This is a genomic window from Mycolicibacterium obuense (assembly GCF_055397605.1).
The window spans coordinates 1,473,608-1,587,601 of sequence record NZ_AP043663.1 but is presented as its reverse complement, the minus strand read 5'-3'; the positions used below and the strand labels follow the sequence as shown (position 1 = coordinate 1,587,601).

Annotated in this window: 113 protein-coding genes (1 of these 113 running past the window's edge); 45 read left to right on the top strand and 68 right to left on the bottom strand. The window is 67.0% G+C overall.

Features of this window, described 5'->3' with window-relative positions; genetic code table 11:
- Positions 1–89 precede the first annotated feature (89 nt).
- From ACZ50N_RS07650 to ACZ50N_RS07640, 3 genes are read left to right on the top strand one after another with little or no spacing between them, the layout of a single operon-like run.
- The gene (locus ACZ50N_RS07650) at positions 90–1,463 is read left to right on the top strand and encodes a zinc-dependent metalloprotease (RefSeq protein ID WP_277243817.1); all 1,374 of its coding nucleotides are present in this window, start codon (positions 90–92) and stop codon (positions 1,461–1,463) included.
- 51 nt (positions 1,464–1,514) lie between these two features.
- Positions 1,515–2,345: a TOMM precursor leader peptide-binding protein gene (locus tag ACZ50N_RS07645; protein ID WP_464475053.1), complete on the top strand. Its 831-nt coding sequence runs from the start codon at positions 1,515–1,517 to the stop codon at positions 2,343–2,345.
- A 33-nt stretch (positions 2,346–2,378) separates the two neighbouring features.
- Positions 2,379–3,716, top strand: a complete 1,338-nt coding sequence (locus tag ACZ50N_RS07640; RefSeq protein ID WP_048422335.1) for a macrolide-binding ATPase MABP-1 — start codon at positions 2,379–2,381, stop codon at positions 3,714–3,716.
- 16 nt (positions 3,717–3,732) lie between these two features.
- Here ACZ50N_RS07640 and ACZ50N_RS07635 read toward each other — a convergent pair whose 3' ends face one another.
- From ACZ50N_RS07635 to ACZ50N_RS07625, 3 genes are all read right to left on the bottom strand, one after another.
- Positions 3,733–4,008, bottom strand: coding sequence for a WhiB family transcriptional regulator (locus ACZ50N_RS07635; RefSeq protein ID WP_046365196.1), 276 nt, complete (start codon positions 4,006–4,008; stop codon positions 3,733–3,735).
- A gap of 134 nt (positions 4,009–4,142) precedes the next feature.
- Positions 4,143–4,307: a hypothetical protein gene (locus tag ACZ50N_RS07630; protein WP_157850916.1), complete on the bottom strand. Its 165-nt coding sequence runs from the start codon at positions 4,305–4,307 to the stop codon at positions 4,143–4,145.
- Positions 4,308–4,415: 108 nt separating this feature from the next.
- Positions 4,416–6,530, bottom strand: a complete 2,115-nt coding sequence (locus tag ACZ50N_RS07625) for an ATP-dependent DNA helicase UvrD2 (RefSeq protein WP_464475604.1) — start codon at positions 6,528–6,530, stop codon at positions 4,416–4,418.
- Positions 6,531–6,599: 69 nt separating this feature from the next.
- Between ACZ50N_RS07625 and ACZ50N_RS07620 the strand changes: the two genes are divergently transcribed.
- Entirely contained in the window at positions 6,600–6,854 is a 255-nt protein-coding gene (locus ACZ50N_RS07620) for a mycoredoxin (protein WP_046365199.1), read from the top strand.
- A gap of 15 nt (positions 6,855–6,869) precedes the next feature.
- Here the strand turns inward: ACZ50N_RS07620 and nudC are convergent, their stop codons facing one another.
- Together nudC and ACZ50N_RS07610 are read right to left on the bottom strand one after the other, a co-directional pair.
- On the bottom strand, positions 6,870–7,796 hold the full coding sequence (gene nudC, locus ACZ50N_RS07615) for an NAD(+) diphosphatase (protein ID WP_046365200.1): 927 nt from the start codon (positions 7,794–7,796) through the stop codon (positions 6,870–6,872).
- Positions 7,793–8,872 (bottom strand): potassium channel family protein, encoded by a 1,080-nt coding sequence (locus tag ACZ50N_RS07610; protein ID WP_048422218.1) that lies wholly within the window; start codon positions 8,870–8,872, stop codon positions 7,793–7,795. The genes nudC and ACZ50N_RS07610 overlap by 4 nt, the downstream gene beginning before the upstream one ends.
- A gap of 46 nt (positions 8,873–8,918) precedes the next feature.
- On the opposite strand from ACZ50N_RS07610, the gene ACZ50N_RS07605 reads away from it, so the two are divergent.
- Positions 8,919–9,323 carry a DoxX family protein gene (locus tag ACZ50N_RS07605; RefSeq protein WP_073684595.1) on the top strand — a complete coding sequence of 135 codons (405 nt, stop codon included), beginning with the start codon at positions 8,919–8,921 and terminating at the stop codon, positions 9,321–9,323.
- Between the two features lie 2 nt (positions 9,324–9,325).
- Here the strand turns inward: ACZ50N_RS07605 and ACZ50N_RS07600 are convergent, their stop codons facing one another.
- Together ACZ50N_RS07600 and ACZ50N_RS07595 are read right to left on the bottom strand one after the other, a co-directional pair.
- Positions 9,326–12,595 (bottom strand): ATP-dependent helicase, encoded by a 3,270-nt coding sequence (locus tag ACZ50N_RS07600; protein ID WP_464475052.1) that lies wholly within the window; start codon positions 12,593–12,595, stop codon positions 9,326–9,328.
- Positions 12,592–15,744 (bottom strand): ATP-dependent helicase, encoded by a 3,153-nt coding sequence (locus ACZ50N_RS07595; RefSeq protein ID WP_464475051.1) that lies wholly within the window; start codon positions 15,742–15,744, stop codon positions 12,592–12,594. The genes ACZ50N_RS07600 and ACZ50N_RS07595 overlap by 4 nt, the downstream gene beginning before the upstream one ends.
- A gap of 76 nt (positions 15,745–15,820) precedes the next feature.
- Between ACZ50N_RS07595 and ACZ50N_RS07590 the strand changes: the two genes are divergently transcribed.
- The gene (locus ACZ50N_RS07590) at positions 15,821–16,603 is read left to right on the top strand and encodes an alpha/beta hydrolase (RefSeq protein ID WP_073684116.1); all 783 of its coding nucleotides are present in this window, start codon (positions 15,821–15,823) and stop codon (positions 16,601–16,603) included.
- A 1-nt stretch (position 16,604) separates the two neighbouring features.
- The gene (locus ACZ50N_RS07585; protein WP_073684115.1) at positions 16,605–16,901 is read left to right on the top strand and encodes an MGMT family protein; all 297 of its coding nucleotides are present in this window, start codon (positions 16,605–16,607) and stop codon (positions 16,899–16,901) included.
- Positions 16,902–16,982: 81 nt separating this feature from the next.
- Here ACZ50N_RS07585 and ACZ50N_RS07580 read toward each other — a convergent pair whose 3' ends face one another.
- The 3 genes from ACZ50N_RS07580 to ACZ50N_RS07570 all read right to left on the bottom strand — a co-directional run bounded on the left by ACZ50N_RS07580 (position 16,983) and on the right by ACZ50N_RS07570 (position 20,186).
- Positions 16,983–17,837 (bottom strand): TIGR02569 family protein, encoded by an 855-nt coding sequence (locus ACZ50N_RS07580; RefSeq protein WP_046366338.1) that lies wholly within the window; start codon positions 17,835–17,837, stop codon positions 16,983–16,985.
- A 36-nt stretch (positions 17,838–17,873) separates the two neighbouring features.
- Complete coding sequence (gene moeZ / locus ACZ50N_RS07575; RefSeq protein WP_073684114.1) at positions 17,874–19,052, bottom strand: adenylyltransferase/sulfurtransferase MoeZ; 1,179 nt, start codon at positions 19,050–19,052, stop codon at positions 17,874–17,876.
- Positions 19,053–19,151: 99 nt separating this feature from the next.
- Complete coding sequence (locus tag ACZ50N_RS07570) at positions 19,152–20,186, bottom strand: DUF3152 domain-containing protein (protein WP_046366345.1); 1,035 nt, start codon at positions 20,184–20,186, stop codon at positions 19,152–19,154.
- 152 nt (positions 20,187–20,338) lie between these two features.
- Here ACZ50N_RS07570 and ACZ50N_RS07565 point away from each other — a divergent pair, with 152 nt between their 5' ends.
- Complete coding sequence (locus ACZ50N_RS07565; RefSeq protein WP_046366340.1) at positions 20,339–21,019, top strand: HTH-type transcriptional activator FasR; 681 nt, start codon at positions 20,339–20,341, stop codon at positions 21,017–21,019.
- A gap of 13 nt (positions 21,020–21,032) precedes the next feature.
- Here the strand turns inward: ACZ50N_RS07565 and ACZ50N_RS07560 are convergent, their stop codons facing one another.
- Complete coding sequence (locus tag ACZ50N_RS07560) at positions 21,033–21,293, bottom strand: DUF3107 domain-containing protein (protein ID WP_046366341.1); 261 nt, start codon at positions 21,291–21,293, stop codon at positions 21,033–21,035.
- Positions 21,294–21,549: 256 nt separating this feature from the next.
- Between ACZ50N_RS07560 and ACZ50N_RS07555 the strand changes: the two genes are divergently transcribed.
- Complete coding sequence (locus ACZ50N_RS07555) at positions 21,550–22,365, top strand: hypothetical protein (RefSeq protein WP_464475050.1); 816 nt, start codon at positions 21,550–21,552, stop codon at positions 22,363–22,365.
- A 6-nt stretch (positions 22,366–22,371) separates the two neighbouring features.
- Here the strand turns inward: ACZ50N_RS07555 and ACZ50N_RS07550 are convergent, their stop codons facing one another.
- A complete protein-coding gene (locus ACZ50N_RS07550; RefSeq protein WP_046366343.1) occupies positions 22,372–23,082 on the bottom strand; it encodes a ferritin-like fold-containing protein in 711 nt (236 codons plus the stop codon).
- A gap of 263 nt (positions 23,083–23,345) precedes the next feature.
- Between ACZ50N_RS07550 and ACZ50N_RS07545 the strand changes: the two genes are divergently transcribed.
- Positions 23,346–24,830, top strand: a complete 1,485-nt coding sequence (locus ACZ50N_RS07545) for a DEAD/DEAH box helicase (RefSeq protein ID WP_133413392.1) — start codon at positions 23,346–23,348, stop codon at positions 24,828–24,830.
- 6 nt (positions 24,831–24,836) lie between these two features.
- A complete protein-coding gene (locus ACZ50N_RS07540; RefSeq protein ID WP_464475049.1) occupies positions 24,837–26,051 on the top strand; it encodes an Rv3212 family protein in 1,215 nt (404 codons plus the stop codon).
- 56 nt (positions 26,052–26,107) lie between these two features.
- Here the strand turns inward: ACZ50N_RS07540 and ACZ50N_RS07535 are convergent, their stop codons facing one another.
- Positions 26,108–26,911: a ParA family protein gene (locus ACZ50N_RS07535; protein ID WP_046364810.1), complete on the bottom strand. Its 804-nt coding sequence runs from the start codon at positions 26,909–26,911 to the stop codon at positions 26,108–26,110.
- Between the two features lie 83 nt (positions 26,912–26,994).
- Here ACZ50N_RS07535 and ACZ50N_RS07530 point away from each other — a divergent pair, with 83 nt between their 5' ends.
- From ACZ50N_RS07530 to ACZ50N_RS07520, 3 genes are read left to right on the top strand one after another with little or no spacing between them, the layout of a single operon-like run.
- Entirely contained in the window at positions 26,995–27,606 is a 612-nt protein-coding gene (locus tag ACZ50N_RS07530; RefSeq protein ID WP_133413394.1) for an acid phosphatase, read from the top strand.
- Entirely contained in the window at positions 27,603–28,703 is a 1,101-nt protein-coding gene (locus ACZ50N_RS07525; protein ID WP_464475048.1) for an isochorismate synthase, read from the top strand. The genes ACZ50N_RS07530 and ACZ50N_RS07525 overlap by 4 nt, the downstream gene beginning before the upstream one ends.
- Entirely contained in the window at positions 28,696–29,190 is a 495-nt protein-coding gene (locus ACZ50N_RS07520) for a GNAT family N-acetyltransferase (RefSeq protein WP_464475047.1), read from the top strand. The genes ACZ50N_RS07525 and ACZ50N_RS07520 overlap by 8 nt, the downstream gene beginning before the upstream one ends.
- On the opposite strand, the gene ACZ50N_RS07515 is transcribed toward ACZ50N_RS07520, so the two are convergent.
- Both ACZ50N_RS07515 and aroQ read right to left on the bottom strand, forming a co-directional pair.
- Positions 29,139–29,552 (bottom strand): hypothetical protein, encoded by a 414-nt coding sequence (locus ACZ50N_RS07515; RefSeq protein WP_073683415.1) that lies wholly within the window; start codon positions 29,550–29,552, stop codon positions 29,139–29,141. The genes ACZ50N_RS07520 and ACZ50N_RS07515 overlap by 52 nt on opposite strands.
- Positions 29,549–29,992: a type II 3-dehydroquinate dehydratase gene (aroQ, locus tag ACZ50N_RS07510; protein ID WP_046364814.1), complete on the bottom strand. Its 444-nt coding sequence runs from the start codon at positions 29,990–29,992 to the stop codon at positions 29,549–29,551. The genes ACZ50N_RS07515 and aroQ overlap by 4 nt, the downstream gene beginning before the upstream one ends.
- Before the next feature lie 92 nt (positions 29,993–30,084).
- Between aroQ and ACZ50N_RS07505 the strand changes: the two genes are divergently transcribed.
- Together ACZ50N_RS07505 and ACZ50N_RS07500 are read left to right on the top strand one after the other, a co-directional pair.
- Entirely contained in the window at positions 30,085–31,041 is a 957-nt protein-coding gene (locus ACZ50N_RS07505) for a diacylglycerol/lipid kinase family protein (RefSeq protein ID WP_464475046.1), read from the top strand.
- A gap of 268 nt (positions 31,042–31,309) precedes the next feature.
- Positions 31,310–31,564, top strand: a complete 255-nt coding sequence (locus ACZ50N_RS07500) for a WhiB family transcriptional regulator (RefSeq protein WP_464475045.1) — start codon at positions 31,310–31,312, stop codon at positions 31,562–31,564.
- 129 nt (positions 31,565–31,693) lie between these two features.
- Here ACZ50N_RS07500 and ACZ50N_RS07495 read toward each other — a convergent pair whose 3' ends face one another.
- Both ACZ50N_RS07495 and ACZ50N_RS07490 read right to left on the bottom strand, forming a co-directional pair.
- A complete protein-coding gene (locus ACZ50N_RS07495; protein ID WP_046364817.1) occupies positions 31,694–33,184 on the bottom strand; it encodes a two-component system sensor histidine kinase PdtaS in 1,491 nt (496 codons plus the stop codon).
- Positions 33,185–33,207: 23 nt separating this feature from the next.
- The gene (locus tag ACZ50N_RS07490; protein ID WP_043414713.1) at positions 33,208–33,423 is read right to left on the bottom strand and encodes a biotin/lipoyl-binding carrier protein; all 216 of its coding nucleotides are present in this window, start codon (positions 33,421–33,423) and stop codon (positions 33,208–33,210) included.
- A gap of 124 nt (positions 33,424–33,547) precedes the next feature.
- On the opposite strand from ACZ50N_RS07490, the gene ACZ50N_RS07485 reads away from it, so the two are divergent.
- Positions 33,548–33,640 (top strand): 50S ribosomal protein bL37, encoded by a 93-nt coding sequence (locus ACZ50N_RS07485; RefSeq protein WP_104863173.1) that lies wholly within the window; start codon positions 33,548–33,550, stop codon positions 33,638–33,640.
- An 85-nt stretch (positions 33,641–33,725) separates the two neighbouring features.
- Here the strand turns inward: ACZ50N_RS07485 and rsrA are convergent, their stop codons facing one another.
- Both rsrA and ACZ50N_RS07475 read right to left on the bottom strand, forming a co-directional pair.
- Positions 33,726–34,040, bottom strand: a complete 315-nt coding sequence (gene rsrA, locus ACZ50N_RS07480; protein ID WP_046364818.1) for a mycothiol system anti-sigma-R factor — start codon at positions 34,038–34,040, stop codon at positions 33,726–33,728.
- Positions 34,037–34,702, bottom strand: coding sequence for a sigma-70 family RNA polymerase sigma factor (locus tag ACZ50N_RS07475; protein ID WP_046364819.1), 666 nt, complete (start codon positions 34,700–34,702; stop codon positions 34,037–34,039). The genes rsrA and ACZ50N_RS07475 overlap by 4 nt, the downstream gene beginning before the upstream one ends.
- A 236-nt stretch (positions 34,703–34,938) precedes the next feature.
- Between ACZ50N_RS07475 and ACZ50N_RS07470 the strand changes: the two genes are divergently transcribed.
- On the top strand, positions 34,939–35,427 hold the full coding sequence (locus ACZ50N_RS07470; RefSeq protein ID WP_464475044.1) for an aminoacyl-tRNA deacylase: 489 nt from the start codon (positions 34,939–34,941) through the stop codon (positions 35,425–35,427).
- A gap of 10 nt (positions 35,428–35,437) precedes the next feature.
- On the top strand, positions 35,438–36,283 hold the full coding sequence (locus tag ACZ50N_RS07465) for an SDR family oxidoreductase (protein WP_464475043.1): 846 nt from the start codon (positions 35,438–35,440) through the stop codon (positions 36,281–36,283).
- Between the two features lie 72 nt (positions 36,284–36,355).
- Here the strand turns inward: ACZ50N_RS07465 and ACZ50N_RS07460 are convergent, their stop codons facing one another.
- Positions 36,356–37,075: a YqjF family protein gene (locus ACZ50N_RS07460; RefSeq protein WP_464475042.1), complete on the bottom strand. Its 720-nt coding sequence runs from the start codon at positions 37,073–37,075 to the stop codon at positions 36,356–36,358.
- A gap of 26 nt (positions 37,076–37,101) precedes the next feature.
- Here ACZ50N_RS07460 and ACZ50N_RS07455 point away from each other — a divergent pair, with 26 nt between their 5' ends.
- Positions 37,102–37,869 (top strand): class I SAM-dependent methyltransferase, encoded by a 768-nt coding sequence (locus ACZ50N_RS07455; RefSeq protein WP_464475041.1) that lies wholly within the window; start codon positions 37,102–37,104, stop codon positions 37,867–37,869.
- Here ACZ50N_RS07455 and ACZ50N_RS07450 read toward each other — a convergent pair.
- Both ACZ50N_RS07450 and ACZ50N_RS07445 read right to left on the bottom strand, forming a co-directional pair.
- Positions 37,854–39,362, bottom strand: coding sequence for a DUF7782 domain-containing protein (locus ACZ50N_RS07450; RefSeq protein ID WP_464475040.1), 1,509 nt, complete (start codon positions 39,360–39,362; stop codon positions 37,854–37,856). The two genes, ACZ50N_RS07455 and ACZ50N_RS07450, sit on opposite strands and share 16 nt — an antisense overlap.
- Positions 39,359–40,123, bottom strand: coding sequence for an SOS response-associated peptidase (locus ACZ50N_RS07445; protein ID WP_464475039.1), 765 nt, complete (start codon positions 40,121–40,123; stop codon positions 39,359–39,361). Before ACZ50N_RS07445 ends, ACZ50N_RS07450 begins: the two co-directional genes overlap by 4 nt.
- A gap of 44 nt (positions 40,124–40,167) precedes the next feature.
- Here ACZ50N_RS07445 and aroA point away from each other — a divergent pair, with 44 nt between their 5' ends.
- From aroA to ACZ50N_RS07430, 3 genes are all read left to right on the top strand, one after another.
- Complete coding sequence (gene aroA / locus ACZ50N_RS07440; protein ID WP_464475038.1) at positions 40,168–41,466, top strand: 3-phosphoshikimate 1-carboxyvinyltransferase; 1,299 nt, start codon at positions 40,168–40,170, stop codon at positions 41,464–41,466.
- The gene (gene rsgA, locus ACZ50N_RS07435) at positions 41,463–42,443 is read left to right on the top strand and encodes a ribosome small subunit-dependent GTPase A (RefSeq protein WP_046364825.1); all 981 of its coding nucleotides are present in this window, start codon (positions 41,463–41,465) and stop codon (positions 42,441–42,443) included. Before aroA ends, rsgA begins: the two co-directional genes overlap by 4 nt.
- A 63-nt stretch (positions 42,444–42,506) precedes the next feature.
- On the top strand, positions 42,507–43,352 hold the full coding sequence (locus tag ACZ50N_RS07430; protein WP_046364826.1) for an aldo/keto reductase: 846 nt from the start codon (positions 42,507–42,509) through the stop codon (positions 43,350–43,352).
- An 82-nt stretch (positions 43,353–43,434) separates the two neighbouring features.
- On the opposite strand, the gene ACZ50N_RS07425 is transcribed toward ACZ50N_RS07430, so the two are convergent.
- The 5 genes from ACZ50N_RS07425 to ACZ50N_RS07405 all read right to left on the bottom strand — a co-directional run bounded on the left by ACZ50N_RS07425 (position 43,435) and on the right by ACZ50N_RS07405 (position 49,711).
- Positions 43,435–44,679 (bottom strand): fatty acid desaturase family protein, encoded by a 1,245-nt coding sequence (locus ACZ50N_RS07425; protein ID WP_464475037.1) that lies wholly within the window; start codon positions 44,677–44,679, stop codon positions 43,435–43,437.
- Between the two features lie 72 nt (positions 44,680–44,751).
- A complete protein-coding gene (locus ACZ50N_RS07420) occupies positions 44,752–45,891 on the bottom strand; it encodes a ferredoxin reductase (RefSeq protein WP_073685149.1) in 1,140 nt (379 codons plus the stop codon).
- 68 nt (positions 45,892–45,959) lie between these two features.
- On the bottom strand, positions 45,960–46,457 hold the full coding sequence (locus tag ACZ50N_RS07415; RefSeq protein ID WP_046364828.1) for a DUF6912 family protein: 498 nt from the start codon (positions 46,455–46,457) through the stop codon (positions 45,960–45,962).
- Between the two features lie 28 nt (positions 46,458–46,485).
- Positions 46,486–48,252 (bottom strand): BCCT family transporter, encoded by a 1,767-nt coding sequence (locus ACZ50N_RS07410; protein ID WP_464475036.1) that lies wholly within the window; start codon positions 48,250–48,252, stop codon positions 46,486–46,488.
- A gap of 49 nt (positions 48,253–48,301) precedes the next feature.
- A complete protein-coding gene (locus tag ACZ50N_RS07405; protein ID WP_046364829.1) occupies positions 48,302–49,711 on the bottom strand; it encodes a WS/DGAT/MGAT family O-acyltransferase in 1,410 nt (469 codons plus the stop codon).
- 165 nt (positions 49,712–49,876) lie between these two features.
- Between ACZ50N_RS07405 and ACZ50N_RS07400 the strand changes: the two genes are divergently transcribed.
- Complete coding sequence (locus ACZ50N_RS07400; protein WP_046364830.1) at positions 49,877–50,359, top strand: Rv3235 family protein; 483 nt, start codon at positions 49,877–49,879, stop codon at positions 50,357–50,359.
- 72 nt (positions 50,360–50,431) lie between these two features.
- Here ACZ50N_RS07400 and secA read toward each other — a convergent pair whose 3' ends face one another.
- The 9 genes from secA to ACZ50N_RS07355 all read right to left on the bottom strand — a co-directional run bounded on the left by secA (position 50,432) and on the right by ACZ50N_RS07355 (position 61,264).
- A complete protein-coding gene (gene secA / locus ACZ50N_RS07395) occupies positions 50,432–53,254 on the bottom strand; it encodes a preprotein translocase subunit SecA (RefSeq protein ID WP_464475035.1) in 2,823 nt (940 codons plus the stop codon).
- A 113-nt stretch (positions 53,255–53,367) separates the two neighbouring features.
- Complete coding sequence (gene hpf, locus ACZ50N_RS07390) at positions 53,368–54,051, bottom strand: ribosome hibernation-promoting factor, HPF/YfiA family (RefSeq protein WP_046366667.1); 684 nt, start codon at positions 54,049–54,051, stop codon at positions 53,368–53,370.
- A 286-nt stretch (positions 54,052–54,337) separates the two neighbouring features.
- On the bottom strand, positions 54,338–54,976 hold the full coding sequence (locus ACZ50N_RS07385; RefSeq protein WP_464475034.1) for a ComF family protein: 639 nt from the start codon (positions 54,974–54,976) through the stop codon (positions 54,338–54,340).
- Positions 54,977–55,172: 196 nt separating this feature from the next.
- Positions 55,173–55,625 (bottom strand): QcrA and Rieske domain-containing protein, encoded by a 453-nt coding sequence (locus ACZ50N_RS07380; protein ID WP_048422238.1) that lies wholly within the window; start codon positions 55,623–55,625, stop codon positions 55,173–55,175.
- A 25-nt stretch (positions 55,626–55,650) separates the two neighbouring features.
- On the bottom strand, positions 55,651–57,387 hold the full coding sequence (gene lpqB / locus ACZ50N_RS07375) for an MtrAB system accessory lipoprotein LpqB (protein ID WP_048422341.1): 1,737 nt from the start codon (positions 57,385–57,387) through the stop codon (positions 55,651–55,653).
- Positions 57,388–57,419: 32 nt separating this feature from the next.
- Positions 57,420–59,072, bottom strand: a complete 1,653-nt coding sequence (gene mtrB / locus ACZ50N_RS07370; RefSeq protein WP_046366729.1) for an MtrAB system histidine kinase MtrB — start codon at positions 59,070–59,072, stop codon at positions 57,420–57,422.
- A gap of 55 nt (positions 59,073–59,127) precedes the next feature.
- Positions 59,128–59,814, bottom strand: a complete 687-nt coding sequence (mtrA, locus tag ACZ50N_RS07365; protein WP_040540373.1) for a two-component system response regulator MtrA — start codon at positions 59,812–59,814, stop codon at positions 59,128–59,130.
- Positions 59,815–59,881: 67 nt separating this feature from the next.
- The gene (locus tag ACZ50N_RS07360; protein WP_046366728.1) at positions 59,882–60,553 is read right to left on the bottom strand and encodes a hypothetical protein; all 672 of its coding nucleotides are present in this window, start codon (positions 60,551–60,553) and stop codon (positions 59,882–59,884) included.
- Positions 60,554–60,625: 72 nt separating this feature from the next.
- Positions 60,626–61,264, bottom strand: coding sequence for a dTMP kinase (locus tag ACZ50N_RS07355; RefSeq protein WP_046366727.1), 639 nt, complete (start codon positions 61,262–61,264; stop codon positions 60,626–60,628).
- Between the two features lie 95 nt (positions 61,265–61,359).
- Here ACZ50N_RS07355 and ACZ50N_RS07350 point away from each other — a divergent pair, with 95 nt between their 5' ends.
- From ACZ50N_RS07350 to ACZ50N_RS07340, 3 genes are all read left to right on the top strand, one after another.
- Complete coding sequence (locus ACZ50N_RS07350; RefSeq protein WP_464475033.1) at positions 61,360–62,658, top strand: alpha/beta hydrolase fold domain-containing protein; 1,299 nt, start codon at positions 61,360–61,362, stop codon at positions 62,656–62,658.
- Positions 62,659–62,729: 71 nt separating this feature from the next.
- Positions 62,730–63,743: a glycerophosphodiester phosphodiesterase family protein gene (locus tag ACZ50N_RS07345; protein ID WP_464475032.1), complete on the top strand. Its 1,014-nt coding sequence runs from the start codon at positions 62,730–62,732 to the stop codon at positions 63,741–63,743.
- Positions 63,740–65,434 carry a metallophosphoesterase gene (locus ACZ50N_RS07340; RefSeq protein WP_464475031.1) on the top strand — a complete coding sequence of 565 codons (1,695 nt, stop codon included), beginning with the start codon at positions 63,740–63,742 and terminating at the stop codon, positions 65,432–65,434. Before ACZ50N_RS07345 ends, ACZ50N_RS07340 begins: the two co-directional genes overlap by 4 nt.
- Positions 65,435–65,437: 3 nt before the next feature.
- Here ACZ50N_RS07340 and ACZ50N_RS07335 read toward each other — a convergent pair whose 3' ends face one another.
- Both ACZ50N_RS07335 and ahcY read right to left on the bottom strand, forming a co-directional pair.
- A complete protein-coding gene (locus ACZ50N_RS07335) occupies positions 65,438–65,866 on the bottom strand; it encodes a hypothetical protein (protein WP_464475030.1) in 429 nt (142 codons plus the stop codon).
- A 61-nt stretch (positions 65,867–65,927) separates the two neighbouring features.
- On the bottom strand, positions 65,928–67,394 hold the full coding sequence (ahcY, locus tag ACZ50N_RS07330; RefSeq protein WP_046364163.1) for an adenosylhomocysteinase: 1,467 nt from the start codon (positions 67,392–67,394) through the stop codon (positions 65,928–65,930).
- A gap of 269 nt (positions 67,395–67,663) precedes the next feature.
- Here ahcY and ACZ50N_RS07325 point away from each other — a divergent pair, with 269 nt between their 5' ends.
- Positions 67,664–68,911 (top strand): MFS transporter, encoded by a 1,248-nt coding sequence (locus tag ACZ50N_RS07325; RefSeq protein ID WP_464475029.1) that lies wholly within the window; start codon positions 67,664–67,666, stop codon positions 68,909–68,911.
- Here ACZ50N_RS07325 and alkX read toward each other — a convergent pair.
- From alkX to ACZ50N_RS07300, 5 genes are all read right to left on the bottom strand, one after another.
- On the bottom strand, positions 68,895–69,515 hold the full coding sequence (gene alkX / locus ACZ50N_RS07320; protein WP_464475028.1) for a TetR family transcriptional regulator AlkX: 621 nt from the start codon (positions 69,513–69,515) through the stop codon (positions 68,895–68,897). The two genes, ACZ50N_RS07325 and alkX, sit on opposite strands and share 17 nt — an antisense overlap.
- A 107-nt stretch (positions 69,516–69,622) precedes the next feature.
- Complete coding sequence (locus tag ACZ50N_RS07315; RefSeq protein WP_046364164.1) at positions 69,623–69,805, bottom strand: rubredoxin; 183 nt, start codon at positions 69,803–69,805, stop codon at positions 69,623–69,625.
- A complete protein-coding gene (locus ACZ50N_RS07310) occupies positions 69,802–69,975 on the bottom strand; it encodes a rubredoxin (protein WP_046364165.1) in 174 nt (57 codons plus the stop codon). The genes ACZ50N_RS07315 and ACZ50N_RS07310 overlap by 4 nt, the downstream gene beginning before the upstream one ends.
- Positions 69,975–71,117 (bottom strand): alkane 1-monooxygenase, encoded by a 1,143-nt coding sequence (locus tag ACZ50N_RS07305; RefSeq protein WP_236728539.1) that lies wholly within the window; start codon positions 71,115–71,117, stop codon positions 69,975–69,977. The genes ACZ50N_RS07310 and ACZ50N_RS07305 overlap by 1 nt, the downstream gene beginning before the upstream one ends.
- A gap of 253 nt (positions 71,118–71,370) precedes the next feature.
- The gene (locus tag ACZ50N_RS07300; protein WP_464475027.1) at positions 71,371–72,846 is read right to left on the bottom strand and encodes an APC family permease; all 1,476 of its coding nucleotides are present in this window, start codon (positions 72,844–72,846) and stop codon (positions 71,371–71,373) included.
- Between the two features lie 78 nt (positions 72,847–72,924).
- Between ACZ50N_RS07300 and ACZ50N_RS07295 the strand changes: the two genes are divergently transcribed.
- Complete coding sequence (locus ACZ50N_RS07295) at positions 72,925–74,298, top strand: FAD-dependent oxidoreductase (protein ID WP_464475026.1); 1,374 nt, start codon at positions 72,925–72,927, stop codon at positions 74,296–74,298.
- Here the strand turns inward: ACZ50N_RS07295 and manA are convergent.
- The 4 genes from manA to ACZ50N_RS07275 all read right to left on the bottom strand — a co-directional run bounded on the left by manA (position 74,243) and on the right by ACZ50N_RS07275 (position 78,460).
- Positions 74,243–75,469 (bottom strand): mannose-6-phosphate isomerase, class I, encoded by a 1,227-nt coding sequence (manA, locus tag ACZ50N_RS07290; RefSeq protein ID WP_046364169.1) that lies wholly within the window; start codon positions 75,467–75,469, stop codon positions 74,243–74,245. The genes ACZ50N_RS07295 and manA overlap by 56 nt on opposite strands.
- A 5-nt stretch (positions 75,470–75,474) precedes the next feature.
- The gene (locus tag ACZ50N_RS07285; protein WP_046364170.1) at positions 75,475–76,569 is read right to left on the bottom strand and encodes a hypothetical protein; all 1,095 of its coding nucleotides are present in this window, start codon (positions 76,567–76,569) and stop codon (positions 75,475–75,477) included.
- A complete protein-coding gene (locus ACZ50N_RS07280) occupies positions 76,566–77,951 on the bottom strand; it encodes a phosphomannomutase/phosphoglucomutase (protein ID WP_046364171.1) in 1,386 nt (461 codons plus the stop codon). Before ACZ50N_RS07280 ends, ACZ50N_RS07285 begins: the two co-directional genes overlap by 4 nt.
- Positions 77,952–78,040: 89 nt before the next feature.
- On the bottom strand, positions 78,041–78,460 hold the full coding sequence (locus ACZ50N_RS07275) for a DUF3499 domain-containing protein (RefSeq protein WP_046364191.1): 420 nt from the start codon (positions 78,458–78,460) through the stop codon (positions 78,041–78,043).
- Positions 78,461–78,591: 131 nt separating this feature from the next.
- Here ACZ50N_RS07275 and ACZ50N_RS07270 point away from each other — a divergent pair, with 131 nt between their 5' ends.
- Positions 78,592–79,014 (top strand): metallopeptidase family protein, encoded by a 423-nt coding sequence (locus ACZ50N_RS07270; protein ID WP_046364172.1) that lies wholly within the window; start codon positions 78,592–78,594, stop codon positions 79,012–79,014.
- Between the two features lie 4 nt (positions 79,015–79,018).
- On the opposite strand, the gene ACZ50N_RS07265 is transcribed toward ACZ50N_RS07270, so the two are convergent.
- Positions 79,019–79,282 (bottom strand): WhiB family transcriptional regulator, encoded by a 264-nt coding sequence (locus ACZ50N_RS07265; RefSeq protein WP_464475603.1) that lies wholly within the window; start codon positions 79,280–79,282, stop codon positions 79,019–79,021.
- A 428-nt stretch (positions 79,283–79,710) separates the two neighbouring features.
- Here ACZ50N_RS07265 and cofD point away from each other — a divergent pair, with 428 nt between their 5' ends.
- From cofD to ACZ50N_RS07250, 3 genes are read left to right on the top strand one after another with little or no spacing between them, the layout of a single operon-like run.
- A complete protein-coding gene (cofD, locus tag ACZ50N_RS07260; RefSeq protein ID WP_464475025.1) occupies positions 79,711–80,697 on the top strand; it encodes a 2-phospho-L-lactate transferase in 987 nt (328 codons plus the stop codon).
- A complete protein-coding gene (locus ACZ50N_RS07255) occupies positions 80,694–82,037 on the top strand; it encodes a coenzyme F420-0:L-glutamate ligase (RefSeq protein ID WP_464475024.1) in 1,344 nt (447 codons plus the stop codon). Before cofD ends, ACZ50N_RS07255 begins: the two co-directional genes overlap by 4 nt.
- The gene (locus ACZ50N_RS07250) at positions 82,034–82,576 is read left to right on the top strand and encodes an NUDIX hydrolase (RefSeq protein WP_464468682.1); all 543 of its coding nucleotides are present in this window, start codon (positions 82,034–82,036) and stop codon (positions 82,574–82,576) included. Before ACZ50N_RS07255 ends, ACZ50N_RS07250 begins: the two co-directional genes overlap by 4 nt.
- Here the strand turns inward: ACZ50N_RS07250 and ACZ50N_RS07245 are convergent, their stop codons facing one another.
- The 4 genes from ACZ50N_RS07245 to rfbD form a co-directional block, all read right to left on the bottom strand.
- Positions 82,577–83,446 (bottom strand): hypothetical protein, encoded by an 870-nt coding sequence (locus ACZ50N_RS07245; protein ID WP_464475023.1) that lies wholly within the window; start codon positions 83,444–83,446, stop codon positions 82,577–82,579.
- A 149-nt stretch (positions 83,447–83,595) separates the two neighbouring features.
- A complete protein-coding gene (gene manB, locus ACZ50N_RS07240) occupies positions 83,596–84,675 on the bottom strand; it encodes a mannose-1-phosphate guanylyltransferase ManB (RefSeq protein ID WP_048422254.1) in 1,080 nt (359 codons plus the stop codon).
- On the bottom strand, positions 84,675–85,553 hold the full coding sequence (locus tag ACZ50N_RS07235) for a glycosyltransferase family 2 protein (protein ID WP_464475022.1): 879 nt from the start codon (positions 85,551–85,553) through the stop codon (positions 84,675–84,677). The genes manB and ACZ50N_RS07235 overlap by 1 nt, the downstream gene beginning before the upstream one ends.
- 16 nt (positions 85,554–85,569) lie before the next feature.
- Positions 85,570–86,427 (bottom strand): dTDP-4-dehydrorhamnose reductase, encoded by an 858-nt coding sequence (gene rfbD, locus ACZ50N_RS07230; protein WP_464475021.1) that lies wholly within the window; start codon positions 86,425–86,427, stop codon positions 85,570–85,572.
- A gap of 68 nt (positions 86,428–86,495) precedes the next feature.
- Between rfbD and ACZ50N_RS07225 the strand changes: the two genes are divergently transcribed.
- From ACZ50N_RS07225 to ACZ50N_RS07210, 4 genes are all read left to right on the top strand, one after another.
- The gene (locus tag ACZ50N_RS07225; protein WP_464468687.1) at positions 86,496–87,965 is read left to right on the top strand and encodes an LCP family protein; all 1,470 of its coding nucleotides are present in this window, start codon (positions 86,496–86,498) and stop codon (positions 87,963–87,965) included.
- Positions 87,965–88,675: a TIGR03089 family protein gene (locus tag ACZ50N_RS07220; RefSeq protein WP_464475602.1), complete on the top strand. Its 711-nt coding sequence runs from the start codon at positions 87,965–87,967 to the stop codon at positions 88,673–88,675. The genes ACZ50N_RS07225 and ACZ50N_RS07220 overlap by 1 nt, the downstream gene beginning before the upstream one ends.
- A gap of 201 nt (positions 88,676–88,876) precedes the next feature.
- Entirely contained in the window at positions 88,877–89,203 is a 327-nt protein-coding gene (locus ACZ50N_RS07215; RefSeq protein WP_464475020.1) for a hypothetical protein, read from the top strand.
- 43 nt (positions 89,204–89,246) lie between these two features.
- Positions 89,247–90,020: a biotin--[acetyl-CoA-carboxylase] ligase gene (locus tag ACZ50N_RS07210; protein ID WP_464475019.1), complete on the top strand. Its 774-nt coding sequence runs from the start codon at positions 89,247–89,249 to the stop codon at positions 90,018–90,020.
- A gap of 79 nt (positions 90,021–90,099) precedes the next feature.
- Here ACZ50N_RS07210 and ACZ50N_RS07205 read toward each other — a convergent pair whose 3' ends face one another.
- Positions 90,100–91,269, bottom strand: coding sequence for an acyl-CoA dehydrogenase (locus tag ACZ50N_RS07205; RefSeq protein WP_048422261.1), 1,170 nt, complete (start codon positions 91,267–91,269; stop codon positions 90,100–90,102).
- Positions 91,270–91,403: 134 nt separating this feature from the next.
- On the opposite strand from ACZ50N_RS07205, the gene ACZ50N_RS07200 reads away from it, so the two are divergent.
- Entirely contained in the window at positions 91,404–91,595 is a 192-nt protein-coding gene (locus tag ACZ50N_RS07200; protein WP_073682699.1) for a hypothetical protein, read from the top strand.
- Positions 91,596–91,863: 268 nt separating this feature from the next.
- On the opposite strand, the gene purE is transcribed toward ACZ50N_RS07200, so the two are convergent.
- Positions 91,864–92,364: a 5-(carboxyamino)imidazole ribonucleotide mutase gene (purE, locus tag ACZ50N_RS07195; protein ID WP_464475018.1), complete on the bottom strand. Its 501-nt coding sequence runs from the start codon at positions 92,362–92,364 to the stop codon at positions 91,864–91,866.
- Positions 92,361–93,560 (bottom strand): 5-(carboxyamino)imidazole ribonucleotide synthase, encoded by a 1,200-nt coding sequence (locus ACZ50N_RS07190; protein WP_073682701.1) that lies wholly within the window; start codon positions 93,558–93,560, stop codon positions 92,361–92,363. The genes purE and ACZ50N_RS07190 overlap by 4 nt, the downstream gene beginning before the upstream one ends.
- Positions 93,561–93,645: 85 nt before the next feature.
- Here ACZ50N_RS07190 and ACZ50N_RS07185 point away from each other — a divergent pair, with 85 nt between their 5' ends.
- Complete coding sequence (locus ACZ50N_RS07185) at positions 93,646–94,257, top strand: GtrA family protein (RefSeq protein WP_046362518.1); 612 nt, start codon at positions 93,646–93,648, stop codon at positions 94,255–94,257.
- On the opposite strand, the gene ACZ50N_RS07180 is transcribed toward ACZ50N_RS07185, so the two are convergent.
- The 4 genes from ACZ50N_RS07180 to ACZ50N_RS07165 all read right to left on the bottom strand — a co-directional run bounded on the left by ACZ50N_RS07180 (position 94,254) and on the right by ACZ50N_RS07165 (position 98,772).
- Positions 94,254–95,648, bottom strand: coding sequence for an FAD-dependent oxidoreductase (locus ACZ50N_RS07180; RefSeq protein ID WP_464475601.1), 1,395 nt, complete (start codon positions 95,646–95,648; stop codon positions 94,254–94,256). The two genes, ACZ50N_RS07185 and ACZ50N_RS07180, sit on opposite strands and share 4 nt — an antisense overlap.
- The gene (locus ACZ50N_RS07175) at positions 95,645–96,298 is read right to left on the bottom strand and encodes an undecaprenyl diphosphate synthase family protein (protein ID WP_464475017.1); all 654 of its coding nucleotides are present in this window, start codon (positions 96,296–96,298) and stop codon (positions 95,645–95,647) included. Before ACZ50N_RS07175 ends, ACZ50N_RS07180 begins: the two co-directional genes overlap by 4 nt.
- Positions 96,299–96,376: 78 nt before the next feature.
- Positions 96,377–97,912: a sugar transferase gene (locus ACZ50N_RS07170; protein WP_464475016.1), complete on the bottom strand. Its 1,536-nt coding sequence runs from the start codon at positions 97,910–97,912 to the stop codon at positions 96,377–96,379.
- Between the two features lie 140 nt (positions 97,913–98,052).
- Positions 98,053–98,772 (bottom strand): GAF domain-containing protein, encoded by a 720-nt coding sequence (locus tag ACZ50N_RS07165; protein ID WP_464475015.1) that lies wholly within the window; start codon positions 98,770–98,772, stop codon positions 98,053–98,055.
- 75 nt (positions 98,773–98,847) lie between these two features.
- Between ACZ50N_RS07165 and ACZ50N_RS07160 the strand changes: the two genes are divergently transcribed.
- Both ACZ50N_RS07160 and ACZ50N_RS07155 read left to right on the top strand, forming a co-directional pair.
- Positions 98,848–99,216, top strand: a complete 369-nt coding sequence (locus ACZ50N_RS07160; RefSeq protein ID WP_464475014.1) for a chromosome condensation protein CrcB — start codon at positions 98,848–98,850, stop codon at positions 99,214–99,216.
- Positions 99,213–99,584 (top strand): hypothetical protein, encoded by a 372-nt coding sequence (locus tag ACZ50N_RS07155; protein ID WP_464475013.1) that lies wholly within the window; start codon positions 99,213–99,215, stop codon positions 99,582–99,584. The genes ACZ50N_RS07160 and ACZ50N_RS07155 overlap by 4 nt, the downstream gene beginning before the upstream one ends.
- Here ACZ50N_RS07155 and ACZ50N_RS07150 read toward each other — a convergent pair.
- The 4 genes from ACZ50N_RS07150 to ACZ50N_RS07135 all read right to left on the bottom strand — a co-directional run bounded on the left by ACZ50N_RS07150 (position 99,577) and on the right by ACZ50N_RS07135 (position 103,328).
- On the bottom strand, positions 99,577–100,170 hold the full coding sequence (locus tag ACZ50N_RS07150; RefSeq protein ID WP_464475012.1) for a YdcF family protein: 594 nt from the start codon (positions 100,168–100,170) through the stop codon (positions 99,577–99,579). The two genes, ACZ50N_RS07155 and ACZ50N_RS07150, sit on opposite strands and share 8 nt — an antisense overlap.
- A gap of 40 nt (positions 100,171–100,210) precedes the next feature.
- Complete coding sequence (locus ACZ50N_RS07145) at positions 100,211–100,729, bottom strand: PH domain-containing protein (RefSeq protein WP_073682709.1); 519 nt, start codon at positions 100,727–100,729, stop codon at positions 100,211–100,213.
- 385 nt (positions 100,730–101,114) lie between these two features.
- Positions 101,115–102,611 (bottom strand): sugar transferase, encoded by a 1,497-nt coding sequence (locus ACZ50N_RS07140; RefSeq protein WP_464475011.1) that lies wholly within the window; start codon positions 102,609–102,611, stop codon positions 101,115–101,117.
- Positions 102,612–102,800: 189 nt separating this feature from the next.
- The gene (locus tag ACZ50N_RS07135; protein WP_464475600.1) at positions 102,801–103,328 is read right to left on the bottom strand and encodes an arsenate reductase/protein-tyrosine-phosphatase family protein; all 528 of its coding nucleotides are present in this window, start codon (positions 103,326–103,328) and stop codon (positions 102,801–102,803) included.
- A gap of 791 nt (positions 103,329–104,119) precedes the next feature.
- Between ACZ50N_RS07135 and ACZ50N_RS07130 the strand changes: the two genes are divergently transcribed.
- The 4 genes from ACZ50N_RS07130 (at position 104,120) to ACZ50N_RS07115 (ending at position 107,947) form a co-directional block, all read left to right on the top strand.
- Complete coding sequence (locus ACZ50N_RS07130; RefSeq protein WP_464475010.1) at positions 104,120–105,448, top strand: UDP-glucose dehydrogenase family protein; 1,329 nt, start codon at positions 104,120–104,122, stop codon at positions 105,446–105,448.
- 170 nt (positions 105,449–105,618) lie between these two features.
- Positions 105,619–106,494 carry a WecB/TagA/CpsF family glycosyltransferase gene (locus tag ACZ50N_RS07125; RefSeq protein ID WP_464475009.1) on the top strand — a complete coding sequence of 292 codons (876 nt, stop codon included), beginning with the start codon at positions 105,619–105,621 and terminating at the stop codon, positions 106,492–106,494.
- Between the two features lie 335 nt (positions 106,495–106,829).
- Positions 106,830–107,648 carry an FkbM family methyltransferase gene (locus ACZ50N_RS07120; protein WP_464475008.1) on the top strand — a complete coding sequence of 273 codons (819 nt, stop codon included), beginning with the start codon at positions 106,830–106,832 and terminating at the stop codon, positions 107,646–107,648.
- A 77-nt stretch (positions 107,649–107,725) separates the two neighbouring features.
- The gene (locus ACZ50N_RS07115) at positions 107,726–107,947 is read left to right on the top strand and encodes a hypothetical protein (RefSeq protein ID WP_464475007.1); all 222 of its coding nucleotides are present in this window, start codon (positions 107,726–107,728) and stop codon (positions 107,945–107,947) included.
- Here ACZ50N_RS07115 and ACZ50N_RS07110 read toward each other — a convergent pair.
- From ACZ50N_RS07110 to ACZ50N_RS07090, 5 genes are all read right to left on the bottom strand, one after another.
- Entirely contained in the window at positions 107,933–109,057 is a 1,125-nt protein-coding gene (locus tag ACZ50N_RS07110) for a glycosyltransferase (protein ID WP_464475006.1), read from the bottom strand. The genes ACZ50N_RS07115 and ACZ50N_RS07110 overlap by 15 nt on opposite strands.
- The gene (locus tag ACZ50N_RS07105) at positions 109,054–110,385 is read right to left on the bottom strand and encodes an O-antigen ligase family protein (RefSeq protein ID WP_464475005.1); all 1,332 of its coding nucleotides are present in this window, start codon (positions 110,383–110,385) and stop codon (positions 109,054–109,056) included. The genes ACZ50N_RS07110 and ACZ50N_RS07105 overlap by 4 nt, the downstream gene beginning before the upstream one ends.
- The gene (locus tag ACZ50N_RS07100; RefSeq protein WP_464475004.1) at positions 110,382–111,428 is read right to left on the bottom strand and encodes a glycosyltransferase; all 1,047 of its coding nucleotides are present in this window, start codon (positions 111,426–111,428) and stop codon (positions 110,382–110,384) included. Before ACZ50N_RS07100 ends, ACZ50N_RS07105 begins: the two co-directional genes overlap by 4 nt.
- Positions 111,429–111,481: 53 nt before the next feature.
- Complete coding sequence (locus ACZ50N_RS07095; protein ID WP_464475003.1) at positions 111,482–112,462, bottom strand: glycosyltransferase; 981 nt, start codon at positions 112,460–112,462, stop codon at positions 111,482–111,484.
- Between the two features lie 175 nt (positions 112,463–112,637).
- Positions 112,638–113,994: the 3' portion of a lipopolysaccharide biosynthesis protein gene (locus ACZ50N_RS07090; protein WP_464475002.1), read on the bottom strand. The gene runs 122 nt beyond the window's last position; only the last 1,357 of its 1,479 coding nucleotides appear in the window; the start codon falls outside the window, past its right edge; it ends in the stop codon at positions 112,638–112,640.

Sequence of the window (113,994 nt, the reverse complement as noted above, 5' to 3'; positions counted from 1 at the left end):
GCCGTTCACAGTAGAGGTCAGGAGCAGGTTCACTCTCAGCGTGACCCGCGTGCCCACACCGACGCGCCGCGATGAGTACCGTTGGGGCCATGCCTGACCTGCCTTTCGGCTTCTCTTCCGGCGACGATCCCGAGCGCGACAAACGCAAGGACGGCTCCGGTTCGGGCTCGGGTCCCGGCGATCCGTTCGGCGGTGCGTTCCCCGGCGGTCAGTTCGACATGTCGCAGCTCGGGCAGATCTTCTCCCAACTCGGTGAGATGTTCAGCGGGACCGCGAAGTCCGGCGGCGGCCCGGTGAACTACGACCTCGCCCGGCAGCTCGCGTCGAAATCGATCGGCTTCGTTGCCCCCGTCTCCGAGCAGACGACCTCCGCGCTGGGCGACGCCGTTCGGCTCGCCGAGACGTGGCTCGACGGCGTCACCCCACTGCCGGCGGGCACCACGCGAACGGTGGCCTGGACGCCGACCGACTGGATCGACAACACGATCCCGACGTGGAAACGGCTGTGCGATCCCGTCGCCCAGCAGCTGTCGACGGTGTGGGCTCAGGCGCTCCCGGAAGAAGCCCAGGCGATGGCCGGCCCGCTGATGGCGATGATGTCGCAGATGGGCGGCATGGCGTTCGGCTCCCAGCTCGGCCAGGCGCTCGGCACGCTGTCGAAAGAGGTGCTGACCTCCACCGACATCGGCCTGCCGCTGGGCCCCACCGGTGTCGCGGCGTTGATGCCCGAGGCCATCGAGGAGCTCGCGGCAGGTCTCGAACAGCCGCGTAGCGAGGTCGTGACATTCCTGGCCGCGCGGGAAGCCGCACACCACCGGCTGTTCAGCCACGTGCCGTGGCTGTCGGCGCAGCTGCTGGGCGCCGTCGAAGCGTTCGCCAAGGGCACCAAGATCGACATGAGCGGCATCGAGGAGTTCGCCCGCGACTTCAACCCGGCCTCGCTGGCCGACCCGTCGCAGATGGAACAACTGCTCAACCAGGGGATCTTCGAGCCCAAAGCAACCCCGGAGCAGACCGCCGCGCTGGAACGGCTCGAAACGATGCTCGCCCTGATCGAGGGATGGGTGCAGACGGTCGTGTCGCAGGCCCTCGGTGACCGCATCCCCGGCACGGTTGCGCTGTCGGAGATGCTGCGACGCCGCCGGGCCAGCGGCGGGCCGGCCGAGCAGACGTTCGCGACGTTGGTCGGCCTCGAGCTGCGGCCCCGCAAGATGCGGGAAGCGGCCGCGCTGTGGGAGAAGCTGACCGACGCCGTCGGCGCCGACGCCCGCGACGGTGTGTGGGCCCACCCCGATCTGCTGCCCAGCTCCGCCGACCTCGACGAGCCGGCCGCCTTCATCGACCGCATGATCGGCGGCGACACCACCGATCTCGACAGCGCGATCGAAGCGGCGCTGGCCGAGGGTGACGCCGAACGCGAGGACGGTAGCGGCGCAGCTGAAGACCCGCCCCGCGACACCTAGGCCCTGTGGATAACTCGACTCGGCGGCTGACCGGCGTGTCACTGTCGTCGCATGACCCGCTACGCCCTGGACTCGGCCACCCCCGTGCTGTCGCGCCCGGACGGCACCGTGCAGGTCGGCTGGGATCCGCGCCGAGCCGTCGTCGTACACCCGCCGCCCGGACTGGCCGCCGGTGTCCTCGCTGACCTGCTGCGCGCGCTGCAAGCCGCAGCGACCCTGCCTGAGCTGCAGCTCCTCGCCGCCGGACACGGCGCCGACGCCGCCGTCGTCACCGACCTGATCACCCACCTCGTCGACACCGGCGTCCTGACCGCCGCCACACCGGCACCCACCCGCTCGCCCGCGGTCCGGGTGCACGGCGACGGCCCACTGTCCGACCTGATCGCCTCCACACTGGCCGGCTCCGGTGTCCGCGTCAGCTCCAGCAGCAGGGCATACGCCTCGGCCGCCGGCGCGGACCTCGCCGTCCTGACCGACTACCTCGTGGCCGACCCCCGGGTGGCGCGCGAGCTGCACGACGCCGGTGTCCCCCACCTCGCGGTGCGCGTCCGCGACGGCACCGGGCTCATCGGACCACTCGTCATCCCCGGCGTCACCAGCTGTCTGCGGTGCGCTGACCTGCACCGCAGTGACAAAGATCCCGCCTGGGCCGCGGTCGCCACCCAGCTGTCGCGGACCGTCGGCACCGCCGACCGCGCCACGGTGCTGGCCACCGCGGGGTTGGCGCTGCGCGAGATCGCCCACATCCTGCGCGTCGTGCACACCGATTCCGGGCCCGCCGCGCCGCCACCGGCGACCATCGACACCACGCTCGAATTCGACCTGAGCAGCGGCACCGTGACCGCGCGCCGGTGGTCGCCGCACCCCGACTGCTCGTGTTGAGCAGCATTCTCCGGTTGGAAGTTCAGCATGGTCGTGGATGATGGACTGGTGAGTGACATCAAGCGGGGCCGCGCCGCGCGCAACGCCAAGCTGGCCTCGTTGCCGGTGGGCATGGCCGGGCGTGCTGCGCTGGGCTTCGGCAAACGGCTGACCGGCAAGTCCAGGGACGAAGTCAACGCCGAGCTGATGGACAAGGCCGCCCAGCAATTGTTCACTGTGCTGGGCGAACTCAAGGGCGGCGCGATGAAAGTCGGCCAGGCTCTGTCGGTCATGGAGGCCGCCATTCCCGAGCAGTACGGCAAGCCGTACCGGGAGGCGTTGACGAAGCTGCAGCGCGAGGCTCCGCCGCTGCCCGCAGCAAAGGTGCACAGGGTGCTCGACCAGCAGCTCGGCACCAAATGGCGGGACCGGTTCCAGTCGTTCGACGACAAGTCCGTCGCCTCGGCCAGCATCGGCCAGGTGCACAAGGCGGTATGGGGCGACGGCCGCGAGGTCGCGGTCAAGATCCAGTACCCGGGCGCTGACGAGGCGCTGCGCGCCGACCTGAAGACGATGCAGCGGATGGTGAGCGTCCTCAAGCAGCTCAGCCCCGGCGCCGACGTCCAAGGCGTGGTGGACGAGCTGATTCAGCGCACCGAGATGGAGCTGGACTACCGGCTCGAAGCCGACAACCAGCGCGCCTTCGCCAAGGCCTACGCAGGCGATCCGCACTTCGTGGTGCCCAATGTGGTGGCCAGCGCCCCGAAAGTCGTGATCCAGGAATGGATCGAGGGCATCCCGCTGTCGCAGATCATCCGCGAGGGCACGCAGGAACAGCGGGATCTGATGGCCACCCGGCTCTTCGAGTTCTGCAACGACGCACCGACGCGGCTCGAAATGGTGCACGGCGACGCCCATCCCGGCAACTTCATGCTGCTACCCGAGGACAAGATGGGCGTCATCGACTTCGGCGCCGTCGCACCCATGCCGGGCGGCTGGCCGGTCGAATTGGGGCAGATCATGCGCTACGCCTTGGACAAGGAGTACGACAAGCTGCTGCCGACGATGGAGCGGGCCGGTTTCATCCAGAAGGGCCAGCAGGTGTCCACCCGCGAGATCGACGACATGCTCAAGCAGTACGTCGAGCCGCTGGAGGTTCCGGAGTTCCACTACACGCGTAAGTGGTTGCAGCGCATGACAACTCTGGAGCTGGACAAGGCGGCGGGTCAGATCAAGGCCGCCCGCCAGATGGACATCCCGCCGAAGCTGGCGATCCCGATGCGGGTGATCGCATCGATCGTGGCGATCTCGTGTCAGCTCGATGCCCATGTGCCGACGCGCAGTATCGCCGAGCGGACGGTGCCCGGCTTCGCCGACCCCGACGCGGTGTAGCGCCGGGGTCGGACGATCAGGCCGCCACAGGTTGTTTTGCGTCCTTGCGCGGGCGGCCGCGCGGCCGTTTGCGGGCGATGACCGTGCCCCGTTCGAAGATCTCGCCGCCCCACACACCCCACGGCTCCTGCCGTTCCAGCGCTGCGGTCAAGCACTCGCGCCGGAACGGGCAGTCTCCGCACAGCGCCTTGGCGCGTTCGAGATCGCGTGGGTCCTCGGCGAACCACAGGTCGGGGTCCTCGACATGACACGGCACCGCGAGCTTCGATCTCTCGCATGTCAGGGAAGACATGTCCGGTCCTTTCGCTTCCTGGTCGGTTTCTCATCAGTTGGTTCAGTCGGGGATCGGTGACCAGGTCCTTGAAAGACGAAGGCCACGGATCCGGGTGTCGGGTCCGTGGCCTGGGGTGGCGGTCGAGGCTCTACCTAATGGAAGCCCCTCACGGACGCGGCAGCCGTGCCGGCGATGGCGCGGCGCTTACGCGCGGCGGCAGCGGTGGCGCCGGCGGCGGGTGCGGAATGCACCGGGACGAATGCGCGCGGGAACCACGGGGTGCCGGCTACGGCGTAAGACATGTGATTGCTGATCATGATGGCGGCACCCTCCTTTCGCACGCGGACTTCGTGTGGTGCTCTGAGGCTAAACGGTATCAGGGAAAACTCTCAACACATTTTTGACCAGCACTTTTGGCGCGATCTTTACGATTTCTGGCGCTCGCGAACCAGCGCGAGCACGTCGGATCCGTACTGCTCCAGCTTGCGGGCGCCGATGCCGGGGATCGCGACGAGCGCGGCGTCGTCAGTGGGCAGCGCCTCGGCGATGGCGATCAGCGTGTTGTCGGTGAACACCACGAACGCCGGCACGCTCATCTCCTTGGAGATGCGCAGGCGCCAATCCTTGAGCTGGGCGAGCAGTTGCTCGTCGAGGTCTGACGGGCAGGACTCGCACCGGCGGAGCATGATCGCCGCCGAGGCGGTCAGCGGGGCGTTGCACACCCGACAGCGCGGCGCCGGGCCGCGCGGCTTGCGGGCTCGGCTGGGTCCGTCGTCGCGCTGGGACTGCGGGGCGATGCCGTTGAGGAACCGCGACGGTTTCCGCCCCTGACGGCCGCCGGGTGTACGCGCCAACGCCCAGCTGAGCGCCAAATGCACACGCGCTCTGGTGATTCCGACGTAGAAGAGGCGACGCTCCTCTTCGACCGGTTCACTGTCGGGACCGTGGGACAGTGCGTGCGAGATCGGCAGAGTGCCATCGGCCAGGCCGACGAGGAACACGGCATCCCACTCCAGACCCTTCGCGGCGTGCAGCGAGGCGAGCGTGACACCCTGCACCACCGGGGGATGCCGGGAATCGGCGCGATGCCGCAGCTCGACCAACAGCGTGCGCAGGTCCAGCTGCGGACGCTGCGCGACCTCGTCGTCGACCAGATCGGCCAACGCGGACAACGCTTCCCACCGATCCCGGACACGCGTGCCTGCGGGCGGCTCGGCGGTCAGACCCAGCGGCTCGAGCGTCGCGCGGACTACGTCGGGCAACGGTCCGTCGGCCTCCCGTTCGGCGGCCCGCTGCAACGCCACCAGGGCCTGCCGGATCTCCTGGCGACTGAAGAAACCTTCACCGCCGCGCACCTGGAACGGGATACCGGCTTCGGTGAGCGCCTCTTCGTACACCTCCGACTGCGCGTTGATGCGGTACAGCACCGCGATCTCCGCGGGCGCGGTGCCGCTTTCGACGAGCTTCTTGACGCTGCGCGCGACCGCCGCGGCCTCGGCGACTTCGTCGGGATACTCGTTGAACGTGGGGTTCGGGCCGGGCGGCCGCTGACCGACCAGATGCAGCCGGCTGCCGGCCATCCGGCCCCGCGCCGCGGCGATGACCCGGTTGGCCAGCGACACCACCTGCGGCGTGGATCGGTAGTCGCGCTCCAACCGGACCACAGTGGCCTCCGGGAAGCGCCGCGAGAAGTCCAGCAGGTAGCGGGGCGAGGCACCGGTGAACGAATAGATGGTCTGGTTGGCATCGCCGACGACGGTCAGATCGTCGCGGTTGCCGAGCCACGCGTCGAGCACCCGCTGCTGCAGCGGAGTCACGTCCTGGTACTCGTCGACGACGAAGCACCGGTAGCGATCGCGGAACTCTTGGGCGACCGCGGCGTCGTTCTCGATGGCAGCGGCGGTGTGCAGCAGCAGGTCGTCGAAGTCCAGGAGCATCAGGTCGTTGCCGCGGGCCTTGAGCGCCTCGTAACCGGCGTAAGCGGCGGCCACCTTCGCCGCGTCGAACGGAATGTCACGCCCGGACCGGGCGACCGTCGCCGCGTAGTCCTCGGGACTGATCAACGACGCTTTCGCCCACTCGATCTCGCCCGCCAGGTCGCGCACGTTGTCGGTGCCGGTGGGCAGCCCGGTGCGGTTGGCGGCCTGGGCGACGACGGCGAACTTCGAGTCCATCAGCTGCCAGTCCGTGCTGCCGACGACGCGTGGCCAGAAGTAGGCGAGCTGGCGGCGCGCGGCGGCGTGGAAAGTCTGCGCCTGCACGGACCCGGTCCCGGTCCCGTCGTCGAGGGTGCGCAACCGGGCGCGCATCTCTCCCGCCGCGCGCTGGGTGAACGTCACCGCCAACACCTGGCCGGGCGCAACGTGCCCGGCCGTCACCAAATGCGCGATGCGGCGGGTGATGGTTCTGGTCTTGCCGGTGCCGGCACCGGCGAGCACGCACACCGGCCCGCGCGGAGCCAGCACCGCCTCGCGCTGCTCCTCGTCGAGGTCCTCGAGCAGCTGATCGCGTGACGCCGTCGGGGACATGGCGACCATCATGTCAGCGCGGCCCGACAAACGCGGGCTGCGCCGGGGCATGTTCGTCGGGTCGGCTACGTTGAAGGCCTTATGAGCGCTGAGAACACTGTCGCGGTGACCATGTACACGACGTCGTGGTGCGGGTACTGCGTGCGCCTGAAGAAGGTGCTGAAGAACGAAGGCATCTCGTTCACCGAGGTCAACATCGAAGAGGACCCGGCCGCGGCGGAGTTCGTCGGCTCGGTCAACAACGGAAACCACGTGGTGCCGACGCTGAAGTTCGCCGACGGCTCGACGCTGACCAATCCCAGCGGCGCGCAGGTCAAGGCGAAGCTCGCCGGCTGAACCCCGGCGCCCGGGTCAGTCCAGCGCCGCCCAGGATTCGATGATCTCCCGGGCGATCGAGATGGAGCCGGGCAGCAGCAGCCGCGACGTGCTCTGCGAGCTCCAGTCACCCTGGTCGAGGGCCTCCCGGATTTCGGTACGGGTGAACCATTCCGCCTCGGCGATCTCGCCGTCGTTGAACGCGAACGGCTGCTCGGGATCCGCTCGGGCGTGAAATCCCACCATCAGCGAGCGCGGAAACGGCCACGGCTGCGAGCCGAGGTACTCGACGTCGGTGACCGTGAGACCGATCTCCTCGGCAATCTCGCGCACGACGCAGGACTCGAACGACTCACCCGCCTCCACGAACCCGGCGAGAATGGAGAACAACCGCGGCGGCCACATGGTCTGGCGGGCCAGGACCGCGCGGTCGTGCCCGTCGTGCACCAGGCAGATGACCGCCGGGTCGATGCGCGGGAACTCTTCGTGACCGGTGACGCTGTTGACCCGGCCCCAGCCCGCCTTGACCACCGTGGTCGGTGCGCCGTCGACCGGGCTGAACCGGGCGCTGTCGTGCCAATTCAGCAGCGCAGTCGCGGTCGCGACGAGCTGGGCGCTGACGTCGTCGAATACGTCGCCGGTGCGCCGCAGGTCGAGCACATGGGTGTCGGCGTCCGGATCGTCGGGGGGTTGCAGCTCCGAGCGCACCGCCCACACGTGGCGCCCGTCGTCGAGACGACCGAGGAACACGGCATCCTCGGGCGGCGTGTCGGCCAGGTCGGTGGCGCGGTGCAGCACCACCCTGCCGTCGGCGATCAACACCTGGTTGCGGCGATCCACGCGCAGCAGCTGCGCATCGGCCCAGCCGGCGATCGCCGCGTCGATGTCGGTGCGCAGCGTGTCGGCGCGATCGGCGCCCACCCGGGACAGCAGTGGGACGTTGCGGAGACGGAAGCTCGTCATCGCTCGGCGTCCGCGGAGCGGATGTAGAGCAGCCGGTCGCCGAGTTCGAGGGCGTCGACCTCCGGATCGTCTACGCGGATCAGCTTGCCGCCCCGGACCACGCCGAGCACGATGTCGGCCTGGTGCCGCGGGGAACCGCCCGCCTCCTTGGGCGAGACCTCCCGCTCCGCGATGGCGAACCCTGCGTCGGGGGTCAGCAGATCCTCCATCACCTCGACGACGCTGGGTGTCTGCACCGCGATGCCGAGCAGCCGGCCCGCCGTCTCGGACGTGACGACGGTCGAGTCGGCCCCGGACTGCTTGAGCAGATGCTGGTTCTCCGCTTCGCGGACCGCGGCGATGATCTTCGCGTTGGGCGCCAACTCGCGGGCGGTGAGCGTGACGAGGACCGCGGTGTCGTCTCGGTTGGTGGCGACGATGATCGACTTGGCGTGTTGAGCGCTGGCCAGCCGCAGCACCTCGGAGTCGGTGGCGCTGCCGCGGACCGTCACCAGGCCGGCGCTCTTGGCACGTTCGAGCGCGGCAGGATCTTCGTCCACGACGACGATGTCGGCGGGCGCGACCTCGTCGCCGACCATCGCCGCGGCGGCGGTCCGGCCCTTGGTGCCGTAGCCGACGATGATGATGTGGTTGCGCACTCTGCTCCTCCAGCGCTGGATTTGGTAGACCTGGCGCGACTGCGTGGTGAGGGTCTCGACGGTGGTACCGATCAGCACGATCAGGAATGCGACGCGCAGCGGCGTGATCACCAGGACGTTGACGAGCCGGGCTGACGGAGTGATCGGGGTGATGTCGCCGTAGCCGGTGGTCGACAGCGACACGGTGGCGTAGTACAGGCAGTCGAGGAACGACAGCGGGTTGTCCTGGACATCCCGGTAGCCGTCGCGATCCAGGTACACGATGAATACCGCGGCGAACAGGGCGGCCAACGCATAGATGACGCGGGAGGTGATGCGCCGCGACGGGCTCACCAGCGAGGTGGGGATCTGCACCCGGTCGGTCAGCGCGTGCACCGGCTGATCGGCCAGCGACTGGTCGAACCGGCGGAGGCGCCGGCGCAGCGCGCCCTCAGCCACGGGGGCCGGTCACGATGTGAGGCTGTCGCACCAGCACAATGTAATCATGACCACCTCCCCCACTGCACTGCAGCGGCTCGCGTCGTCATCGCGCGGCACCAAGATGGGTATCTGGCTGATCGGCATGGGGGTTCTGCACTTCCTCGCCCCCAAGCCGTTCGACTCGATCGTTCCCGAGGAACTGCCCGGCACGCAGCGGTTCTACACGCTGGCGTCGGGCGTCGCCGAGGCCGGCGTGGGCGCCTTGCTGGTGGCGCCCGCCACCCGCCGGATCGGCGCGCTGGGCGCGATCGCGCTGTTCATCGCCGTCCTGCCCGGCAATGTCAACATGTGCCGGTTGTGGTTCAAGGATCCGAACAAGTCGCTGCCGATGCGACTGGTGTCCATCGCACGGCTGCCCATGCAGATACCGATGATCACCCAGGCCCTCAAGGTCTATCGAGAGAGCTGACGTCAGGCCGCATCGGTATCGGCCGGACCCGCGGGATCGGCGAGCAGCGCCGCGAGTTCGTCGGCGTCCGGCCACACCTGAGGCATGATCGTCCGTCCTGACCGGACGTAGTGGAACGCCGCGCGCACCGACGACAGCGGGCACCCCTGCAGCCTCGACCACGCCAGCCGGTACACCGCGAGCTGAATGGCGTTGTGCTGCAACTCTTCCGGCGTCGACGGCGGATCGCCGGTCTTCCAGTCGAGCACGGTCACGCCACCGTCGACGTCGGCGAACACCGCGTCGATGCGGCCCCGCACGACCCGGCCGCCGAGCATCATGTCGAACGGAACCTCGACGTCGATGGGCGTGCGCGCCGCCCACTCCGACACCGCGAATGCGGACTGCAGATCCTCGAGCTCGCCACGGTCGTGCCGATCGGAATCCACAGCACCGGGCAGATCGTCGAGATCGAACAGCTTCTCGGCTTGGTAGTAGCGCTGCACCCACTCGTGAAACACGGTGCCCAGCAACGCGTGCGCGGCGGGCGGCCGCGGCAGGCGCCGGTGCAGGCGCCGCGCCGCGGCATCGGGGTCGCGACCCAACTCGACCATCGCACTGACCGAGACCTGCGCAGGCAGCGGCGGGACCTCGGGCTGTCCGGCACGCTCCCGCTCAGCCAGCAACGCATCGACGTCAGCGACCCAGCCGTGCCCGTCGTCCGTTGCCGGTGTCTCGAGTTCTCCCGCCCGCGCCGCGGTCACCAGTGCGGCTCCGTGGTGCACGCGGGAACGCCGTCCCGCCAGGGGATCGTTCGGCCACATCGCCTCGACCACACGGCCCCGCAGCGGGTTCGCCTCCCCGTCCGCGGGCGCATCGGTCCACACGTCGATCACGCCGCACGGCGTTCCGGCCGCCTCCGCCGCATCGATCGCGTCCTTGAGTTCGGTGAGGAACGTCGAGGGCCCACGAGGCTTGGATTCGGTCGCGCCCCAATGGTGACCGGACACCAGAAGGGTGTGTTCGGCGCGGGTGAGCGCCACGTAGAGCAGCCGCCGCTCCTCATCGGCACGCCGCTGATCCAAACTGCGCTTGTGCTCGGAGATCGTGTCCGACAGCGACTTTCGATCGTTTACCCGCGACGTGTCGAGAACCGGGACGCCGAGGTCGGACACCGCGGCGCAATCACCGCGCAGCAGCGGCGGCAAGTCGGCGGCATCGGTGAGCCACGTCCGCGGCGATGCCGTCGACGGAAAGACCCGGCCCGCGAGGTGCGGCACCGCCACGATCTGCCATTCGAGTCCTTTGGCCGCATGCACGGTCAGGATCTGGACGCGGTCCGCGGCGACGGTGACCTCGGCGGGCGCCAGCCCGTTCTCGACCTGCTCGGCCGCATCCAGATAGGCCATCAGCCCCGACACCGTTGCGCCGCAACGGTTGGCGAAGTCGGCGACGACGTCGGCGAACGCGTCGAGATGCTCGGTGCCCGACCAGCCCGCCGACACCGGCCTGGCCGCCCTGGCCTCGGCGTCCACGCCGAGCATGCGACGGACTTCGGCGACGAGATCGGTCAGCGTCACGTCGAGATGAGCGCGCAGTGCAGCCAGTTCCCGGCCCAGCTCCACGATGCGGGCGTAGCCGTCGGATGAGTAGGCCGCAGCAGGCCCCGGATCGCAGACGGCGTCGGCCAGGCACGCCGCATCCGCCTCGGGTCCGAGCTGCGACAGAACCTGCTCCACGCTGCCGCGCTCGGCCGCCGGCGCATCGTCGAGCGTGATCGCCCGCCGCCAGAGGGCGACCAGGTCGGCGGCGCCCAGACGCCACCGCGGACCGGTGAGCACCCGCACCGCCGCCGCGCCTGCCGTGGGATCGGCGGCCAGCCGCAGCATCGCGACGACGTCGGCGACCTCGGGCACCGCGAGCAGCCCGGCCACTCCGACCACCTCGGCGGCAATGCCGCGACGCGCCAGCGCGTCGGCCATGGGCGCCGCATCGGCGTTGCGGCGCACCAACACTGCCGCCGTCGGCACGACCCCCTCAGCCGAGGTCGCAGCTCGGTAGGCGTTTGCGACCTGCTCGGCGACCCACTCCCGCTCGGCCTCGACGTCGTTGAGCAGCGCGCACCGCACCTGTCCGGGGACCGCATCGGGCCGGGACAGCAGTGGGCGCACCGACACCGACCGGCGCCGCGCCTCGGTGGACACCTCGTTGGCCAGATGCAGCACCTCGGGAGGGTTGCGCCAACTCGTGCGCAACTCCAGCGTCGGGGCAGGCGTGCCGTCGCCGAACGGGAAGTCGGTGGTGAACCGCGGCAGGTTGGTCGCCGAGGCACCACGCCAGCCGTAGATCGACTGAATGGGATCGCCGACAGCGGTCAGGGCGAGCCCGTCATCGACACCGTTGCCGAACAACGACGTCAACGCCACCCGCTGCGCATGCCCGGTGTCCTGGTACTCGTCGAGCAGCACGACGCGGTAGCGCTGCCGGAGCTGCTCGCCGACCTGAGGGAACTGCGAGGCCAGCCGCGCGGCCGCGCTCATCTGGGTGCCGAAATCCACCACCCGCTCCTCACGCATCCGCTGGTGCAGCGCGTCGATCAGCGGCACCAGCGCGCTGCGCTCGGTCTGGGTGGCGAGCATCCGCAGCAGCCACTGGCTGGGGCCTCGGTCGCGTTGGTAGGGGCCCGCCGGCAGGGTGTGGACCAGCTGTTCCAGCTCGACATGCGTGTCGCACAGCGACGCGGTGTCCACCAGATGTTCCGCCAGCTGACCGGCCAAGCGCAGCACCATCGCCGTGATCGCGGCGGGCGACTTCTCGGTGTCCAGCGGTCCCTCGTGCTCGCAGACCACTCGGAAAGCCAACTGCCACAACTCTGTTTCGCCGAGAAGGCGCACGTCAGGTTCGACGGGCAGCAGCAGACCGTGCTCGCGCAGCAGAGTGCCGGCGAAGGCGTGGTAGGTACTCACCGTGACCGGATCGTCGACGAGACGGGCGGCGTCCGGGAGGGCCAGCCCGGCACCGGCCAGGCGCGCCAACCGCGTGCGGACGCGGCGAAGCAACTGGCCGGCCGCCTTGCGGGTGAACGTGAGGCCCAGCACCTCGCCCGGCGTCGCGAATCCGTTGGCCACCAGCCAGACCACTCGCGCGGCCATCGTCTCGGTCTTGCCCGCCCCGGCGCCGGCGATCACCACCAGCGGTCCCGGCGGGGCGCAGATGACGGCGGCCTGCTCGTCGGTCGGCGCGAAAAGCCCGAGGGCGTCGGCCAATTCGGCGGGACTGTAGCGCGGGTTCATCGATCCTCGTTCGTGGTCTGGCGGGCCGGGCACATCGCCGCGACCGGGCAGTGCGCGCACCCGTCGTTGACCCGGGCGACGAACTGCGGGCCCCGCGTCGCCGCCGCGGCATCGCTGACCTGCGCCTGCCACTGTGCGTGCCCTTCTACTGTCAGCGGGTCCTGTTCACGTTCGGTGGCGCTGCCGCCGCTGGTCTTGCCGAGGTACACGAGCCGGCCACCGCCGGGTTCGGCGCTCTCGGCCAGCAGTCCTTCAGCGACCGCCAGCTGGTACATCGCCAGCTGTGCGTGCGCCTGAGCGTCGTCCTTGGTGGCAGGGCTCTTGCCGGTCTTGATGTCGACCACGACGAGCCGGCCCTCGCTGTCGCGTTCCAGGCGATCCAGACGACCGCGGATACGCACCGCGGGCTGGTCGTCGGCGGCGGCCAGCACCTCACCGTCGACGGCGATCTCGGTGCCGACCTCTGTGAACCGATTGCGGGTGTCCGCGCGCCAGCGGGTGAACGTGCTCAGCATCTCCTCGTGGCGACTGAGTTCGTTGTCCGCATGCCACTGAGCGTCGAAGGGCAGCGCGGACCAGATCCGCTGGAGCTCTCCGTGCAGGCGGGCCTCGGAAACGGCCGGGTCGGCCACCAGGGCGTGCACCAGCGAACCGAGAGCGGAACGCACGTCGCGCACCGAACCACCGCCGTGGCGCTCCAACAACCACCGCAGCGGACAGTCCAGCAGCATCTGCACCGTCGACGGCGACAGCGTGACGGCCTCGCCCGCACCGTCCCACAGCGGCGCCCGGGTGGACACCTCACGCAGGCCGTACCAGGACTCCGGATCGGATCCGTGCACACCAGCTTCGGCGAGTCGAGCCAATTGCGTTGCCGCACAGATCCGCTGGGCCTCGTCGACGTCCTCGGACGGGGAGCACACCACCGATCGCAACCGACCCACCACGGCGTTGGTCGCCAGCACCCGCGGCGCGCGCACCGGCAACTCCGACTCGGTGTGCGATTCGGTGGCCACCGCCGCGAGCTCGTGGCAGAACGGCGACGGCAGCAGGGCGGCATCGCCGTTGTCGCTGTCAACGGCGGTGACCAGGAGCCTGCGGCGGGCACGGCCGACCGCGGCGATGAGAAGACGGCGCTCCTCAGCGAGCAGTGGTGCGCGCCCGGACAGCGTGCGATCCGCGGGATCGGCGACACCGTCGAGGACATCGACGAGCTGTTGGGTGGCCAGAATCCCGCCACGCGCAGTCACGTTGGGCCACAGACCTTCCTGCAGGCCGGCGATGACGACGACATCCCACTCGCGATCCAGTGCCGAATGGGCACTGAGGACCGCCACCGCGTCGGCCGTCGGCTTGCGGTCGGAACGGGCCGGCGGCAGTGTCAATCCGGCGACGTGGTCGACGAGCCCACGCAGCGACGCGCCGGCGGTGCGTTCGACATACTGCTCGGCGACATCGAACAGTGCGGTCATCGCGTCCAGATCGCGGTCGGCCTGTTCCCCCACTGCGCCGCCCCGCTCGCTCGCCGCCAGCCACCGCCGCTGCAGCCCGCTGCGATTCCACGCCTGCCACAACGTATGTCGCGGATCGTCACTGCGCTTGACACTGTCACGCGCGGCGGTCAGCACGGTGCGCACCCGCTTCAGCGCGCGCCCGAGTTCGTCGGGCAGGCCCTCGACGGACCGGCCGGAACCACCGGCACTGCCGCGGCCAGCCACCGCCGCGATCAGCAGGTCACCGAATTCAACCGCGGGGTCGGCGGCACGTCGGCGCAGCGCACGACGCAACTGACGCAGCGACACCGGGTCGACCCGCCCGATCGGCCCGGTCATCAAGGCCAGGGCGCGCTCGGCAGTCAGACCGTCGACCGTCGCCTCCAGGACGGTCATCAGCGCGCGGACGGCGGGCACCGCGATCAGCGGCGCGTCGCTCTGCAGTCCGTCGACCGGTACGCCCGCCGCGGTCAGTGCCCGCGCGAGCGCGGGCCCCATCCGGGGGACCGAGCGCACGATGACCGCCATGTCCGCCCAGGGGATCCCGTCGACCAGGTGGGCCCGGCGCAGCGCATCGGCGATCACTGCGAATTCGGCGTGCGGCGTCGCGGCGATGCGCACCTCAACTGAACCTGCCTCTTCGCTGCCGGTCAGCGCCGCGGTGCTGTCGATGCCGGGCAGCCGACGGGTGAGCGCCTCGACGGCGTGGGCCACCGACGCAGAGCACCGGTGCGACTGCGTCAGCGTGATCGATGGACCGTCGGCGCGCAGCAGGGCCGGGTCCGCCCCTCGGTAACCGAACACCGTCTGCCGCGGATCACCCGCGATCACGCAGAGCTCAGCGCCCGCGGCGAGAACCTGCACCAGCCGCGCGGCCTGCGGATCGAGGTGCTGCGCGTCATCGACGAGCAGCAGTTGCACCCGCGCGCGCTCGGAGGCCAGCAGATCGGCGTCGGCAGCGAGCGCCTCGAGGGCGGCGCCGACGAGCTCAGCAGCGCCCAACGCCGGCACCGTGGCCTGCGGAGCCGCCATTCCGACCGCGGCGCGGAGCAGCATGATCTGTTCATAGGCCTGGGCGAACCGGCCGGCCGCCTGCCATTCGGGACGCTGTGCGCGCCGGCCGAGACGTTGCAGCGCCACCGGGTCGATGCCGCGTTCGTTGCAGCGCGCCATCAGATCCCGCAGCTCGTTGGCGAAACCGACCGTCGCCAGCGCCGGGCGCAGCCGATCGGGCCAGCGCACCGGGGAGGCGTCGCCATCCTCGAGATCGCCGGCGAGCAACTCGCGGATGATGCCGTCCTGCTCGGCACCGGTGATCAACCGCGGCGGCGCGCCACCCGCCCGCTGGGCGGCCAGCCGCAGCACCGCGAACGCGTAGGAATGCACGGTGCGCACCAGGGGTTCCCGGATGACTGTCTGCTCCCCCGCAGCCAGGACCTTCGTGGTGATCGTCGCGCGCGCCTGCGCACTCAGTCGCGACGAGCCCGTGAGCAGCAGAACCGATTCCGCGTCGCGGCCGGCCGCCAGGTGGCCTGCCGCGGCCTCGACGAGCGCAGTCGTCTTACCCGTGCCGGGACCGCCGAGCAACCTGATCGTGCCCCGCAGCCCGGGACGGGTCAGTGCCTCGAGAGTCAACTCGGTCTGCGGTGCGGACATGGACGCACTACATCACGAGGGTCCGACAAACGGCCCGCGCTGGTGCGCCGACCGGCGGCGATGGCAGCATCGTGGGGTGACCGAACTGTTGTGCACCTATCGATTCGGACCGTCGTCGCCCGCCCGGGTGCTGGCGATCCACGGCCTCACCGGCCACGGCAAGCGGTGGGAGACGCTGTTCGATCGGCACCTTCCCGACGTGCCGGCCCTGGCCCCCGACCTGCTCGGGCACGGCCGCTCGTCCTGGGACGCGCCCTGGTCGATCGAGGCGAACGTGAGCGCCCTCGCCGCGCTTCTCGACAGCCAGGGCGGTGCGCCGGTCGTGGTGACAGGTCATTCGTTCGGCGGTGCGGTGGCGTTGAATCTGGCTGCGGCGCGGCCTGATCTGGTGTCCGGCCTGGTTCTACTCGATCCAGCCGTGGCCCTCGACGGTCGGTGGATGCGGGAAGTCGCCGACGACATGTTCGCCTCCCCCGACTACACCGACCGCGCCGAGGCCCGCGACGAGAAGACGGGCGGCTCGTGGGGCGAGGTCGAGCAGGCCGAACTCGATCGCGAACTCGACGAGCACCTGGTGGATCTGCCGAACGGGCGTGTCGGCTGGCGGATCAGCATTCCCGCGATGCTCGCCTACTGGAGTGAGCTGACCCGGCCGGTGCCCGTTCCGCGCGACGGCACCCCGACGGTTCTGGTGCGTGCGCTGCGCACCGAGCCGCCGTACGCCACCGATGAGTTGATCGCCGCGCTCGACGCCGGCCTGGGTCCGAATCTAACTGTGCTGGAGTGGGATTGCGATCACATGGTGCCGTTGGCCAAGCCTGCGGAGACGGCGGCGCTGATCGCGGACCTGCTCGGCTGACGTGGCGCCGATCACCGACGCGCAGGTCGAGGCCGTCCGCGCACTCGTGGCGTCGGTCCCGGCGGGTTCGGTGACCACCTACGGTGACATCGCCGCGGCCGCCGACCTGTCCAGTCCACGCATCGTGGCCTGGATCATGCGCACCGATTCGTCGGATCTGCCGTGGCACCGAGTGATTCGGGCCTCCGGCCGCCCCGCGCCCCACCTCGCGACGCGCCAACTCGCCCGGTTACGCGCCGAGGGCGTGCTGGCCGAGGACGGTCGCATCGCGCTGGCGGAGTATCGCCACACCTTCTAGCTCACCCAGTGAGAGACCACGGCTGCGCTCAGGGCGATTTCACGACCCGGAATGATATTCCACGGGCGGTCCCGCCGTACGTCAGACCGCCAGGCGAACCAGAGCCGCCGTCCGGGCCAGGCCCGGAAAGGCCGCCGCCGTCGACCGCGGATGCAGGGCGTGCACGGCGAGGCGGAACAGCAAGGCTCGCAACAACATCTGCGGCCACTCCGGCAGGGCCTCCCACCGCTCGACAAGAGCGTCGTCGGCCTCTCCCCACGCCAGCGCGTCGACCACCACGACCCCCGCCGCCCAGGCCGGCGGCCGCCAGTACGGCGTGATGTCGGTGATGCCGGGGGCCGCGGTACCCGCGAAAAGCACTGTGCCGTACAGATCCCCGTGCACCAGCTGACTCGGGCTCTTCGTCGGCCTGCGCAGCGCGGCCAGCTGGTTGATCAGGTCGACCGACTTCTGCCCGTCCGCGGTTCCGGGGGCCACCCGGGCGCCCGGCGGCAGCGAGTGCAGGGGACGTTCCTCCCACGCTGCGCGGTCGGCGGCGATGAAGACGTCCACGTCCGCCCAGGGCGCCACCGGCGGCTGCGTCAGGAACCGCGGCCGCTCCAACGTCGCGGTGGCCTCGTGCAGCCGGACAGCAGCCGAGACCACCTCGTCGTGACGTGGCTCCGGGGTGCCTGCGACGTAGGTGTCGGCGCGCCACCCGGCGACGACGTAGCGCCCGTCGGTGGAGCGCACGGGCCGCGCCAGCCGGATGCCGTCGACGAACAACGTCTCCCGCACCTTCGCCGACCAGGCCGCGCGGGCGTGGTCGGCCACCATCGACAGCACGACCTCACCGCAGCGCCAGCCACCCTCCCAGCTGGAACCGAGCGGCACCGGCTGCACTCCGGACAGCCCGAAGGCCGTGAGGACATGCTCGGGTGGGCGCTCGAAGGTCACCGCATCAGCGTAATTGCCGCGGCCGCCAACCCCGCGTTAGTACATCACCATGTCGGGTTCGAGTTGCTTACCCCACGCCACGATTCCACCCTGGACGTGCATCGCGTCGGAGAAGCCGGCCTTCTTGACGATCGCCAGGACCTCCGCGGAGCGCACCCCGGTCTTGCAGTAGAACACCGGCGTGCGGTCGACGGTCAGCTTCGACAACGCCTCCCCGGATTCAAAGGCGCCCTTGGGGATCAGCTGCGCACCATCGATGTGGTTGATGTCCCACTCCACGGGTTCGCGAACATCGATCAGCGCCAACGACTTCCCCGAGTCCAGCAGCTCGGCCAGCTCGCGTGGGGTGATCGTCGATTCGGCAGCAGCCTCGGCCGCGGCCTCGGAGACCACGCCGCAGAACTCCTCGTAGTCGATCAGCTCGGTGATCTTCGGAGTCGCCGGATCCTTGCGGATCTTGATCGTCCGGTACGTCATGTCCAGCGCGTCGTACACCATCAGCCGGCCCAGCAGCGGCTCACCGATGCCGGTGATCAGCTTGATCGCTTCGGTACCCATCACCGAGGCGATCGAGGCGCACAGGATGCCCAGCACGCCGCCCTCGGCGCACGACGGGACCATTCCCGGCGGCGGGGGCTCGGGGTACAGGTCGCGATAGTTCAGGCCCAAACCGTCGGGCGCGTCCTCCCAGAACACCGACACCTGGCCTTCGAAGCGGTAGATCGACCCCCACACGTACGGCTTCCCCGCCAGCACGGCGGCGTCGTTGACCAGGTAACGGGTCGCGAAGTTGTCGGTGCCGTCGAGGATGAGGTCGTAATCGCTGAAGATCTCGACCGCGTTCTCCGGCTCGAGCCGGACCTCGTGCAGGATCACCTCGACGAGCGGGTTCACCTCGAGGATCGAGTCCTTGGCGCTCTCGGCCTTGGAGCGGCCGATGTCGGACTGGCCGTGGATGATCTGGCGCTGCAGGTTGGACTCGTCGACGACGTCGAACTCGACGATGCCGATCGTGCCGACTCCGGCGGCCGCGAGGTAGAGCAGTGTCGGCGAGCCGAGGCCGCCGGCACCGATCACCAGCACCCGGGCATTCTTCAGCCGCTTCTGCCCGTCCAGGCCGAGGTCGGGAATGATCAGGTGACGGCTGTAGCGGGCGACCTCGTCGCGGGTCAGTTCAGCGGCTGGCTCGACCAGCGGTGGCAGCGGTGAGGACACCGGACTCTCCTTGGTTGGCTTACGACACCCATCTCAACAGGTATGAGGGTGCAACAGCAACGAGGGCCCGACCCTTCCCGGATGGCCCCGGAGAACCGGTCAGGCGATCGGATAGGGCCACGGGTTGAACCGGCAGGTCTTCCCGTCCGGGGTGACGGTACCTGGGTCGAAGCGCGCGGCGTCGTTGTTGCTGGTCGAGAAGGTCTGCTGCATCATGACCGGCGCCAGCTCGCCGCTGACCGCGCACTGCTCGTGACGGGGATAACCGATCGCGTGACCGACCTCGTGATTGATGACGTACTGCCGGTAGGAACCGATGTCGCCCTGGAACGGCACCGCGCCGCGGACCCAGCGCGCCTCGTTGATGAACACACGCGGCTGACCGTCGTAGGCCGGGTTGTAGCAGGACGCTTCGAGCTGGATGTCGTACCCGCAGCCTTCGCGGACGGTCATGGGTGAGGTGAGCGACACCCGGAAGTCCGGCTGCACCCCGGAGGTGTCGTCGACGCGGACGAACCCGAATTGCGGATTGTGGGTCCAGCTCTTCGGATTGGCCAGCGTTTCGCTGACCATCCGGGCGAAGCCGTCGTCTCCGCCGAAGGACGTGGTGTCGACGCCGTCCTCGACCTCGACGGTGTAGCTGAACACCTTGTCGGTGCCCTGACCCACCTGCGGGGTGGTGCCGGGGACGACGTGCCAGGTGCGCGCGCCGGCCTCGGTGAACGGGCCGCCCTCGGGCAGGATGCCGGTCGGCAGGTTGGCGTCGAATTGGGTCAGCCCCTTGGGCGGGGCACCGATGATCGCGGTGCTGGCCATGCCGATGGTCGGCGGGCCCTGCACCGGCCCTTCGCCCTCGGCCACCGGCGGAGCGACGGTGGCGCCGGTGATCGTCTGGTAGATGACGACGGCCGTCAGTACGACGAGCAGGGGTAGCGCATAGGCGCGCCAGCCGTAGGTGGACACGAACCGTCCGAGCCAGGTCTGCTTGCGCCAGCGCTGGTGGTCGTCGCGGTTGGATCGGGACCGTCCGGAGTCTTCGGCCAGCGGATCGCGCTGCGCGCGCAGCGGTTCGCGCCATTCGTCGCGGAGCACGGGAGCGCGACCGTTCCCGCGATGCCCCGGGTCGTAGGTCACCGACACAGGATGACACAGGTTGCCTGACAGGCGCCTTCGGCGCGCCTGCCGCCGGGTCGATGTCCTCCCGACTGAGAGCAGCTCACGGTAGTAATGTCGGCGGAACCGAACGCACGACGGCACATTCGCCGGCAGTAGAACTCGAGGGTCTGATGAGCGAACTCGCCCGAACGGCGCAGCGGCGCGGTGGGCAGCCGGCCAGCAGTACGGGGCCGTCCAGCGCCGGCGCAGCCAAACGTGGCAATCGCCTGCCCCGCGACGAGCGTCGCGGGCAGCTGTTGATCGCAGCGAGCGAAGTTTTCGTCGACCGTGGCTACCACGCGGCAGGCATGGACGAGATCGCCGAGCGGGCGGGCGTCAGCAAACCTGTGCTGTACCAACACTTCACCTCGAAGGTGGAGCTGTACCTGGCGGTGCTCCAGCGTCACGTCGACAACCTGGTCTCCGGTGTGCGGCAGGCGCTGCGCACCACCACCGACAACAGGCAGCGGGTGCGTGCCGCGGTCGAGGCGTTCTTCGATTTCATCGAGCACGACAGCCAGGGCTACCGGCTGATCTTCGAGAACGACTACGTCACCGAGCCGCAGGTGGCGGCCCAGGTGAAGGTGGCCACCGAAGCGTGCACCGACGCGGTGTTCGACCTCATCAGCCACGATTCCGGACTCGAGCCGCACCGTGCTCGGATGATCGCTGTCGGCCTGGTCAGCATCAGCGTCGACTCGGCGCGCTACTGGCTCAACAACGAGCGGCCGATCGCCAAGGACGATGCGGTCGAGGGCACCGTCGCGTTCATCTGGGGCGGGCTGTCGCACGTCCCGCTGACGCGCTCCTGAGGACCTGCCGGCGTCAGCCGGCGGTCCGTGTCACCTCGGCACCCACGGCGCCCACACCGAACCCGACCCGGCGCGCATCGGCGGCACCGATCTCGACGTAGGCGATGCGAGCCGCCTGCACCAGGTAGCGCCGGCCCTTCTCGTCGGTGAGGGCCAGCACGCCCGAGCCCGCCTCCAGCGCGTCGGTGACCAGTTTCTCCACCTCGGCCGGCGTCTGCGCGCTGTTGATGATCAGCTCGCGCGGGCTGTCGGTGACACCGATCTTGACCTCCACAGTGGAACCCTTCTGTCGTCGAAACTCTCCCCTGGAGGCTAGTGGACAACGTCGGGGGCGTGCGTGCCCGGGACCTACGCGGTCAGCGAACGCGGCATCTGCGGGCGGCGGTGTGGACAGCGACGGTGTGCAACGGCGCAGCGACCGAACCGAGTCCCGACCGTGACCGCCACAGCAGGCGCGCCAGCCCCATCCGTCACTGCAGTGTTCGTAGCATCGGCCCGCATAGCCGAAAGCAACGACTGGGACAGCTGGGATGAACAGGCCATACACCGCACAATCGCCGTACGCCCTGACGCCGACCGAGCGCATCCGCGGCTCGCGCGGACGCAGCCGCTATGACCGCTACGGCGACTCGGACGTGACCGACCTCGACACCGACGTCTATCCGCGCGACGCCGACGAGGACTACCGGGCCGACTACGACGAGGATTACGACGCCGACTACGAGGACTACCTCGACGAGGCGCGCATCGACCGGCGCTGGATGTGGATCGCCGGGGTGGCCGGCGCCGTCCTGTTCATCGCGGTGATCATGGCCAGCATGATCCTCGGCGGCGGGGACAGCGGTTCGGTGTCGGCGACGGTCGCGTCCAAGGATCCGAGCACCACGTCGGCCCCCGAGCCGTCGGCCACGCCGCGCGCGGCGGCACCCGCACCTCCCGTCCAGCCGTCGCTGCCCGCCGAGACGGTCACCACGATCTCGCCGACGCCGGCCCCGACCGCCCAGGTACCGGCGCCCGCACCTGCTGCGCCGCTGCTGCCCGCACCGCAGGCCGCTCCCCCGCCGGCGTCAGCCGTCCCCGGCACGGTGACCTACCGCATCACCGGAACCAAGGGTCTGCTCGACCTGGTCACCGTCATCTACACCGACGCACAGGGCGCGCTGCAGACCGACGTCAACGTCGCACTGCCCTGGTCCAAGACGATCACGCTGGACCCCGGCGTGACGCTGAGCTCGGTGACGGGAACGAGCGTCACCGGTCAGCTGAACTGCGAAGTGCTCGACGCCAACGGCGCGGTGATCGCAGCGCAGAACGGCAACTCGATCATCACCAACTGCACCCGCTGACCTTCCTCAGGCCAGGCCCAGCTCCTGCATCCGGGTGCTGTGTGTCTGCTGCAGCCGATCGAAGAACTCGGTGATCTGCGACAGCCCGCCGGCCGACATCACCAGGTCGACGAGCTCGTCGTGGTCGGCCATCACGTACTGGGCTTGCGTGATCGCCTCCCCGAGGAGCCGCCGCGACCACAACGCCAGTCGGTGGCGCTGCCGGTCGCTGGCCGTCACGGCTGACCGCACCTCGGCCACCACGAACTGCGAGTGGCCGGTCTCCGACAGCACGGACCGGACGACGTCGGCGACCGCGCCGGGCATCGCGTCCGCGATCTCGAGATAGAAGTCGGCGGCCAGCGCATCGCCGACGTAGGTCTTGACCAGCGCTTCCAGCCAGGTGCTCGGGGTGGTCAGGCGGTGGTAGTTCTCCAGGGCGGAGGCGTAGCGCGTCATCGCCGGCACCACGTCGACCCCGCGGCGCTCCAGCTCGTCGCGGAGCACCTCGTAGTGGTTCATCTCCGCGGCGGCCATGCTGGCCATGTTGATCCGGCCCCGCAGGTTGGGCGCCATCCGCGCTTCCTCGGTCAGCCGGTAGAACGCCGCGACCTCGCCGTATGCCAGCAGAGCGAACAATTCGACGACGCCGGGATGGTCGGCGGGCAGTGCCGCGGCCGCGGCACTGGGCTGCGCTGCAGGGGCAGATGCAGAGGCCGCCGGCGGCGTGGAAGTCATGGCTGCAACTGTAGACCGCAGCGTGGAATGTGACTGAGCACCGGCCGACCAGCTAGCATGGAACCCGGTGTCGGCGGATCGGCCGACCGATCGATCCAGGTCAGGGCTGGCGTGTGACACGCCGCAGGCACCGTCGCAATGTGCGTGCACAGTCCGAGTTACCGCAGGCCGGCCCCGATGATGCTGGGTCGCAGCGAAGTTCACTTCTCAACTCGTGCGCGCGTGGAAACGCATGAGATGACAAGTGAAAGGTCTCTCCCTCTATGACACCCGTTACCCCGCATCCCACTCCGACGTTCGCCGAGCTGGGGGTGCGCGACGAGATCGTGCGCGCCCTCGCCGAGAACGGCATCGAACACGCCTTCGCGATCCAGGAGCTGACGCTTCCGCTGGCGCTGGCCGGTGACGATCTGATCGGCCAGGCCCGCACCGGCATGGGCAAGACGTTCGCCTTCGGCGTGCCGCTGCTGCATCGGATCACCACCGACACCGAGCGGCCGCTGACCGGCATCCCCCGGGCCCTGGTCGTCGTCCCCACCCGTGAGCTGTGCATCCAGGTCTACGAAGACCTCGTCGGCGCGTCCAAGTACCTCCGGGCGGACGAGTCGCGCAAGCTGACCGTGACCGCGATCTACGGCGGCCGCCCGTACGAGCCGCAGATCGAGGCGCTGCAGAAGGGTGTCGACGTCGTCGTCGGAACCCCGGGCCGGCTGCTCGACCTCGCGCAGCAGGGTCACCTGCAGCTCGGCGGTCTGTCCACGCTCGTCCTCGACGAGGCCGACGAGATGCTCGACCTCGGCTTCCTGCCCGACATCGAGCGCATCCTCAAGCAGCTCCCCGCGCAGCGTCAGGCAATGCTCTTCTCGGCCACGATGCCGGACCCGATCATCACGCTGGCCCGCACGTTCATGACGCAGCCGACGCACATCCGTGCCGAGGGCGTTCAGGGCTCGGCCACCCACGACACCACCGAGCAATTCGCCTACCGGGCGCACGCGCTGGACAAGGTCGAGATGGTCAGCCGCATCCTGCAGGCCGACGGCCGCGGCGCGACGATGATCTTCACCCGCACCAAGCGCACCGCTCAGAAGGTCGCCGACGAACTCGCCGAGCGCGGCTTCAAGGTCGGCGCCGTGCACGGTGACCTCGGCCAGGGCGCCCGCGAGAAGGCTCTCAAGTCGTTCCGCACCGGCGACGTCGACGTGCTCGTCGCGACCGATGTCGCCGCGCGCGGTATCGACATCGATGACATCACCCACGTCATCAACTTCCAGATCCCCGAGGACGAGCAGGCGTACGTGCACCGCATCGGTCGCACCGGCCGCGCCGGCAAGACCGGTATCGCCGTGACGCTGGTGGACTGGGACGAGCTTCCCCGCTGGTCGATGATCGACAAGGCGCTCGGTCTGGAGACTCCCGATCCCGCCGAGACCTACTCGAGCTCACCGCACCTGTACGAAGAGCTGAACATCCCGACCGATGCCGGCGGCTCGATCGGCAAGCCGACCCGCAGCAGCGACAAGCCCGCTCGCGAGGCCCGCGAGCCCCGTGAGCGCACCGAGCGGCCGGCCCGCAACCGCAGCCGGCGTCGTACCCGCGGCGGCGAGCCCGTCGGGTCCCACCCCGAGACGGCTGAGCAGTCGGCGGGCGCGGAAGCCGACGCACCGGCAGGCGACGCGGGCGAGGCCACCCGCGCTCCGCGGCGTCGCCGTCGGCGCCGGCCGAACAAGGCCGCGGCCGCCAACTAGCGCCACATGGTCAGACCCGAGCGCCGCACCCGGGCAGATGTGGTGGCGGCGGTGGCGATCGCCGCCGTCGTCGCGCTCGCCGCAGCGGTCATCTGGTGGACCAGTGACGCCCGGGCCACGATCAGCAAGCCCGCGGCGGTACCGGTGCCCACCCTCACCCCCGCCACCGCGGTCCCGCAGACACTGCGCCAGGTGTGGACTGCGCCCAGCGCCAGGACCGGTCAACCGCTCGTCGTCGCCGGCGCGGTGGTCACCGGCGACGGCCGCACCATGGAGGGCCGAGACCCGGCCACCGGCAACACCGTGTGGAGCTACGCCCGTGACCTCGACCTGTGCGGGGTCACGTGGGTCTACAACTACGCGGTGGCCGTCTACCCCGACGTGCGGGGATGCGGGCAGGTCAGCACCGTGGACGCCCGCACCGGGATGCGCGGCCCCAGCCGGACCAGCTACGCCGACAAGCAGGTGACACTGTCCGGCGACGGCACCACGGTGCTGTCCGCCGGGGACACCCGGCTGGAGATGTGGCGTTCGGACATGGTGCGGATGCTCAGCTACGGCGCACTCGATGCGCCGCTGAACCCCGGCAAGCCGGCGTCGCCGCGGTGCCGATTCACCTCGGCCGCGGCCAGTTCGTCGGCGGTGTCGGTGCTCGAAGCGTGCCCCGACAAGCCGGATCTGCGGCTGACACTGCTGCGGCCGTCCGACGAAGAGGACACCCCCGAGCTGAAGTACGTACCGCAGAAGGGTGTCGCCGACGGCACCGGTGCGCGGGTGGTGGCGGTGTCGGACACGACGACGGCGCTCTACGTGCCCACCCCGAAGCCCCGGCTGGACATCGTCGACGAGACCGGCGCGACCGTCGACAGCACCGTGGTGCCCGGCGCACCGTCGCCCGACGCGACGATGTCGCGCGTCGGGGATCTGATCACGTGGTGGACCGGAGACTCGGTGATGGTGTTCTCCGCCAACGGGTTTCGCTACCGCTTCACCGTCGGCGCGTCAGGCCCGAACAAGCCGGTGGGGCCGGCGACCATCATGGCCGGCCGTCTGCTGGTGCCGGTCACCACCGGCTACGACGTCTTCGATCCCGTGAGCGGCGCCGGAGAGCGCCACATCGCCCTGCAGCGGCCGCCGGTCCGTGGGCCGGTGGTGCCGGCCGTGGCGGGAGCGATGCTCGTGGAGCAGCGGGGGGGCGAGCTCGTCGGCCTCGCCGGCTAGGAGGGCGACGATCAAGCGGCGAGGAACGAGCCGCGTTGAGGAGCCCGACCAGACAACTAGACCTCCGGGGTGAAGGTCGCCAGAGACTTGCCGTTCTTCCAGTGCTTGATCAGCGACTCGGCGAACTCCCGGTAGGCGACCGCGCCCTTGTTCTTGCGGCCCGTCAGCACCGAGGACCCCGACGCGCTGGCCTCGGCGAATCGCACGGTGCGCGGGATCGGCGGCGCGAGCACGGGCAACCCGTAGCGGTCGGCGACGTCGAACAGCACGTCCCGGCTGTGCGTGGTGCGGGCGTCGTAGAGCGTGGGCAGCGCGCCGAGCAGCTTCAGATCGGCGTTGGTGATCTGCTGCACGTCGTTGATGGTGCGCAGGAACTGACCCACGCCGCGATGCGCGAGCGTCTCGCACTGCAGCGGCACCACGACCTCGTCAGCCGCGGTCAGTCCGTTGAGCGTCAGCACGCCCAGCGACGGCGGGCAATCGATGATCACCACGTCGAAACGGTCGCTGAGCTTGGCGAGCGCCCGCTTGAGCGCGTATTCGCGGCCGGCCCGCATCAACAGCATGGCCTCCGCACCGGCGAGGTCGATGTTGGCCGGCAGCAGCGTCATCCCCTCCGCGGTGTCGACCAGCGCGGCGTCGGGCTCGACGTCGCCGAGGAGCACCTCGTGCACCGAGACCGCGAGCTTGTCGGGGTCCTGCCCCAACGAGAACGTCAGACAGCCCTGCGGATCGAGGTCGACGAGCAGCACTCGCTTGCCCATCTCCACCATCGCCGCACCCAGCGAGGCCACCGTCGTCGTTTTGGCGACCCCACCCTTTTGATTGGCGACCGCCAATACCCGCGTCACAGCACCCATCTTGGCACGGCCTGCCCCGACCGCGCCGTTCGGTGGTGCTGCGCATGCGGCGGAAATGGGGCCGTGCGGCAGAATCGGACACTGTGGCACTTCTCGAACACCGGCTGATCCTGCTTCGCCACGGCGAGACCGAATGGTCGAAATCCGGAAAGCACACCGGACGCACCGAGCTCGAGCTCACAGAGCACGGGCGTGCGCAGGCCGCGGCCGCCGCCGAGACCGTCGCCTCGCTGCGACTGCAGAACCCTTTCGTGATCAGCAGCCCGCGGGTGCGTGCGCGGACCACCGCAGAACTCGCGGGCCTGCACATCGACGAGGTCAACCCGCTGATCAGCGAGTGGGACTACGGCGACTACGAGGGCACGACCACCGAAGAGATCCGCAAGGCGGTGCCCAACTGGCTGGTGTGGACGCACGGTTGCCCCGGCGGCGAGACCACCGCGGCGGTCTGCGAGCGCGCCGACCGCGCGATCGCGGTGGCGCTCGGGCACATGGAGACACGCGACGTGGTGTTCGTCGGCCACGGCCACTTCTCGCGCGCGGTGATCACCCGCTGGATCGAGCAGCCCGTCTACGAGGGCATCCGCTTCGCGATGCCGGCCGTGTCGATTGCGGTGTGCGGCTTCGAACACGGGGTGCGTCAGCTCAGCGCGCTCGGCCTGACCGGTCGTCCCGACCCGGCCGTGTCCACGTGACCCGTGAGCCGACGTTCGTCCTCGCCGGCCCCGGCGAGGTGGTGGTCGCCGATGGCGTGCACACCGCGTTCCCCCGGATCGCCGACGCGCGCGCCGCGCTCGCCTCGCACAGCGCGCCGATCATCGTCGGGGCGGTGCCGTTCGACCTGAGCCAGCCGGCGGCGTTGATCCGGCCCCAGACGATCCGCTTCACACCGGATCTGCCCTCGTGGCCGTTGCGCGAACTCCCGGCGACGCGCATCACCGCGACGACGCCCGATGGCGCGGAGCACCGGCGCCGTGTCGCACTCGCCGTGGCGCGGCTCGCGGATCCGGCGACGGCATTGCACAAGGTGGTGCTCGCGCGCGCGGTGACGGTGACCGCCGACGGACCGCTCGACGCCCGGACACTGCTGCACCGGCTCGCCGGCAACGACGCCCAGGCCACCAAGTTCCTCGTCGATCTGTCGGCGGCCGGCGAGGGCCACTCCGGCACGGCGCTGATCGGCGCGAGCCCCGAACTTCTGGTGGCCCGGCGCGGTCAGCAGGTCACGTGCCGGCCTTTCGCGGGCTCGGCGCCGCGGCTCGCCGATCCTGATGCTGACGCGAAAAGCGGTGCAGCGTTGGCAGATTCGGCCAAGAACAGGCATGAGCACCGCCTCGTGGTGGATGCGTTGCGCGAGGCGCTGGCCCCGCTGTGCACGGACCTGCAGATCGCCGAGCAACCACAGCTGACCAAGACCGCCGCGGTGTGGCACCTCTACACCCCGATCTCCGGCCGCCTGCGACAGGCGTCGACGACGGCCCTCGACCTCGCGGTCGCCCTGCATCCGACCCCGGCCGTCGGCGGCTCCCCGACGGCCGCGGCGACGGAACTGATCACCGAACTCGAAGGCGACCGAGGGTTCTACGCCGGGGCGGTGGGCTGGTGCGATCAGCGCGGCGACGGCTGCTGGGTGGTGTCGATCCGCTGCGCGCAGCTGTCCGCCGATCGCCGCTCGGCAGTGGCACACTCGGGCGGCGGCATCGTCGCCGAATCCGATCCTGACGACGAATTGGCCGAGACGACAACGAAATTCAAAACGATACTGGCGGCGTTGGGAGTGCGCGATGACTGAGACCGACACCGAGATCCGACCGGTGCGGCCGGGCGACGAGGCCGAGTTGACCGCGATGATCCACGAACTGGCGGAGTTCGAGCGGGCGTCGGCGGAGTGCACCGTCACCGAAGCCCAGCTGCGGGACGCGCTCTTCGGCGAGAATCCGGTGGTCTACGGCCTGCTGGTCGAGGTCGACGGGCAGGCCGCGGGCGGTGCGCTGTGGTTCCGTAACTTCTCCACCTGGGACGGCGTGGCCGGCGTCTACCTCGAGGACCTGTTCGTCCGTCCGGCGTTCCGCCGGCGGGGGTTGGCCCGCCGACTGTTGGCGGCGCTGGCACGCGAGTGCGTCGACAACGGCTACACCCGGCTCACCTGGGCGGTGCTCGACTGGAACACCAACGCGATCGCGCTCTACGACGCAGTGGGCGGCCGGCCGCAGACCGAATGGATCACCTACCGGGTGTCGGGCCCCGAATTGTCCGCGCTCGCATCCGAATCCGCCTGAGTGAACCAGGCGAGTCCGGCGGGGCTGAACAGCAGCGCCAGCACGGCGATGGACGCGGCCGCCACGGCGACCGCGTAGCCCAGTCGGCCGGAGCTGAACACGTACCAGGCCACGCCCAGCAGGACGAGGTTGGCGAACACCGCGATGCCACGCCCCCACCGCCGGCCGGTCACCAGAGCCCAGCCTGCGGCCGCGACGGCCGAGCCCATGACCGTGAACCACACCGCGGTGCCGTAGCCGCTGATCGCATCCTCATGGTGGCCTGCGGCTTCCCGCACGACCAGGACGACGGCCATCACCAGCGCGAGCGCGCCCTGCACCCCGGCGATCACGCCGGCGATGCGCACCGGTGCGGGCGTCACGGCGCGAGCCTGTCCGCCAGATAGCGGACCGCCATCTCGTAACCGAGCGGTCCGGCACCGGCCACCACCATCTCCGCGACGGCTGACACATAGGAGTGGTGCCGGAACTGTTCCCGCGCGTGGATGTTGCTCAGATGCACTTCGGCGACCGGCAACGCGACCGAGCGCAGGGCGTCGGCGATCGCCACCGAGGTGTGGCTGTAGGCCGCCGGGTTGATCACGATCGCCGCACAGTCCTCGCGGGCCGCCTGGATGGCGTCGACGAGTTCGCCCTCGTGGTTGCTCTGGATCGCCCGCACCGACAGATCGTGTTCGGCGGCCACCTCGCTGACTCTCGCCTCGATCTGGGCCAGCGTCGTCGATCCGTAGACCTCGGGCTGCCGGGTGCCCAGCAGGTTCAGGTTCGGCCCGTTGAGCAGCAGCAGTCGACGTGCGGTCACGCAGGTACGGTACCGCCACCGGGCCCCGGCACCGGCTCACAGCGCGCAGCGCGTTCACAGCCGACCGATGGGCACGGATAGGCTCAGCGCTCGTGCGTGCTGTGCTGATCGTGAACCCGAATGCGACGTCGACCACGCCGGCGGGCCGCGACCTCCTCGCCCACGCGTTGGAGAGCCGGACCACGCTGTCCGTCGCGCACACCGACCACCGTGGACACGCGATCGAGATCGCGGCCGAAGCGGCCCGCGGCGGCGTCGACGTGGTGATCGTGCACGGCGGCGACGGCACGGTGAACGAGGTGGTCAACGGCATCCTCGGCGAGCTGGGGCCGACCAACCGCGGGCCCGCCGTCGGCGTCGTGCCCGGCGGATCGGCCAACGTGTTCGCGCGCGCCCTGGGCATCAGTCCTGATCCGCTCGAGGCCACCAACCAGCTCGTCGACCTGCTCTCGGAGTACCGGAGGACCCGCCGGTGGCGGCGGATCGGCCTGATGGACTGCGACGAGCGCTGGGGGGTGTTCACCGCCGGTATGGGTGTCGACGGCGCCGTGGTGGCGGCGGTCGAGGAACAGCGGGCCAAAGGCCGCAAGGTGACAGCGGCGCGCTACATCCGGGTCGCGATCCGGGAGGTGCTCGCCAGCGCGCGAGAGGAGCCCACGCTGACGCTGCACCTGCCCGACCGCGACCCGATCAGCGGTGTGCACTTCGCGTTCGTGTCGAACTCCAGCCCGTGGACCTACGCCAATGCCCGCCCGGTGTGGACGAATCCGGACACCACCTTCGAGACCGGGCTCGGCGTGTTCGCGACCACCAGCATGAACGTGTGGGCCAACCTGCGCCTGGTTCGGCAGATGTTGTCGAAGAAGCCGCGGTTGACGGCCAAGCATCTGGTGCGCGACGACGACCTGCCCGGGCTGACGGTGACCAGTGACGGTCCGGTCGCGTGTCAGATCGACGGGGATTTCATCGGAGAGCGCGAAAAGATGACGTTCACCGCGGTACCGGACGCTCTCGCCGTGGTCGCACCAGCCGCGCCCGCCGCCTCCTGACAGCTCTGACCTGCACCGGAGCACATTGGGAGCCACTTCACAGGGCCGCTCATGGGCGCAGGTGGGTTAAGAGTAGTACAACGGAGTGGAGGGCCGGAAAACGGTCCAACGTAGTGAGATAGCCCACGTGTTAACGAACTGCTATTGACATCTGTTCAGCCTGTGAAAGCATCGGATGCAACAGCGCAGAAACATTTGGAGCGCTTGCGTTAACAGTCGAAGGAAAAGCTCGTGCGCTTCGCTGCGCACACGATAAGGAGTAGAACACATGGATTGGCGCCACAAGGCGGTCTGTCGCGACGAGGATCCGGAACTGTTCTTCCCGGTGAGGAACAGCGGACCGGCCCTCGCCCAGATCGCTGACGCGAAGCTCGTGTGCAACCGCTGCCCGGTGACCGCGGAGTGCCTGAGCTGGGCTTTGGACTCCGGCCAGGACGCCGGCGTGTGGGGCGGCATGAGCGAAGACGAGCGCCGCGCTCTGAAGCGCCGCAACGCTCGCACGAAGGCTCGCTCCGGAGTCTGATTCTCCGACGCGCACTTCTGCCGACGGCCCCGACGAAAGTCGGGGCCGTTGCTGTGTGAAATGAATTACACGCCAGCTATCCGCATTGCGAACGACGGAATGGCAGTCTGAGCCACAATCCGGGCTATTTCAGAATTGGCTCGTGCGTGCTCGCCGCCCGATCGGCACCCGCAACACCACGTCTGTTCCGCCGTCGGGCACGTCGTGCATCCCCAGCGATCCGTCGAGTTCGGCTGACACCAGGGTTCTGACAATCTGCAGACCGAGCCGGTCGGACTTCTCGAGGCTGAAGCCAGCGGGCAGTCCGCGGCCGTCGTCGTGGACGACCACGTCGAGCCAGCGCGCCGACCGCTCCGACCGGATCGTCACGCACCCGGCGGCCGTCGTGCTGTCGAATGCGTGCTCGATGGCGTTCTGTACGAGCTCGGTGATCACCATGATCAGCGCCGTCGCACGGTCGGCGTCCAGGACTCCGAGATCGCCTTCCCGGTTGATCCGGATCGGCGAATCCACAGTGGCGACATCGTTCATGATCGGCAGGATGCGGTCGATGACCTGGTCGAGGTTCACCTCTTCGTCGACCGACATCGACAGCGCGTCGTGCACCAGAGCGATGGACGACACCCGGCGGACCGACTCGATGAGTGCCTCTCGCCCCTCGGCGTTGGTGGTGCGTCGCGCCTGCAGCCGCAGCAGGGCGGCCACCGTCTGCAGGTTGTTCTTCACCCGGTGATGGATCTCCCGGATCGTGGCGTCCTTGGACAGCAGGGCCCTGTCGCGGCGTTTGACCTCGGTGACGTCCCGGATCAGCACCGCGGCCCCCACCGCGTCGCCGTGTGCCAACAGCGGCAACGTGCGCAGCAGCACGGCCGCGCCGCCGGCGTCGACCTCCATCCGCATGCTGGAACCGCCGGCCAGGGAGTCGCGCACATGGTTGGCCAGTTCCTGCGCCTCGAACGGATCGGAGATCAGCGGTCGGGTGACCGCGACGAGGTTGTGCCCCTCGAGTTCGGCGCTCAGCCCCATGCGGTGATACGCCGAGATCGCGTTCGGACTGGCGAACGTGACGACCCCGGCCTTGTCGAGCCGGATGAAGCCGTCGCCGACGCGCGGACTCGATCGCGACATGGCGAGATCGCCGACGTTGGGAAAGGTTCCTTCCGACAGCATCAGCAGCAGGTCCGCCGCACAGTCGACGTAGGCGGCCTCCAGCGGGCTGGCCTGCCGTGGCGCCAGCGAGGTCTGGTGGGTCAGGACGGCGACGACGTGGGAGCCGTGGCGGACCGGGACGGCTTCGACGTTCAACCCGGGCCCACCGTCGGGCCCGTCGATCGTGGAGCGCCCGATGGCGCCGGAATCGAACGCCGTCGCGATGATCGGCACCGTCGAAGCCTCGGCGATGGTGCCGACCGCATCGGCCAGCAGCACGGTGGGCGCGGTATTGGGCCGGACCTGAGCGACGCACACCACGCGGCCGTCATCGCGACGCACCCACATCAGGAAGTCGGCGAACGACAGATCGGCCAACAGTTGCCACTCGCCGACGACGGCGTGCAGGTGGTCGACGGCGGTGCCGGGCAGGATCGTGTGCTCGGCGAGCAGATCACCGAGGGTGGACATGCGCCTGCTGTGCGGTCGCTGGGCTAGCTGATGACGGCGATGAGATCGCCGGCCTGGATGACGTCGCCGACGGAGACGCTGACCTTGCTGACCGTACCGGCGACCTCGGCGAGCACGGGGATCTCCATCTTCATCGACTCGAGCAGCACCAGCGTGTCGCCTTCACCGATCTGATCGCCCTCGCTGACCACGACCTCGAGCACACTGGCCACGATTTCCGCGCGAACGTCCTCGGCCATCTTCCAACCCCACTCATCCACCGGCGTCTTGTCGGGTCTATCGAACCACACCCGGCTGTGGACAGAGCACCAACCGGCCCGTGAGACAATGGCTGCAATCAGTCGAGTAATTCGGAGGTAGATCATGGCCAAGCGGGGCCGTAAGAAGCGCGATCGGAAGCACAGCAAGGCCAATCACGGCAAGCGACCCAACTGCGGGTCGAAGTCAGTGCGCTGATCGTCTGAGCAACGACGAACCGCCCGGACTCCTCATCGGAGCCGGGCGGTTCGTCGTTGGTGGGGCAGGTTGGATCGGCGCCCGATCAGCCTCCGCGGATGATCGTGGTCTGGCTGATCTGGATGCGCAGCCGCTCCCGCAGGCTCTCCGGGGCCCGCTCACCGCTGCACTTGGTGGCGATCAGGTTCTTGACCCGTTCCTCGATGCCGTAGTGCCGAAGGCACGTCGGGCATTCCTCCAGGTGGTGACGCAGGCGGTCGCGGGTCTCGACAGTGCACTCCCCGTCGAGCAGTGTCCAGACCTCGGCGATCACCGCGGCACATTCGGGATGCTCGGGATCGATCGGGCCGATCGGCGGGGTCCAGCGATCCTCGTCGGGTGCGCCCTGCGTGCCGCTCATGACGTGACCTCCTGGGTGGCTTCGGCCTGCTGGCCCCGGATGAAGCCGCGGTCGCGGGCCACGTCGGCCAGCAACTCGCGCAGTTGGCGCCTGCCGCGGTGCAGCCGCGACATCACCGTCCCTATCGGCGTATCCATGATCTCGGCGATCTCCTTGTACGGGAAACCCTCCACGTCGGCGTAGTAGACGGCCATCCGGAATTCTTCGGGCAGCGCCTGCAGGGCTTCCTTGATCTCATTGTCGGGCAGCATTTCCATCGCCTCCACCTCGGCGGACCGCAGCCCCGTCGACGTGTGTTCGGCGTTGGCCGCAAGTTGCCAGTCGGTAATCTCCTCGGTCGGATACTCCGCCGGCTGGCGCTGCTTCTTGCGATAGCTGTTGATGTAGGTGTTGGTCAGGATGCGGTAGAGCCACGCCTTGAGGTTGGTGCCCGCCCGGAAGGAGCGGAACCCGGCGTAGGCCTTGACCATCGTTTCCTGCAGCAGGTCCTCGGCGTCGGCGGGATTGCGTGTCATGCGCAGTGCGCCGCCATAGAGCTGGTCGAGCAGCGGAATGGCGTCCCGTTCGAAGCGGGCGGTCAGCTCGGCGTCGGTTTCTTCGGCGGCGGGCTTCGTGTCTGGATCCAGGGTGGCCTCGGCGGCCGACCCGTCGGTGTCAGTCATTCTCAGGAACACCGTCCCTTCTGTTGCGGCACCATCGAGGCGGTCCGGCAGACGCACCAGACGCAACGGAGCCTCTACGGCCAACGTTGGCACCATGTATCCCCTTCTGACGATCCTAGAGGTCGGGACTGACGTATTTCCTCCTGCTGACCGCAACATCAGCAGCTTTTCGAGACAACAGTGGCAGCGGCGGAGGTGTTCCCGGATACGCCTCGAGCCCGCCGTACGCTGTGCCGGTGGCCCGCGCAGCGACACCGGCGATCGCAGCCCTGGTGGCGGACGGCGTGTCCCACACCGTGCTGGCTTACCGGCACGATCCCCGCACTGAAGCCTTCGGCGACGAGGCGGTCGACGAGCTCGCGCGCGACGGGGTGGTCGCCGAGCAGATCTTCAAGACGCTGGTGGTGGCGCTGCCGAAGGGCCTGGGCGTCGCGGTGCTGCCGGTGCCGTCGAAGCTGTCGCTGAAGGCGACCGCGGCCGCGCTGGGCGCTGCGAAGGCCACCATGGCGGACCCGGCCGCGGCGCAACGCTCGACCGGATACGTGCTGGGTGGGATCTCCCCGCTGGGGCAGCGCAGACCACTGCCGACGGTGGTGGACTCCTCGGCGCTGCGCTGGGACCAGGTGCTGTGCAGCGCAGGCAAGAGGGGTCTCGACGTCGCGCTCGATCCACGGGATCTGATCCGCCTGACCAACGCGGTCACCGCCGAGATCACCGCGCTCTAGGGTGATGCCCATGTCACTTGCGGGAAAAACGATGTTCATCTCCGGAGCCAGCCGTGGTATCGGTCTGGCGATCGCCAAACGGGTCGCCTCCGACGGCGCCAACATCGCGTTGGTCGCCAAGACCGCTGAGCCGCACCCGAAACTGCCGGGCACCATCTACACCGCGGCCAAGGAGATCGAAGAGGTGGGCGGCCAGGCGTTGCCGATCGTCGGTGACGTCCGCGACGGCAACTCCGTGGCCGCCGCCGTTGCGGCCGCGGTCGAGCAGTTCGGCGGCATCGACATCTGCGTCAACAACGCCTCGGCCATCAACCTGGGTTCGATCGAGGACGTCCCGCTCAAGCGGTTCGATCTGATGAACGGCATCCAGGTCCGCGGCACCTATGCGGTGTCCCAAGCCTGTATTCCGCACATGAAGGGCCGGGAGAACCCGCACATTTTGACGCTGTCCCCGCCGGTGCTGCTGGAGCCCAAGTGGCTCACGCCGACGCCGTACATGATGGCGAAGTTCGGCATGACGTTGTGCGCGTTGGGTATCGCCGAGGAGATGCGGGAGACGGGCATCGCCTCGAACACGCTGTGGCCGCGCACGATGGTGGCCACCGCTGCGGTGCAGAACCTCCTCGGCGGCGAGGAATCCATGAAGCGCTCACGCAAGCCCGAGGTGTACTCCGACGCGGCGTACGCGGTGTTGACCAAGCCGTCGAGTTACACGGGCAACACGCTGCTGTGCGAGGACGTGCTGCTGGAATCCGGCGTCACCGATCTGTCGGCGTACGACTGCGTGCCCGGTTCCGATCTCGGCGTGGACTTCTGGGTGGATTCGGCGAACCCGCCCGGCTACACCCAACCCTGATACGCGTGCCGCGAGGGTGCACTCACGGTAGCCGCGGGACGCTCGAAGCTACGGTGACTGCACTTTCGCGACTCAGGTAACCCGCGACGGGCGGCCGAATCGCGCGTGCACACCGGGCGAATACAGCGGCCGCAGCTGCGGTCCCGCGGTGGCCACGCCCGCCGCGGCCACCAGTTCGTCTGCCAGACCGTCGATCTCAGCGCTGCGCAGCGGCCACGTCGCGTGCTCGTTGGGCAGCCACCATGTGCGGCCTGCTTTGCGGGTGTGCGCGCCCCACCGCGCGGTCAGCCACACCTCCAGCGGCGTCGGCTCGACGCGCACCCCGATACGCACGGTCACCTCGGAGCGCAATCCCCGCTGCGGCCAGCGCCGGACACTGCGGTATCGGATGCCGGCACCGTCGCGGGTCACCCGCATCTTGGCCCACGTGTACGGGATGCCCAGTGCCGCACGGCTCGCCGCCACCGCCGCCAGCCGTTCGGTCTCCAACGAGCGGAACAGCACTCCGTGCCGACCGGCGTCGTCGACGGAGTAGAGCCGGACGTTGGTCTCGGCGAACGTGCCGAAGTACGGCAGCCGCACTGCGCTGCCCAGCCGGAGGTTCCGCATCACGAACGGCACCAGGCCCACGTAGGTCACGCCGTCGATGACATCGGGCCGGGTGCCGGGCGGGAAGAACCGCGCGACGCTGTCGGGATCGACGGGCCAGTGCACGAACGTGAGGTCGGCCCAGAACTGGTCGAACGTGATCGGCCTCGCCAGCTCGGGCGCTTGGACCGCGAACTCGCTCATTCCCCCATCGTGGCACGCTGGTCGCCATGTCTTCGTCGATCTGGGCCGGGGGCCGTTACAACACCGTGGGTGACCGCATCGCGCACATCGCTTCTCGCGTGGTCGACGCGGCCGGGCGCCGACGCTCCTTGGCTGGGGCTGAGGTGGTCGATCTCGCGTGCGGCACCGGCAGCGCCGCGCGGGCGGCCGCCGCGGCGGGTGCGCACGTCACCGGCGTCGACGTCACGCCCGAGCTGATCGACCTCGCCGCGCAGCGGGCTCCCGAGATCACGTGGACGGTCGGCGACGCCGCCGACACCGGGCTCGCGCCGTCGTCCTTCGACGTCGCGGTGTCCAACATGGGAATCATCTTCGTCGACCCGCAGCGGCAGCTCGCCGAGATCGCCCGGCTTCTCAAACCTGCTGGGGTGCTTGCATTTTCGGCATGGGTCCGCGGTGAGAGCAATCCGCTGTTCGACCCGGTCGTCGAGGTCCTGGGCGCGCCCGCGCCGGCACCGTACACCCCTGACCAGTGGGGCGACGAGCGCGTTGTCGCGCAGCGGCTCGCGCAATTCGACGAGGTCGCCTTCGACCACGGCAAACACCGGTGGGAGTTCCCGTCGGTCGACGACGGACTGCAGTGGTTGCAGACCGGTTCGCCCATGCACGTGGCGACGTTCGAGCGCGCCGGGTCCGCGCGGCAGGACCTCGCCGACGCATTCGCCGCGGCGCTGCGGCTGCACGCCGCACCGTCGGGCGCCGTCACCGTCACGTCGCCCTACGTCGTCGTCAGCGCCACCTACCGCGCTTCGTAGAGGATTCCGCGGCCGATCGCTTCCCGGACGACGGGCATCGCGGCGGTGGCCAGCGCGTCGGCGTCGACGCCGTGGTGGGCGGCCAGCAGTTCGACCAGCATGCCGAGCGGCACCTCCCCCCGGCAGCCCGCGAACAGTGCGCGGGACACCTCGTCGACGCCGATGACGGCTCCCGGCCCGCCGGGGCGGCGAACGGCGGCGCCGACGGTCTGCCAGCCGTCGGGCCCCGGCAGCGATTGTTCGTCGAGGAACACGGGCGCAGTGCTCAGCCGGGTGGCGAGCAGCTGGTCGTCGCTGGTGTGGTGCAGGTAGTCACGCCGGGCGAAGAACGCCTCGACCTCGGGGCCGGTCAGCTGTTCGTCGGCGCCGGTGATCTCCTCGAGGATCTGCTCGGGCACGCGACCCTCGCCGCGGCGTGGTGTGCGCACCACGACCATGCCCATGCCCACTCCGGCGATGCCCTCGGCGTCGAACCAGTCCAGCCATCGCCCGCCGCGCCGGGCGGCGTCCTCGGGCAGCTCTCCGGCGTCGGAGGTCCACAGTGAGACGTAGCTGATCGGGTCCGCGAATTCGCGTTGCACCACCCACGCGTGCAGCCCGCTGCCGTCGAGCCAGCCCTGCACCCGTTCGCGCCAGTCCTGCCCGTCACGCACGATCCAGTTGGCCATGATCTGCGCGGTGCCGCCCGGTTCCAGATGCTCACCGACCTGGCGAATCATGGTCTCGCACAGGGCGTCTCCGACCATTCCCGAGTCTCGGTAGATGTAGTCGAGATCTCCCACCCCGACCACGAACGGCGGGTTGGACACGATCAGGTCGAACCGCTCCCCCGCGACCGGGTCGAACAGGCTGCCGGACCGCAGATCCCAGGACATCCCGTTCAGGCGAGCCGTCGCGGCCGCCAACGCCAGGGCACGGTCGTTGGTGTCGGTGGCGACGACCTCGTCGCAGTGCCCCGCCAGGTGCAGCGCCTGGATGCCGCAGCCGGTGCCGACGTCGAGCGCCCGGCCGGCGTGCGAGCGAATCACCGCATGCGCCAACGAGATCGACGCACCGCCGATGCCGAGGACGTGGTCGTGGCGCACCGGGCCGGGGCGCAGCGCCGCGTCCTGGTCGGACACGACGAGGAAGTCACGTGCCCCGTCGCTGTGCGGCCGGATGTCCAGCACGGCAGCGACGGAGTCCGGGCCGGCAGGCTGCACGACTCCGGCGGCGATCAGCGCATCGACGCCCGTCCTCGGGAATGCCGCCGCGACGCGGTCACGCGGTTCGTCAGCGCCGAGCAGGAACAGCCGCACCAGCGTCGCCAACGGTTGCGCATCGGCGGACGTCCGCTCGGTGGCGCGCAGTGCCGACCACCACAGGCCCCTGCTGAACGCACCACCGGCGTCGGCGCCGAGCAGCTCCCCCACCCCGTCGGTGGTGTACTGCGCGGCCGCGAGATCGGCAGCCAGGGTGTCGAGCACCGATGGGTCCGACAGCGGGCGGCTCACAGCAACATGCCCTGCTCGGCCTGCGGCTCGACGGGCTCGATCAACTCGGGCCCGTTGTTGCGCACGCTGTTGACCAGACGCGACACCTCGCGGATCGCGATCCGGTCCAGGTCGCCGTGACCACGCAGCAGCCCCTCGTCGATCGGGGCGTCCGGGTCGAGCCAGTGGTCCCAGTCCTCGGCGCTGATCGTCAGCGGCATGCGGTCGTGGATCTCGGCCAGCGGGCCGGCCGCATCGGTGGTGATGATCGTGCAGCTCAACAGCGGTGGGGCGTCCTTCGGGGCGTCTTTCGGCCGCCACGACGACCACAGGCCCGCCATGAACAGCGGCTCACCGTCCGTGGCGTGCATGTAGAACGGCGTCTTGGCGCCCTTGGCGCCCTGCCACTCGTACCAACCGTCCATCGGCACCAGGCAGCGTTTGGCCTTGGCGGAGCTGCGGAACGCCGGCGAGCTGGTGACCTTGTCGGAGCGGGCGTTGATCAGCAGCGGCCCCTTGGTCTCGGGAGTGCCGGTGTCGGTGGCCTTGACCCACGGCGGAACCAATCCCCACCGCATCAGCCGCACACGGCGGGTGGACTCGTCGTCGGGATCGGTGTGCCGCTTGACGACGGTGGCGACGGTCGTCGTGGGCGCCACGTTGTAATTGGCGGAGTAGTTCGGCGACACGGCGTCCTTCATCTGGGAGGTGGCCTCGTCGATCGCCTTGATCTTCTCGGCCAGCAGCGCCGGATCGGTGGTCACCGCGAAACGCCCGCACATGGTCCCCATGGTGGCAGAAACCGGTGACACGCCAGAATGGACCTGTGAGCAACTGGCCGGCCCCGTCGACGTCGACCCCTGTCCATGCCACCGTGACGGTTCCCGGCTCGAAGTCGCAGACCAACCGGGCGCTGGTGCTCGCGGCGCTGGCCGACGGCTCATCGACAATGTCCGGGGCGTTGCGCAGCCGCGACACCGACCTGATGATCGCCGCGCTGCAAGCACTCGGGCTCCAGGTGGACACGTCGCCGACCGACGAGACCACGCTGACGATCAGCGGCGGACTTACGCCGCAGCCCGGCACCCGCATCGACTGCGGGCTGGCCGGCACCGTGTTGCGGTTCCTGCCGCCGGTCGCGGCGCTGAGCTCTGAATCGGTGACCTTCGACGGCGACGTGCAGGCGCGTGCCCGGCCGATCGCACCGCTGCTGGACGGGTTGCGCGCGCTCGGCGTCGGCATCGACGGCACCGGGCTGCCGTTCGAGGTGCGCGGCGCCGGGAACGTGCGCGGCGGCACCGTCGAGATCGACGCGTCGGGCTCGTCGCAGTTCGTCTCCGGGCTACTGCTCTCGGGCGCCGCGTTCGACGAGGGCCTGACGATCGTGCACACCGGCGCCGAGGTGCCGTCCGCACCGCACATCGCGATGACCGTCGCGATGCTGCGGGAGGCCGGCGTCACCGTCGACGACACCACCCCCGACAGGTGGAAGGTGTCGCCGGGACCGATCGCGGCGCGTGACTGGGCGATCGAGCCGGACCTGTCGAACTCGGTGCCGTTCCTGGCCGCCGCGGTCGTCACCGGCGGCAGCGTCCGCGTCACCGGTTGGCCCGATGTCAGCGTCCAACCGGCTCAGACGATTCTGTCGCTGCTGAAGAGCTTCGGCGCGGTCGTCCGTCGCGGCGACTCCTACCTCGAGGTGCAGGGCACCGCCACCTTCGACGGCGTCGACGTCGACCTGCGCGCGGTCGGTGAGCTGGCGCCCTCGGTGGCGGCGATGGCCGCTCTGGCCACCCCCGGATCGGTGAGCCATCTGCGCGGCATCGCGCACTTGCGGGGGCACGAGACGGACCGGTTGGCGGCGCTGCGCACCGAGATCAACCGGATCGGCGGACAGTGCGAGGAGACCGAGGACGGGCTGACGATCACCGCAACGGTGATGCACGAGGGCGTGTGGCACTCGTATGCCGATCACCGGATGGCGACGGCCGGCGCGATCGTCGGGCTGCGGGTGCCCGGTGTCGAGGTGGAGAACATCGGCACCACCGCCAAGACGCTTCCGGATTTTCCGCAGCTGTGGGCCGACATGTTGGCCGGCCAGACCGACACCACGGCCGGCCTTTGAGCCGACGCGAGTACGACGAGTCCGACGTCCGGGTGCGGCCCGGTCGCGGCTCTCGACCGCGAACGAAGACCCGTCCCGAGCACGCCGACGCCCGGTCGGGCATGGTCGTCACCGTCGACCGCGGCCGATGGGGCTGTGTGCTCGACGGTGACCCCGCGCACCACGTGACCGCGATGCGGGCCCGCGAGCTGGGCCGCACCCCGATCGTCGTCGGTGACGAGGTCGACATCGTCGGCGATCTGTCGGGTCGGGCGGACACACTGGCGCGCATCGTGCGTCGGGCCGAGCGCCGAACGGTGTTGCGCCGCACAGCCGACGACACGGATCCGACGGAGCGGGTGGTGGTCGCCAACGCGGATCAGCTGTTGATCGTGGTGGCGCTGGCGGATCCGCCGCCGCGCACGGGGCTCGTCGAACGTGCGCTGATCGCGGCATTCGTCGGAGGCCTGACGCCGATCCTGTGTCTGACCAAGACCGACCTCGCTGAGCCCGAGCCGTTCGCCGCGCAATTCGCGGGGCTGGACCTGACGATCGCGACGGCGGGCCGGGCCGATCCTCTGGAGTCGGTCCAGGCATTGCTGGCCGACAAAGTCACGGTGCTGCTGGGCCATTCCGGGGTGGGCAAGTCGACACTGGTGAATCGGCTTGTGCCCGAGGCGGATCGGGCCACGGGTGCCGTGACCGACATCGGTCGCGGGCGGCACACGTCCACGCAGTCGATCGCGTTGCCGCTGGCCGCCGGCGGATGGGTGATCGACACGCCGGGAATCCGCTCGTTCGGCCTGGCCCACATCGCACCCGACGACGTGGTGATGGCGTTCTCGGATCTCGCCGATGCGATCGAGGACTGCCCTCGCGGCTGCGGGCACATGGGGCCGCCGGCCGATCCTGAGTGTGCGCTGGACGGCCTCGAGGGTCCGGCGGCTGACCGGGTCGCGGCGGCCCGCCGCCTCCTCGCGGTCCTCCGCGAGGCCTGACCCGCGCACGGGGTTTGCCGCGGTCCTCCCGCGGATACGCTGCCCGCGAAGGAGGAATGCACAGTGACTCAGGTACCAACCATCAAGCTCAACAGCGGCGCGCAGATTCCCCAGCTGGGGTTCGGCGTCTACCAGATCCCGCCGGAGGACACCGCGGATGCGGTGAAGACCGCGCTGGACATCGGTTACCGCCACATCGACACCGCGGAGATGTACCAGAACGAGAAGGGCGTCGGCGAGGGCATCCGCAACGCCGGCATCGACCGCAGCGAGGTGTTCGTCACCAGCAAGCTGAACAACGGGTTCCACAAGCCCGACGACGCGCGCCGGGCGTTCGACAAGACGCTGTCCGAACTCGGCTTCGACTATGTGGATCTGTTCCTGATCCATTGGCCGCTGCCGACGCTCTACGACGGTGACTATGTCTCGACGTGGAAGACGTTGGAGGAGTTCGCCAAAGACGGCCGTGCGCGCAGCGTGGGCGTCTCCAATTTTCAGGTCGAGCATCTCGAGCGGTTGGCGGCCGAGACGGGTACCGTTCCGGCGGTCAATCAGATCGAGGTGCACCCGTACTTCACCAACGAGCGGGTGCGTGCCTACGGCACCGAGCACGGCATCGCGACCGAGGCGTGGTCACCGATCGCGCAGGGCAAGGTGCTCGACGATCCCGTGATCACCCGCATCGCCGAGCAGGCCGGCAAGACTCCGGCTCAGGTGGTGCTGCGGTGGCACATCCAGCGGGGCGACATCGTGTTCCCGAAGTCGGTGACCGAGCAGCGCATCAAGGACAACTTCGCGCTGTTCGACTTCGAGTTGGGCACCGATGATCTGGATGCGATCTCGGCGCTGGACAAGGGTGAGGACGGCCGCACCGGCCCGAACCCGGACACGTTCGACTACATCCCTTAAGTCCCGCTGACCCTGCGAACAGACACAAACTCGAGCTGCGCCGCGGCGTATCAGCTCGAGTTTGTGTCTGTTCAGGAAACGATCAGGCGGCCAGCCGCTCCGCCACAGCAGCCTTGCGGGCACGCCGGCGCGCACGCACTGCCGCGATGGACGACTTCAGACCGCGCCGCTCGCCGGGTTCCAGTTCGGCGAACATCCGCTCGCTGCGCGTCTCGGGCGCATCGTCGGCGGTGTCGGTCAGGAATCGATCCGGCAGAGACAGTTTCGCAATGGTGCGCCACGACTTGCCGTACTGCACCAGGAACGAGCCCGTGGTGTAGGGCAGGTCGTACTTGTCGCAGATCTCGCGCACCCGAATCGACATCTCGTAGTACCGATTGCTCGGCAGATCCGGGAACAGGTGGTGCTCGATCTGGTGGCATAGGTTGCCGCTCATGAAGCGCAGCACCGGGCCGTTGTCGAAGTTCGCGCTGCCGAGCATCTGACGCAGATACCACTCACCGCGGGTCTCGCCGACCATGTCGGTCTTGGTGAATTTCTCTGCGCCGTCCGGGAAGTGGCCGCAGAAGATCACAGCGTTGGCCCACACATTGCGAATGACGTTGGCCACCGCGTTGGCCTTCAGCGTGGACGTGAACGATGCCCCGGGCGACAGCGCGGTCAACGCGGGCCACAGCGCGTAATCCTTGGCGACCTGATGGCCGGCCTTGACGCCGAACTCCTTGATGCGCGTCATCGTGGCCCTGCGATCATCGCGGCCCTTGAAGATCTTGCCGAGCTCGAGATGCTGCAGCCCGACGCCCCACTCGAAAGCGACGCACAGCAGGGTGTTGAAGAACAGGTTGCCGAGGTTCATCGGCGTCCAGCGCTGGTCGCGGGTGACGCGAATGACGCCGTAGCCCACGTCGTCGTCCATCCCGAGGATGTTCGTGTACTTGTGGTGCATGAAGTTGTGAGTGAAGCGCCAGTGCTTGGAGGCGCCGCTCATGTCCCACTCCCACGACGAGGAGTGGATCTCGGGATCGTTCATCCAATCCCATTGGCCGTGCATGACGTTGTGGCCGATCTCCATGTTCTCGACGATCTTTGCCACGCCCAACGTCGTCGCGCCGGCCCACCAGTACGCGCGCTTGGAGCTGCCGGCCAGCAGCAGGCGGCCGGCGACCTCCAGCCCACGTTGGAAGGCGATGGTGCGGCGGATGTAGCGCGCATCGCGCGCGCCGCGGGAGTCTTCGATGTCCTGCCGGATCGCGTCGAGTTCACGCGTCAGGCCTTCGATGTCCGCATCCGTCAGATGAGCGAACTCCGGTACGTCGGTGATTGCCATGGGTTCCATCCCTCCTCTCGCATACCTACGCTAGCGTAACCTACGAAGCCGTAGGTTACTAGCGGGTAAAGGTCACACGTCCAGTGTGCAGTCTCCCGACGCGGCCGAGACGCAGGTCTGCACTCGGCTGCCGGGCTCGTGCTCGACGCCCGTCCTCAAATCCTTCACATGCCCGTCGAGCAGCCCCACGACACACGACTGGCAGATGCCCATCCGGCATCCGAACGGCATCTGGATGCCCGCTGCCTCGCCGGCGTCCATCAGCGAGGTCGCACCGTCGACGACGACCTCTTTGTCGGCGCGGGCGAACGTGACCGTTCCCCCGCTGCCGTGCCCGCCACGCGTGACCGCGAAGCGCTCGAGATGCAGGTTGTCAGCGATGCCTGCGGCGGCCCAGGTGCGCTCGGCCGACTCGAGCATCGCTTCGGGCCCGCAGGCCCAGGTCTGCCGGTCCCGCCAGTCGGGCACGACCTCGTCGAGACGGGCGAGATCCAGCCGGCCCTGGCTGCGGGTGCTCCGCAGCACGAGGTGGTAGTCCTGGTGACGGTAGGCCATCGCCGACAGCTCTTCGGCGAACATCACGTCGGATTCGGTCGGTGCGGAGTGCACGTGCACCACGTTACCGAGTTGGCCGCGCCGGCTCAGGGTGCGCAACATCGCGATCACGGGGGTGATGCCCGAGCCCGCCGTCAGGAAGAGCACCGACGCCGGAGCAGGGTCCGGCATGACGAAATTGCCTTGCGGCGCAGCCAGTCTCACGATGGTGCCGGGCTCGACGCCGCCGACGAGGTGGCTGGACAGGAACCCCTCGGGCATCGCCTTGACCGTGATGGTGATGGTCCGCGAACCCTTGCTGGTGACGGGGCTGCTGGTCAGGGAGTAGGACCGCCACCGCCAGCGACCGTCAACCAGCAGCCCGATGCCGATGTACTGGCCGGCCTGGTAGTCGAACGAGAAACCCCACCCCGGCTTGATGACGAGCGTGGCCGAGTCGACGGTCTCGCGCCGCACCTCGAGCACGCGGCCGCGCAACTCCCGCGCCGACCAGAGCGGGTTGGCCAGCTTCAGGTAGTCGTCGGGCAGCAGGGGTGTGGTGATGCGGCCCGCAACGGTCCGCAGAAAGTGGAGGCCGGGCCGTTCGTCTGCCCCGGCGACGGACGGCCGCACCGTGTCGGCGACCTTGGCCGTCTTCTTGATCGTTGTCTTGGCCATGGGAGCTCCTGCCGAATCGCTGTTGCTCAACCTACGGTACCGTAACTTACGGGACCGTAGCCAGTCTTTCACAGCAGCTCGAGCAGGAAGGGCAGCTCCTGCGCCGCGTACCAGGCCAGGTCGTGGTCTTGCGCGTCCCCGACCGTCAGCTCGGCGTCCTCATCCCCCAGGTCCGCCTCGTCGACGGCGTCGACAGCCGCCGTCACCGCGGTCTCTGCGGCGGCGTTGTCGACATACGCCGCGATCACCTTCGTGAGGTCGATGTCACCGGCCACCCGCACCACGGCATCGTCGAGGTCGGGGCGCAGCGTCACATCGTCGGCATCGACTTCGAGCACCGCCCGCCGACTCGGCAACGTGGTCTCCCCCTCGTCGCCGAGCAACCGCAGTGACGCCAGCGCGGCGTCACGCAGCGCGACGTCGGCCAGCTCCTCCTCGTCCCCCTCCGCGTAGGCCTCCCGAAGCGTCGGTGTCACCGCGAAGGCGGTGCCGTTGACGGGACGGAGGGTTCCGTCGGCCACCAGCCGCTGCAGCATGGTCAGGGTCGCGGGAACGAAGACGCGCACTCCGCCGAGCCTAGTGGCCGCACCGGGCTCAGGCGCCCGACGAGGCCCCTGGTGAATCTGCGTCGGCGGCGCAGTTGGGGTCCCTCTGCACCGGGATGATGAAGTCGTCGCCGTGCTGGGTCACCCCGGCCACCACCGCGCTGTCGACGACGTCGGCGGCGTATGCGCGCCGCAGGATCTTCGGGTCCCGGCGCAGGTCCTTCAGCAGGGCCACCGCCATCGCGACCATCACGAGCAGGAACGGCAGAGCCGCGATGATCGTGATCGTCTGTAGGCCATTGAGCGCGTCCTCGCCACCCACCAGCAGCATCACCGCCGCCACCGCACCGGTGGCCACGCCCCAGAAGATGACGGTGCCCCGGCTGGGATGGATGGTGCCCTTCTGCGACAGCGAGCCCATCACGATCGACGCGGCGTCGGCGCCCGAGACGAAGAAGATGGCGACCAGGATCATCACCACGATGCTGGCGATGATCGCGATCGGATACTGGTCCAGCAGCGTGAACAGCTGCTCTTCGACGCCGCCCTCCCCTGCGAGGTCAGTTCCGTTCTGCTGCACGTTGATTGCCGCACCGCCGAAGATCGCGAACCACACCAGCGACACCACGCTGGGCACCACCAGCACACCGGCCACGAACTGACGGATGGTGCGGCCGCGGGAGATCCGCGCGATGAACATGCCGACGAACGGCGTCCACGACACCCACCAGGCCCAGTAGAAGATCGTCCACGACTGCAGCCAGGTGTCCACCGCGCTGCCCTCGGCGCCGGTGCGCGCCGACATCATGTTGAGGTCTGCGAAGTAGCTCCCCAGCGAGGTCGGCAGCAGGTTGAGGATGAAAACCGTTGGGCCGACCACGAAGACGAACACGGCGAGAAGAATGGCCAGCACCATGTTGATGTTCGACAGCCACTGGATGCCACGCGACACCCCCGACACCGCCGACAGCACGAAGCAGACCGTGAGCACGGTGATGATGACGATGAGAATCGCGTTGCCGGTCTCACCGATCCCGGCGACGATCTGCAGGCCGCTGCGAATCTGCAAGGCGCCCAACCCCAGTGACGCGGCCGAGCCGAACAGCGTGGCGAAGATCGCCAGCATGTCGATGACCTTGCCCCACGACCCGTTGGCCCGTGATCCGAGCAGCGGCTCGAATGCCGAACTGATCAGCTGCAACCGGCCCTTGCGGTACACGCCGTAGGCGATGGCCAGCCCGACGACGGCGTAGATCGCCCACGGGTGCAGCGTCCAGTGGAACAGCGTGGTGGCCAATGCGTGCTGCACGGCTTCGGGATTGCCCTCGGCACCGGTTCCGGGCGGCGGGGTGACGAAGTGCGTCAGCGGTTCGGCGACGCCGAAGAACATCAGCCCGATGCCCATGCCGGCGCTGAACATCATCGCCACCCAGGAGATGCCGTTGAACTCCGGCGGCTCGTCGTCGCGGCCCAGCGGGATGGTGCCGTAGCGCCCCAGCGCGAGATAGAGCACGAAGACGACGAACCCGGTGCTGGTGAGCACGAAGAGCCAGCCCGTCTTGTCCATCACCCACGTCAGTGCGCTCGAGGACGCACTGGCCAGGGTGTCGGTGCTGACGAAGCCCCAGGACAGGAACGCCATGGCGATGACGGCGGTGACGCCGAAGACCACCCAGTTGATGCCGCGGGAGCGGGTGATGTGCTCTTCTTCGACGGGTACGTCGAGCACCGGATGGGCGACGGGAATCGGACCGGTGTCGGTCGACTCTTTGCCGCCCGCGATACCCGTGGTCAGTTCGTCTTCAGAAGTCGACATTCACATCATTCGACTCCGACTGGCAGCAGTCGTCAAATCCCCGAGCCGGCTATCGGGCCGCTTCCACCAGTTCGTCGAGCGCCTCACGCATCAGATCGGGCAGCATCTCGACGTCGCTCATGGCGTCCCGGTCGGCATTGATGCCGAAGTAGATGGTGCCGTTGTAGGACGTGACACCGATGGCGAGCGCCTGGTTGTGCAGCAACGGCGGCACCGCGTACGTCTCGAGCAGCTTGGTCCCGGCGATGTACATCTGCGCCTGCGCGCCGGGCGCGTTGGTGATCAACAGGTTGAACTGGCGGGCCGAGAAACTCGTCGCGACGCGAATGCCCATCGCGTGCAGGGTCGGCGGCGCGAAGCCCGACAGCGTGATGATGCTGCGCGCGTCGACCAGGGACCCCGCGGTGGGCGTCGATTCGGTGGCGTGCGCGATCTGGGACAGTCGCACGACGGCGTTGCCTTCGCCGACGGGCAGGTCGATCAGGAAGGGCGCCACCTCGCCGATGGCCTGGCCGGGGCTCGACGAATCGGTGTCGGTGTCGGGGTAGACCGACATCGGGGCCATGGCGCGCATCGTGGTGGTCGCGGTGACGGGCTCCCCGCGGGACAGCAGCCAGTTGCGTAGCGCTCCGGCGACGACGGCGAGCACGACGTCGTTGATGTCGCAGTCGTAGCGGGCCCGCACCATCCGGAACTCGTCGAGGTCGGCGGAGGCCACCGAGAATCGCCGGTTGCGCGACACCCTGGTGTTCAGTGGGCTGCTGGGCGCGGTTCCGCGGGCGACGATGCGGGCGGCGTCGGCGGCCCGCCGGCCGAGCTCGACGAGCTGGCCGGTGTTGGTGACCGCCTCGGTGAGCGCCGAGCGCACCGCGGCCGCCTGCTGGGTGGGCCGGGCGATCCACTCGCCGAGCGCCCCCATCAACAGCTGGCGGTCCGACGGCTCGCGCGCGGGAATCCAGATGTCCTCGGCGAACTCCGGCGGCTTCTGCGTGCGGTCGGCGATCACGTGCCCGATCTCGAGCGCCGTCATGCCGTTGACCAGCGCTTGGTGCGACTTCGTGTAGATGGCGAGGCGGTTCTTGGACAGGCCCTCGACCAGGTACATCTCCCACAGCGGGCGGGACTTGTCGAGGGGACGGGAGCCCAGTCGAGCGATCAGCTCGTGCAGCTGGGCGTCGCTGCCCGGGGACGGCAGCGCCGAACGCCGGATGTGATAGGTGATGTCGAAGTCGCGGTCGTCGAGCCACACGGGGCGGGCCAACCCGTAGCCGACCTCGCGGACCTTCTGCCGATACCGCGGGATCTGCGGCAGGCGCTGTTCGACGGTGGCCAGCAGCGTCTCGTAACTCAGCCCGTTACGCGGTTTCCGCACGATCTGCAGGGACCCGACGTACATCGGTGTGGCGGAGTTCTCCAGCCGGAAGAACGACGCATCGGACGACGACAACCTGGTCACCATTGCCGCGTCGCCCCCTCACTGTGCATTCGAGACGCCTCACGGTAGCGGCACCGGCGCCGTGCGCGCATAACGGGTGCATCGAGGGGTCGGCGGGGCGTGTCATCATCGACAGGTCTGCCACTCTCCAGCGGACGCGACCGTCCCGCCGACCGCTGGAGAACCGTGATGACCGCTCCTACCGCCCTCTGGGTCACCTCGCCGGTGATCGACTGCGAACCCGCCCCTGCGCCGATCGGTCAGCCGTGCCCCACACCGTCGGGTCCGGCCCTGCACCGAGCGCGTGAGCATGCTCGCCCGCACCGGCCCGCGCTGCGCGAGGCTCCGCCGCCGAGGGCGGCCGTGACGTTCGCCGAGGCCGCGTTGCTCCAGATCATCGAGGTGATCGACCGGCGCCGGCCCGTCGCACAGCTTCGGCCGTTGATGCCGCCGGCACTGATCGACCGGGTGCTCGTCCGGGCCCGCGCTCCCCGCACGGGCAGCGCGACGCTGCACCGGGTCCGGGTGCGCGCAGTGCACACCGGTGCCGACGAGCCGACAGCGGCCGAAGTGTTCGCTTCGTTCAGCCGATCCGGCCGGGTGCACGCGATCGCGGCGCGCATCGAGCGCCACGGCGAGGCGTGGCGGATGGTCGCGCTCCAGATCGGCTAGTCGGACGACGATCAAGCGGCGAGGCACGAGCCGCGTTGAGGAGTCCGACCAGATCGGCTAGTCGGACGACGATCAGCGACGGCGGGCGTGCTTTCCGGACTTCTGGGCGCGGGCGGCCTCCCGGCGTTCGCGACGCGTGGTGCCGCCGCCGGGCTTAATGGTGCCCCCGCCACCGCCGGTTCGCTTGACCTCCGCCGAGCCGTCTTCCGACGGTCCGGTGTAGACCAGCGGCGGCTGCCCGTTGTCGTCGATCCCCTTGGCGCGCAATGGGTTCGGCCGCTCCTTGGTGGCCACCGCACCTTGCGCGCCCTGCCCCTGCGCAGCTGCTGCGGCGGCGGCGAAGTCGGCCAGCCCGGGCGGCGCCGCCACCGGCGCGACGGCCGGCTGCGGGGCGGCCTCGACCTGCACGTTGAACAGGAAGCCGACCGACTCCTCCTTCATGCCGTCGAGCATGCCGATGAACATGTCGAAGCCCTCGCGCGCGTACTCGACCTCCGGTCGCTGCTGGGCCAGTCCGCGCAGGCCGATGCCCTCGCGCAGGTAGTCCATCTCGTAGAGGTGCTCACGCCACTTGCGGTCGAGCACGTTGAGCAGCACGTTGCGTTCCAGCTGGCGCATCGCTCCCTCACCGGCGAGCGACTCGATCTCGGCTTCGCGCGCGGCGTAGGCGCGTTCGGCGTCTTCGAGCAGGGCGTCGAGCAGTTCCTTGCGGGTCAGCTCACCGGGTTCGCCCACGGCGTCGGAGTCGATCAGATCGTTGTGGTCGATGCCGACGGGGTAGAGCTGGCGCAGGCTTTCCCACAGCTTCTCCAGGTCCCAGTCCTCCGAGTAGCCCTCGGCGGTGGCACCGTCGACGTAGGCGGTGATGACGTCGACGAGCATGGTGTGGGCCTGCTCGGCGAGGTTCTCGCCTTCGAGGATGCGGCGGCGCTCGGCATAGATGACCTTGCGCTGCTGGTTCATCACCTCGTCGTACTTGAGGACTTCCTTGCGGATGTCGAAGTTCTGCTGCTCGACCTGCGTCTGTGCGCTCTTGATCGCGCGGGAGACCATCTTGGCCTCGATCGGCACGTCGTCGGGCAGGTTCAGCCGGGTCAGCAGCGTCTCGAGCGTGGCGCCGTTGAACCGGCGCATCAGCTCGTCGGCCAGCGACAGGTAGAAGCGGGATTCGCCGGGATCGCCCTGGCGGCCGGAGCGGCCACGCAGCTGGTTGTCGATGCGGCGGGACTCGTGACGCTCGGTACCCAGCACGTACAGGCCGCCCGCGGCGACGACATCCTTGGCTTCGGAGGACACCTGCGCCTTGACCGCCGGCAGCTCCTCGTGCCAGGCCGCTTCGTACTCGTCGGGGGTCTCGATGGGATCGAGGCCGCGCTGGCGCAGCTGCCGGTCCAGCAGGTAGTCGACGTTGCCGCCGAGCACGATGTCGGTACCGCGGCCGGCCATGTTGGTGGCCACGGTGACCGCGCCGACGCGGCCCGCCTCGGCGATGATGCCGGCTTCCTGCTCGTGGTACTTGGCGTTGAGCACGTTGTGCGGAATGCGGCGCTTCTCGAACTGGCGGGCCAGGAACTCCGAGCGCTCCACGCTCGTCGTACCGATCAGTACTGGCTGGCCCTTCTCATAGCGCTCGGTGACGTCGTCGACGACCGCGATGAACTTGGCTTCCTCGGTCTTGTAGATCAGGTCCGACTGATCGGCGCGGATCATCGGCTTGTTCGTCGGGATCGGCACCACGCCGAGCTTGTAGATCTCGTGCAGTTCGGCGGCCTCGGTCTCGGCGGTGCCGGTCATGCCCGCGAGCTTGTCGTACATGCGGAAGTAGTTCTGCAGCGTGACGGTCGCGACGGTCTGGTTCTCCGCCTTGATCTCCACCTGCTCCTTGGCCTCGATGGCCTGGTGCAGACCCTCGTTGTAGCGCCGGCCCACCAGCATGCGGCCGGTGAACTCGTCGACGATGAGGACCTCGCCGTTGCGGACGATGTAGTGCTTGTCGCGCTCGAAGAGCTCCTTGGCCTTGAGCGCGTTGTTGAGGTAGCTGACCAGCGGTGAGTTGGCTGCTTCGTAGAGGTTCTCGATGCCGAGCTGGTCTTCGACGAACGCGACGCCGGCCTCGTGCACGCCGACGGTGCGCTTCTTGAGGTCGACCTCGTAGTGGGTGTCCTTCTCCATCAGCGGGGCCAGCCGCGCGAACTCGCTGTACCAGTTCGAGGAGCCGTCGACCGGGCCCGAGATGATCAGCGGGGTGCGGGCCTCGTCGATGAGGATCGAGTCGACCTCGTCGACGATCGCGTAGTTGAAGCCGCGCTGCACGCAGTCTTCGAGCCGCAGCGCCATGTTGTCGCGCAGGTAGTCGAACCCGAACTCGACGTTGGTGCCGTAGGTGATGTCGGCGGCGTAGGCGGTGCGACGCTCGTCGGGCGTGAGCTGGGACAGGATGACGCCCACGTCGAGTCCGAGGAAGCGATGCACGCGGCCCATCTGCTCGGCGTCGCGCTTGGCCAGGTAGTCGTTGACCGTGACGATGTGGACGCCCTTGCCGGTCAGCGCGTTGAGGTAGGCCGGCAGTACAGCGGTGAGGGTCTTGCCCTCACCGGTCTTCATCTCGGCCACGTTGCCGAAGTGCAGGGCGGCGCCGCCCATCACCTGGACGTCGAAGTGGCGCTGGTTGAGCACCCGCCACGCGGCTTCGCGCGCCACGGCGAACGCCTCGGGCAGCAGGTCGTCGAGATCTTCACCGTCGGCCAGGCGGGCCTTGAAGGCGGCGGTCTTGGCGCGGAGCTCGGCGTCGGAAAGCTTCTCGACGTCGTCGGACAGGGTGTTGACGTAGTCAGCCACCCCCTTGAGGCGCTTGACCATGCGGCCTTCGCCGAGACGGAGCAACTTCGAGAGCACGCTGTATAACCTCTTGCGTCGATGGATGCGTCACGCGTTGGACGTCCCCATCGTACGGGTCGGAACCGGCGCGCCCGGCAACCGGCGACGGTGCTCGAGCGCGCCGGACCAGCTCAGGCCAGCCGGATCAACCCGTAGTCGTAGGCGTGGCGTCGGTACACGACGCAGGGCCGGTCGCTCTCTTTGTCGTGGAAGAGGAAGAAATCGTGGCCGACCAGCTCCATCTCGTAGAGCGCGTCGTCGACCGTCATCGGGGTGGCCGGGTGTTCCTTGGTGCGCACGATCCGGCCGGGTTCGTGGTCGTCGAGCGTGTCGGCGGGCGCGGCGGTCGTCTCCGTCGGCCGGGCGAACGCGGCGTCCAGACGCTCGAGCGCGGTGGCTTCGTGCAGCGACTCCGGCCGCTTGTCGCCGTAGTGGATCTTGCGGCGGTCCTTGCTCTTACGTAGCCGGGCTTCGAGTTTGCTCGCCGCGGATTCGAACGCAGCGTAGAAGCTGTCGGCGCAGGCCTCGCCGCGGACCACGGGACCGCGACCCTTCGCCGTGATTTCCACGTGCTGGCAGTTCTTGCGTTGACGTCGGTTCTTCTCGTGATCGAGTTCGACGTCGAAGAGGTAGATGGTGCGGTCGAATCGTTCCAGGCGTGACAACTTCTCGGCGACGTAGGCGCGGAAGTGGTCGGGGACCTCCACGTTGCGACCGGTCACCACCACCTCGGCGCCCGAGGTCTCCTCGGACACTCCCGTCGCATCGGGGTCCATCACCATCGTGTTGTCGGAGTCCATGGAATTTACTGACATGCTTGGCAACTCGACTCTCTTTCGCGGGTGCACGTCTCGCGTGCCTGCTGATAGAAAAATCGCGCCGACGAGGCATGTCTGATTGGCGCCACTCGCCGGTGCAAGGTGTCGACTACTCACCTCCTACCGCTGGCGCGATATCGGCGTCTCTGGTCTGAGCGCCGCCGTGAGCTGTTCACGGATGGTTGGTTCCGAAGGTAGTCGCTGTTCATGTGTTCGTGCCACTGATTCGACCGACCTGTTTTCAGTTCTTCACGGCAGATTGATGTTCGGGTAACGCGATTGGTCAGGCGTGCGCGAGCGCGAGGACGGCGGCTACGGCCACTCCCCGTGTTTGCAGGACTCGGACCGATTCCGTGGCGGTGGCCCCGGTGGTGACGATGTCGTCGACCACGACGACGTCGCTCGATATCGCGGTGACACCGCGGGTGAGTCGGATGCGCCCGGCGATGTTGCGCTGGCGGGCGGCACTGGACAGTCCGACGGAGTCGCGGGTGAACGGAGCCAGCCGCAGCGACGGTGCGACGGCGACGCCGGGTAGACCGCGGGCGGCGTGCGTGGCGAGGCGGGTGACGGGATCGCCGCCCCGGCGACGCGCGGAGGTGCGCCGGGTGGGGGCCGGGACCAGGGTCAGCGGGGTGTCGAGCAGACCCCAGGTCAGCAGCTGACCGAGAGCGGTGCGCAGCGCGTCGCCCAGGGGGCCGAGGAGGTCGGTGCGGCCGCGCTCCTTGGCCGCGACGAGGGCGTGGCGGCGGGCGCCGGCGTAGCGGCCCAGCGAGAACACCGGCACGCCGGGGTCCAGGCGTGGCGTGACGAGGTGGGGCTCGTCGTGCCGCACGGCAAGTTCCTGCGCGCAGGACACGCACCACGCGGTCGCGGGGGCGCTGCAGCCGCCGCACTGTAGCGGCAGGACGAGATCGAGCACGCCGTCACTATGGCCGCCCCCACCGACAGCCCCGTCCCCTTTACCGCGGAATATCGTTCCGGGTCGTGATCAGCGGCATGTCACAGCCGTGGCTTCTCACTGGCGGGCGGAGAATTGGTGCGCAGACCCCTACGCCCAGACCGGTAACTTCGGCTGGGAGACCGGTGGGCCTGCGGGAGAGGCAGGCCCCACCGGTCTATCCCTGAACGATCGAATCCCCTTGCACCCGAACGCTGATCGGCTCGAGCGGCTTCTTGGCCGGACCGTCGACGACGGCGCCGTCGAGGCTGAACTTGCTGCCGTGGCAGGGGCAGTCGATGGTGCCGTCGGCGATCTTGTTGACCAGGCATCCCGAATGCGTGCACACCGCCGAGAAGGCTTTGAAGTCGCCTGCGGTCGGCTGCGTGACCACCGTCTTGCCGACGATCACGCCGGAGCCCACCGGGACGTCGGCGGTCTTCGTCAGCGCCTCGCCGGTGCCTGCCGACCCGGACGACGCCGACCCGGATGACTCCGCAGACCCGGACGACGACGATGTGCCGGACTCCGACGAGGACCCGGACGAGCACGCCGCCAGCGCAACCGCGGCCACCCCCACTCCAGCGCCCGTGAGGACCGCTTTGCGCGTCACTTCAGCATTGATGTCCATTGCCAACCCTTTCGTTGCACGTCTGTCAGCCCGGCAGCACCGGCAGTGCCCCCGCTGTCATGAGCGGACGAACTTCGGCCCAGGTGGGATCGCCTTCGGCGCCCGAACCGGACAGCTGCAGCACGCCGCGCTGGTCGGCGACGTAGACCACCGACGGGTTGGCGGCCACTGTGGTGACGGGCATCAGCAGGTTTCGGCTGGGCCCGTCGGAGTTCACCCCGTCGAGGTTGACGTAGGACACGGGGTGTTGCGGGTCGGTGCGGCTGACCACGATGTCGTCGCCGGTGCGCCAGCCGAGTGACACCACGGTGTCGCCGAGGCCGTAGCCCAGCCGGCGCGGATAGGTCAGCGCGTATCCGCCGCCAGGGGTCTGCTCGACGCTCGCGAGGATCACGTGCCGGTCGATCACCATCGCCGCGCGGGTGCCGTCCCGCGAGAGCTGCAATTCGGTGATGACGCCGGGGAATCGGCCGGACACCAGCGTGGCGTCGACGGGGATGCGGGCGGGTTGTCCGGAGGCGTCCTGGAAGACGCGGACGACGTTGATGCCGTCGACGACGACCCAGACGGCGTCGTCGAGTGCCCAGCTGGGGCGGGTCAGGTTGCGCCCGTCCATCGCCTGACTTGCGTTGCCGCCCAACGGCCCGACCCACAGCGACGACGCCATGTCGGGTGCGCCGGGGCGCAACGTCACGATCGAGGCGACTTCCTGCCCGCCGCGGGACAGCGACGCCGCGGTCTGACCGGGCAGGGACCCGAAGGAGCCGGGCACCCGCGGAGCCCGCTGGCCGTCGAGCGACACCAACGAACCGCCGATGAGCGCGTGCAGGCCGGCCGCCGCACCGTCGGCGGCGCCGGGATCGGTGGCGGCGACGTCGCCGGTGTCCCACCCTTCGGCGAATCGGTCGTCGAGCGCTGCTCCGTCGGCGTTGATCACGTACGGCCCGTTGACCCCGGCCCGCGACAGCGTCCAGATGATCTGTGCCGCAAGCAGTTGCCTGCTGTGTGGGTCGGTGGTGGAGAGGCTGTCGAGATCGATGCGCGCCCCTCCGTAGCCGCGTCCGACGCCTGTCTTGCCGCCGTCGGCGCGGGTCACCGGTCCTCGTAGCCGCAGTGGCGCGCCGAGCAGATTGCGGACCGTCTTGTCCATCTCCGGCCGCGGTCCCGCGATCAGCTTGCTCACCAATTCCGTTGCCAGCTGGTCGGAATCGGAGACCGCGACGTAGCGCGGGTCGGGTACCACGGTCTTGCCGGTCGGATCGGCGAAGTACAGGGTGCTGCGCTTGTAGGTGGCCTGGAATTGTTGCCAGTCGAGGAACACGCCGTTGGGGAGCCGGTCGATGCGCCAGCCGCCGGGGGTCTTGACGAGTTCGATCGGGCCGGGGTCGGGCAGGGCACCTTCACCGGTCTCGAACACGCCCATGTCGGACAGCGAACCCAGGATGTCGGCGCGCATGTTGACCGAAACCCGCTCCGGCGTTCGGGTTTCGACGAACACGACGTTGTCGATCAGGAGCGCGCTACCGGCGTCGTCCCATCCACTGGACGCCGATTCGGTGAGGAACTGCCGGGCCGCGAGGTGCCGGCTGGCGGGATCGGCTGTGGCCTTGAGGAATTCGCGCAGCAGCACGTCGGGGTCCATGCCGGGGGTGGGCTTGGGCAGGCTCGGCGGGGCGGGTCGGTCGACGGTGCCGATCGCCTGGGGTGACGACGAACTCGGCACCCCGGCACAGCCGGCCAGGAGAAGGACGGGCACCAGCATGAGCACTGTCAGCAGCGCCGCGAGCCCGCGCGTCACACGCTCTCCCCGGCGGGTTCGCGTCGGCGGGTCGGCACACCGGCCGGTTCCCCGATCGGCTTGACGGGCAGCGGACTGCTGGTGACCTTGTGTCCGCGTACCAGCGGCAGCGTGAGCCGAAAGCAGGCACCCTTGCCGGGCTCTCCCCACGCCTCCAGCCGGCCCTGGTGCAGGCGCGCGTCCTCGATGCTGATCGCCAGCCCGAGGCCGGTGCCGCCGGATCGGCGCACCCGTGACGGGTCGGCCCGCCAGAACCGGCTGAACACCAGCTTCTCCTCGCCGGGTCGTAGACCGACGCCGTAGTCGCGGACGGTGACCGCGACCGTGTCGGCGTCGGCGGCCATCCGGATGCGTACGGGTTTGCGTTCGGCGTGGTCGATCGCGTTGGCGATCAGGTTGCGCAGGATGCGCTCGACGCGGCGCGGGTCGACTTCGGCGATGATCTCGTCGCCGGGCAGGTCGACCATCATGTCGACGGACGCTTCCTCGGCGAGATGCCCGACGTTGTCGAGCGCGCTGCGCACGATCGAACGCAGGTCGACGGCTTCGACGGCGAGTTCGGCGACACCGGCGTCGTGGCGGGAGATCTCGAGCAGATCGTTGAGCAGCGATTCGAACCGGTCCAGCTCGTTGACCATCAGCTCGGTGGAGCGGCGTAGCGCAGGGTCCAGCTCTTCAGCGTGGTCGTGGATGAGGTCGGCGGCCATCCGCACGGTCGTCAGCGGGGTGCGCAGCTCGTGGCTGACGTCAGAGGTGAAGCGTCGCTGCAGGTTTCCGAACTCTTCGAGCTGGGTGATCTGCCGCTGCAGACTCTCGGCCATGTCGTTGAATGACACGGCCAGTCGTGCCATGTCGTCTTCGCCGCGTACCGGCATGCGTTCACTCAGGTGGCCTTCGGCGAACCGCTCGGCGATGCGCGACGCCGAGCGCACCGGCAACACGATCTGGCGGGCCACCAGCAGCGCGATCGCGGCGAGCAGGCCCAGCAGCACCACACCGCCGGTGGCCATGGTGCCACGCACCAGAGCGATGGTGGATTGCTCGTTTCTCAGCGGAAAGATCAGGTAGAGCTCGAGATTGGTGACCGCAGACGTCGACGACGACGTCGGACTGCCGATCACCAGGGCCGGGCCGGAGAAGCCGTCGGTGCGCACAGTGGAGTACTGATAGCTGACCTGGCCGGCTTTGACGAAGTCGCGCAACGAGTTCGGGATCTGGTCGATGGGCCCGGCGGCCGTCGCTGCGCGTGGGCCGTCACCCGGGACGATCAGCACGGCGTCGAAGGCGCCGGCCAATCCTGCTCCGGCGTCGGCCTTGCGATCGATCAGAGTGTTGCGGGCCAGCTGCAGGCTGCTGTCGAGCGACCGGGTCTCCTCGCCGCCGACGATGCCGCTGACGGTGGTGCGCGCGCGCTCGATCTCCTCGGTCGCGGCTCCGACCTTGACTTCGAGGATGCGGTCGGTGATCTGGCTGGTGAGCACGAACCCGAGGACCATGATGACTGTCAGCGACAGCCCGAGCGTCAGCGTGACGACACGCAACTGTAGGGAGCGGCGCCATGCCGAGCTCACAGCCCGGCCCAGCACACCCAGGCCGCGGATCAGCGGGGCTGACCGCCGGTGGATGCGCCGCCTCGAACCGAAGATCATGGGCGGCGCATCACGGCCGGGGTATCACGTCGCCTCAACCAGGCGGACCGTCCGATCACGGAGGTCCGGCCTTGTATCCCACTCCTCGAACGGTCAGCACCACCTGCGGGTTCTCCGGGTCCTTCTCGACCTTGGCCCGCAGCCGCTGCACATGCACGTTCACCAAACGGGTGTCGGCGGGGTGGCGGTAACCCCACACCTGTTCGAGCAGCACATCACGAGTAAACACCTGGCGAGGTTTGCGTGCCAGCGCCACCAACAGGTCGAACTCCAGCGGGGTCAGCGAGATCTGCTCGCCCTGCCGGGTGACCTTGTGCGCGGGCACGTCGATGTCGACGTCGGCGATCGAGAGCATCTCCGCCGGCTCGTCCTCGTTGCGCCGCAGCCGGGCGCGCACGCGGGCCACCAGTTCCTTGGGCTTGAACGGCTTCATCACGTAGTCGTCGGCGCCGGATTCGAGCCCGAGCACCACGTCGACGGTGTCGGTCTTGGCGGTCAGCATCACGATCGGCACGCCGGAGTCGGCGCGCAGCACCCGGCAGACGTCGATGCCGTTCATGCCGGGCAGCATCAGGTCGAGCAGCACCAGGTCGGGCCGCAGCTCCCGGACGGCGGTGAGCGCCTGGGTGCCGTCCCCGATGACGGCGGTGTCGAAACCCTCGCCGCGCAGCACGATGGTGAGCATCTCAGCCAGCGAAGGGTCGTCGTCGACGACCAGGATCCTTTGCCTCATGGTGTCCATGGTGTCACCACAACGCGATAAACCCCGGTTACCACACGGGCGTTTCGCGCCTCAACCGGGCCGAAGGTCAGGCGCAGGCGGCGATGACGTCCCGCTGCTGGCTGATCGACTGCAGAACCTCGTAGCCGATCTGGCGTGCGCTGGCCATCACGGGGTTGCGTTCCAGTCCCGTCGCGGCCGGGTCACCCTGCACGACGCGTCCCAGCGACGGACTTCCGGCCAGTGCTGCCAGGGCCGCGGTGGCCTCGTCGTCGGCGTCGGGGCCTGCGGCGAGCGCGAGAACCAGATGCTTGCGGGAAAACTCGGCGCCGTCAGCATCTTTGACGACGGGGTTGGTCCACCAGTGCTCGAACGGGATGCGGGAGCCGCGGTCGATGTGTTTGCCGTCGCGGGTGCGGATCGGCGCCGGCGGATACATTCCGAGCTTCGGCACGAACTCGCCGCAGCGCTGCGATCCGGTGCGGATCTTCATCAGCGTCAGGCACGCCGCCGAGGACGCGGTCTTGGGGTTGACCACACCGGCGGTGTCGACCCACGTCATCAGCGGCCGCACACCCCACTCGTCGATCAGGGCTCGTGACGAGGCGGTGCCGTGGACCAGGCGGCCGATGTGGCGGGCCACTTCGCGGCCTTCGAGCATGCGCCCCTGGTCGAAGCGTTCCCCCGCGGTCTTGAGCTCGGTCACGAGTTCGTCGATGCGCGCCATCGTGTCGGCCTGAATTCGAGTGCGAACGACCATTGATCCCCCTTGACGTGTGCCGCTGCGCGGCTCCCCGATCGGAGCGTACGTCGAACGCGGGGTTTCGTCTCGCTAACCGGGTTCGCCGAGCAACCCTTCGGCGAGCGCTGCGGCGTCGACGTCGGGTGGCACCACGGCCCAGGGGCCACCCCAGGAGGCCGCGGCGAGTTCGGCGTAGACGGCGCTCGTGCGTCGCTGTAGCCCGTCGTCGCGTTCGTAGGCGTCGCGGGTGCGGTCGGCGTCAGCGGCTTCCCGGCTGGCCGCGCGGGCGGCGGCCAGTTCGGTCGGCACGTCGAGCAGGACCTGAACGTGCGGCGTCGGCAGCTGCAGCCGGCCGTACTCCAGGTCGTGCACCCAGGCGACCATGTCACCGTCGAAACCCTGGTGCAGCCGCGCTGCGCTGTAGGCGGCGTTGGAGGCGACGTAACGGTCCAGGATCACCACGGAGTGCGTGGAGGTGAGCTCGTCGATCCGCGCGCGTGCGCCGGCCCGGTCCATGGCGAACAGCACGGCCATCGCGTAGACGGAGTCGGCGAGGTCGCCGTGGCGGCCGTGCAGCGCTTCGGCGGCCAGGTCGGCGGGCACCGACTCTCCGTAGCGAGGGAACGCCAGGTTTGCCACCGAGTGGCCGTTGGCTTCGAAAGCTGCCCGCAACCCGTTGGTCAGGGTCCGTTTCCCCGCGCCGTCGACACCTTCTATGACGATGAGCACGAGGTGAGCGTAATCCAGTGCGGCACCGGGACCCGAGGTGATAGGTATGCACGATGCGGGGTCAGAGCAATGTCGCAACGGTAGCTGGATGCGCCGTGGCAGCGGGGGTCGGCGCGGCGGCGCTGCTGGGGTTGGGCTGCGGTGTGGCAGCCGCCGACGACGGCGGGACCACTGCCGCGACCAGCCACAGCCAGGTCCGGGCGGCCAAGGCAGAGAAGGCCGACAGGACCGACTCCCCGCGGCTGCGCACCCGGCTGGCCGAGCGCACGCGCGAACGCGCCTCGGGCACCGACGCGGGCACGGACACGAGCACCGAGCGGAAACGTCTCGTCGCGCCGTTGAAGCGGGTCGCCGTCGAGCCGACGGACAGCGACGAGCCGACGGCCCCGGCCCTGACCGCGCCGCTGCTGCCGTTGAGCAGTGCCACCCGGCGTGAGCGCATCCGCGACATCACCGATGGGCCGCAGACTGTCGTCACCGGTCCCCCGTCGCTGCAGGATCGGTTCATCCTGCGGACGCTGCAGAAGCTGCGCGCCGAGGATTCCCCCATTTTCGTCGGGGACGGCGGCAGTGTGACCTACACCAGTCCGCCCAAGTGGGTGAGCGGTGGGGTCGCGGTCACCGAAAGTACCTACAGCGGCATGAAAGTCGTGACGATCACCCCGAAGCGCAAGCCCACGGACGAGTACGTGCTGGCGTTGCACGGCGGCGGGTTCGTCGCCGAGGCGAACATCATCAACTGGGCCGACTACACGGCGATGGCCCGCCAGACGGGCGCGACGGTGGTGGTGCCGATCTATCCGCTGGCCCCGCCGATAGGCAACGCCACAGTCGAGGGTCTGGTGCCGCCGATGGCGGACTACGTGTCGCTGATGATCGCCGAGCACGGCGCCGAGAACGTGTCTCTGTATGGCGATTCCGCGGGCGGCACGTACGCGATGCTGGTGGCCCAGGAGCTGGTGCGCCGCTGCCGGGCCGACGCGGCCTGCGATCCCGACGAGGATCAGCCGTCCCGGATGGTGCTGATCTCCCCGGTGCTGCATCTGACGCTGTCCGGGCCGATCGTCGATGACATCAACGATCCGATCATCCCGCCCCGGACGGCACCGGCACCCGGCGGCGATCTGAATCCCGATGACCCGCACTTCAATCCGATCATGGTCGACGATCTGACCGGGTTGCCGCCGACGGCGATCTACGTCGGGACCGTGGAGCGGCCCTACCCCGGTGACCTGATGTTCCGCGACAAGCTGCTCGCGCAGGACCCCGATGCGAACTTCACGGTGGTGATCGGCGACGGGCAGATGCACGATTGGGCGCTCGGCGGAATTTTCGTCAATTCCCAGTCCCGCAAGTGGCGTTCGACGATCTACCAGCAGCTGGGCCTGGTCTAGCGGCAGCGACGACGGTGGCGTTCACACAGCGGACACTTCTGCGTCGCCTTCCGCTGCTAGGCCTTGATGTCATGCGCTGTCTTGCCGTGGTGATCGCCGGGTTGATGCTGGCCGGGTTCGTCGGGTCCGCCCCGAGCGCTTCGGCGGCGGCCGACTTCGATCTGCAAGCGCACCGCGGCGGCCGCGGGGAAACCACCGAGGAGTCGCTGCGCGCATTCGCCAAGGCGCTCGAACTCGGCGTGAACACGCTGGAGCTCGACATCGTGCTGTCCCGCGACGGTCAGCCGATGGTCTGGCACGACCCCGTGATCCAGGCCGACAAATGCTCCGACACCGTCCCGGCTTTTCCGGGCGATCCGCAGTTCCCCTACGTCGGGAAGGCGGTGTGGCAGCTGACGGCCGCCCAGCTCCACACGCTGGACTGCGGGAAATTGCTGCCCGCCTTCCCGCAGGCCGAGGTGGTCAGGGGCAACAGCATCGCGACACTGCCCGAGGTGTTCGCGCTCGCCGACCGCTACCGGGCCGGTGTCCGCTACAACATCGAGACCAAGATCGAGGCGGACAAGCCGGAGATGTCGGCCCCGCCGGGCCAGTTCGTCGACGTCATCCTCGCGGCGGTGCGTGCTGCGGGTAAGCAGGATCTGGTCGAGATCCAGAGCTTCGACTGGCGCACCCTGCCGCTGGTTCGCGCCGCCGCGCCGTCGATTCCACAGATCGCGCTGTGGGATGAGACGACGTTCGTCCCTGGTTCGCCATGGCTCGACGGCATCGACCCGGCGGCCGTGAGCGACCCGATCGTCGCGGCGACGATGGTGGGCGCCGACGTGTTGTCCCCGGGTTACTCGGTGCCGTACGGCCAGGTCCCCGGCGATCCGGGTTTTGCTCTGGTCGCCGACGCCGAATTCGTCTCGCGCGCACATGGACTCGGGCTGAAGGTCATCCCGTGGACGATCAACGACCCCGGTGCGATGCGCGCCCAGATCGCCGCGGGTGCCGACGGGATCATCACCGATTACCCGACGCGGCTGCGATCTGTGATGGCGGAACTGGGCATGCCGCTGCCGCCTGCCTACCGTCCGACATGACCGGCGCCGGCGACATCCCCGACACCGGCGTCCCGGCAGCGTTGGCCGCCGAGATGTCCATTGCCGAGCAGTACGAGTGGCACCAGCGATATCTGCGGCGACATCCGGTGTCGCGCCGGAACTTCCTGCGTGGATCGGCGGCACTGGCGGCTGTCGGCGCCGTCGGGATGTCACCGTTCGGCCGACGCGCCTACGCCCAGGACGCGCCCCTGGCAGTCGCGAACCGGCGCGTCGGTTACGGTTCGGACGCCTCGAGTCAGCTGCGGCTGGCCGCGCAGCTGTCGCGCAGCCCTGCCGGTACGAAAGTGTTCGTCGACCACGGCCCGACGCCCTCTCTGGGGGCGACGCTGGAGGCCGAGGTCCGCAATCTGGTGACGCAGATCCCCGACAGCAGCGGCGGCGTGCTGGCCGCCGAGCAGTTCTACGTGCACGCTCCCGTCGACGGGCTCGCCGGTCACAGTCGACACTTCTACCGGTGGCGCACCGAAGACGGGTTCGTCACCGACATCCGTTCGACCAGCACCGCCATGCCGAACGCACGGAATGCATTGTCGCCGTTCCGGTTCACGATGATGGGCGATCAGGGCACCGACACCACACCGCTTCTCCCACCCGGCCTGGCTCGGGGCGACTATGACGACAGCTACTACAAACCCGACAACGATCCGACCGTGTCCCACACCGAGAACGTGCTGAACCAGATCGGTGCGGCACGGCCGGAGTTCCACGTCCTCGCCGGTGACATCGCCTACGCGGATCCCTCGGGGATGGGTGAGCCGCCGACGTTCGTACCGTCAGGCGGCACGCTTCCGTCGGGTTTCGACAAATTCAATCCCTACGTGTGGGACGTGTATCTGAACTCGATCGAACGCAGCGCGTCGACCACGCCGTGGATGTTCGCCACCGGCAACCACGACATGGAGGCGGCCTACCCGGTGCACGGTTACGGCGGCCATCTGGCGCGCCTGGATTTCCCCGGCAACGGCCCCGCGGCCTGCCCCTCGGTCTATTCGTTCGTCTACGGCAACGTGGCGGTCCTGTCGCTGGACGCCAACGACGTCTCCTACGAGATCACCGCCAACACCGGCTATTCCGGTGGGTCTCAAACCGACTGGGTCGCTTCGACGTTGGCCGATCATCGGGCGAATCCGAACATCGACTTCATCGTGTGTTTCTTCCACCACTGCGCGTATTCGACGGTGCAGGCGCACGCCAGTGACGGCGGTGTGCGCGATGCGTGGGCAGAGTTGTTCGACCGCTACCGCGTGGATCTGGTGCTGCAGGCCCACAATCACGCCTTCGAACGGTCCGATCCCATCCGGGGCGGTGCACCGACGAAGGTGGCCGGCGACCACGCCATCGTCTATCCCAACACCGACGGCACGGTGTACTACACGGTCGGATCGGCGGGGCGCCCGCGCTACACGTTCCAGCCCGGCGAGCAGGAGAGCTACCGCGGCCACGAGGTCCTCGACACCGTCGTCCCCAACAGTTACGTGTGGACGTCCGATGGCGTACAGCAGCGGGAAGCCGTGGCGTGGTCGCGGGTCAGATTCTTGAACTATGCGTTCATCCGAGTGGATGTGCGGCCCGGGGTGTTCGTCAGCGAGATGGATGTCGTCGCGGTGGACGAATACGGCCGGGAATTCGACACTGTGACGTTCCGGCGCCCGGTGCCGCAGTCCCGCTGACACCTAGCCGAGGTCGAAGGACTGCAGCACCACGGTGTCGCGCGGCGGGTCGAGGAAGACGCGCGTGCTCGTGCGTCCCGGCGAGAACGCCGTGTTCAGCTCCGCGCCGGTGCGGAACGGTCCGGGCGGAACCTCCGGCTCCAGCACCTTCTGCACCGCGGGGCGATGTGTGGTCGGCTCCGAAACATGCTGACGCAACAGGTCATTCATCGTCGGCGGGGTGACGCGCACGACAGCGTCGGTCCAGACCGCGGTACCGCCGTTGCCCCAGCGGATCCACGACGCCGAGACAGGGGTGCCGAGCGCGGGAAACGTGCGCGCGAGTTCGTCGGTGTCGTGCCGGATAACGAATGCCGGCCGCGTCTCCGCCGTCTCGGTCGTCTCCGCCGAGTCGGTTGTCTCAGAAGCCGACTGACAGGAAGTCAGGAGCACCGCAACAGAAAGGGCGCGCACAACGACACTGAATGTCGTTGTGCGCGCCCGATCCGTCATGTCAGTAGCGGTAGTGCTCCGGCTTGTACGGGCCGTCGACGTCGACGCCGATGTACTCGGCCTGCTCCTTGGTGAGCTTGGTCAGCGAGCCGCCGAGTGCCTCGACGTGGATCTTGGCGACCTTCTCGTCGAGGTGCTTGGCGAGGCGGTAGACCTCGTTGTCGTACTCGTCGTTCTTGGTCCACAGCTCGATCTGCGCGATGACCTGGTTCGAGAAGCTGTTGCTCATCACGAACGACGGGTGGCCGGTCGCGTTGCCGAGGTTCAGCAAGCGTCCCTCGCTCAGCACGATGATCGAGTGACCGTCGGGGAAGATGAACTCGTCGACCTGCGGCTTGATGTTGATGCGACGGATGTCCTTGTCGCGCTCGAGGCGCGCCATCTCGATCTCGTCGTCGAAGTGGCCGATGTTGCCGAGGATGGCCTGGTGCTTCATCGAGCGCATGTGCTCCAGGGTGATGATGCCCTGGTTGCCGGTGGCGGTGATGACGATGTCGGCCCAGCCGATGGCCTCTTCGACGGTCTTGACCTCGAAGCCGTCCATCAGCGCCTGCAGCGCGTTGATCGGGTCGATCTCGGTGACCGCCACGCGGGCACCCTGGGCCTTGAGGGCCTCGGCGCAGCCCTTGCCGACGTCGCCGTAGCCGCACACCAGCGCGGCCTTGCCGCCGATGAGGACGTCGGTGCCGCGGTTGATGCCGTCGATCAGCGAGTGCCGGGTGCCGTACTTGTTGTCGAACTTGCTCTTGGTGACCGAGTCGTTGACATTGATGGCCGGGAACGCGAGCTCACCGGCAGCGGCGAACTGGTACAGGCGCAGCACGCCGGTGGTGGTCTCCTCGGTGACGCCCTGGACCGACTCGGCGACCTTGGTCCACTTGGTGTTGTCGGCCTCGAGCGACCGGCGCAGCAGGTTCAGGAACACCTTGTACTCGTCGGAGTGCTCGTCGTCCTCGGGCGGCACGACGCCGGCCTTCTCGAACTGCGCGCCGCGCAGCACCAGCATGGTGGCGTCACCGCCGTCGTCGAGGATCATGTTGGCGGGCTCGCCCGGCCACGTCAGCATCTGCTCGGCGGCCCACCAGTACTCCTCCAGCGTCTCGCCCTTCCACGCGAACACCGGGACGCCCTTGGGCTCCTCGACGGTGCCGTGCGGTCCGACGACGACGGCCGCGGCGGCGTGGTCCTGGGTGGAGAAGATGTTGCACGAGGCCCAGCGCACCTCGGCGCCGAGGGAGACCAGCGTCTCGATCAGCACGGCGGTCTGAACGGTCATGTGCAGCGAGCCGGACACCCGGGCGCCCTTGAGCGGGGCCACGTCGGCGTATTCGCGGCGCAGCGCCATCAGGCCGGGCATCTCGTGCTCGGCGAGGCGGATCTCCTTGCGGCCGAATTCGGCCAGCGAGAGGTCGGCGACCTTGTAGTCGATGCCGTTGCGGACATCTGCGGTCAGTTCTGGTGCAGTCATGTAGAGCCCCTTTTTGATTCGTCTTCTGCCTCGAGAGCGCACAGTGGTGCGCCGGCGACACACTCGGCCTGCGGGCTCGCGGGACAGGCGCTCAATCCGAACAAGCGGATGCACACTGCCAGCCGAGAGATATCCACAACACCCTAGCTGTCGGCGCCGGGCGTCTTCAATTCGCCCTTTGTGACGTCCTTTGTGACGTTGTGTTTGGTCTCGATTCGCGGGAGGGTACACCGCTGCGCCGGTCGGTGTTCGCGGGAAGGGGATGGCTGGTGGACGAACGCACGGTCGCGGTGGGTCGGCGGTCTCTGGTCGCGCTTGCTGCGCTGAACTTCTTCCTGGCCGACGCCCGCGACGGACTCGGCCCGTTTCTGGACGCGTTCCTCGCCACGCGGGGGTGGTCGCCGTTCGCGTTGGGCGCGATAGCGACGGTCGGCGGGCTCATCGGGTTGGCGGTGACACCGCTGTTCGGGGCGCTGGTCGACGGGACCCGGTACAAACGCGCACTGGTCGCCATCCCGGTGATCGTGGTGACCGCGGTGGGCCTGGCCACGCTGGTGGCACCGACGCCGGCGATCGTCTGGATCGGGCAGGTAGGCACCGCCGTGGTGGGCGCGGTGATCGGGCCGGCCCTGATGGGGCTGACCCTCGGCCTGATCGGGCCGCGGCTGTTCGGCCGGCAGGTCGCCCGCAACGAGTTCTGGAACCACGCAGGCAACGTGGTCTCACTGGCTGCGGTGTTCATCGCGGTGTCGCTCTATGGCGAACACGCAATCATCACGCTGATGATCGTGACCGCGATCGGCGCGGTGGTGGCCGCGATGGCCATCGATCCGGCCCGGATCGATCACGACGCGGCGCGCGGGCTCGACGAAGCCGGGGACAGCGCGAAGCCGTCGGGATTGCGGGTGCTGGTCAAGACGCCGGGTCTGCTGGTGCTCGCCCTGGTGCTGCTGATGTTCCACTTCGGCAATGCGCCGATGAGCAGGCTGGTGGCGCAGCAGTTCGCGATCGAGCTCGGCACGCCGTTTCGCACGACCGCGATCATCACCGGGGTGTCGCAGGTCGCGATGATCGCCGTCGCAGTGCTCGCGCCTCTGATGATCCGGCGGTTCGGGCTGGCCACCGTGCTGCTGGTGGCACTGTGCGCGCTGCCGGTGCGCGGGCTGATCGCCGGCACGAATTCGGGCTTCTGGACCATCTTTCCGGTGCAGGCGCTCGACGGGGTCGGTGCGGGTCTCATCGGCATCGCGACGCCGATCGCGGTCGAGCGGCTGCTGGCCGGGTCGGGTCGGTTCAACGTCGGCTTCGCCGCGGTGATGACGATGCAGGGCGTCGGCGCGTCGTTGAGCAACGTCGTGGCGGGGTCGGTGGTGAGTGGCTACGGCTACCAGGCGTCGCACCTGCTCAGCGCCGCTATCGCGGTCGTCGCGGTGGCGATATTCCTGCGGTTCCGCCGCTCCATCGCGCCCGAGCGCTCGGACGCGACGGACGCCGCGTCCGCTACCGCGGCTCGATGACGCCGTAGCGCTCGGCGAACGGCGTCATCAACCGGGCCAGGTCGCGTGCCACGTCGTGGTCGGCTTCGGGGGGCATCGAGATGTAGCTCATCGCGAGCCGGACGATCGCGCGGGCCAGCACGCCCGCGTCCTCCTCGCTGCAGCGCACCCAGCTGGTCATGAACAGTTCGGTCAGCCGCGTCGAGCAGTGGGTGATGATCGGCGCGCTGTCGGTCGTGATGATCTGCAGCAGATCGGGTTTCGAGGTTCCGGTCAGCAGCGAGATCACCAGCGGGTCGGCGGCCGACTCGATGAAGAAGTCGCGGAATCCCTGCAGGAACGCGGCGTACACGTCGCCGATGTTGGCGCCGATCGCGTTCTGGATCTGGCCGACGAGCCGGTCGGAGAGCCGCAGCGCATAGCCCTGGGCGAGCCCCTGGCGGGAGCCGAACTCGTTGTAGATCGTCTGGCGGCTGATTCCGGCGGCTTTCGCGACGTCGGACAGGGTGATCGAGGACCAGTCGCGGGTGAGCAGCAGGTCACGCATCCCGTCGAGGATGGAGTCGCGCAGCAGTACGCGCGACGCCTCGGCGTAGCTGATGCGCTTGTCCTGGGGACCACTCACACGCGCGACAATATCGCTCGCGCCGGTCCCGCGAGCGCGCGTGTCTGCACGCCCGTGGCCGGTGTGTCGCGCGCCGGAGCGCACGCTCACCGGCCACGAGGGTGCGTTCACGGCCGCACGACCTCCACCATGTCGAAGTCCGACTTAGCCGCGCCGCAGTCCGGGCAGCTCCAGTCGTCGGGGATGTCGTCCCAGCGGGTGCCCGGGGCGATGCCGTCCTCGGGCCAGCCCTTGGCCTCGTCGTACTCGAAGCCGCACTGCACACACACATACAGCTTGTAGTCACTCACTGCGTCACTCCTATCGGTTCGAAATCGATCTTCTCGCGCACCGCGCAGTCAGGGCAGGCCCAGTCCTCGGGGATGTCGTCCCACGCGGTACCGGCCGGAAAGCCTTCGCGTGGAGCACCTTTGGTCTCGTCGTAGACGTAGTCGCAGCCGGGGCACCTGAAGGAAGCCATCAGGCGCTCTCCTTCACCCCGTAGTGAGCACGCATCCGCGGATGCACGTTGGCGCGGCTGACGTCGCCGTCGTAGTGCTCGATCACGCGGTGATCCATCACCTTGCGCCAGAGCGGCGGGAAGTAGGTGAGCGCGATCATCGACGCATACCCGCTCGGCAGGTTCGGCGCGTCGGCCATGCTGCGCAGCGTCTGGTAGCGCCGCGTCGGATTGGCGTGATGGTCGCTGTGACGCTGCAGGTGGTAGAGGAAGAGGTTGGTCACGATGTGGTCGGAGTTCCAGCTGTGCACCGGCGCGCAGCGCTCGTAGCGGCCGTTCGAGTTCTTCTGCCGCAGCAGCCCGTAATGCTCGAGGTAGTTGACGGTCTCGAGCAGCGTGAAGCCGAACACCGCTGAGATCACGATGAACGGGATCAGCCCGACGCCGAACACTGCGATCAGGATGCCGTAGAACACCACCGACATCGCCCACGCGTTGAGCACGTCGTTGGACCAGTGCCACTTCGATTTGCCGGCCCGCTCGAGGCGCTTGGCTTCCAGCTCCCACGCCGAGCGCAGGCTGCCGAAGATGCTGCGCGGCAGGAACTCCCAGAACGTCTCACCGAGGCGGGCCGACGCGGGATCTTCAGGGGTCGCGACGCGGACGTGGTGGCCGCGGTTGTGCTCGATGTAGAAGTGGCCATAGCAGGTCTGCGCCAGCGTGATCTTCGACAGCCACCGCTCCAGCGAGTCCTTCTTGTGCCCCATCTCGTGGGCGGTGTTGATGCCGACGCCACCGAGCACGCCCACCGACAGCGCCAGTCCGATCTTCGCCGGCCATCCCAGCCCGCCGTCGAAGCCGAGCCAGCTCAGGTCCGACGCGGTGAACAGGTAGGCGCCCAGCAGCACGCTGGCGTACTGGAACGGGATGTAGATGTAGGTGCAGTAGCGGTAGTACTTATCGTTCTCCAGCCGCTCCATCACCTCGTCGGGTGGGTTCTGCCCGTCGGGCCCGAACTTGAGGTCAAGGGCGGGCAGCAGGATGTACAGCAGGATCGGGCCGATCCACAGCGGTACCTGCGCCGCGCCGTGCCATCCCCAGTGGTTCAACGCCCAGACCAGGGGCAGCATGACGAACAGCGCCGTCGGCGCGATCAATCCCATCAGCCACAGGTAGCGCTTCTTGTCGCGCCACTCCCCCAGATCCGGGCTTTGTGAGCTTCCGTGCAATTCCTGTGTGGTCACCCGAGTGCCTCCTCGCTGTGAGTGCGATCACCAATCGGGATTGACTATAGGAGCATTTTTGTCGCCTGTCTAGACAGCAACGCATGTTTTGTAAAGCACGACGAGCGCGCAGAAAGTGAGCGCGCGCGTCGACGTACCGACGCGCGCGCTCGCGGAAGAAAGAAAGAAGGAACTAGCCCCGACGGGCGACCAGCGAGTGCCGCCGGCCGTAGAGGAAGTAGACGACCACGCCGAGTGCCATCCAGATCAGGAAGCGGATCCACGTCAGCCCGGTCAGGTTCAGCATCAGCCACACGCAGGCGATGATCGACAGCACAGGCAGCAGGGGCACCCACGGCGTCGTGAAGCCGCGCTTGAGATCGGGTCGCGTCCGCCGCAGCACCAGCACCCCGGCCGATACCAGCACGAACGCGAAGAGCGTGCCGATGTTGACCATTTCCTCGAGCTTGCCGATCGGGAACACGGTCGCGGTGATCGCGACGACGACGCCGACGATCAGCGTGATCCGCACCGGGGTGCCGTGCTTTCCGGTCTTGGCCAGGCTGCGGGGCATCAGGCCGTCGCGCGACATCGCGAAGAGCACGCGGGTCTGCCCGAGTACGAGCACGATCACCACGGTCGTGAGCCCGGCCAGCGCCCCGATCGAGATGACCTTGGCCGCCCAGTCCACGCCGTTCAACGCGAACGCTGTCGCCAGGTTCTGCGTCTCGGCCTCCCGCAGTTCCTTGTAGCTGACCATGCCCGAGACCACCACGGTGACGGCGACGTAGAGCACGGTGACGATGCCAAGGGAGGCCAGGATGCCGCGCGGCACGTCGCGCTGCGGGTTCGCGGTTTCTTCGGCGGTGGTCGCGACGATGTCGAATCCGATGAACGCGAAGAACACGATCGAGGCGCCCGCGAGCACCCCGTAGAGCCCGTAGTGGCTGCCTTCAGCGCCGGTCAGCAGCGAGAACAGGGACTGCTCGGTGCCCGAACCGCCTCCACCCGCTTCGGCGGGCGGCACGAACGGCGTGAAGTTCTGCGTCTTGATGTAGAACGCGCCGACGATGACGACCAGCAACACGACAGCGACCTTGACCGCGGTGATGGCGAGGCTGACGCCGGCCGACAGCTTGGTTCCGTACGCCAGGATCGCGGTGACGAACGCGATGATGATCAACGCGCCCCAGTCCACGTCGAATCCGCCGATGGTGGCGACGCCCCCGCCGAAGCCGAACACCGTGCCCAGGTAGCTCGACCAGCCCTTGGCGACGACGGCGGCGGCCACGGCGAACTCCAGGATCAGGTCCCAGCCGATGATCCACGCGACGAACTCACCGAACGTCGCATACGAGAACGTGTAGGCGCTGCCGGCAACCGGCACCGTCGAAGCGAATTCGGCGTAGCACAGCGCCGCGAGCCCGCACGCGATCGCGGCGATGACGAACGACACCGAGATCGCGGGGCCGGTCAGGTTGGCCGCGGTGGATGCGGTGATCGTGAAGATGCCGGCGCCGATGACCACCGAGACGCCGAAGACGGAGAGATCCCACCAGGTCAGGTCCTTGCGGAGCCGGGTGTCGGGCTCGTCGGTGTCGGCAATCGACTGTTCCACCGACTTGGTGCGCCGCTTGTTCGTCGCCCGCGCCGCCGACTCCTGCGTCATCAACGTCCTCGTTTCGTCATCGCTTCTGCGGGAATGTACCCATAACCCCTCATAAAATGACCCTCAATGGCTCCTCTCATGACACGAACCCATGCGATCGTCATCGGCGCCAGCCTCGGCGGGCTGTGCGCGGCCAAAGTGCTCTCCGAGAGGTTCGAGCGCGTCACCCTCTTCGAGCGCGACGACCTGCCTGACGGCCCGGCCAACCGCGCCGCCGTTCCGCAGGGCCGCCACGTGCATCTGCTCATGGCGCGCGGCGCCAAGGAATTCGAGTCGCTGTTCCCCGGCCTGCTCGAGGACATGGTGGCCGCGGGTGTGCCGATCCTGGAGAACCGGCCTGACTGCATCCACTTCGGCGCGGCCGGTCACGTGCTGGGCACCCAGCACACGCTGCAGGACGAATTCACCGCCTACGTGCCGAGCCGGCCGCATCTCGAGTGGCAGATCCGCCGCCGGGTGCTGGAGCTGCCGAACGTCACGTTGGTCAACGACAGCGTCGACGAGCCCGTGTTCGACGGGCAGCGAGTCACCGGGGTGACGGTGGGCGGGACGACGGTCGACGCCGACCTCGTCATCGACGCCACCGGACGCGGCACCCGGTTGCCGGTGTGGTTGGAGCAGTGGGGGTTCGAGCGCCCGTCCGAGGACACCGTCAAGGTGGGCATCGGGTACGCCACCCATCAGGTGCGAATCCCCGACGGTCTGTTCGCCGAGAAGGTCGTGGTGGCGGGCGCGTCACGGGAGCAGCCGGTGGGGTTGGGCATGCTGTATTACGAGGACGGCAACTGGGGGCTGACGACGTTCGGCATCGCTAAAGTGCCGCCGCCCAACGACTTTGCCGGCATGTGCGCGCTCGCCGACGAGATCTTGCCCCCGCACGTCGCCGCGGCGCTGCGCCTGGGTGAGCCGATCGGCGAGGTCGCGTTCCACAAGTATCCGACCAGCCGGTGGCGCCGCTACGACAAACTCGATCGCTTCCCCGAGGGCATTCTGCCGTTCGGCGATGCGGTGGCGAGCTTCAATCCGACGTTCGGGCAGGGCATGACGATGACGTCCTTGCAGGCGGGTCATCTGCGGCGGGCGCTGGACGACCCGGGCGAGAGTCTGGCGGCGACGTTCACCAAGGCGACGAAGAAGACGACGTGGCCGGTGTGGACCATGAACGCGGTCGGTGACATGGTGCTGCACCGGGCGGAGGGCCCGATGCCGTGGTGGTATCGGCCGGTCGGATCGTTGTTCGACCAGTTCCTCGGCGCTGCCGAAACCGATCCTGTTCTCGCAGAATGGTTTCTGCGCCGGTTCAGCCTGCTCGACAATCTCTACATGGTGCCGTCGGCGAAGCTGGTGGGCCGCACGGTGCGCCACAACATGCGGTTGTGGGCAGCGGAGAAGAAAGCTAGAGGCCGACGGTCACGCGAAACAGTCGCGTCGGCTCCTGCGACATCAGCCTGATCGGGCCGTCGTCGGCCGCCACCCACGCCGCGGCGCCGCGGTGCAGCGTCACCGCCGACGACTTGGCGTACACGGTCGCGCAACCCTGAGTGCACAGCAGGATCTGCGGCCCATCGTGGCGGGTGGGCGCGTCGATCTCGTGGCCGAGTTGCTCACCGTCGACAGCGAGCACCGACACCGCGAATTCCGGTGCGGGCGTGGGGTACACGAGCTCGGCTCCGTCGCGGACGGGCTCGGGTGAGACGATGATGTCGACGGCCGGGGTGAAGTCGAGGACCCGCAACAGCTCGGGGACGTCGACGTGCTTGGGCGTCAGACCCCCGCGAAGGACGTTGTCGGAGTTGGCCATCACCTCGACGCCGACGCCCTGCATGTAGGCGTGCAGGTTGCCGGCGGGGAGGTAGATCGCCTCGCCGGGCTGCAGCGTGAGCCGGTTCAGCAGCATCGACGCCAGCACCCCGGCGTCACCCGGATAGCGCTCACCGAGTTCCAGCACGGTTTTGGCTTCGCGCGCGAATTCCTGCTCGCCCGAACGCAAGTAGTTGATCGCACCGTCGAGCACGGCGGGCACGAGCACGTCGAGGTCGGGTTGCGGGAAGGTGATCCACGTCGTGAACAGCGCGCGCAACCCGTCGGCGTCGGATTGGCCCGACAGCAGGTTGATGAACGGGTCGAGTTCGGCGACGCCGAGCGCACGCATCAACGTCACCGAGCGGGCGGCCGGGGCGAAGCCGGCCAAGGCCTCGAACGGGCTGAGCGCGACGATGATCTCGGGTTTGTGGCTGCGGTCGCGGTAGTTGCGCGTCGGCGCGTTGACGGGAATGCCCATCCGCTCCTCGCGGGAGAAGCCTTCGATCGCCTGCTCGGTGCTGGGGTGCGCCTGCAGCGACAGCGGCTCGTCGGCGGCGAGCACCTTGACCAGGAAGGGCAGCGAGTCGCCGAACCGGCCTCGAACCACCTGCCCCAGTTCGCCTTCGGGATCGGCGCGCAGCACGTCGAGCAGCGAGCGGTCGCCGTCGTCGGTCTGCAGATGGGCCGGATCGCCCGGGTGTGCCCCGAACCACAGCTCGGCCTCGGGATGTGGAGTGGGGCTCGGCGCCCCGGTGAAATCGGCTATCGCGGTCCGCGAACCCCATGCGTAGGTCCGCACCGCACCCCTGAGCAGATGCACTCGCCTCAACCTCGAATCAGACGCTGGTAGACGGCCGCCATCTCGAGGCGGACCGCCATCAACGCCAGTTGTTTCTCGGGTCGGTTGGCACCGGGCATCTCTGTTGAGCCCGATACCACCTCTCCCGCTCCCCCGAGTTCCGGCACGTCGTTCGCATTGACCACGGAGACGTCGTCGAAACCGCGTAGCCGCGCCGAGATGGCGGGCCGGTCTTCGTCCGAGGTCAGCACGATGGTGCGCGCACGGTTCGGTAGCGGCCCGTCGAGTTCCTCGTCGTGAAAGATGGACACCTCGCCTGAGCCGCGCCCCCAGCCCGAGCCCAACGCCACCAGCACGTCGGCCAGGCCCACTGCGGCCACCGTCTGCTGAGCCACCCGCAACATCACGGTGCAGGCGTGCCGGGCGAGTGTCAGCGTGGCGGGGCTGTCGCCGGCGAACACGACGTCGCGGCCGAGCATGCGTTGGGTGAGTTCTTTGGCGGGATTGGTGAAAATCTCACGCGCAGCGCTGTTTCGGAACGCTTCGGCGTCGAGGTCGTCGGCCAGTGCGGCGAGGTTGACGCGGACACCGGGGGCCACCACCTCGAGCGCGGCCAGGCCGGCGGCGAGGTATCGGGCGAGCGTGAAGTCGTCGGGCACGGGCAGCCGCGGCGGCAGCGCCACCGACCGTCCGGCGGTCGCGTCGCGCAGGGGTCCCTCGTAGGGGGCGACGACGATCACGCGGGCGCCGCGACGGACTCCCATCGCGGCCGCGGTCACCAGTGCGGAGTCACCGGGGTCGTCGCCGGCGATGATCAGGACATCGAGCGCGCCGATCCAGGGCGGCGCCTCGGTGGCGAGCACGATCGGTGCGGGCAGGGAGCCGCCGAGCACGGCGGCCAGCATCGACCCGGCAACCGACGCGGTCCCGCGGCCGGCCACCCAGACCACGGTGCGGGGCGGTGCATCGGAACGTACGGAGTCGAGATCGCCTTCGGACAGCGCCGAGGCGGTGGCCCGCACCTGTGCACCGGCCATCGACGCGGCGCGCAGCAGCCCGTGCCGATCCGCGGCCAGCAGGCCTTCGGTGTCATCGAGGTCGACCACCGCGGTGGCGCTCACGTGAGCTCCCCTGCTCCTTTGGTGATCAGCGCACCGATCTCGTCGACCAGCGCGGCCACCTCCTCGGGGGTACGGGCCTCGGCGTTGAGCCGCAGCAGCGGCTCGGTGTTCGACATGCGCAGGTTGAACCACCGGCCGTCGCCGAGGTCGACGGTCACGCCGTCGAGGTGATCCATGGCGTGCACCCGGGAACCGAAGGCCGCGAGGACGGCGTCGACGACGGCGGGGGCGTCGGTGACGGTGTAGTTGATCTCGCCGGAGGCTTCGTAGCGCTCGTAGTCGGCCATGATCTCCGAGAGCGGGCGGTCCTGTTCTCCGAGCGCGGCGAGCACGTGCAGCGCGGCGAGCATGCCGGAGTCGGCGCCCCAGAAGTCGCGGAAGTAGTAGTGCGCCGAATGCTCGCCGCCGAAGATCGCGCCGGTCTCGGCCATCAGCGCCTTGATGTAAGAGTGTCCGACACGGGAGCGCACCGGTGTGCCGCCGCGTTCGGTGATCAGTTCGGGCACGGCGCGGGAGGTGATGAGGTTGTGGATCACCGTGGCGCCGATCTCGCGGGTCAGTTCGCGGCCGGCGACGAGCGCGGTGACCGCCGACGGGGACACGGCCTGGCCGCGTTCGTCGACGACGAAGCACCGGTCGGCGTCACCATCGAACGCGAGGCCGATGTCGGCACCGGTCTCGAGCACGAAGCTCTGCAGGTCGACGAGGTTCGCCGGGTCCAGCGGGTTCGCCTCGTGGTTGGGGAAGGTGCCGTCGAGTTCGAAGTACAGCGGCGACAGCGTGATCGAGGAGATGGGGCCCAACACGCCGGGGGTGGTGTGGCCGGCCATGCCGTTGCCGGCATCGACGGCGACCTTGAGCGGGCGCAGCGCGCTGACGTCGACCAGCGAGCGCAGGAAGTCGCCGTAGTCGGCGAGTACGTCGCGATCGGATGCGGTGCCGCGCGGCCCGTCGTGGTCGGGGACGCCGGCGATCACCTCGTCGCTGATCGTGGTGAGTCCGGTGTCTTTGCCGACCGGCTTGGCGCCGGCCCGGCACAGCTTGATGCCGTTGTAGGCGGCCGGGTTGTGGCTGGCGGTGAACATCGCGCCCGGGCAGTCCATCAGGCCGGAGGCGAAGTACAGCTGGTCGGTCGAGGCCAGACCGATGCGGACCACGTCGAGCCCCTGGTCCATGACACCCTCGGCGAACGCGGCGGAGAGCACTGGCGAACTCTCACGCATGTCGTGACCGATGACGACCTGCGTCGCGCGATCGCGCACGAGCCGGGCGAACGCGGCGCCCACCTCGGCGACGAACTGCTCGTCGATCTGCTCACCGACGAGTCCGCGCACGTCGTAGGCCTTGATGACGCGCTGTACCGCCTCGGCGGGCCGGGACATGGGGGCTCCTCACGCTGACGTGCTGACCGGTGGTGCCAGCCTAGCCGTCGGGAGCCGCACACACGGCTGCCACCGGTCAGGTTCGCGATTCAGTCCGGCGGGTCAGGCAACACTCGCAGATGCCCGCGCCGCCGCCCGTTGGACTCGGGCCGGCGCACCGGCGGCGCCATCAACGCGCCGCCCTGGGTGCCCGTGACGGGGTCGGTGAAGGCGCTGAATCCAGCTACCGGTCCCGCCGGCGCTTCCCTGCCTTCGCGCACGGCGTCGGCGAGCGCCACCAGGTCGTCGTCATCGGGGTGCGACGGCAGCGGGCCGGCGTGGCGAACCAGCTCCCACCCGCGGGGGGCGGTGATCCGCCCGGCGTGCATGACGCACAGGTCCCAGGAGTGCGGCTCGGACACGGTGGCCAGCGGGCCGACGACGGCGGTCGAGTCCGAGTAGACGAACGTGAGCGTCGCGACCGCGTAGTGCGGGCAGCCTGGACGGCAGCAGCGACGGGGAACATTCACGAACGGAAGGTTATCGCTTGTGTTGGTCCGCGCCGAGGCGGACACGCGAGCCGTGGGGGGCCCGAAGCCCAACCGTTACGATCTTTTTCGTGACCGGGCGCAACCACCGAGGGTCCCGGCGTGGCCGCGGGATGCGTGGACCGCTGCTGCCGCCCACCGTTCCGGGCTGGCGCAGCCGAGCTGAGCGTTTCGACATGGCGGTGCTCGAGGCGTACGAGCCGATCGAGCGGCGATGGCAGGAGCGGGTGGCGTCGTTGGACGTCGCGGTCGACGAGATCCCTCGATTGGCTCCGAAGGATCCGGACAGTGTGCAGTGGCCGCCCGAGGTCGTGGCCGACGGGCCGATTGCACTGGCGCGGCTGATACCTGCCGGGGTGGATGTTCGCGGCAACTCAACGAGAGCGCGAATTGTGTTGTTCCGCAAGCCGATCGAGCGACGGGCGAAGGACACCGTCGAGCTGACCGACCTTCTGCATGAGCTTCTGGTGGCGCAGGTGGCCACCTATCTGGGCGTCGAGCCGTCCGTCATCGATCCGACGATGGACGACGACTAGCCGGCTAGATGATGCCGCGCTTGATGCGCCGGCGCTCCCGCTCGGACAGTCCACCCCAGATGCCGAAGCGCTCATCGTTGGCCAACGCGTACTCGAGGCAGGCGTTCTTGACCTCGCAGCCAAGGCAGATGCGCTTGGCTTCGCGGGTCGAGCCGCCCTTCTCCGGGAAGAAGGCCTCGGGGTCGGTCTGCGCGCACAGGGCGCGTTCTTGCCACTGGTCCTCGTCGGTAGCCAGCTCGTCGTCGATCGGTTCGGGCACCACGCTCAGTTGCGGGCGTCCCCCGACGCTTGCTGCCGTCGGGTCGGTCTGGATGTGCGGTGCACTTCCCACCGAGCCGAGGAAGCTGCTGTCGAAATGTACCGAGTTGCCGAAATCGGCCTGTTCAAAAGCCATTTTCCCCTCCTCCACAGGTCTCGTAGATCCGTTTAGGCCAGCCCCACATTTTCTCTATGTGGCCATCCAATTCGAACAAGTGATCGAATCTCGGTCTGCGACACCGGAACCGGCCGGAGAACCGCGAATGACACTGCTGTGATTACACACGCGTTAGCTGTCGCGGTCAAGCGCTGGAACAGGAATTCATACCATTCCGTGACTCGTTTACGGCGCGTCGTTCTGTGGCGTGTCTGTCACGTTCCGGCTTCGCGCACCTCCGGGCGGCGGGCCGCACTCGCGTGCGCCTAGTCTCGGTCGGTGTGAAGGTCACTGTTCTCGTCGGCGGCGTGGGTGGCGCGCGCTTCCTTTTGGGTGTTCAACATCTATTGGGCTTGGGGCAGTTCGGCACTCACGATACCGATGAGCATGATGTGACTGCTGTGGTCAATGTGGGCGACGACGCATGGATGTTCGGCGTGCGCATCTGCCCCGATCTCGACACCTGCATGTACACCCTCGGCGGCGGCATCGACCCCGAGCGCGGCTGGGGCCACCGCAACGAAACCTGGCACGCCAAGGAGGAACTCGCCGCCTACGGCGTGCAACCCGATTGGTTCGGCCTGGGCGACCGCGATCTGGCCACCCACCTGGTGCGCACGCAGATGCTGCGGGCCGGCTACCCCCTCTCCCAGATCACCGAGGCGCTGTGCGCGCGGTGGAACCCCGGCGTCCGCCTGCTCCCGGCCAGCGACGATCGCAGTGAAACCCACGTCGTCATCACCGATCCGGCGGACGGTGAGAAGAAGGCCGTCCACTTCCAGGAGTGGTGGGTGCGGTATCGCGCCCAGGTGCCCACCGAGAGCTTCGCGTTCGTCGGCGCCGACAACGCCACCGCGGCACCGGGTGTCACCGAGGCGATCGAGGGTGCCGACGTCGTGTTGATCGCGCCGTCGAACCCCGTGGTCAGTATCGGCTCCATCCTGAAGATCGGCGGCATCCGGGCCGCACTGCGCGCCACGTCGGCGCCGGTGATCGGGTACAGCCCCATCGTGGCGGGAAAGCCGTTGCGCGGCATGGCCGATGCGTGCCTGTCGGTGATCGGCGTCGACAGCACCTCCGAGGCGGTCGGGGCGCTCTACGGCGCACGCTCAGGGACGGGCATCCTGGACGGCTGGCTGGTGCACACCGGTGACGATGCGGTGATCGACGGGGTCACAGTGCACACGGCCCCCCTGCTCATGAGTGAGCCCGCGGTCACCGCGGAGATGGTGCGTGCGGGTCTGGATCTGGCCGGGATCGCGCTGTGAGAGACCACGGCACGTCGGCGCGCCTGGAAGTGCTACCGGTACCTGGGCTTCCGGAGTTCCGACCCGGTGACGACCTGGGGGCCGCGATCGCCGACGCCGCGCCGTGGCTGCGCGACGACGACGTGGTGGTCGTCACCAGCAAGGTGCTGTCCAAGTGCGAGGGCCGCATGGTCGACGCGCCGGCCGATCCCGAGCTGCGAGACACGCTGCGCCGCAAGCTGATCGACGGTGAGGCGGTGCGGGTCCTGGCGCGCAAGGGTCGCACGCTGATCACCGAGAACGCGCTGGGGCTGGTGCAGGCCGCCGCCGGCGTCGACGGGTCGAACGTCGACTCCCACGAACTCGCCCTGCTTCCCGTCGATCCCGACGGCAGTGCGGCGGCGCTGCGCGCCGCTGTGCACGAGCGGCTCGGCGTGCGCGTCGGCGTCGTCGTCACCGACACGATGGGCAGGGCGTGGCGCACGGGTCAGACCGACGTCGCGATCGGTGCCGCCGGGCTCGAGGTGTTGCACGGCTATGCGGGCGAACACGATCAGCACGGCAACGAGTTGATCGTCACCGAGATCGCGGTCGCCGACGAGATCGCCGCTGCCGCCGATTTGGTGAAGGGGAAGCTGACCGCGGTGCCGGTGGCGGTGGTGCGCGGGCTGACGGTGCGCGACGACGGGTCGACCGCGCGGAACCTGGTGCGCGCCGGTGAGGAAGACCTGTTCTGGCTCGGCACCGAGGAGGCCATTGCGCTCGGGCGCACGCAGGCGCAGCTGCTGCGACGGTCGGTGCGGAGTTTCGGTGCCGAGCCGGTGCCGCCGGAGTTGATCGAGGCTGCTGTCGGAGAGGCGCTCACCGCACCGGCGCCGCACCACACCCGGCCGGTCCGCTTCGTGTGGGTGCGCGACACGGCGGTGCGCGCCCGGCTGCTCGACGCGATGAAGGATGCGTGGCGCGCAGATCTGCTGGGTGACGGCCGCGATCCTGACGCGGTGGAACGGCGCGTGGCGCGAGGCCAGATCCTCTATGACGCGCCGGAATTAGTGATCCCGTTCATGGTGCCCGACGGCGCGCACAGTTATCCCGACGAGCACCGCACCGCGGCCGAGCACACGATGTTCACCGTGGCTGTCGGCGCGGCGGTGCAGGGTCTGCTGGTAGGGCTCGCGGTGCGCGGGGTGGGCAGTTGCTGGATCGGGTCGACGATCTTCGCGGCCGACCTGGTGCGTGCCGAGTTGGATCTGCCCGGCGATTGGGAGCCGTTGGGCGCCGTCGCGATCGGCTATGCCGCCGACGGGCCGGCGCAGCCGCGGCCGCCGGTGCCCACCGACGGTCTGCTGGTGCAGCGGTGAGCCTTCACCAGTCGGCCGTCGACACCCTGACGCGTTGGGAGCCGGCGGATCCGGCGCAGGAGTCGATGCGGCACGCGGTGCTGGCGTTCCTCGACGCGAATCCGAAGGCGTGCCTGCGGGAGTCAGAGCCCGGTCACATCACGGGCTCGGCGTTGGTGCTCGATCACGAAGGCACGCATGCGCTGCTGACGCTGCATCCGCGGTTCGGTCGCTGGCTGCAGCTCGGGGGGCACTGCGAGCCCGAAGATCCCACGCTGGTCGCCGCCGCGCTGCGGGAAGCGACAGAAGAGTCGGGCATCGACGGGTTGACCATCGACGAGTTGCCGACGGCGATTCACGTGCATCCGGTGACGTGTTCGCTGGGTGTGCCGACGCGACACCTCGACGTGCAGTTCGTCGTGCGTGCGCCGCAGGGAGCGCAGGCCGAGATCAGTGAGGAGTCGGTGGATCTGCGGTGGTGGCCGTTGGATGACTTGCCGGGCGGCAGCGATTTCGGCCTGCGCCACTTGGCCGCCCTCGCGAAAGTGCACCTACGGTAGTCACCACGCGCCCGCAGCTACCATGTGGGCACCTTCGCGAAACCGCCACGCCGCCGCGACCCTCTCGACGACATCATGCTCGCTGTCTTCGCTGATCACCTTGATGTGCAGCCACTCTCGTCCGCGAATCAGCCGCAGACGCTGCTCGTCCCAGACGTATTGATTTCTGTCCTTGCGATGCTGGTCGCCGTCGTACTCGACCGCGATCTTGACGTCCTCCCACCCCATGTCGAGATAGGCGAAGGGTTTGCCGCGGCCGTTCAGCACGGGGATCTGAGTCCTCGGCCGTGGAAAGCCGCGGCGCACCAGGAGCATGCGCAGCCAGGTCTCTTTCGGAGACTGCGCTCCGGCGTCCATATGCGCCACCGCAGTGCGCAGCTGCTTCACCCCGCGGGCACCCCGATAGTGCTCTGCGAGAAGCAATATCTGAGCAGCGGTCACGCCCGTCGCGTTGGCGAGCGCGTCGAGATGTTCGACGGCGCGGGCGAGCGGTAGATGGCGCCCCAGATCGAACGCTGTCCGGGCGAGCGAGCTCACCGACATGTCAGCGATGCGGCACACCTCCTCATCGGCTATGCGCTCGTTGCGGGTGATGATGCCCGCCGGCGAACGCTTGCAGTCGTAGATCAGCTCGACCGGCGCTTGGTCGCCTATCCAGCGGGCGCCATGCAGAGCGGCCGCCGCCCGCCCGGTAATGACCGCGCGCCGCTGAGACCACAGCCATGCGCCAACGGTGCGGTCGGCAAGTGAGACCTCGGCGTTCCGGGCTGTATAGATGTTGGGGTACAGGCGTCGATAGCCGTAGCGCAGCTCTCCGGGCGTCAGGACACCTGCGGCGATCGCTTCACTTCCCAGAAACACCGTGTGCATGCGCTGAGCGTGGACGCAGCATCCGACACGACGAGCCCTTCGACGAAGGGTTATCCACAGCCCGCGCCCCGCGAAAGTGTTCTGACGGTAGCGCCGACAACTCACCCACTACCGTGAGAGCACTTTCGCGAGCGGAAGCCGCGCAGAAGCTAGATGTCTGTCGAGAAGCGGATGCCGCCGTCGGGAATCGTGATCCCCGGCCACACCCGGGCCCCGCGCAGCAGTTCGCAGCGGGCACCGACGTCGGCGCCGTCGCCGATCACGCCGTCGCGGATCAGCGCGCGCGGTCCGATGTGCGCGCCGAAGCCGATGATCGATCGCTCGATCACCGCGCCGGCTCCGACTTTCGCGCCGTCGAAGATCACCGCGCCGTCAAGCCGTGCCCCGCCGGCGATCTCGGCCCCGCGCCCGATCACGGTGCCACCGATCAACAGCGCTCCCGGCGCCACTGACGCCCCGTCGTGCACCAGCTTCTCGCCGCGCTGATGCGTCAGGGCGGGTGACGGTGCGATGCCGCGCACCAGATCGGCTGAGCCGCGGACGAAATCCTCCGGCGTGCCCATGTCCCGCCAGTAGGTGGAGTCCACGTAGCCACAGACCTTGCGGCCCTCAGCGAGCAGAAGCGGGAACACTTCACGTTCCACCGACAGCGCGCGGCCGGTCGGGATCTGCTCGATGATCGACCGCTTGAACACGTAGCAGCCGGCGTTGATTTGATCGGTCGGCGGGTCTTGCGTCTTCTCCAGGAAGGCAGTCACCGTGCCGTCGGATTCGGTTGGCACACAACCGAATGCGCGGGGGTCACCGACGCGCACCAGGTGCAGCGTCACGTCGGCCTGGTTCTCCGCGTGCGAATCGAGCAGCGCACGCAGGTCGCAGCCGGACAGCACGTCGCCGTTGAAGACGACGGCCGTGTCGTGGCGCAGCTTGGACGCGACGTTGGCGATGCCGCCACCGGTGCCCAGCGGTTCGTCTTCGACGACGTACTCGATCTGCAGCCCGAGCTTGGAGCCGTCACCGAATTCGGCTTCGAATACGCCCGCCTTGTAGGAGGTTCCGAGGACCACGTGCTCGATGCCGGCATCGGCGATGCGCGACAGAAGGTGGGTCAGGAACGGCAGCCCTGCGGTCGGGAGCATCGGCTTGGGCGCCGAGAGGGTCAGTGGGCGTAGGCGTGTGCCCATGCCGCCGACGAGAACGACCGCATCGACATCGGCTGGATTCACCATCACCCCTGCCCCCTTCGGGCTTTCATCGAACTCCGCACCACCAGCCGGGATCGCGCCCCCAACGCCGTCCGGAACGCCCACCGTAGCGGAGCGTGCCGCCGCTTCGGGTAACGATCCGCGAGAAAAGTGTAAGTGCTCGCGTGGTGGGCAGCGAGGTTGCGGGCGGGATCGCGACCGGTGGAGTGACCTTTGGCGTGCAGCACCTCCGCCGAGGGCACGTAGACGTTCTGCCAGCCGGCGCGGCCGAGCCGATCGCCGAGGTCGACGTCCTCCATGTACATGAAGTAGCGCTCGTCGAAGCCTGCGATCTCCGCGTAGGCGGCGCTGCGCATCAACAGGCAGGACCCCGACAGCCAGCCGACCGCGCGTTCGCTGGGGTCTTCTCGCTCTTGGCGGTAGACGGCGGTCCACGGGTTGGATGGCCAGATCGGTCCGACGACGGCGTGCATGCCGCCCCGGATGATCGACGGCAGGTGCCGCGCCGAGGGGTAGATGGATCCGTCGGGGTCGCGGATCAGCGGGCCCAGCGCCCCGGCCCGGGGCCAGCGGTCGGCGGCTTCGAGCAGGAGGTCGATACTGCCGGGCCCCCACTGCACGTCGGGGTTCGCGACGACGAACATGTCTGTGGTGCTGGACAATCCGTATTCGGCGACTGCCTTGTTGATCGCCGAGCCGTAGCCGACGTTCGCCCCGGTGCGCAGCAGGCGGGCGTTGGGGTAGCGCTCGACAGCCTCCTCGGGTGTGCCGTCGTCGGATCCGTTGTCGGCCATGATCACCGTCACCGGTCGCTCGGTGGCGTGGGCCAGCGATGCCAGGAACCGGTCCAGATGCGGCCCCGGCGAATACGTCACCGTGACGACGTACAGCTCGTCGCTCACCTAGCGTCCACCCATCTCATCGCGTTGAGGGTAACGGGCGCAGTGCTGTGGTGAGCGCCTCGCGCCATCCACGTAGGGGTGTGAGTCCGGCGCGCGTGGATCCGGCCGACGCCAGCGCGGAGTACGACGGCCGGGGCGCGGGGCGCGGGTGACGGGCGCTGTCGACGGGTCGGACGCGTGACGGGTCGGAGCCCAGCGCCGCGAAGACCGCCTGGGCCTGGTCGAACCGGCTGCCTTCGCCGGCGTTGGCGGCGTGCAGGAGCGGCCCGCGGACCCCGCCGTCGGCGATGTCCAGCAGGGCGGCGCACAGGTCGCCCACGTAGGTCGGGGAGCCGATCTGGTCGGCGACGACGTCGATGTGCTCGGTTCCGGCGGCGGTGCGGCGCATCGCGGCGACGAAGTCGGTGCCGTCGGCGCCTTCGTAGACCCAGGAGGTGCGCACCACGTACGCGGTGGGCAGCGCGGCCAGCACCGCCTGCTCGCCGGCCAGCTTGGTGCGCCCGTACACCGACAGCGGCCCGGTGGCGTCGTCGATGTCGTACGGTCGCCGCGCGCCGGACGCGCCGAAGACGTAGTCGGTGGAGATGTGGATCAGCGATGCCCCGGCGCGGGCGCAGGCCGCGGCGACGTTGCCGGCACCGGTGGCGTTGACGGCGTGTGCCCGGTCCGGGTCGTCCTCGGCGAGGTCGACCTGGGTGAAGGCGGCGCAGTTGACGACGACGTCGCCGGCGCGGAGTTCACCCGGGTCAGGCCCGGTGATGTCCCACTCCCGGGACGTGAAGGTGCGGACTTCGCGGCCCTGGGAGGCGGCCTGACCTGCCAGGAAGCGCCCGACCATGCCGCCGGCGCCGGTGATTACGATTCGGTCAGCCATAGCTAGGGAGTGTGGCACGCCGAGGTCGGCTCCCCCGTCTCCCGCCTGGCCGCCAGTAGCCTGGGCGAATGCCTGCAGCTCAGATGACCCGTGTCATCTCCGTCATCGTGACGTTGGTGATCGTCGTCGGCACCGGCGTCGCATGGGGCAAGATCCGGTCTTTCGAGTCGGGCATCAACCACGTCAGCCCCGATGCGCTCGGCCAGGGCGGCCAGGACGGGGCGATCGACATCCTGCTGGTCGGTATGGACAGCCGCACGGATGCGCACGGCAATCCGCTCAGCGCCGAGGAGCTGGCCACGCTGCGCGCCGGTGACGACGTCTCCACCAACACCGACACCATCATCTTGATCCGCATCCCGAACAACGGACGGTCGGCGACGGCGATCTCGATTCCCCGCGACTCCTACGTCGAGGCGCCCGGCATTGGGAAGATGAAGATCAACGGCGTCTACGGCTCGGTGCATCTGGAGAAGATGAAGCAGCTCGTCGAGCAGGAGGGCGAGGACCCCGCGGTCGCCGAGAAAGAGGCCACCGAGGCGGGCCGCGAGGAGCTGATCAAGACGGTCGCGAACCTCACCGGGGTGACGGTCGACCATTACGCCGAGGTGGGCCTGCTGGGCTTCGCGCTGATCACCGACGCCTTGGGCGGGGTGGATGTCTGCCTCAAAGATGCTGTCTACGAACCCCTTTCGGGCGCGGACTTCCCCGCGGGCTGGCAGAAGCTGAGCGGCCCCCAGGCGCTGAGCTTCGTGCGGCAGCGCCATGACCTGCCGCGCGGGGATCTGGACCGTGTCACCCGCCAGCAGGCGTTCATGGCGTCGCTGGCGCACGCGGTGATCTCGAGCAAGACGCTGTCGAGCCCTGCCACGCTGAACCGGCTCGAGGACGCGGTGCAGCGTTCGGTGGTGATCTCCGACGGCTGGAGCATCATGGATTTCGCCGATCAGCTGAGCAAGCTCTCGGGCGGCAACATCGCGTTCGCGACGATTCCGATCGTCGAAGAGGCCGGCTGGAGTGACGACGGTATGCAGTCGGTGGTGCGGGTGAATCCCCCCGAGGTCAAGGCGTGGGTGGACAGCCTGCTGCATGACCAGGAAGAGGGAAAGACCGAGCAGCTGGCCTACAGCAATGAGAAGACCACGGTCGACGTGGTCAACGACAGCGATGTCAATGGCTTGGCCGCTGCGGTCTCGACGGTGTTGACGGGTAAGGGCTTCGCCGCGGGCAACGTCGGCAACAACGAGGGCGCCAAGGTCACCAACAGCCAGGTTCAGGCCGCCTCTCAGGACGATCAGGGCGCGCAGGAGGTGGCCAAGGAGCTGGGTGGGCTGCCGATCGTCGAAGACGCGTCAGTCCCCCAGGACGCGGTGCGGGTGGTGTTGTCGGCCGACTACACGGGCCCCGGTTCGGGTCTGGACGGCACGGATGTGACGCTGTCCGCGCCGGTGACCAACGCGTCGGGCGGTGGCGAGGCACTGCCGGCGGCGTCTCCGATCATCACGGCGGGGTCGAACGACCCGCAGTGCGTCAACTGATGGCGCTCAACCTCTCCTCGGCGATTCTCGATCCGCTGCTGGCCCGCAACCCGGCGGGGCCGCGCATCACCTACTACGACGATGCGACCGGCGAGCGCATCGAGTGCTCGACGGTGACGTTGGCGAACTGGGCGGCCAAGACCGCCAACCTGTTGCGCGACGAGATGGGGGCCGGTCCGGGCAGCCGGGTGGCGGTGTTGCTCCCCGCGCATTGGCAGACGGCGGCGGTGCTGTTAGGGATCTGGTGGATCGGGGCCGAGGCGGTCATCGGTGACGAGAGCGCGGATCTCGCTCTCTGCGCCGAGGGTCGGCTCGATGAAGCCGACGCCGCGGTCAGCGGTGGCGAGGTCGCGGTGCTGTCGCTGGATCCGTTCGGTCGGCCCGCGGCGAATCTGCCTGTGGGAGTGACGGATTACGCCACGGCCGTGCGGGTGCACGGAGATCAGATCGTCGCCGAACGCAACGCTGGTCCAGCCTTGGATGGCCGTTCGGGTGACGACGTGCTCGCCGCAGCGCTCGCAGCTGCCGACACGCAGGGCCTGGGCGCCGACGATCGCGTGTTGTCGAGCGCGCCGTGGGATACCGCCGACGACGTGATCGCCCACCTGCTCGCGCCGTACGCGGTGGGGGCGTCGCTGGTGTACGTCGCACATCCCGACGCGGCCGCGCTCGATCGCCGGCGGGCAACGGAGAAAGTCACGCGCGGCTGACGCTGCTGTAGCTTTTGGGTCACGAACCCGTCGTTCTGGCGAAGTCGGACGCCACCCTTGTCGAATGTGACGCCCAACCCGACATAATTGACACAATGGTTACCGTGACCTTAATGTTTCCGTAACCACACGCTGTTCACAGGTTGATCGCGCACACTGATCGACGACAGACAGCCGCAGACCTGGCAAAGGACAGCGCAGATGGACACGACCATCACCGCACTTGCAGTCCTCTTCGCGCTCACGCTCTGGCACCTGCACAACCGCCGGCACGCCGGCTGGCTGGCCAGCCCCGAAGGCCGATTCTTCGTGTTCTGCGGGTACGCGCTGGTCGCCATCGCCGCGTATTGGCTCGAGGCCGCACCGACCACCAGCACGTGGGAGTGGGCGTTCGGGAATCTGTGGGGGCTCGCCGCGATGGTCGCGTTCGTGATCGGCTTCGGGCATCTCAACCGCGCCACCGCCGAGCACGCCTGGGCCGCGCAGCAGGTCGAAGCCATCGAGCATTCGGACGCCGCAGCGAAGTAGTTCGATACGCCGAGCGAAACGGCGCGTCCTCTAGGGTCGTCGTGTGCCTTCTGCTCTGAATTCCGATGTCCTGCGCTCCGCACTCGACGGCACCGTGTGGCGCCACGTCGACGTCGTGGAGGACACAGGGTCGACGAATGCCGATCTGGTCGCCCGCGCCGCAAGCGGTGAGGACATCGCCGGGGCGGTGCTGCTCGCCGAGCACCAGTCCGCGGGCCGCGGCCGGCACGGGCGCCGGTGGTCCGCTCCCCCGCGCACGCAGATCTCGGTGTCCGTCGGCGTCGACACGACGGGTGTCGCGCCGGATCGTTGGGGGTGGTTGCCGCTCTTGACGGGCCTCTCCGTCGCGCAGACCGTGCAGTCTCTCGGCGTCGACGCGACGGTGAAGTGGCCCAATGACGTTCTCGTGGGCAGCGGAAAGCTGGCCGGCATCCTCGCCGAGGTGGCGGCTCCCGTCGTCGTCGTCGGCGTCGGGCTCAACGTCGGCTTCGACGCGAGCGACCTGCCTGACCCGAATGCCGTGTCGCTGACGATGCTCGGCCACGACGTGGACCGCACCGAGCTCGCGGCCGCGCTTCTGCGCACTCTCAGTGAGCGGGTCGAGCAGTGGCGTGCGGCAGATGCGACGCTCGCGGCCGACTATCGCGCGATCAGCTCGACGATCGGCACGCGGGTGCGTGCCCTGCTGCCGGGCGATGACGAGCTCGTCGGCACAGCGACCGCTGTCGACGACGGCGGCCGGCTGGTCATCGACAGCGACGGAACGCCGGTGACTGTGTCGGCGGGCGATATCACCCACCTGCGCCCGGCCGACTGAGCGCCGCTGCGCGAGAGTGCCTCAGTGGTAGCTCCCGACGCTTCGGGACTACCGCGAGAGCACTCTCGCGGCAACACGATTACTTCAGCAGCGCCCGACTCATCACAACGCGCTGAATCTGATTGGTGCCTTCGTAGATCTGGGTGATCTTGGCGTCCCGCATCATGCGCTCGACCGGGAAGTCGACGGTGTAACCGGCCCCGCCGAACAGCTGCACGGCATCGGTGGTCACCTCCATCGCGACGTCCGAGGCCAGGCACTTCGACGCCGCGGAGATGAACCCGAGGTTGCCTTCGCCACGCTCGGCCCGAGCGGCGGCGCTGTACACCATCAGCCGGGCTGCCTCGACCTTCATCGCCATGTCGGCGAGCATGAACTGGACGGCCTGGAAGTCCGAGATGCTCTTGCCGAACTGCTTGCGGTCCTTGGTGTATTCGATCGCCGCATCGAGTGCGCCCTGGGCGATACCCACGGCTTGCGCACCGATGGTCGGGCGGGTGTGGTCCAGCGTCGCGAGCGCGGTCTTGAAGCCGGTGCCCGGCTCGCCGATGATCCGGTCGCCGGGGATACGGCAGTTCTCGAAGTACAGCTCGGTGGTCGGCGAGCCCTTGATGCCGAGCTTGCGCTCCTTGGGTCCGATCGAGAAGCCCTCGTCGTCGATGTGGACCATGAACGCCGAGATGCCATTGGCGCCCTTGTCGGGGTCGGTGACGGCCATGACGGTGTACCAGGCGGATTTGCCGCCGTTGGTGATCCAGCACTTGGCGCCGTTGAGAATCCAGTCGTCGCCGTCGGCTTTGGCGCGGGTCCGCATGGCGGCCGCATCGCTGCCCGCTTCCCGCTCGGACAGCGCGTAGGAGGCCATCGCCTCGCCGGAGGCGAGTGAGGGCAGCACCTTCTTCTTCAGCTCGTCGGACCCTCGGAGGATCAGACCCATCGTGCCGAGCTTGTTGACGGCCGGGATCAGCGAGGCCGATGCGTCGACGCGGGCCACCTCTTCGATGACGATGCACGCGGCCACCGAATCAGCGCCCTGCCCGTCGTATTCCTCGGGCACGTGCACGGCGTTGAAGCCGTTGGCCACCAGCGCGTCGAGCGCTTCCTGAGGGAACCGAGCGTTTTCGTCGACGTCCGCCGCGTGCGGCGCGATCTCTTTCTCCGCCAGTGCGCGGATCGCCTGGCGCAGCTCTTGGTGCTCCTCCGGCAACTGGAAAAGATCGAACGAGGGATTTCCGCCCCAACCAGCCATCATCATCTCCTTGCTACTCGCCGGTAACTTTACCGTGCTCGCGCCTCGGCGCGAAGTCCGCATGCCCGCGCTCTCAGCCGAACCTCAGCACTAGACGTGGTTAATTCACAAGTTGCCTGGCTACCCTCCGAAACATGCACGTCTACATCGATGGTTCGGCATTCCGGCGCACCGCCCACTGCGAGTGCGGCTGGAGCGGCTCCCGCCACGTTCTGCGCGCTTCCGCGGTCGTTGATGCGGGCATGCACGCGGCACAGACGGGCCACATCCAGGTTGCCGCGCCCGTGCAGAGCGGCGAGCCTGTCGTCGTGCTCCGCGCCTCCTGATCGGACGGTTCGATCCCATGGTGTGACGAAGATCACACCTTTCCTCGCTACACCCAAAATCGGGGTAAAGCGTTGCGCCACGACGAGTTTGCTAAGCAAAACAATGCTTATCGAACTAACGCGTCCGTCAGCAAACGCCCGATGTTCCCACTGGCACCTCTGACCACTCGTTTACGCTGTAGCCAACGCTTCCGGCGATAAACTCGCGCTTAGCCCGCATCACACCTCTGCGCGCAACAAATTCCGGCCGCCGCCAGGGCAGACGCGCCTACTCCCCCAGTAGCTTTCGCCGCAGCGCCTCGTCTTTTTCGAGCACCATCTGCTCGAGCCCGGCCTGGAACGCCGACATCCGCTGCTGCAGGGCGGGATCGGACGCGCCGAGGATGCGCACGGCCAGCAGCCCGGCATTGCGCGCGCCACCGATCGACACCGTCGCGACCGGCACGCCGGCGGGCATCTGCACGATCGACAGCAGAGAGTCCATGCCGTCGAGCCGGGCCAGCGGGACGGGCACCCCGATCACCGGCAGCGGCGTCGCCGAGGCGACCATGCCCGGCAGGTGTGCCGCGCCGCCGGCCCCGGCGATGATCACCTCGATACCGCGCCCGGCGGCTTCCTGGGCGTAGGTGAGCATCCGCGCGGGCGTGCGGTGCGCGGAGACCACGCCGACCTCGAAGGGCACCTCGAATTCCGCGAGCGCGTCGGCTGCGTCCGACATCACCGGCCAATCACTGTCGCTGCCCATGATCAAGCCCACCCGAGGTGTCATGCGTGAGGGTCCCATCCGTCGGTCCATTCGGCGTGCGAGAGCCAGTGTGCCGCCCGCTCTGCGCGCTCGCGCAGGGACTCCCAGTCGTCGCCGACGATGTTGACGTGCCCGATCTTGCGGCCGGGCCGCTCCTCCTTGCCGTAGAGGTGCACCTTGGCGTCGGGGATCCGCGCGCACAGGTGGTGGATGCGTTCGTCCATCGACATGTCGGGGAGAACTGCAGCCCCGATCACGTTGCCCATCACGGTGTACGGCGTCAGAGGCGAGGTGTCGCCGAGCGGGTAGTCGAGCACCGCCCGGATGTGCTGCTCGAACTGGGAGGTCCGGGAACCGTCCATGGTCCAGTGCCCGGAGTTGTGCGGGCGCATCGCGAGCTCGTTGACCAGCAGCGAGCCGTCCTCAGTTTCGAACAACTCGACGGCCATCACCCCGACCACCCCGAGCTCGGATGCCAGGCCCAGCGCCAATTCCGTTGCCGCAGTGCCCAAGTCGCCAAGGGACGGCGCCGGCGCGATCACCGTCACGCAGATGCCGTCTTCCTGCACGGTCTCCACCACCGGCCATGCCGCGCCCTGCCCGAACGGGGAGCGAGCCACCAGGGCCGCCAGTTCGCGGCGCATCGCCACCTTCTCCTCGACCATCACCGGCACGCCGTCGGCGAGGTAACGGCCGACGATCTCGCGGGCCTCGTCGGGCGAGTCGGCCATGATGACGCCGCGGCCGTCGTAGCCGCCGCGCACGGTCTTGATCACCACCGGCCCGCCAATCTCGATCGCGAACGCCTCGGCCTGACCGGTGGAGGTCACCTCGGAGAACCGCGGCACGGGCGCGCCGAGCGCGGCCAGCCGGCGTCGCATCACCAGCTTGTCCTGGGCGTGCACCAGCGCCTCGGGCGGCGGGTAGACGGCCACACCGTCGGCGACGAGCTTCTCCAGCAGTTCGGTGGGCACGTGCTCGTGGTCGAAGGTGAGCGCGGTCGCGCCGTCGGCGACGCGGCGCAGCGCGTCGTAGTCGGTGTGGTGGCCGAGGACGACGTCGGGTGTCACCTGCGCGGCGGACTCGTCGGCGCGGACCGCGAGCACGCGCAGGGTCTGACCTAGGGCGATAGCCGCCTGATGTGTCATGCGGGCGAGCTGGCCGCCGCCGACCATGGCGACGACGGGACGAGAAGTTGCGGTTCGTGGCACGGCGTCTATCGTGTCATGACGTGGGCCACAGGGTTGACCTGCGGTTACTCGGCGCTTGGGTGTTTGACGGGAAGGTTACGTAGACTCGCACCTTGTGTCCTTTGCCGATGCGACGATCAAGCGTCTCCCTGGGCCGCTCCGTCCCTACGCCGAGCGGCACCACGAGCTGATCAAGTTCGCCATCGTCGGTGCGACGACTTTCGTCATCGACTCCGCGATCTTCTTCACGCTCAAGTTGACCGTTCTGGAGCCCAAGCCGGTGACGGCGAAGATCATCGCCGGCATCGTCGCGGTGATCGCCTCCTACATCCTCAATCGTGAGTGGAGCTTCCGCGACCGCGGTGGCCGCGAGAAGCATCACGAGGCTCTGCTGTTCTTCGGGGTCAGCGGCGTGGGTGTGGTGCTGAGCATGGCTCCGCTGTGGTTCTCGAGCTACGTGCTGATGCTGCGTGTGCCGATGGTCTCGCTGTTCACCGAGAACATCGCGGATTTCGTGTCGGCCTACATCATCGGCAACCTGCTGCAGATGGCCTTCCGCTTCTGGGCGTTCCGCCGGTTCGTCTTCCCCGATGAGTTCGGGCGGAATCCGGAGAAGGCCTTGGAGTCGACGCTGACCGGCGGCGGGATCGCGGAGTCGCTCGAAGACGAGTACGAGCTGCGGCACCCGCGCACGAACGCCGCGAAGCGGTCGTCGAAGGCCCCTTAGCGGCGCAGACCCTGCTCGTGGTAGCTCAGCTCGGTGTTGACCTGCCACGGGTCGACGTTCTCCCCGAAGCTCTTGCCGACGCTGCGGATCGCGCTGAGCATCGCGTGGTCCTGGTTGTCGTAGTGGTGCATGCCGTTGCGTCCGATCGGATGCAGCGACGGGTAGTGCTCGCGTAGGTAGTCGCGGATGCGCACGACGCTGCGGTCGCGGATCGGGTCGTGGATCGGATAGGCGAATTTCATCCGAGAAATCATGACTTTCTCGACCTCCGATTTGGCGAAGCCGAGCTGGTGCAGATCGTGTTCCACGATGGCGCTGAGGCTGTGCGCGTCGGCCAGCCACAGGTCCTGGTCGGGCAGCAGGAAGTACTCGAATCCGAGGAACGTGCCGTTCCAGCCTTTGGGGACGAGGTGTTGAGACCACCGACGATAGTTCTGGATTCGGCCGGCATGAAAGTTCGCCCCCGGGGTGTACACCCAGTTGTAGGGGATGTCGTAGTTCTTGCTCAGTGCCACCGCGACGGTGATCAGGGAGCGGTGCCGCAGGTTGTCGGCGACGGATTGGATGTATTTCGGCGGGGCCGGCCGCAGCGCGTTGACCAGTGTCCGCAGCGGCATGCTCGCGAACACGGCATCGCCGGTGTGGACGTCGCCGCGCTCGGTCGTCAGCGTCCACATGCCGTTCTTGTAGTTGGCGCGGGTCACCATCGCGTTCGTTTCGATGGTCGCCCCGGCGGCACGGAGCTTGTCCGCCGCGGCATCCCACACCTGTCCGGGCCCGTGGCGGGGGTAGCGGAAGACATCCTGGTCGGCGAGCTTCGCGTCGGAGGACAACCGCCAGCCGATCGGTTTGATCCGCTGGTTGGCCCAGTCGCTGGCGATGTTCTCGGGGTCGGCGAGCCAGGTCTTGCGCACGTAGCCGTCGAAGAACAGCTCATACCAGCGACGGCCGAACTCCGTGCGGCCCCACTCCTTGAAGTTGGACTGCCGCGGCTCGATGCGGGTCTGGCGCCGGAGCCTCGCCCAGGCGAAGCTGCCGGCGCCGTACACGCCGTCCCGGAGTCCGAGTTGGCGGACCAGGTCTCGCCCCATCAGCGGATAACGGACGAAGCGACTGTGCACCAGCATGGCCGAACTGCGGGGCACCACCAGCCACTGATCTTCCGGTAGCAGGGAACGCCAGATCTCCGAGACTTCCTCGCTGCGGGTGAAGAAGCGGTGTCCGCCGGGGTCCACCCGAAAGTCGCCGTCGCCTTCGGTGCGGGCCAGACCACCGACGCCGCTGGAGGATTCGAGGATCGTCGGCGTGACGCCCCTTCTGACGAGTTCCAGTCCGGCGGACAGGCCTGCCGGCCCGGCGCCGATGATCAGCGGTCGTCTCGTCATGGTCAGCGCCCCCGCAGTTGCGGGACGCCACGGTAGCGGGCGATGAGCTCGTCGATGTCGTCCATCGTGAGGTCGTTCAGCGGTGTGGTGAGGAAGTACAGCTGCGCGTATTGGCTTTGCAGCGGCAGGAATCCGCTGAGCAGGGGTTCGGCCGTGGTGCGGATGACGAGGTCGACGTCGCCGATCTCGAGCGCCGAGGTGATGTCGCTTCCGTTCTGCTCGGCGCGCTGCTGGGCGTCGCGCAGTTCGTCGTACGCGTCGTAGGCGGCGAGCATGTTGATGCGGAACTCGGTGCCGGTCATGGCCACTTCGAGGCCGGCGGCGGCTGCAACATAGTTGTCCGGCAACGCTTTTCGATCTCCGTGCAGTCGCAGGCTACACGTCGTGGCGTCGAACGCGGCGGGGATCAGGGTGGTCAGGAACTGCAGCGACGCCTGGTACACCGCATCGAGTTCTTCGTCGGTGCGTCCGAGGTTGGCGCGGCTGAGGTTGTAGACGGTGACGGTGCGGACGCCGTGGCCCCGCAGGTTCTGCAGGATGTCGACGACCTTGTGCGCCCCCTGCCGATACGCATCGGCCAGCGTGGCGTCGTGAGCCTTGGCCCAACGGCGCAACCCATCAGGTATCAGCCCGACGTGGTCCGGCCCGTGTTGCACGCCTCCCCCAACCCCTCGACGTTCCCCCAGCAAAGCGTAATACGAAACGCCGCGTTGCGAATCCGAACGAGGGATTCACTATTCGGCACTCTTCAGCACAGCGAGCACAGTCAGTGCCAGGATCTTCACGTCGAGCAGAATCGACCAGTTCTCGATGTAGAAGTTGTCGAATTCGGCTCGGTCGGCGATCGAGGTCTGCCCCCGCAAACCGTGCACTTGCGCCCAGCCTGTCATGCCGGCTTTGACGCGGTGCCGATCACCGTAGCGGCGAATCTGCATCTCGAACAGTTCGACGAATTCGGGGCGCTCGGGGCGCGGGCCCACGAGGCTCATCTCCCCCTTGACCACGTTGAGCAATTGCGGCAGTTCGTCCATCGAGGTCTTGCGCATCAGCTTGCCGATCCAGGTGCGCCGGTCCTCACCTTCGACACCGCCGGGCGCCGCCCCGTCCTTGACGGTGAAGGCTGCGGCCTGCGGATCGGGGGGCCGCATGCTGCGGAACTTCAGGCACTGGAACACCTTGCCGTCGCGGCCGATTCGGTCCTGCCCGAAGAAGATCGGGCCGGGTGAACTCAACCGCACCAGCAGCATGAGGGTCAGGAACAGCGGCGAGATCAGCACGAGACCGATTGCGGCACAGGACCGGTCGATGGCGTGCTTGAGCGCGAACTGGAACCCGGTCGGGTCGGCGTGGGAGAGCGTCATCAGCGGGATGCCGCCCATGTGCTCGATGGTCGCGCCGACGCCGACGACGTCCATCATCCGGGGCACCACTCGCACCGTCATGCCGAGGTGGTGGGCGCGCTGCGCAAGTGTCGCGAGCTTCTCGTCGGCCACCGTGGAGTGCGCAATGATCAATTTCTCTGCTTTGGTCTGCACGACGGCGCGCTCGAGGTTATCGGTGGTGCCCAGGTATGGAATGCCTTCAGCCTCGATGTTGGCCGGTCGTGTGTCGTCGATGATGCCGACCGGGCGCAATCCGTAATCGGGCACTTGAGTCATCCGGGTGATGATCTGGTGGGCGATCGGTCCGGCGCCGACGACGATCGCGGGCTTGCCGAAACGGAACCTGCGGCGCAGGTAGCGCTGCGCCAGGGATCGAGTGAAGCGAACCCCGGGAACCAGGACGGCGGCGTACATCCAGATGTGCACCATGATGTCGCTGGGGCGGATGTACTCGGGAACGACGGTGCCCGGCGCCCACGCCGGCACGGCGTACATGATGATCGCCAGCGCCAGCAGGGCAGCGACGGCGACCGAGGTCTCGACCGGTTCGAACTCGTCGAGGAAGCGATCGCCCAGTTTGCGCTTGTACAGCCGTCGGCCGGCCATCAGTACGACCAGGAACGGGATGAACAGCCACGTGTAGGGCAGGACGCCCAGCGCATCGTTACGGTCGAGCGCCCAGTGCGCGAACATCACCGACCAGAACCCCGCCCACACATCCAGCGTCACGGTCAGCGCAACGTAGCCGCCTTCATTGCGCAGATAGTCGGTGACGCGCTGCCGCAGGGACGGCGTGGCAAGCGCGAAGGGCGCAGTGGCGGCGCGCAGATGCGGGGTAGTCGCACGCAAGCTCGGCGCGTCTACCGATCGCGTCGTATCCAACTGCATGAGTGGCCCCCCGGAAACACTTCTCGGAGCCAACTCTAGGTGTGCTGGGTGTTGCTCGCAGTCATATCGCCATCAGCGAGTGGCAATTTGCCGAGCAGCGACGGTGCGCGCCGGTAGCCGGGATAGCTGACCAGCGGGGACTAGCGGGCTTGGCTGTTGCCCGGCCCGAAGATGCGTTCGGCGGCGATACCGGCGAGATCGCTCAGCACCTGCACGTGCCCGGTGCCCCACAGGCGCGGCTTGTCGTCGTAGACGCACAGCGTGCCGATGGAATTGCCGTCATGGTCGGTCAACGGGATGCCGAGGTAGGCCACGACGGTGCCGTCCTGGACCGCGGGGTGGTGCTGGAACACCGGGTCGAGGCGGGCGTCTTCGAGCACCAGGGCTTCGCCGTTAGCTACCGCATATTGGCAGAGCGAGCGATCGAGTGGCGTCTGCCTTTCCTCCGGCTTATCGAGATCCTTGCCGGTGGCACTTTTGAAGAATTGCCGGTCCACATCGACCAACGACACCATTGCGTGCGGTGCGTCCAGCGCGTCTGCCGCCGCTCGGGTGATGCGGTCGTACAACTCGTCGGGCGGCGAGTCCAACAGCCCGGTGGCGTACAGGGCGCGCAGCCGGTCGGGGTCGGCGATCACGGTGGACACGCTGGGCATGTCGGTGCCGGCGAACACCCCGGAGTCGGACAGATGCTCCATCAGGCTAGCGACGGCGGCACTCTCGGCCAGCCGTCGGTCGGCCACCATCTTCGACGCCACCGCGCGAGCGACATACGTGTTCACGTCTTCACCGGCGTCGCGCGCGCACTGCTCGAGCTCGCGGTTGAGCCACTCGTCAAAACGCTTCAGAGAGCCGGTCACGATACAACGGTATCTGACATCCGCGTCAGTGGTTGCCGAAGCACTTGAACGCATCGGTGACGCTAGCCTTGGCGGGTGCCGGCTCGACATCGTGATGCGCGCACCCCCACCGTCGCGTTCGTGATCGGTGGGACCGCGGGAGCGCTCCTGCGGTATGCGGTGGCGACCGCATGGCCGCAGCCGAAGCAACTGTGGGTCTCGACGACGGTGACAGCGGCGGTCGCATTCGCGGTGGCCGGCTTCATCGTCGCGAGCGGAGCCATGTCGACGGTGCGGGCGGCGTTGTTCGGATTGTGCGCCAGCGCAGCGAGTCTCAGCGCGTGGTCGGTGTTGACCATCAGTCAGCCGCCCAAGCTGTCGATCGCGTTCCTGATCGGCGTACCGGCCGCCGCACTCGCGGGCCTGCTGTGCGGGCTGTTGGCGGCGCGGGTGGCGGCGCGATGACGTGGGTGCTGGTCGCGCTCGGCGGCGCGGTGGGGTCGACGATCGGGGCGCTGCTGCTGCGCCGGCCGTCGTCGGCGCGGTTGGTGACGGCGACGGCCGTGGTGTGCGGTCTCGCGGGAATGATGTCAGCACAGCATGTTTCGCCACGGGTGACGGCTGTGATTGGGTACGGGGTGCTGGGGTCGGCGGCGAGCATGGTGGCTTTCGCGCTGGCAGCCCCGATGTGGGTGGGTGGGGACGTGCCGGTGCGCAGCACGGTGTCGGCCGCCAGGAAGGTGGGGATGTACTGCGCGGTCGGGGTGACGTTCGCGTTGTTGGGTTATCTCGCGGTGCGGGGCGGGGCGACGCTGTATCGGAAACTCACGTAGCCGAATCGCAGGAGCCCTGGACTTCCGCTTTGACGAAGCCGCCGTACTGATACAGGAATGTGTACTGCCACTGCGCCACCGAGAATCGGTAGGTGCGGGGTACGTCGCGCATGATCACGCTGCGGTCGGGCGCCCCGAAGCACACGTCGAAGATCCGGCGGGCGCGGGGCAGGTGGTAGCGCCAACTGATCACGATCACCGAACGCCAGCCGCGCTGCTCGGCGAGGGCGCGGGTCATCAGCGCCTCTCCGCGGGTGGTGCTCGGTACGGGCGGCCGACAGATGACCTCGATGTCGGCCTGGCGCCGGCAGTAGCGCTTCATCACCGGGTCGCGGGGTCCGTAGGGGTCGGACATCAGCACGGTGGGCGCATAGCCCTGCCCGGCGAGCTTGAGCCCGTAGGCTTCACGGCCGTCGTGCTCACCGCCGAGGACGACGATGGCGTCGACCGTGGCGAGCGGGTCGGGGCGGGCGTGGGCGAAGAACAGGGTGCCGGTGGCGCCGTTGAGGAAGAGCACTGCGATCAGGGCGTAGACAGCGGCGGGTAGCGGCCCGGCTCGCACGCCGGAGCGTCGCTTCTCCCCCATGCGGTGAACGGTATTGCAGAGATGGGCGGCGCGCAGCGCCTCAGCTCGGGGACTCCTCGGTGCCGAGCGTGTCGAACACCTCGTGGTAGAGCAGGGAATGCACGCGTTCGACCTGCGGGATGTCCTGGAACTCCAACGGATCTTGCGAGGCGGATTCGATGATCAGCGTGCCGGTGCGCAGGATGCGGTCGAGCAGGCCGTGCCGGAACTCGACGCTGTTGATGCGGGCCAGCGGGATGTCAATGCCCGAGCGGGTGATCAGGCCGTGGCGGTACATGACGCGACGGTCGGTGATGACGAAGTGGGTGGTCCACCAGTTCAGGAAAGGCCACACCGAGAGCCAGCCGATCAAGATGAGCCAGACGGCGGTGATGACGAGAAAGACGATCCTCTTGGCGCTGGGCTCCCAGGTAAGAGTATTGACGTAGCCGGAAATGAACGCGGCCGCAGCACTCGCCAGGATGAGCACGAGCGCCGGCACGAGGAGACGCCCCCAGTGCGGATGGCGATGCAGGACGACCTGTTCGTCTCTGGCCAGCACGTTCTCGGGATAACCCACGGGAGGACTGTACTCAGTGATGTCGGTGGGTGCCGGTCAATCCGGTGCCACTCGAGCCCTGCGACACGCTACTCAGGAAATTCTCAGTATTTGCCCGAAGCAACTACCCTGCGGCGTATGTTGACCCTAATGCTTACGGAAATCTGTCGTTGCGGGCATGAAGGTTCGGCCCATGAACACTATCGGGCTGGGACGGATTGTTCGCTCTGCGAGTGTCCGCGTTACCAGTTGCGCGCCAACAGAAGTCGCTCATGGCTGGACAGCCTGTTGGCACGGTGGTTCGACCGCTGATGTGCAGCCACGTGGACGCTCAATGGGCTAAATCATCTCCGGCGGCGGACCCCGGGGTTATGCACGGCAGCCGGCGTTGCTGGCCAGCCGGCAATCAGTAAGCGCCGGAATGGCCGAGCATCGCCTTGACGGTCTTGAACGCGATGATCAGGTCGGAGATCATCGACCAGTTCTCGACGTAGAAGAGGTCGAGACGGACGGAGTCCTCCCAGGAGAGGTCTGATCGACCGCTGACCTGCCAGAGGCCCGTGATACCGGGGCGAACGAGCAGGCGGCGCTTGGCGTAATCGTCGTACGACTTGACCTCTTTGGCCAACGGGGGCCGAGGGCCAACGACGCTCATGTCCCGCTTGAGAACGTTGATGAACTGAGGCAGCTCGTCGATGCTGTATTTGCGCAAGATGCGGCCGACTCGCGTGACTCGTGGATCATCACGGATCTTGAAGAGCACGCCGCCTTCGCTCTCATTCATAGCGGCGAGTTTGTCGACCATCTTGTCCGCGTCGACAATCATCGTGCGGAACTTGATCATCTCGAAGGGGTGTCCGTCGAGACCAATGCGCTCCTGGCGATAGAAGACCGGTCCCCTGCTGGTGAGCTTGACGGCCAAGCCGACAACGAGAAGGACTGGCAGGCCGAAAAGCAGCACAGAGCCCGAGAACAGAACGTCAAACAGTCGCTTCTGGAAGCGCTTGGCGCCGTGGTATTGCGGCTTCTCCACGTGGATAAGTGGGAGGCCTGCGACGGGTCGCATCTGCAGGCGGGGGCCGGCGATATCGACGACACCGGGTGCAACGAGCAGGTCGATCTCGAGCTTCTCGAGTTCCCAGGACAGGTCGCGGATACCGCGCCCATCGAGGCGCTCAGTAGCAGTAACGGCGACGGCGTGGCTGTTTGTCGCGGTGACCGCCCCGACGACGTTGCTTTCGTCGCCGAAGGTGGGGATCGCGCCGACGCCCGGAACATCGATCTTTTTCCGCGGCAACGGGCCGGGGATGCATGCGCCCACAACTTCGTACTCTGAGCGGGATTCGCGATGGAGCGAGGTCGTGAGGTCGCGAACTGCCGACGGACTACCAACCACGAGCACTCGGGTAATGCAGCGGCCGTACTTCTGTCGAACCCTGACGACAATCTGTCGGGCGACCCACCGCAGGAGGGTGAGGACAATGATGCCGACCGGTAGCGCGATCATCAGGTAGCCACGCGCGATCTCAAGCTTGAACAGCATCGAGATGATCGCAACGCCACCAAACACCGCGAGGGTGGCCAGCAAAACCCGGCGGTACTCCTCTGCGCCGGACCCGATAACCCGGGTTGAGCGCGAGTGATTGATGGCCAGCGCCGCGATCCAGACCGCTGCGATGACTCCAGACACCAACGCGTAATCAAGATTCTTGAACGTCGATGTCGATACATCCCCAGTGAGCGCACCAAAGCGCAACCACTGCGCAAGTCCGACCGCCCCGAAGACACCTAGTACATCGACAAAGAAGAGCCGGCGAGCATACCCCCGCTGCCAGGCCGGCACCTTCGTCGGTATCGGGACGATATTTGCTGCGACATCTAGCCGATCATTAACTGCTGTCATGCTTCCCCCCGCATGTTACCCCCTGTGCGCTGGAACTTTATCCTAAGCGTCAATCGTTTCTCAACACGAACAGCGAGTTCGCTCACGAAGTTTACCTGGCGCGGCAGGGTTCATATGGCGTTTACACCGACGACGATCTACGTCGCAAGCACAACGGCCGAGGCTTCGTGTCAGTCCGATTGGTCGCTCTCACAACGCCTGAGAACGTTGCAACAGCGCTAACACGGGACGCAGCAGATCGGCGATCTGGGCGCCCACCCTCTCGAAGACGTCTGCATTTTGGCCTATCGGATCGTCGACTTCAGCGAGGGCCGCGGCCCCAGTCATAAACCGCATCTCCGATAAGTCTTCCACCCTGGCGCAATCATTTGCAGAGGCCAGCCAGGCCGCTTCCGCGAGCGAGAATGTCCGGCGCAGCAGTCGCGGGGCACGCTCGAGGACATCGTCACGCTGTGCAATTGTCATGGTCAGAACCAGGTCTGCGTTGGCACCAATTGCCGGAGTGAACTGACGCGCCGCGAAGTTGGACGCGTCCCCACCAAGACTCTCCAGCACGAGCGCAGCAGTCGGGTGCATTGGATGACCCACGACGGCTCTGAGCCCCGCACTGGAGGCCGAAACGCCGTCAATTTTCCGTTCAATCGCGCCGGCACAAACAAGGCGCTCAGCGGTCGGCGACCGGCATACATTCCCAGTGCAAACGAACAAGATGTTCAGCATGGCTCCCCCAATCGCGCTCGCCCAGAATAGCTCGCCGCGACTTTGATTTCCCACGCTGCAAGTTCGAGTTCGGAACGAGGGATCGCTTCGTAAAACAAAGCACCGCTCCGTTTGCCCCACCTGCAACCTCCGCCAACTCCGCCCTGGCCCATACGAGGTCGACCGCCGCGAGCTAGTCCGGATAATATGCGCGCGGGCATCGAGGAGGAGCCCTAACGGCAAACGCGCTCGAAGCGCTGGTTTCGATCCATGGCGGCACCCACTTATCGGATGCGACTCCACCGTCACCGCCGCAAAAGGGTGGATCGTGGGCTGGTCGCAGACGTAGGACACCCAGGCTCCGGCGCTATGCGGCGAATCGCAGATGCGAATACATTTCCGGGCTCCACCTATCAAATCGCACCGACAGCAAGTTCACCTCAATCTGCTGCTGTCAACGGCCCGCAAGGATTGACGCGGACCCATCGACCGAGGCCATCGATGTCAGCTAAAGGAACACATCGACCGACACAATCGAAACTCAGCAAATTCGAGTGTCCGTGCAACTCGGCTCCTCCGCGCTTTGAACCACCGATAATGACGCCGGATCACAGCCTCGCATTAGATGAAATGCGCGCAAGGCCGAACGGACACTCATTTTCTTAGCGACGTCCGCCGACCCAGTTCACTCCCCAGCCACAACCCCCGAAAGCGAGCGCGACTCCCCTCGCGTTGTTGCACGGTGTCCAACGGCGGCCGTTAGGCTAGCGGGCTACTATGCGCGCAGACGAAATGTGGAGGGGCTAGGGGTGGGTCGGCGAATCGCTGTCTTCGGTACGGGTTACTTGGGCGCTACGCACGCCGCGTGCATGGCTGAGTTGGGTCACGAGGTGCTCGGCGTAGACGTCGATGAAGCAAAACTCGCCAAACTAGCCGCGGGCGAGTTGCCTTTTTATGAACCGGGTTTGCCAGCAGTGCTCCGCCGGAACCTAAATTCAGGCAGCCTCAGGTTCACAACGTCCTACGAAGAGGCCGCTGATTTCGCAAACGTCCACTTCATTGCGGTAGGGACACCACAAAAGCATGGGGAACTCGCGGCCGATTTGCGTTACGTCGATGCAGTCATAGAATCTCTGGCCCCCCTGCTAACGAGACCCGCTGCGATTTTGGGAAAATCAACAGTTCCAGCAGGTACCGCCGCCCGCCTAGCAGCCCGCATGCGCAGTCTCGCACCTGCGTCCGAACAGGTTGAACTCGCGTGGAATCCGGAATTCCTGCGAGAAGGCTTCGCTGTCGCCGATACTCTTCATCCAGACCGAATTGTACTGGGGCTGGAGAGCGGACGCGGAGCCTACGCCGAGGCCGCTGCCCGCGAAGTATACGCGACACAGCTAACCGCAGATACTCCCTTTCTTGTTACAGATTTAGCAACGGCTGAACTGGTCAAGACGGCGGCCAACGCCTTCTTGGCGACAAAAATCTCGTTCATAAACTCGATCGCGGAGGTATGCGAAGCCACGGGGGCCGATGTGTCGATGCTTGCGGATGCGATCGGTCACGACGCACGGATTGGGCGCCGCTTCCTCAACGCCGGAATTGGTTTTGGAGGCGGCTGCCTGCCTAAAGACATACGTGCCTTCATCGCGATGGCAGGCGAACTAGGCGCCGGACAAGCATTTTCGCTTTTGCGGGAAGTCGACGGTATAAATATGCGCCGACGAAACAAGATGGTGGACCTCGCACGAGAGGCCGCTGGCGGATCCTTCATTGGCACTCGGATCGGAGTGCTCGGGGCCGCCTTCAAGCCTGATTCTGACGATGTGCGCGATTCGCCGGCACTCAACATTGCCGGGCAAATTCAGCTGCAGGGAGCCGCAGTAACGGTATATGACCCGCAGGCCATGGACAACGCTCGGCAGTTGTTCCCGACTCTCCAGTACGCGCAAGACGTACCGACAGCTTGCACTGGAGTTGATGTGGTGTTAATTCTAACCGAGTGGCAACAATTCGTCGGGTTAGACCCTGGTGAACTAGGAACGCTGGTTCGCAGCCGCTCGGTAATCGACGGCCGAAATTGCCTTGATCCTCGAGCATGGCGCGAGGCCGGATGGAAGTATCGCGGAATCGGGCGGCCGTGAAAGCCCACGCTGACGTTCGCAGGCTCCGCCTTTTGCGACAGGCAGTTGAAAGTCCTTGACCCGTCAGCCGTGCATGAGGGGGACGAAGGCGCGAATCAGTTGACGCTAAGAGACACGGCACCGGGTCGCGCGCAGCCAGCTTGCTGACCACTCAGACGGAGAGGGGCGGAATGAACGACGTCGGCGATGACGAGCATCAGTGTCACCCACCGTTGAGGTGCGAACGCATCGTCCTGAAGCACTTGGACATCACGGTCACACCGCTCACCGCACCTGATGTGGCCCGTGTAATCACCGAATCTCAAGGTATGAGCTTTCTGCTTAACCACAACATGCATAGCGCCTACCTGCATCAAACCGACACGAGGTTTGCTGAACTATACCGACACGCCGATTGGGTTGTAATTGACGGAGCACCAATACTTTGGCTTGCCTCGCGTTCATCCCATTCGAGGCTCCCTGCAAAATACCGGATTGGCTCGACCGACTGGATAGACGCTCTACGAACGATCCACAGCGCGCGTAGATTGTATCTATTTGGCGCGACGGAAGAATCGAATGCGCGTGCTGTCGAGACCCTTCGCTGCATGCTTCCGAATTGGACGATCGACGGCGTGAACGGTTTCATTAGTCATACGAGTGCCGTCACAAAGATCAGAGATTTTGGCCCAGATATAGTATTGGTCGGTCTTGGAATGCCGAGGCAAGAGCATTTCCTGCTGTCTAACATGGACCAATTGCCGGCGGCCACCTACGCGACAGTCGGCGGCGCCATTGATTACATCGCAGGAACGTCACGCCTCTCCCCTAGATGGCTCGGGCGAATCGGCTTGGAATGGCTATGGAGGTTGGGAACTCAGCCTAAGCGGCTAGCACATAGGTACTTGGTCGAACCGTTCAAGCTCCTCGCACTAGTAGCGAAGCAAAGAACCCGCCGCAACTGGCGAAAAGTCGTGGAGGTCCAACCTACCGACTCGGGTCTCGAGCCCCGGCCGACCTTGAATACGCTGCCGAACCAAAACAACATCGATTCACGACTCGAATAGCGCCATAGCTAATCGCGATAGCTAATATTGGAGCCCCTGACATGACGCGCTCCGCTGTTGCGTACAAGCGCAAACGCGGCCAATGCCTGCTCGTAGATGCCCGATGACACAAAGACCGCAGAGGTAGAGGGTGATCCGACAGAGCGATGGACGCATCAAGACGAACGCTCCCCGACCGAATCTTGTAGTCCTCAGCGCCCACGGCGAGATTGGACTATCGTGCCGTATGCGCCCAACTGAGATGTTCACTTCTTTCCATCTCGCCATCGCGCAACGGAAGACCTTGCGATTCGACGGTTCTTTCGATCAAGAACGGACGCAAACAAGGGGGGGAAGTGGAAAATATTCCGGCGCGACAAGCGGGTCTAATTTTTGATGTAGGTGTCCACACTGGTGAGGACACTGCCTTTTATCTGAAGAAGGGCTTCAACGTTGTAGGGGTCGAGGCCAATCCAGACCTCTGCAGAGATCTAAGGAGGACTTTCGCGAAGGAAATATCCGACGGTCGGTTTCGTCTAGTACAAGCTGCGGTCGCCGAGAAAGCGGGTTCTGGAATATTCTACCGTTTCGAGAAGTCAGTATTCGGAACAATATCACCTGATTGGGCTGCGCGAAATACGAATATGGGCGTCGATTTTGATGAAATTGAGGTCCATTTCGTGACGCCAATTGAACTATATCAAACTTACGGCGTACCGTACTTTATAAAGATTGATATCGAGGGAGCCGACATGCTTTGCATCGAGGCCTTGGCCAGTACAGCGAAACCAGAGTACATATCAGTGGAAGCCGAAAAGCACGATTTCTCGAAATTCGAAAGAGAAGTCAGATTTATTGCGTCGCTCGGATACTCTGAATTTCAGCTCGTGCAGCAACAGACGGTCCCATTTCAAAAAATTCCAGTTCCCCCCCGAGAAGGAATCGAAGTGAAGCACAGATTTTCCTTCGGCGCCTCCGGCCTATTTGGCAAAGATTTGCCGGAGCAACAATGGATTAGTCTAGATGCTGTATTGCGCAAATATCGTCGTATAGTAAGAAAGCATCATGTCTTCGGCGACTTCGGCCTCGGGCGTAAGTGGCTGCCGCGACAGATGTTGCGAGCGTCCGGACTGTACCCAGGTTGGCATGACCTTCACGCACGGATACCGGACTGAAGCAACGGGACATACAGATTGAGGCCGTTGGTTCACGTCAACCGAAGCGAAAAACTTGGCATCCAAGCTGTATAGCCTTGTTCAGTTCTGTTTCTGCGGCATTGTGTGCCGCCGCGGCCAGTTCACCGCCGACTCGGCGCGCGATCGCGGTGGCCGAGGCGTTGCTCTACTACCGGGTGCTCGGAATGTTGGTGGCGCTGTCCCTGGTCACCTCGGGGCAGGTCGAACACCAGAGTCAGCAGCGCGGCGGCTGCTTCTTTCCGCCAGCTGCCGGCGCGTGTCACTCACAACCAGCCTAGGTTACGCACAATATGGTGGGCGAACGCCTCGCGGCCCGCGTCATCGGAACGAGCTCTGCAAAAACTTCTTTGGGCGTTTTCCGCTATAGCTGTGCGCGTTTTCTCATTAGACAGCGCGGACGTCAACTGATCATCAAAATTACTGAAGTCCCAATCGATGGGAACGTAAGTTTCGTATGGCTTGTAAAGGTTCGGAAACGTCTCCAGATGTTCCATCGATGGCTTTACTAGAAGCGCGCCGCATGCCATCGCCTCGAAATCGCGACCGCATATTTCCCCCCAGCCGTACGGACTGACGACCAATTTAGACTGCTGCATTTCTCGGATGTACCGCCTGTAGGAGACCTTAGAGTCGAGATCGGGATAGGACAGGTCACGCCGAACAGCTAACAACTCGCGCGCCTTCGACCTTTGCCATCCGGCCGCACTAGACCAAGCGCTACCCCGGAAGTGAACGTCCATCGAACGCGGCGCCGCTGCGCTCTTCACAGCAGGTTGTGCCATTCGTGCCGAGAGGTACGAGTAATACTTGCTATTTGAAAAAAGGTCACCAAGCCCGACATTCCAAGAAACGCGAAGTTTACCAAGGTACTCGCGATCTAAGACTGCAAATTGCTCACGCGATATATCGTCATCTTCAATCCCGTACTGATCATGGTAATAGTCGCAATACAATCGGCCGCCCCACAGCGGCCGCACGTACCGTTCTTTGTCGCGCAATATCTGCTTTTTGAAGTACAACGCTACATACGGCAGAACATCGAAACGGCACGTACCTGTGCTATCGGCTGAATCTAGCCAAACCAGCGTATTGCAGGCACTACCGAGATCTTCGAGAATGTTTGAAAGTTTGTCGGGAGATAAACCCCCTATACCGGCGGCATGACTGTGATGATGTGCAACGAAAAGTGCATCAAGTTTCTTCAGGCGTATGGAGTGCCCGGATGGAACGCGATTACCTTTGATCGGCAGGTACTGGAGCGCACCAAGAAAGCTGATTTCAACACCCAGTTTACGAAACTCGTCTTTGGCCCACAACAACGACTTCAGCCACCTGAACGTGTAGTAAGACCCATCGTAGACAACTCCGACTCGCTTCAACCTAGTCACTTGGCTAGCCTTCCTTCAGAAGCCTCATGCGCCGATTGACCGCGACTGGCTCGCTGGCTGGCGGCGGAGACATCAAGGGCGACACTCGGGTGAGAAATAGTTCCTCCAATTCCCGCAGTGCCAAAATTTTCTCGACCGGTGTCCGTGCAGAGGGCCACCCACGCGAGCCCGACAAAAGCCATGAATATCCGGCTGTAATAATCAATTGCACCATATTCGATAAGAATGAGCGTCACCATCAAGGTGAGAATCATGGACTGTGTCGAATTAAATGCTGAACGCAGCTTAAAGCCCCGCACAATGATAACAACATAGAGCCAGTAGAAGGCAACAAGGCCAACTACGCCACCATTAACCAAAAGCTCGACGAAGTTGTTGTGAGCATAATAAGAAAATTCTCGCGGATAGTACATTGCCATCAAGGCGCGAAAATTATCGACACCATGCCCTATCCACGGAGCCTCGCGGAACCACCCAACACCGCGTTCAATTAGGGAAAATCTCGTAGAAGTGCTCGCGTCGACCTCCCCCGAGCTAAGAAAGCCATTCATCATGGTCTCCATTCGGTGACCAACAAGGTCATACAGAGGTGCGAAATTCATCAGGAGGAAATACCCCGCCACGCCTAGCACTCCTGCAGTCACTATGCGGAGAACGCGCCTTAGCCCGCGAAAGCTGCTGTTCAGTAAGGAAAACAAGAGCACTATGAGAGCGACCATGATGACGGCCTTTCTCGACGCCGAGAGTGCGGCCACAGCGATATTACCGGCCAGAGCCACACCAGCAAACCACCGGCTCACAAGCGCTGATTGGCTCCAACTCATGTAAGCCAAGCCAAAGCCGAATGCCGCGGTCATTCCGATGATATTTGCGTTCGTGTCACCAGCTTCTCGAGCAGTAATAAACACAAACAGTCCATTATCAACTGCGATCCTTGCCATCAGCACAATTGGTGCAATCATAAAGCAAACCAGCGATAGACGCAGTCTTGCGGGATCCCCCTCCACAAGATAGACCAAAGATACGATGCATACTGCATTTATCAGAAGTGTCAACGCCATCTGCTGAGCGCGATCGCCAGAGAAGGCCCAGAAAATCGACGTCGCACTGTAAATAACAAACAATGCCTGCCAAAGCTGCACCAAATTAGCTCTTAGCGGTTTGACCGTACTCTCGAAGACAGCAGAAGCAACCAGGAGTACACGCGCCACCTTGGCGGGAGTTGAGCCGTCGTCATAAACGACACTCAACACTATGTAGCTGGCGATTGAAACATCTGCGAACCTGACGGAAAGCATTCTGTCTTTTAGCCCGTAGTAGTCCGTCAATTGACACCCCGCGCTTCTTCGCGTCCCAGTCGATCCCACTGTGCCGCAATCGTGCGAACCGACAGTTCATCGCGCAATTCCGCGCCAGCGCCTGCAACGCGCTTGGCAAATTCTTCGTCCTCCGCGATTCGAGACATAGCTTTGGCTAACGCACGCACGTCACCGACTGGCACCAAAAGACCGTTACGGCCGTTATCGATGACCATCCTCGCGCCACCTCCGGAACAGTCGGTGCAAATGGTCGGCACTCCAAGAGCCATCGCTTCGATCATCGAGTTGGAGAATCCCTCATAGTCTGACGGCAGCACAAACATCGCACACTCCTTGGCCACGATATGAATATCGCTGCGAGCTTCGTTCACTGTAGCGACACCAGCCAAACCAAGGGAATCAATCAAATCAAATAAAGCAGCGCGTTCACTTCCCTCGCCGTAGATTTCCAACGAATATTCCGGATGATACGTCTGAAACTCTTTGAAGGCACGGATTAGTAACGGGAGATTTTTTTGCGGCTCAAGACGGCAAAAAGTGATAACGGTATTTCTTCGAGGCGTCCGCGCCAGAGCCGGAAGATTCGGATCAATAGGATTCGGAATTACTGTCTTTGCAATAGCGTCTGAGAAGTAGTCCGCTGCCTCGTACGTCTGACATACTAACGTTTTTGCTTTCAAATAAGCCAGTTTCCTGATTATATCCTGCGGAAAGCCGTTTCCAACCCGGGCCGGGTCGTTGCGTTCAGAGACAACAACGCTATTCTTGAGACCCAAGCAGGCCACAACTGTCTCAATATTGACAAAATACTGGAATGCTATAACCACTGCATTAGGGTTCTCCGCTATCACATCGCGAATCCATCGGATACGTCGAAGACGTGCAAGCGTTGAACCGGCAGCGACTTCGCTATAGAGCTTTGCGACAGACGGGTCGAGCCAATACTCGTTATCACGCCGATGAAATGACAGAACACCCACGCGCCGGCCTTGTGCCGATAGCTCATTTGCCAGAAGGCACAGCACGCGTTCCGCTCCGCCGACTGCGAGCATGTTGCTGACAAATATCAGGTCCCGCCCACACATCGAAGCCGGTTCTATGCTTGTCACATCAGCCCCGCTCGCTCGCCAATTGCCGCATAAAGGCTGCCAAGTCTCGCGGCGGACTCGGCGACGTCGTAACCTGCAGCTCGTAGTGCGCGCTGCGCCTCGCGCGAGGCAGCGCGCCGATCGGTGTGTTCAGCCCTTGCCATACGACTGGCCCACATCGCGACATCGGTGATCGGTAGAAACTCAACGAGTTCCGTGACACCGCATTCTTTCGTTACATTCGCACTAATAAGAGCAGGCAATCCAGAAATCTGCCACTCTATCGCCACGGTTGGGAGACCTTCGTATAACGAAGGCAGTACCGCCAGGTCGAAGGCGCTTAGGTACTCGGATACGCGCGAAGACCGGCCTAGGAAAGTGACTTTACCGTCGAGTCCTCGTTGGTGAACGTCCGCCTCGATCTCATCGCGCAGCTCGCCTTCTCCGATTAAGAAAAGACGTAACCGATCATTTTGCTCTGAAGCAAACGCAAAGGCTGCGAGAAGAAAGCTATGGTTCTTCGGCTCATGGAAGTAACCAACGTGACCAATAGCGACGTCGTCGTCCACCAACCCAAGCTCCTGTCGTGCGCGCTTCCTTGCTTCTAAACTAAAAGCATATTGAGCGAAATTACGGCAGTTCCGAACAATTGTGAACTCATCATCCGCGAACAGCCACTTACCAGCCTCATGACCGCACGCGATACGATCTGTACATAAACGATTCATGGCCGGCCTCAGAATTCTGTCGTATGCCGGATACATGCCTTGAGTATTGTGCGAATGTACCACCCGTGCTCTTACCCCTACGCCAAGGCTGCACAATAGTTCGATTGCAGCCGTTCCGCTATTTCCATTGACGTGGATAATGTCGTACGCCTTCGTCCGCATCAGCCGGCGGAGAGCTCGCATATACGCGATGGGGTGGGCTTTCCTGTTAGGCAAAATGTGCGTTTGAAAGCCTGATGCTGCAAGCTCTTCAACCAGCGACGGCTCCACGCCTGTGTACCCAACCGTGTCTATCCCTGATAGCCCCGGCATCTGCGTGGCGCCGAACGTGTGCAACATCCAGGCTGTAATCCCATCCTTCCTCACGCCTGTAGTACTAACCATTAGTACCTTCATTGCGTCACCGCCTCTTTAGTGACCGCCCCGCAGCTAAACCGGAGCGTCTTCATGTTGAACTAACGCGCGCTCGGACATAACCCAAAGCCCGAAAGATAACCGACCTAGTTCGCGGGAAGCATAGACAGACGCCTATGTAAATCGCAGCGCAGATTGCTATTGCTGACACAGATAATGCCCAACTAGCGCGACTAATCGGGCCCAGCCAAGCAGCGAATACTCCCATTATCGAAACGGCGATCAGGGGCGGATACAGGTTACCAAGTACCTGCCAAAAGCTGATACGTACAACGATGTAAGTGAGTACCTGGTTGATCGCAACCTGCACGATCCTTACTATTCCGCTGACGATTACTAGCGTCGTGAATCCGCGAGTTGCGGCGTAATAAATAACCGGAATCATTACCGCAAGATAAACGATCTGAGAAAATAAGGAAACCTGTGGACGGCCTATCGACCGAAAAATCTCACTACAAAAGTGTGACAACACGATCAGCAAGCCCATTGACAAGCTCGCGACTCCGAACATCAATGCGCCGTCAGACCAATCACTACCGAAGAGAAACACGGTTAGGAAGTCGCGGAAGAAGAATGCGCCAACCCCAATCGGTAAGACTAGTAGTGAGACATAAAATTGAAACGTAAAGAAGAAAGCACGGAAGGCCGGCGGGTCTGACTGAAGTCGAGATAGTGACGAAAACAGCACCGGCGTCGTTGCGGCCGTTACTACCGCGAACATAGATACGACCAACAGCAGCGGTTGCCGAAACAGGCCGAGTTCGTGCGATCCTAGGAGGCGACCCACAATGAATACTATTGCGGATCCATTCAACCAGATTGAGATCGCTTCAAGTAAGGACCATCCACTCAACGAGAACATTTGTCGCAACGTGGTGAACGAGTACCGCATTTGCGGCTTCCAGGAAGAGATGACCGTGAGCGCGACTGCTTGCACCAAAGTGCTCGCGAGAATTCCTGCAATAAGCGACCAGTATCCGCAATTCAGGCTCGCCATTGGTACCGCGACGATGAGTGTGGTAAGTGCCGCGCCGACACGAATTGGAAGCAACTTTTTATACTCGAGAGCGCGATGAAATAGTGCCATTTGAGTGCTGACCCCGACGGTCAACGGCAACGATGTCGCTGCTATAAGCAACGGAAATCCGAGTCCAGGATTTCCTGCAAACGCGGCCAACTTGTCGCTTGACACAGCGATCAAGCCAACCAGCAGAATTGCGATGGCCAAACTTGTCCAGAAGGCGACATTTGCGTAGTCATTCAAAGACTTTTTGTCTGCAATTGGCCGTTGTATCAGAAATTTCTGAAAACCTGAATCCGCAAGCATTTCGCCGAAGCTGGTGATCACTAGAATGGTCGCGACCACGCCAAACGCTTCGGGCGCGAGG

Coding starts and splice junctions, on each gene's coding strand:
- ACZ50N_RS07380 (WP_048422238.1), bottom strand. CDS start 55,625: ATGGACATCAATGCTGAAGTGACGCGCAAAGCGGTCCTCACGGGCGCT.
- ACZ50N_RS07215 (WP_464475020.1), top strand. CDS start 88,877: ATGGACACGACCATCACCGCACTTGCAGTCCTCTTCGCGCTCACGCTC.
- ACZ50N_RS07555 (WP_464475050.1), top strand. CDS start 21,550: ATGAACAGGCCATACACCGCACAATCGCCGTACGCCCTGACGCCGACC.
- ACZ50N_RS07455 (WP_464475041.1), top strand. CDS start 37,102: ATGTCTTCGTCGATCTGGGCCGGGGGCCGTTACAACACCGTGGGTGAC.
- ACZ50N_RS07460 (WP_464475042.1), bottom strand. CDS start 37,075: ATGAGCGAGTTCGCGGTCCAAGCGCCCGAGCTGGCGAGGCCGATCACG.
- ahcY (WP_046364163.1), bottom strand. CDS start 67,394: ATGACTGCACCAGAACTGACCGCAGATGTCCGCAACGGCATCGACTAC.
- rfbD (WP_464475021.1), bottom strand. CDS start 86,427: ATGGCTGACCGAATCGTAATCACCGGCGCCGGCGGCATGGTCGGGCGC.
- ACZ50N_RS07550 (WP_046366343.1), bottom strand. CDS start 23,082: ATGACTTCCACGCCGCCGGCGGCCTCTGCATCTGCCCCTGCAGCGCAG.
- ACZ50N_RS07485 (WP_104863173.1), top strand. CDS start 33,548: ATGGCCAAGCGGGGCCGTAAGAAGCGCGATCGGAAGCACAGCAAGGCC.
- ACZ50N_RS07200 (WP_073682699.1), top strand. CDS start 91,404: ATGCACGTCTACATCGATGGTTCGGCATTCCGGCGCACCGCCCACTGC.
- ACZ50N_RS07600 (WP_464475052.1), bottom strand. CDS start 12,595: ATGAACCCGCGCTACAGTCCCGCCGAATTGGCCGACGCCCTCGGGCTT.
- ACZ50N_RS07280 (WP_046364171.1), bottom strand. CDS start 77,951: ATGTCCCGGCCCGCCGAGGCGGTACAGCGCGTCATCAAGGCCTACGAC.
- ACZ50N_RS07305 (WP_236728539.1), bottom strand. CDS start 71,117: ATGGGATTGATCGCGCCGACGGCGCTGTTCGTCATGCTGCCCCTGGTC.
- ACZ50N_RS07150 (WP_464475012.1), bottom strand. CDS start 100,170: ATGGGGGAGAAGCGACGCTCCGGCGTGCGAGCCGGGCCGCTACCCGCC.
- hpf (WP_046366667.1), bottom strand. CDS start 54,051: ATGTCAGTAAATTCCATGGACTCCGACAACACGATGGTGATGGACCCC.
- ACZ50N_RS07635 (WP_046365196.1), bottom strand. CDS start 4,008: ATGTCTTCCCTGACATGCGAGAGATCGAAGCTCGCGGTGCCGTGTCAT.
- ACZ50N_RS07100 (WP_464475004.1), bottom strand. CDS start 111,428: ATGCTCGCAGTCGGCGGAGCGGAACGCGTGCTGTGCCTTCTGGCAAAT.
- nudC (WP_046365200.1), bottom strand. CDS start 7,796: ATGACGAGCTTCCGTCTCCGCAACGTCCCACTGCTGTCCCGGGTGGGC.
- ACZ50N_RS07535 (WP_046364810.1), bottom strand. CDS start 26,911: ATGGGTGCTGTGACGCGGGTATTGGCGGTCGCCAATCAAAAGGGTGGG.
- ACZ50N_RS07245 (WP_464475023.1), bottom strand. CDS start 83,446: ATGCACACGGTGTTTCTGGGAAGTGAAGCGATCGCCGCAGGTGTCCTG.
- ACZ50N_RS07420 (WP_073685149.1), bottom strand. CDS start 45,891: ATGGCCAAGACAACGATCAAGAAGACGGCCAAGGTCGCCGACACGGTG.
- mtrA (WP_040540373.1), bottom strand. CDS start 59,814: ATGGACACCATGAGGCAAAGGATCCTGGTCGTCGACGACGACCCTTCG.
- ACZ50N_RS07360 (WP_046366728.1), bottom strand. CDS start 60,553: ATGGTCGTTCGCACTCGAATTCAGGCCGACACGATGGCGCGCATCGAC.
- ACZ50N_RS07220 (WP_464475602.1), top strand. CDS start 87,965: ATGGCGCTCAACCTCTCCTCGGCGATTCTCGATCCGCTGCTGGCCCGC.
- ACZ50N_RS07205 (WP_048422261.1), bottom strand. CDS start 91,269: ATGGCTGGTTGGGGCGGAAATCCCTCGTTCGATCTTTTCCAGTTGCCG.
- ACZ50N_RS07270 (WP_046364172.1), top strand. CDS start 78,592: ATGCGTGGACCGCTGCTGCCGCCCACCGTTCCGGGCTGGCGCAGCCGA.
- lpqB (WP_048422341.1), bottom strand. CDS start 57,387: ATGCTGGTGCCCGTCCTTCTCCTGGCCGGCTGTGCCGGGGTGCCGAGT.
- ACZ50N_RS07170 (WP_464475016.1), bottom strand. CDS start 97,912: ATGCAGTTGGATACGACGCGATCGGTAGACGCGCCGAGCTTGCGTGCG.
- ACZ50N_RS07155 (WP_464475013.1), top strand. CDS start 99,213: ATGACGTGGGTGCTGGTCGCGCTCGGCGGCGCGGTGGGGTCGACGATC.
- ACZ50N_RS07140 (WP_464475011.1), bottom strand. CDS start 102,611: ATGACAGCAGTTAATGATCGGCTAGATGTCGCAGCAAATATCGTCCCG.
- manB (WP_048422254.1), bottom strand. CDS start 84,675: ATGGTGAATCCAGCCGATGTCGATGCGGTCGTTCTCGTCGGCGGCATG.
- ACZ50N_RS07465 (WP_464475043.1), top strand. CDS start 35,438: ATGTCACTTGCGGGAAAAACGATGTTCATCTCCGGAGCCAGCCGTGGT.
- ACZ50N_RS07125 (WP_464475009.1), top strand. CDS start 105,619: ATGAACGACGTCGGCGATGACGAGCATCAGTGTCACCCACCGTTGAGG.
- ACZ50N_RS07405 (WP_046364829.1), bottom strand. CDS start 49,711: ATGGTGACCAGGTTGTCGTCGTCCGATGCGTCGTTCTTCCGGCTGGAG.
- ACZ50N_RS07225 (WP_464468687.1), top strand. CDS start 86,496: ATGCCTGCAGCTCAGATGACCCGTGTCATCTCCGTCATCGTGACGTTG.
- ACZ50N_RS07425 (WP_464475037.1), bottom strand. CDS start 44,679: ATGGCAATCACCGACGTACCGGAGTTCGCTCATCTGACGGATGCGGAC.
- ACZ50N_RS07295 (WP_464475026.1), top strand. CDS start 72,925: ATGACACGAACCCATGCGATCGTCATCGGCGCCAGCCTCGGCGGGCTG.
- ACZ50N_RS07495 (WP_046364817.1), bottom strand. CDS start 33,184: ATGTCCACCCTCGGTGATCTGCTCGCCGAGCACACGATCCTGCCCGGC.
- ACZ50N_RS07650 (WP_277243817.1), top strand. CDS start 90: ATGCCTGACCTGCCTTTCGGCTTCTCTTCCGGCGACGATCCCGAGCGC.
- ACZ50N_RS07645 (WP_464475053.1), top strand. CDS start 1,515: ATGACCCGCTACGCCCTGGACTCGGCCACCCCCGTGCTGTCGCGCCCG.
- ACZ50N_RS07345 (WP_464475032.1), top strand. CDS start 62,730: ATGCGCTGTCTTGCCGTGGTGATCGCCGGGTTGATGCTGGCCGGGTTC.
- ACZ50N_RS07410 (WP_464475036.1), bottom strand. CDS start 48,252: ATGTCGACTTCTGAAGACGAACTGACCACGGGTATCGCGGGCGGCAAA.
- ACZ50N_RS07630 (WP_157850916.1), bottom strand. CDS start 4,307: ATGATCAGCAATCACATGTCTTACGCCGTAGCCGGCACCCCGTGGTTC.
- ACZ50N_RS07475 (WP_046364819.1), bottom strand. CDS start 34,702: ATGACTGACACCGACGGGTCGGCCGCCGAGGCCACCCTGGATCCAGAC.
- ACZ50N_RS07310 (WP_046364165.1), bottom strand. CDS start 69,975: ATGGCTTCCTTCAGGTGCCCCGGCTGCGACTACGTCTACGACGAGACC.
- ACZ50N_RS07620 (WP_046365199.1), top strand. CDS start 6,600: ATGAGCGCTGAGAACACTGTCGCGGTGACCATGTACACGACGTCGTGG.
- ACZ50N_RS07500 (WP_464475045.1), top strand. CDS start 31,310: ATGGATTGGCGCCACAAGGCGGTCTGTCGCGACGAGGATCCGGAACTG.
- ACZ50N_RS07300 (WP_464475027.1), bottom strand. CDS start 72,846: ATGACGCAGGAGTCGGCGGCGCGGGCGACGAACAAGCGGCGCACCAAG.
- ACZ50N_RS07540 (WP_464475049.1), top strand. CDS start 24,837: ATGGTCAGACCCGAGCGCCGCACCCGGGCAGATGTGGTGGCGGCGGTG.
- ACZ50N_RS07340 (WP_464475031.1), top strand. CDS start 63,740: ATGACCGGCGCCGGCGACATCCCCGACACCGGCGTCCCGGCAGCGTTG.
- rsrA (WP_046364818.1), bottom strand. CDS start 34,040: ATGAGCGGCACGCAGGGCGCACCCGACGAGGATCGCTGGACCCCGCCG.
- ACZ50N_RS07445 (WP_464475039.1), bottom strand. CDS start 40,123: ATGTGCGGGCGTTTCGCGGTGACCACCGATCCGGCGCTGCTGGCCGAG.
- mtrB (WP_046366729.1), bottom strand. CDS start 59,072: ATGATCTTCGGTTCGAGGCGGCGCATCCACCGGCGGTCAGCCCCGCTG.
- ACZ50N_RS07490 (WP_043414713.1), bottom strand. CDS start 33,423: ATGGCCGAGGACGTTCGCGCGGAAATCGTGGCCAGTGTGCTCGAGGTC.
- ACZ50N_RS07565 (WP_046366340.1), top strand. CDS start 20,339: ATGAGCGAACTCGCCCGAACGGCGCAGCGGCGCGGTGGGCAGCCGGCC.
- ACZ50N_RS07520 (WP_464475047.1), top strand. CDS start 28,696: ATGACTGAGACCGACACCGAGATCCGACCGGTGCGGCCGGGCGACGAG.
- purE (WP_464475018.1), bottom strand. CDS start 92,364: ATGACACCTCGGGTGGGCTTGATCATGGGCAGCGACAGTGATTGGCCG.
- ACZ50N_RS07625 (WP_464475604.1), bottom strand. CDS start 6,530: ATGATGGTCGCCATGTCCCCGACGGCGTCACGCGATCAGCTGCTCGAG.
- ACZ50N_RS07400 (WP_046364830.1), top strand. CDS start 49,877: ATGACCGCTCCTACCGCCCTCTGGGTCACCTCGCCGGTGATCGACTGC.
- ACZ50N_RS07545 (WP_133413392.1), top strand. CDS start 23,346: ATGACACCCGTTACCCCGCATCCCACTCCGACGTTCGCCGAGCTGGGG.
- ACZ50N_RS07595 (WP_464475051.1), bottom strand. CDS start 15,744: ATGTCCGCACCGCAGACCGAGTTGACTCTCGAGGCACTGACCCGTCCC.
- ACZ50N_RS07605 (WP_073684595.1), top strand. CDS start 8,919: ATGACCACCTCCCCCACTGCACTGCAGCGGCTCGCGTCGTCATCGCGC.